We start from the raw sequence: 115,343 nt of genomic DNA on the forward strand, positions 1-115,343 counted from the left end.
CCTACACCCATGTTGGTAGGAATCTGATAGATGCTCTGGTCATCCAGGCTGTATTTCAGACGGTTCATGTTTTCGCCGTATACCTTTTTGAGGTTCGGAGCATATTTATCAATCAGCTCGGTCAAATCGATAATCAGGCCGGCATCCACCAGGGTGCTCAGATTACCTTTTGCAAAGATCAGATCAGGTACCTCGCCGCTGGCAGCCATCATAGGAATCTTCTGGTCGCCGCCGCCGCTGCCGACATCAAATTCAGCATCAATCGTTACACCGGTCTTTTCAGTGATCACTTTACCTACATCATCCTGCATATTGTTCCAGTTCGGACTTGCATCCCCGCCGAAGAATGAGATTGTAAAAGGGCTTGTATCCATTGCTTCATCTGCAGCCTGGTTTGTTTCTGTGTTGTTACCGGTATCAGCCGGCGTATTATTGGCAGTATTGTTGGCAGCGTTGTTGTTGCCGCCACAGCCTGCGATCAGCATAGAGCTCAAAAGCATGAGTGTAAAAGCAGTTTTAATGCCTTTGCTTTTCATTTGTTATCCCCCTCAAAAATTTTGTATGTTCTTATTATGCATATCAGGCTTAACCTGAGTATACCGTTGTTAGCGCTTGCAAAATCAATATAATAATAAATTCTGCTAAGCGGGTGAAGCTTGGGGGGGAGCGCAATCCGGCAGATGTCCGCCTGGCATATACGCTCCCGGTTACCGGGAAACCAAACCCATTAAGCTTTTACAGCACCCAGTGTCATACCGCCGACAAAATACTTTTGCAGGAACGGATACACTACGAGAATTGGTACAGTAACTACAATTGTGATAGCCATCTTGATCGATTCAGGTGAGATTTGCGCCATCTGCCGGGCCATATCGTTGGCATTTACCATGCCGCTGCCCTGGTTGGTCGAAGCAAGCACCTTCATCAGCTCATACTGCAGTGTTGTAAGCTCAGGTTTATTACCGTTGTACAGATAGGTTGTGAACCATTCATTCCATTGTCCTACGGCCAGGAAGAGCGCGATGGTGGCAAGTACCGGCTTACAGAGCGGCAGGATGATCTTGTAAAAAATCATAAAGTCATTCGCGCCGTCCAGCTTCGCAGATTCCTGCAGGGCAAACGGCAGCCCGTCCATAAAGGAGCGGATGATGAATACGTTGAAGGCGGAGACCATTCCCGGCAGGACATAAATCCAGAACGTGCCGATCAGGTTCAAGTCCTTCATCAGAATATACATCGGCACCATACCGCCGGAGAAATACATCGTCAGGGCCAGGAATGTGGAGATAAATTTTCTGGCTCTGAATTCCGGACGGCTGAGCGTAAAGGCCAGCATGGAAGCACTGATCAAACCGAGCAATGTACCTGAAAGGGTACGCAGAAGCGAAATCTTAAAGCCTTGAATCAGGCCGGTATAGCTGAATATCCGCTCGTAGTTCTCAAGTGTCCAGGCTCTCGGCCAGATATAGATGCCCCCGCGGACAGTGTCTGTAGATTCATTAAAAGAAATCGCCAGCACGTTGAGGAAGGGATATAACGTTACAATCATTATCAGGGTAAGAAACACGTACAGGAATATATCGAATGCACGTTCTGACTTTGTCATTTGAAAAGCTTTGCTTGCCATCCGTAAATCCCCTCCTTACATGATGCTTTCTTTAGTAAATTTCTTCATAAGACCGTTAGCTGTAAACAGCAGGATTACACTGACTACGGAGGTGAACATGCTTATCGCAGTACCATAGGAGAACCGCATAATTTGAATACCGTATTTAAGCGCATACAAATCCAGCACTTCCGAATAATCGGTAACCAGGTTGTTCTGCAGCTGGAATTGCTTTTCAAAGCCGATACCGACCAGGTGGCCGATGTTCATAATGAGCAGGACCATAACGGTTGAACGGATACCAGGTAACGTAATATTGAACATCTGCTTGACTCTTCCTGCACCGTCCACTTTTGCCGCTTCATACAGCTCTTTGTCGATACCTGTAATCGCTGCCAGATAGATGATCGCATTCCAGCCGGTTTCTTTCCAGATGTCGGCTCCCGTTACAATTCCCCAGAAATACTTCCCTTGGGCCATGAACTGAATCGGCTCATCGATAACATTCAGCCAGAGCAGCAAGTCGTTCACGATCCCTCCGTCGATGGAGAGGGTCTTGTAGACAATCCCGCCGACAACAACCCAGGATACAAAGTGAGGCAGGTAGGATACGGTCTGAACCGTTCTCTTGAATACACTCCCGCGCAGCTCATTGAGAAAGACCGCGAACAGGATAGGAACCACGAAGCCGACGATCAATCCGAGAATACTCATTGCCAGTGTATTTCTTAGTACGAGGTAGAAGCGTTCATCCTGGAACAGCTCTTTGAAGTTGTCCAATCCGACCCATTTCTGCTCGCCAAAGGATTTGGCAGGCTTATAATTCTGAAAGGCCATTATCCATCCCCATAAGGGCAGGTAGCTGAAGATAAAAGCCCAGATTACGAATGGAATAGACATTAGGTACAAGTACTTTTGCTGCAGTACACTTCTCCAAAATCCACTATTTTTCCGCTTCGCAGGTGGGTGGGGGGTTACGCTTTCATTTGCTGTAACACCGTTTTCAGTGAGCGCTTTCACGATCATTATTCCCCCTTCGTTTTTATATTCATATCATACCGTACCGAAATGTAAGCGAATACCCGACATATTTTATCTAAAATCATATACAAATTAGACATTGGGACAGCAGCCGGGGAACTACTCTTTGTAATCGCTATCATTGGGGAGGGTAAAGGATATTTCCGTTCCTCTTCCTGCTTCGCTGACAATCCTCAGGCCATGCCGCTCCCCGTAATACAGCACCAGCCTCTGATGAACATTGCGCATCCCGATCCGGCCCCGTTCTTCTTCTTCAGCTTTAGCAATGACCTCCTGCAGCTCGGCAAGGCGCTTCTCCGACATTCCGATGCCGTCATCGGTTACCCGGACCTTGATTTCCTGCTCCTCCATCGTCACGCTCACATGAACATGCACAGTCCCCTCTTTATTTTCCAGCCCGTGCACCACTGAATTTTCGACCAGCGGCTGGATGATCAGCGGCGGAATCAGCACCTCTGCTGCCTTCGCGTCAAAGTTAATCTCATACATCAGCCGGTCCTCATACCGGAACTTCTGAATCTCCAGATAAGAGCGGATCATTTCAATCTCTTCCTTGAGCGGTGCCCGTTCCCTGCCGACCTCAAGATTTTTGCGCATCAGCTTGCCGAGCAGCCGGACAATGTTGGCAATTTCCTTTTCCCCTTTGAGATGGGCGTTCATACGGATTGACTCCAGGGCATTAAACAGAAAATGCGGATGAATCTGGCTGGCCATCATTTTCAGCTTGATCTCCCGCTGGGCAATCTCCAGCCTGCTGTTTTTCTCGTTGGATTCAATCACCTGGCTGATCAGCTGATTGATACTCGATACCATATAATTGAACTGGCGCGAGAGCTGGCCGATTTCGTCCGTACCGTCGATGTGGGAAACGATACCCAGATTACCCAGTGCTACCTGATTCAGCTGGCGGCTGAGCCGGAGCAGACGGTTGGTCGTAAGCAGCGAGATAATATATACCATCACCAGCGCAACAAGCAGCACACCGCTGATAATCAGCAGCCCGAGTACGCTGACCTTATTGGCATCACTGAGAATGCTTTTGGTTTCAAAAACCGAGATAATCTTCAGCTTGCTGATGCTCAGCTCCGGGTTCATCTCATCCAGAATCACATAGGAATCATTTCCTTTGACCTGAGTCTGAATGACCTTTTCCGTCTGGCTCTCCAGATTAACGCCAATATCAAAGGAATCCAGCGTGGTGCCGACCAGATGGGGATTTTTAGCCGCCACAACGTATCCCTGCTCGTCAGTTATAATCGTCTCAAACGGCTCCTGGGACAGCATATTGTTCAATTCATCCTGATTTACCTGAACCATAATAACACCGATGCTGTTGTATTCAGGGTAAGATACCTGCCGGATCAGGCTAAGTTTGTTAATGCTCCCCTTGGTCATGCTGAGGAAATCCTCTTTGTCATCGATATAGAGCCAGTAAATGCCTTTGGTCTCCATCACCTTTTTAAACCAGGGTCTCTCTTTGGTCTCCGGAGTCAGCGGAGTGAAGGCGAGATTGTTAACCAGTGTCGGATTGTCGATAAAAAAACGGATATTGGCAATTTCCCGGTACTGGAACATGTAAGCCTGAAAATCGGTATACTCCATGTATGCTTTCGTCAGCTCCAGAATACTCGGGTACTTCGTGTTAACAAGCACTTCAAGCGTTTCGTCAAAAAACAGCAGGTTGGAAATATCCGTAGGCACGCGGAGCTTGCTGGACATCTGGCTTTTTATTTTTTCCACGTTATTGGTCGCCTGGTCAATGGCCCGTTCCAAAGCGGCATTCCGGAAATAACTGATCAGGGTAATCCCGATAATCAGCACCGGAATCATCACGACAACCACATAAAACAACATCAGCTTATACTTCAGCTTCAAATTATTAATAAGGCCTACAAGCTGTTTCATCTTTTTCCTCCCCCGGATATGTCAAACAGGCTGCCCCGCTCATCCGCTGCGGATGGGGAACAGCCCGTCTATCATAAACCTGTGCTTCACGTTCGGCAAGCCCCGCGGCAGCTCACTGCTCCTTGCGGAAGGCGCTTGGTGATACACCGACATATTTGCGGAATTTTGCGTTAAAATAATCAGCATTCATATAACCGACCCGTTCAGCTACCTCATACACCTTCATACCCTGTGCAAGAAACTGCTTCGCCTTCTCAATCCGCACCTTGTCGAGATACGTATTGAAATGCTCACCGATCTGATTTTTGAACATTTTGCCCAGATAAGCACTGTTATAATTAAAAATCTGCGCCAGCATCCCCAGCTTCAGGTTCTCATTATAGCGGCGCTGGATCAGATCCGTAATCCGCTTGATTTCATCGCCCCGTCCGCCGCTGTTCAGCTGCCCTGCCAGCTTCTCCAGATAGTCCGCGACCATCCGGTGAATATCGCTCAGATAAAAGCTGTTATACACTTCGCCGGCCGGTGAGGTATTCCCGCTGATCAGCGCGCGCACCTCCGGATTCGCCGCCTCCAGCCGGGCAATGGTGCTGCTGATCACCCGGATCAGATTATCCTTAATGTAGACCTCATCATGCCTGGCTTCAACCAGCTTGCCGATCATCTGCTTCACCAGTGATGATAGGATTTCTGTACTGCCTGTCTCAACCGCCAGCAGCAGTTCCATCTCCACATCACGTTCAGTGTCGTCCAGCTCCCCCGGTTCAGACGCAGGCTGATCCGCCGCCGCAGCCCAATGCTCCATGAAGCCGCAGGCCAGAATCTCCCTGCGTCCGAAAAAAGCCTGGTCCAGCACCTCCCTGGCTGCTGTGTACGAAGCCGCAATCTGCTCCGGACCTGCAGCAGCGCCTCCGGTTGCGGCATAGAAGTCCAGCCCCTCTCTGGAGATAACCCGGTTCAGCTCCTGCCACAGTGCTGTGCGGGCAGTATCACTCTGAAGCGGCTCCTTCAGCAGCAGGCCGGCATAGGGCGGCAGGCTGAAAAACTCCGCCTCCTCAGGCTGCCAGTGCCGCTCCAGTTCACTGCGGACCCGTTCCTCTTTCTCTTCCCCGCCCTTTGCAGGCTTCAGCAGCTTGAGCAGTACAACTTCGCTGCTGCCCTGAAGCTTAAGCTTGCCAGCCGCATCCAAGGGACTGATGTCCCCGGGTCCGGGCTGGAGCAGGCCGCGCAGCCAGGCCTCATGGCTGTTCTCCTCCACCACATTTTGCAGGACGCTCAGCATCTCCTCCTGGCCGATTGTCACACGCATTTCCCGCAGATAGGAGATCAGCTCATCTTCATCTACCGGCTTCAGCAGGTACCCGTCAATGCGGTTTGAAATGGCCCGCTTGGCATATTCAAAGTCGGCATAGCCGCTGAGAATCAGCACATGACATTTCGCGTTCTGCCTGCGCAGCTCTGCGATCAGCTCCAGACCGTCCATTCCCGGCATCCGGATATCGGCGACAACCAGCTTGGGAGCAAACGTGTTATACTTCTCAATCGCTTCGAATCCGTTCGCCGCTGTCGCTACAACAGTATAGCCTTCATCCTCCCAGGGGATCAGGCTGCGCAGCCCTTCCCTCAGCTTGGGCTCATCATCCACAATCAGCACCTTTATCATCAGTTCTCAGCCCCCCTTAACACAAAAATCCGAAAACAGGCAGAAACGGCTTTGCCGCCCTTCAAAGAGGGCGGCAACCGTTTCTGCGAGAAATATAAGATTATTGATAACGTAGAACATATAAATTCTTATATTTGGACAAAAACGCCCTCTCCGGAAACTTCAAGTGATTATCAGCTGTTACTTGCGGTATGCCGCCAGCTTGTCATTCAAACCGCGGGTCTGCCCGTATACTTCCTGGTAAAGAGCGAACAGTCCGTCATAGACCGCAACCTCATCTTCATTCGGTTTAAATACTTCAGCAGGACGGATGAAGGCTTCGGCACATTCACTCAGCGAAGTGAACCAGCCGCTGCCGTAGGCTGCCAGCATAGCCGCGCCCATAGCCGGACCCTGCTCGCTTTCCAGCTTAATAATGGAAGCATTGAAGATATCGGCCTGCATCTGCAGCCAGGCCTCATTCTTCGCGCCGCCGCCAATGGCAATGATCTCCGTAATCTCTTTACCCGATTCACGCACGATCTCAATCGACTCACGCAGCGAGAACGTAATGCCTTCCAGCACCGAACGTGTAAAATGAGCCAGTGTATGGCCGGAATCCATGCCGATGAAGCTGCCGCGGATGTTGGCATCCGGATGCGGGGTACGTTCACCGCTGATGTAAGGGGTGAACAGCAGCCCGCCGCTGCCTGCCGGAATGGAAGGTACGCCGGACAAGAGTTCATCAAAGCTCTTCTCTGCAGCAAAGGTTTCTTTGAACCAGGTAAGACTGTGGCCTGCCGCCAGCGTTACTCCCATGATATAGAAGGCATCCTGCTCACTGTGGTTGAAGAAATGAACCTTGCCTTCAAGGTTAAGATCCTTGTTGGTTTCATAGGACAGCACAACACCGGAAGTGCCGATACTGCACATGGTCCGGCCTTCGCCGAGGATTCCCGCTCCCAGCGCACCGCAGGCATTGTCGGCACCGCCGGCGAATACCTTAGTCGAAGTCAGCAGCCCGGAAGCTTCGGCAATCTCTGGCAGCAGTGTGCCGGTCTGCTCGAACGATTCCACCAGTCTCGGGCACAGGGACAGCGGCAGGGAGAAGGCTTCCGCAATCTCAGCGCTCCACTGCTTCGCACCCACGTCCAGCAGCAGGGTTCCGGCGGCATCGGAGTAATCCATCGCATAATCGCCGGTCAGCCGGAAGCGCACATAATCCTTAGGCAGCAGGAACTGATGAGCCTGCTCCAGCACCTCAGGCTCATTCTCCTGAACCCAGAGAATCTTCGGCAGGGTGAAGCCCTCCAGCGCCTTGTTTCTGGCGATGTCGATCAGCTTACTGCCCAGCGTCTTCTCGATCTTGCGGCACTGCGCTGTAGTCCGCGTGTCATTCCAGAGAATGGCCGGACGCAGCACCTTGCCTTCACTGTCCACCAGCACCAGCCCGTGCATCTGGCCGGAGAAGCTTAGCCCGTCTACCTCTGACGGATCAACGCCAGAGGTTTCGATCAGTCTGCGCAGGCTGACCAGTGTTCCCTGCACCCAGTCCTCCGGATTCTGCTCGCTCCAGTTCGGCTGCGGCCGGCTCAGCGGATACGCTTCCGAATGCTCAAAGGCTACCTTTCCCTGCGGATCAACGAGTACTGTCTTGACTGCGCTGGTTCCGAGATCGACACCGATTACATATTTCATGGTTGGCCTCCTAAAATTTATATGTAGCATATCTGCTTCAATAAAACAAGAAAAGGGGCTGCCGAAGAATGCCTTCTTCAGCAACCCCCGTTGCATTAGTAGTTAGTTGAACCGCCCGGCACAGCGCCGGAAGTCCGGCAGGTGAATTACTCTCCTGTCAGGATGTACTGGTTCAGAGTAGCTCTGAGCAGCTCTTGACGTCCGGACTGGTTCGGACGCGGATTCTCGTTGTTCAGCGCGTAGTCAGCCAGCGAAGCCAGAGTAGCTTTGCCGGATACGATGTCAGCGCCGATACCTTCGTTGAAGCTGCTGTAACGCTTAGCGATGAAGTCTTCGAATACGCGGTCTTCCAGCAGCTTGGCAGCAACCTTCAGGCCTTTTGCATAAGTGTCCATACCGGCGATGTGCGCCAGGAACAGATCCTCAGGCTCGAAGGAAGGACGGCGTACTTTGGAGTCAAAGTTAATTCCGCCTTTGCCGAGACCGTCGTTCTTGAGTACTTCATACAGAGTCAGTGTAGCATCATAGATGTTAACCGGGAATTCATCAGTATCCCAGCCCAGCAGCGGATCGCCCTGGTTCGCGTCAAGGGATCCCAGCATGCCGTTGATGCGTGCTACACGCAGCTCATGCTCAAAAGTATGACCGGCAAGCGTAGCATGGTTAGCTTCAAGGTTCAGCTTGAAGTGCTTATCGAGCTTGTATTTCTGCAGGAAGGCGATGCAGGTTGCCGCATCAAAGTCATATTGGTGCTTGGTAGGCTCTTTCGGCTTAGGCTCGATCAGGAACTGGCCTTCGAAGCCGATTTCCTTAGCATAGTCTACTGCCATTGTGAACAGGCGGGCAATGTTGTCCTGCTCAAGACCCATATCTGTATTGAGCAATTCTTCATAGCCTTCACGGCCGCCCCAGAATACATAGTTGTCAGCGCCCAGACGTTTACCAACTTCAAGGCCCTTCTTCACCTGTGCTGCTGCATGTGCAAAAACATCAGCGTTAGGCGTTGAGCCTGCACCGTGCATGTAACGCGGGTTGGTGAACATGTTGGCTGTGTTCCACAGCAATTTCTTGCCGGAGGATTTCATGCCCTGTTCCAGAATATCAACGATTGTATCGATGTTGCTGTAGAATTCACGCAGCGATGCGCCTTCAGGAGCGATATCCACATCATGGAAGCAGTAGTATTGCAGGTTCATCTTCTCCATGAATTCAAAGGATGCTTCTGCGCGGGCTTTAGCTTTGTCCAGGCCGCTCAGCTTGTCCCAGCTGCGTACTGCTGTTTCAGCACCAAACGGATCGGAACCGCCTGCTGTTAATGTATGCCAATATGCCATTGCAAATTTCAGATGCTCTTCCATCGTTTTGCCGGCTACGATTTCTTTAGGATTGTAGAATTTGAATGCGAAAGGGTTAGTGGAACGGCTGCCCTCGTAAGAGATGTTGCCCACTGATTCGAAATAAGCCATTAGTAAAATCCTCCTCTATTTTGCTTCGCCCGCAAGCGTTTACAGCATCATCTTAACATATCTTTTTGACTTTGTATATTGGTTAAACAAAGTTTTGTAAATCTTTTTTTCACTGCACAGCCTGTCCATAAAGTACCCGGCTGCGGCAACAGCTATGCGTAAGTATAGGGTCCGCTTCTGAAGCCCGGCGCCCGGAGCGCTGCTGCAAAGCCTGTTGCTTTTTAACAGACATCGCACTAGACTAAAGGTCATATGTAAATGAGAACGTTGTCAAAAAAGGAAGTGTACCGCGTGAAAGTTACTGCCGACCAGGCACTGGTCAAAAAGATCAATAAATCGCTGATTCTGCATACCATCCGCATGAATGCCCCGGTCTCACGGGCCAAGGTATCCGAGATGACCGGCCTCAATAAAGCTACCGTCTCCAATCTGGTCGCCGAGCTGTGTGCCCAGGAGCTTGTTACCGAAGCCGGACCCGGCGAGTCCAGCGGCGGACGTAAACCGCTGATCCTGCATTTTAATGCTACGGCCGGAAGCGTCATCGGCATCGAGCTGCGGGTGAAACAGCTGACCGCTGTATTGTGTGACCTGGACGGGGGCGTTCTGCAGGAAATCGACTGCCGGCTGGCTGCACATGATTTCCCCTATGTGCTGGAGCAGATGAAAAGTGCGATCAGCGAATTAATCGCTCAGGCGCCCCCCTCCCCCTATGGCATCGTAGGAATCGGTGTGGGTGTTCCAGGCATGGTGGATGACGGGGTTGTACTGTTCGCACCCAACCTTGGCTGGGAAATGGTTGAGCTGCGGGCCATTCTGGAGAGCAGCTTCGAGGTGCCGGTCACGATCGACAATGAAGCGAATGCGGGCGCGCAGGGCGAGCTGAATTTCGGTGCGGCACGAGATGTGCGCCATCTGCTCTATATCAGTGCGGGATCAGGGATCGGGTCGGGGATTATTATCGGCGGGGAGCTGTATAAGGGTGCGCGCGGCTATGCCGGAGAGACCGGCCATATGACAATTGAAGCACAGGGCAAGCCCTGCAGCTGCGGCAGCCGCGGGTGCTGGGAGCTGTACGCCTCCGAGAAGACCTATGACAATCCGGAGCTTTCGCTGCCCGCACGCACAACAAGCGAGCTTGTCCGTCACGCCATTTCAGGGCAGGAGGATGTCCTGCAGCACTTCGCCTCTATCGGCGAATATCTCGGGATCGGCGTCACCAACCTGATCAACAGCTTCAATCCGGAGCTGATTGTGATCGGCGGAGCGTTATCAGAGGCTGAGCCCTGGCTGGGCGGCCCGCTGCGCCGGGTGGTCGCTGAGCGCACGCTGCCTTACCACAAGCAGCAGCTGGAGATCACCTTCTCCCGCCTGGGCAGCCGCGGAACCGTAATCGGCGCGGGGTTCTCGGCCGTAATGCATTTTCTCGGCAATATCCGCGTAACCCTGTAATTAAATTGACGTAAAATTGCCGCAATTAGTACCGCTGGAGGGCAGCAAAAACAACAGGAATGTTTTATAATTAAACTCATATAAGTGTGATATATGTCACACTGGTTTCCCCCTGAACGGAGAGTGAGTTTATGACCTATGTTGATACATCTGACATTTCGGCGCAGGTGTTCATCACTGTGCTGCTGCTTCTACTCATTATCGCTCCCTTAGTCAGCCTCGGTGTACTGCGCCTGTTTCAATCGAAGAAAAAGTCAGGCATCATGCTGATTATCAGCGGTGCCGCTGTCTACGGTGTCTTTCAGGTTGTCATGTCGATCACCCATATGTTTGCTTAACGTATATTACCGGATGGATGTTCATGCGGGTCCAAGAGAAAAGGCCATGCTGCCCCGGAAGGGACGGCATGGCCTTTTAAAATATTGAATCCAAAGGAGACACAGAAACAATGACTATCGCAGCGGTTCTTTTTGATTTGGACGGAACATTGCTGGACCGGGACTCATCACTACTACTATTTGTCAGAGATCAATACCATCGTTACCCGGAGCTTCAAACCATTGACGAAGAAATCTTTGTTCAACGTTTTATTGAGCTTGATAATCATGGATACGTATGGAAGGATAAAGTATATCAACAGCTTCTACATGAATTCCCCATTCAAAACATCGACTGGGCATTACTTTTAAATGACTACATAAAGAACTTTCATAAGCATTGTACAGGTTTTCCGAACCTTCTAAAAATGCTTACCGCATTAAAGAGACAAGACATAAAGTTAGCCTTGGTCTCAAACGGTTTTGGCCAATTTCAATATGATAATTTCAAGGCCTTACACATTGAACATCTATTTGACGAGGTACTAATATCTGAATGGGAAGGACTGCGGAAGCCTGATAAAGCTATTTTCAATCGTGCACTCGCTAAACTTGGAGTAACCGCCGAAAAAGCTCTCTTTGTTGGAGATCATCCTGATAACGATATACGGGCAAGCCGTGACGTTGGAATGAAGGCGGTCTGGAAACGAAATGGGCCGGTTAATGCTATTCCTGATGCTGATGCTATAGTGGATGATTTAGAGGAACTGGTAAATATAATACTACACTACATAACCCAATCATCTTGATAATCTAATGGATCCAGGTTTCCAGTTAAAAGAACTCACATTCTGCTCTGCGCCAGCGCGTTTACGGACAATACGCAGGCAAAACGCTCCACTCCGGGGTATTTTTCACCCAGGCTCGTAACGGCAAACCCCGTGCTTCTGTAGAATCCGGCAGCTTCATGATCAGTCTCCGCAGTAATCGTCTCGATGCCCGCCGCCCGGCCGATCTCCTCAATCATCGCCCGGCCGATCCCTTTACCCTGCCACTGCGGCTTCACGGCAATATGCCTGATTTCGACCGCATGCTCACTTTCGCGCCGAAGACCGGTAATTCCGCTCAGCTCGCCGTTCACAAAACAGCCGAACAGCTCCCTGGACTCACCGGTAAAATACCCGTTCATCTCCTGTTCCGCAGCTTCTGCGCCGTCAGCCATGCATAATGCAAGCAGTTCTTTGACCGCATCCTGATTCCAGTAATCCCTTAAGCATATTAACAAGCCAAACGGCCCCCCTTCTACAGCAAAAAAATAACGAAAGCAAAGACCGCCCCCGTTAAGGGAGCGGCCGGTCAGTATGAAGTATGGACAACCGGTAGTTACACCGTTGCCAGTGCTTTAGCGAATTGGGTTTTGTTCATGCCCACGATTTTAAAATCGCCGATCACCGTTACAGGCACTGCTCTCATTCCCATATCCCAGACCTGCTGGGCAAAATCATCATTCTGCTCGATGTTGCGCTCCTCGTAGGCTACGCCTTTTTCACTCAGGAAGCTTTTTACCTGGCGGCAGTGCGGACAATTGGTTGAGGTATATACTATTACATTTTCCATGGAATATTCCTCCTTAAAAGTTTTGTGAGCTGTGCTTCCTGAATTTCACCGTACAAAACTCACTTCGAAAGCATACTCCAGTTTTGTGAGCTGTGCTTCCTGAATTTCATCGTACAAAACTCACTTCGAAAGCATACTCCAAGTTAGTTCTATTGTAGCACCGCAGTGCCTGTTTGACTAAAGGAAGTGTTACAGAATAACAGCGCTGTGCTCCAGGCTTTCGATGTATTTCTCGGCGTCCATAGCTGCCATACATCCGCTGCCTGCTGCAGTAATTGCCTGTCTGTAACGGGTATCCTGTACATCGCCGCAAGCGAAGACGCCTGGAATGTTCGTTTCGGAAGTGCCCGGATTGGTCACGATATAGCCGTTAGTATCGGTAGTAATCTGTCCGCCGAGGAAAGAAGTATTCGGATGGTGCCCGATGGCCACAAATACGCCGCTTGCTTCAATCAGCTCTTCTTGACCGGTTACATTGTTAAGCACCTTAAGTCCGCTCACGCCTCTATCGCCGGCTACCACTTCCAGCGGAGTGCGGTTCAGCCCCCAGGTTACTTTGTTGTTGTCGCGTACACGCTCCTGCATAATCTTGGAACCGCGAAGCTCTTCACGGCGGTGTACCAGGGTTACTTTCGACGCAAAACGGGTCAGGAAGCCTGCTTCCTCAAGCGCGGAATCTCCGCCTCCGACCACAACGATTTCTTTTCCGCGGAAAAAGAATCCGTCACATGTAGCACATGTGCTGACACCACGTCCGATATTGTCCTGCTCACCCGGAATGCCGAGATATTTAGCTGTTGCACCTGTGGAAATGATCAGGGTATCTGTTACCAGCTCACCCATTCCTTCCACATGCAGCTTGAACGGGCGGTCACCCAGCTCCACGCTGTTCACCCAGCCTGTAATAAACTTCGCACCGAAGCGCTCAGCCTGCTGACGCATATTATCCATAAGTTCCGGCCCCATAATACCTTCAGGAAAGCCCGGAAAATTCTCAATTTCAGTTGTAGTGGTAAGCTGTCCACCCGGCTGCGGGCCTTCAATAACCAGTGGATTCAGGTTGGCACGGGCCAGATAAATAGCAGCAGTCAGTCCGGCCGGTCCGGTACCAACGATAATGGATTTGTACATAATGATATCCTCCTTGAGATGGACGGCTGAGCGCCGGATCTGTAATTGCTAGATTAAAATAATTATAATGTAGTATTTATTATGATCATCTCAAGGGAATATGTCAATATGCCAGACTCGTGCGAATGGTCCTTTTTTGTGAACAATTCAATTTCAAACAACTTATTTTGCAGAACAGGCCAAGCGGCCGCGGCCGCTTCATTATCTCAGCAGTCTCAGACCGTTCAGAATGACCAGGATTGTACTGCCTTCATGGCCGACTACGCCGAACGGAAGGGCAATCCCCTGTAAAAAGTTGCTCAGCATCAGCGAAGCAATCACCGTCACCGCAAAAATCATATTCTGCTTTACAATCCGCTGCGTCCGGCGGGCCAGCTCAATAGTTGAAGCAATCTCTTCAATATTGTCATTCATCAATACGACGTCGGCGATCTCCAGTGCAGCCCCGCTGCCCTTCATTCCCATCCCGATGCCCACTGTTGCCGTCGCGAGTGCAGGAGCATCATTAACGCCGTCGCCAACCATGACAACCTGCCCGTATTGCTCACGCAGCTCTTTAATCCGGGTAACCTTATCCTCCGGCAAAAGCCCGGCAAATACCAGATCTACTCCCGTTTTGCCCGCCATCACGCCTGCTGCCGCCTTCCGGTCACCCGTGAGCATCGCCACTTTAACTCCGAGCTGCTGCAATTTACGCACTGCGGCTGCCGCCTGCGGACGCACCGTATCCTGCAAAGCGATCATCCCGGCAATCCGCTCCTCTTCCAGAATCAGTGAAACGGTTTTGCCTTCACTCTCCAGTTGCTCCCGGAGTGCAAACCACTGTGAATAGCTATCGGTTTCGGCTGCCGGCTGTTTATCCAGTACATCCGATCTGCCTATCCGCCACCTTGTGCCATTAATCCGGCCTTCAATTCCCCAGCCGGTTACGGACTTGCTTTCCTCAGCAGCAAGCAGCTCAACCTGCTCCTCCTCAGCCAGACGGACAACTGCTTCCGCCAGCGGATGGCGTGACAGCTGTTCGATCGAAGCACAGACTGCCAGCAGCGCCTTGCGGCTGTAGCCTTCACCGGCAATCAGGTCAGTAACCTGCAGCACACCTTCAGTCAGCGTACCTGTTTTGTCAAAAGCGACCACCTGCACCTTAGCCATATTTTCCAGATGAACTCCGCCTTTGAACAAAATGCCTTTGCGTGCGCTTTTGGAAATCGCCGACAGCATGGCCGGCATGATCGACGAGACGAGGGCGCACGGAGAGGCAACCACAAGGAACACCATCGCTTTATAAAAGGTATCACTCCAGCTCCAGTCCAGCACAAACGGCGGCAGAATAATTAGTGCGGCAGTGGCGATAACGATCACCCGGGCATAAACAGACTCCAGGCGTTTAATGAACCGCTGTGAATCCGGGACCTCTGTCTCTGCTTCCTCGACCATCCGGATGATCTTGGAAAAAAGCGTATTCTCAGCAGCAGTCGTAACCTCGATATACAACGGGCCTTCCCCGTTAACCGTGCCCGCGAACACCTCGCTGCCGGCCGCCTTCTCAACCGGCAGTGATTCGCCGGTAATGGACGCCTGATTGACTGATGACTCACCGCGGCACACCTTGCCGTCCGCCGGGATCAGTTCACCCGGACGGACCAGCAGCAGATCGCTTACTGCCAGCTGGTCAATCGGCACCTCGCTCATCTCCCCCTGCTCAATGCGGATCGCCGTTGCCGGCTTGAGCGCCATCAGCGCGGAGATATCCTTTTTACTACGTTCCATGGTATAGCTTTCCAGCGCTCCGCTCATGGCAAAAATAAAGATCAGCATCGCGCCTTCATTCCAGTAACCAATCGCTGCTGCACCTAAGGCGGCGGCGATCATCAGCAGATTGACGTCAAGATCGCGCTCTTTGACCAGCGTCTCCACGCCCTCCTTGGCCTTGATCCAGCCGCCTACTGTGTATGAAATTACATAGAGTCCTACGGACAGTACCTCTGACCAGCCGCTGGCTGCCCAGGCAATGAGCATTAGCAGACCGCTGCCGAGCGCAGCCTGCATTTCCGGATTGCTTAACATAGCCACCGGATCAAAACGCCGCGGCTTAGGCGCCCGGGGCTGCTGCCCGCTACCCTGACGGGCTGCCGATTTGGGGAGTTGTTTGGATGTTGCTTGCATAGTAATCACCTTCCTGAATGTATTGAGGGATGAAGCTTGATATTGGCCGGCCGGGTTATAGGTGCTGATGGATGAGTGCTGGCGCTGGTTATCCCTTCTTTCATATTTCAGCCTTACTGAGAATGAGAGCCATTATTAAAGCCCCTAAAATGACACATGCTGCCCCGGCTTAGCCGGGACAGCATCGTAAATGAGAATGATAATCATTTTTGTACTACTGCAAATATATTTCCTCAGTGCAACTTATAGCTATAATATACCACTTTATCCGCGAAAGTAAACCCCGGAACGCGCCTAATTAAATATTGCCGGAAAGTTGGTTAGACAAACCGGAGCTCGCTACGACCATGAAGTAAGATGAGAAAAGGGATGCCAGAGATTCTACCAAGGGAAGAACCTGTATTTCGAGAGCGCATTTTGGGAAATTTGACTGGGACCGGGGCGGCACCGGCATCTAAGTGGATTTTCGTCATCTAATTTCATCATTTCTTAGTTTTTTCGATCATTAGTTGGAAAAACAACACTTATATTGGTCCATGAACCTGTTTTAGAGTGAATACTGCTGAATGAAGTGACGTTTTTACAACTAGTTTTCTTCAACTGTTGCTTAGCCCGACATTAGTTGTCATTTTTCCGCTTAGCTTGCCCGGCTTCCTCCTGCAGAATGTTAGGGGGCAATCAATCAACACTAGACTTCCACACACCAGCGGTATTCTCTGCACATCAAAAGACGGTATCCCGCTTTTCAGCAAGGATACCGCCTTGATAGGGTACGAATACACTGGTTTCATTGTATAGCCGGACTGAGAGCATACGAATTAATGCCATCGGTGGGACACGGGCGTTACTCATTGGGCTGGCTAGTGGGCATCGGCGGCACAGGTGTGTTACTCATTGGACTTCATTAAACGAGCATTGACGGTATACGGACGTTACTCATTGTGTTGCACTAACGGGCATCCGCGGTACACGAGCGTGACTTAGAGCTGCAAGACTACAGCCATCCTTCGGCGGCTGTATCGGTTGTGTTGTCCTGCCGGGCCATCCAGGTCAGGCAGGCTGCCCGCAGCAGCGCTTCGGTCCGCTGGCCGGCGCTGCAAAAGATCCCGCTCATGCCGATCCGGTACAGATCGGCAAGCGCCCCCGCCGCCGGCGCCCCGGCGGCGAGCACCACAGCCGCCGGCCTCACGCGCCGCACGGCGGCCAGAGCGGCTTCCGCTGCCATGACGAAGTCCGCGGCAGCGGGTCCCTCCGGCGCGGCAGGCTCCGCCGCGCCGTCCAGCACCAGGAAATCGGCGATGCGCGCGATTTCCCCCGCGGCGGCGGGCGGCACACCGGGGGCGATACGCGCCCCGATGCTGCACGCCGCCGCGTAAGCGTGGCCGAGAGTCTGCTCGGCCACGTCCTCGATGAATTCGCGCTGCGCCGCGAATTCGGCCCTGCTGGCGGGGTACGCCGCCAGCAGATCGATGCGGCTGTCGCTGCCCAGCCGCTGGTTCGCCGCAAGCGCGGCGAACAGGGCTTCGAGCTGCGCGTCCTGCAGCTCCTTCAGCCTGGCAGGCCGGGCCGCCAGCTCCGGCGTGTGCAGCAGGGTGACGGCGGCCCAGATACTGTCCGCCGATTCCAGCAGAGCTGCAGAGGCAGCACGCAGCCGGTAATAGATGCGCTGCAGAGTCCGCTCAGCCTGCAGTGTATCTTCGCTATACAGCCAGCATTCATATAATCCGGCCAGTTCCGGGGTCTGAAGCCATTCCTCACTGCGGATCAGGCAGGGACCGGCCGGGAATGTGCCTGACTCATCGCGCAGCAGACGATCTCCCTGTCCCTCGCGCAACACTAGAAAGGCCGGGCGGTCTCCAGTCCGTTTCAGATAGGCACGGGCAGGCGGTTCCGCCTCCCTGCCCCGCTTTTCTGCGGTGATAAACTCCGCGGCAGCGGCAGCTACAGATGCAGCCTGGCTCATCTCAACTCCTAACGCCCGGTCAGCAGCACTATACTTGAACGGGCGTTCCCCACCATCGCGATTGTAATCCTGCTGTCGTTCACCCTTCATCACCGCACCCACCTTTTTTGGCTTTGGATTGCTGCCGGATCTGAACTGCAGGTCCGTGCTGTTTCCGGCATTGAACATTTCCACATTTTATAGATACGGGAGTAGGCCCGGAAATATGCAAGCGGTCTCAATTTACAGACAACCCACAGCAATTTCATGACATGAAGCAAACGCTAATCATCCTGTGAAAAAAGCTCTGCATGATCCGACCGTATTAAGCTCTCAACAGTGGAGACAGCAAAAAAGCCCCAACCGCACCTCCTCCATCCAAACTATTGGCTGGATAAAGGCAGATATGGTAAGGGCTCCGCTACCTGGATCTTATCACCTGCCTCGTTAGCGGCAGACACTTGAAGTTGCAATCTTTTACAGGGATTTCGGTTCAGGCTCAAGGCATATGGTCAGAGCGTTCCTGTCTTACTGCTGGCTTGCAGCAATCGCCTGCTCCAGATCAAACAGGATATCATCGATCGACTCTGTTCCGATTGAGAGACGCAGAAGCTCAGGTTTAACACCTGCAGCCGCCTGCTCTTCAGCGGACAACTGCTGATGGGTAGTACTCGCAGGGTGAATGATCAGTGACTTGGAATCGCCGACATTAGCAAGGTGGGAGAACAGTTTTACATTCTCGATCAGCTTGACGCCGGCGGCAGTCCCCCCTTTGATACCAAAGGTGAGGATCGCTCCCTGGCCTTTAGGTAAATATTTCTGTGCAAGGGCATAGGATGGGTGGCTCGGGAGACCGGCATAGCTGACCCATTCTACAGCTTCGTGACTTTCCAGGTACTGTGCCACCTTGAGCGCATTCCCGCTGTGGCGTTCGAGACGCAGATGCAGCGTTTCAAGCCCCTGCAAAAGCAGCCAGGAGTTAAACGGTGAAATCGCCGCTCCCAGATCACGCAGCAGCTGGACGCGGGCTTTGATAATATAAGCAATCGGCCCTACCGCTTCTGTGTACACGACTCCGTGGTAACTTGGGTCCGGTTCGGTCAGTCCCGGGAATTTACCGCTTGCCTTCCAGTCAAATTTACCGCCGTCAACGATGATACCCCCGATTGAGGTTCCGTGTCCGCCGATAAATTTGGTAGCCGAATGGACTACGATGTCTGCACCGTGCTCAATCGGACGCAGCAGATACGGGCTTGGGAATGTATTGTCTACAATCAGCGGAATACCGTGCTCATGAGCAATCGCTGCGACTGCTTCAATGTCCAGTACGTTCCCCTGCGGATTGCCGATCGTCTCGGCATAAAGCGCCTTGGTTTTATCTGTAATGGCAGCGCGGAAGTTCTCCGGGTTGTCCGAGTCCACGAAATTCACCTTGATTCCCAGCTTAGGCAGTGTGGTTGAGAACAGATTATAAGTTCCGCCATACAGGCTCGCTGAGGAAACCACCTCATCGCCTGCACCGGCAATATTCAGAATCGAGAAAGAAATAGCCGCCTGGCCGGAAGCTGTCGCAAGCGCCCCTGCCCCGCCTTCAAGCGCAGCGATGCGCTGCTCGAACACGTCGGTAGTCGGGTTCATCAGACGGGTATAAATATTACCGAATTCCTTCAGGGCAAACAGGTTGGCAGCATGCTCAGCATCCCGGAAGCCATAGGAAGTGGTCTGATACAGCGGTACAGCACGCGATAGTGTGGTAGGGTCAATCTCCTGGCCGGCATGAACAGCCAAAGTTTCGAACGACAGCTTACGGTCTTCTGACATTGGTATTTCCTCCCCTGTTATTATCAATGGCAAACATTATCAATCAAGAATTGTAACTATTCTCTCACAAATGATGTTATTTGGGAAGCAAAAAAACATATTAATCCGGTAAGTTTTATTATATTTATATAGCCAGCCTTTTTATCCATATGCTTCAATCCAGATTAGCCTAAATCAGCAGAAAAGTACACGCTTACATCTCTTGTTGATTCATTTTTCAAAATAAAGCAATTCAGACATAATCGTGACTCTAGAGAATATTTGAACTTCGGACCGCTGTTGCGCCAGAGAGAGACTAGTGGGGCTGTATGGCTGCTCTGCCCGTACCCGCCCCCTCCGTATAATCCGCCTGGGAAACTCCAGCTACTCTCCTGGCAACAGCTTCGGCAAGAAGTAATACACCAGTCCGTCCACAAGCTCCTTCTTGCGCTGAAAGCCCAAACGTTCCAGCAGCCGGGCTGAGCGCTCATTTGCCGGATCAATGGTTGCTTCGATCAGGTCAAGCTTCATTTGTTCGAAGCCCCAGCGGATAACCGGAGTAATGGCTTCTGTCATCAGTCCCCGGCTCCACCAGGTGCTGGACAGATCATAGCCGATTTCTGCCCTGGACTGCGCTTCCTTTACCCAGCAGTGATAGCCGCAGGTTCCTGCCAGCTGCCCGGTTGCCTTGTCAAAAAGTCCCCAGCGGCAGCCGGAATCCTCAGTGTGAAACCGGATAATCTCTGACGCCTCTGCCATATCCCTGCATGGAGGAATGTCCATATAGCGCGTAACCGCTTCGTCCGCAAAATGCCGGAAGACTGCTGCAGCATCGCTTTCTTTTAATACCCGTATGTATAACCGCTCCGTTTCCAGCGCCGGAAAAACTAACTTCTCTGCCACCCGTCTCCCCCCTGTCCCGCCAAATTTAACTTCCCAATATGCAAAAAAGCAGGAGAACACATATTAATAATGTTCCCCTGCTTGTCCTGCTGCTAAAAAATAAGTCTTTTAGTAGCTGCTCTGGCTCTGCTCGCCTTTGGCAATGGCTACCCCGCCGCTTGTTCCGATCCGGGTTGCGCCAGCGCCGATCATGATCAGCGCGTCTTCGCTGCTGCGTACGCCGCCGGAAGCTTTTACGCCGATGTCAGGGCCTACGGTTGCACGCATCAGTGCGATATCTTCTTTTGTTGCTCCGCCTGTGGAGAATCCGGTCGAAGTTTTAACAAAGTCTGCTCCGGCTTCTACTGCAAGCTTGCAGGCACGTACCTTTTCCTCTTCGCTCAGAAGACAGGTCTCGATAATCACTTTAGTAAGCGCTTTGCCGCGTGCCGCCTCAACAACCGCTGCAATATCACGCCGCACCAGTTCGTCGTCCCCGTCCTTCAAAGCGCCGATGTTGATGACCATATCCACTTCACCTGCACCGTTTGCAATGGCATTGGTTGTTTCAAAAGCCTTTGTCTCCGGAGTAGATGCTCCCAGCGGGAAGCCGATTACGGTACATACTTTGACCTCGGGGGTATCCTTCAGTACTTCGTGGGCTACTGCCACCCATGCCGGGTTAACGCAGACGGAAGCGAATGTGTAGGTTTTGGCCTCTTCCGCCAGCTTGATGATATCTTCCTTACGGGCATCCGCTTTAAGCAGCGTATGATCTATAATCCGGGATATTGTGTTCTCACTCATAGTTAATTCCTCCATAGTTGTAGATGTTCTCACACCTTGTAATCATACCAATAGTAGCCTGCTTTGGAAAGCAGAACGGCAAAGCCGGACCGCATCTCCGGCCGCAAATCGCTATAAGGAAAGCATCCTTTTTATTAATTTTAAAAAATAAAAAGGTTAAATATGAAAAATATCCCTTTTCAAAAGAGCGGCAATCGTTATAATAAATTCGTGATAAGTGATAATGAATTCCTTTTTTTAACATTTATTTTGTGATAAGGAGATGTTGGCAGATGGGAAGCTTTAATTTTGCAACAAATTCCGCAGATTCTATTCTAAATGTACAAGTCGAAGGAACAATGTCGGAGGAGGATGCCGGACGTTTTATCCAGGAATACAATCAGATTGTGAGCAAGTTCGATCCTGCTGAGTACGATATTGTGCTGGATTGCACCAGGCTGAATGTCTCTACTCCTGATGTGCTTCCTATGCTGGAGCAGTGCTATCTTTTGTATCAGCAGTCCGGCTTCAAGAAAGTGGTCTTTACCATCACCAAGAGTCCGATCCTCAAAATGCAGCTCAGCCGGGTAGCCCGCAGCACCAATCTGGAAAATTACGAAATTATAGAAGTATAGGTGAAGCTCATGGAACATACCGGAGACAATATCAGAATTCGCAATGCCGCTTATTATCATCCGCAGCATGTGGTAGACAATAATTATTACTTGAAGCACTTCGCCGCTCTCGGCAAGGATATCAAGAGGTTTCTGGAAGTGATGGGCCGTGAGCAGAGGTATATTATTAATAACGAGCATGAAAATGCTTTAACGATGGGCTATGAGGCAGCACAAAAGGTACTGGCCGGTGCCGGGCTGCAGGGTGAAGACCTTGATATGATTGTATTCGCCTCGCAGACACCGGAGTATACATATCCGACCAATGCCCTGCTGCTGCATCACCGGCTCGGCGGCAAGCACCGTGCCATCACACTGGATTCCAATGCCAACTGTGCAGGGATGGTAACCGCCGTCGAACAGGCCAGCCGTTATATGAAGGCTAACCGCAGTATCCGATACGCACTGATTGTCGGCAGCGACTACAGCTCCATTAACTGCAGGACAGACGATGAGATTACATACCCCAACTTCGGCGATGCCGCTGCAGCAGTCATTCTGGAGCGGACCCCGGAAGCATCAGGCTTCAGGGATTCGTTGTATTATACCGACTCCGGAATCTGGGAGAGTATTACTTTTCCTTCCTGCGGGCTATCGGGTATTTACCGCGAGGGCATAACGCCGGATGATATCAAGCTCCGCTGGAATCCTTTTGACGGTTCAGTATGCGTGGATGCAGCAGTTAATGACATTAAGGAACTGCTGGACCGCAACGGCCTTGCTGCCGGGGATATTTCCGCGTTCTGCCTGTCACAGTTTTCACTGAAGAACATCGAGCTGATCCGGGAAGCTCTTGGCCTGGAGGCAGAGGCCGAAAAGTTCATGTATGTCGGCGGCGAGTTCGGCTATACAGCGACCAGCAGCCCGTTCATCGCTTTCCAGCGCGGTGTGGAGGATGGGCGGATTCAGCGCGGGGATTATTTGATTTTCTGGTCTGTAGGCGCCGGCTGGCAGATTCCTACCATGTTATATCAATACTGATTCAGCACGGCGGACAAGCCTGCGGCTGAAGTTATTTAAAAGAGCCTTGCCCCGGTAACTCCGGCGGCAAGGCTCTCTTTTGTACAGCTAATAAGAGTTCCTCAGCTTTAATCCTTCCGGTGTAAGCTGGTACTCTTTCACTTCCGGATTGCCCAAATCCGCAGCTTCATAAATCAGATCATCCCTCAGCACCACGGAGTCTGCCTGCAGCGCATCGTTTATATAAGCTTCCTCAGCATGCCCATCATGCCAGCGGTACACATAGGCGGTCATCGGCGTACCATGGGCTGACACTACCTCAGCACTTCCGTTCCGGTCAACATCAGCTTCATTGGTATGTCCCGTGTCCACCCGCAGAATTCCTGTTGGAACTCGGGCCTCATCTATCGTGTAATAATTGCTGAGTGTTGAGTTAGCACCTAGACCTCCGGTGATTTTTAAAGCTTTTCCGTTAAAAAGGCTAACTACTGCTGCCCCCAGATCCTCTGGTTTACGGTAATTGTAAGTACCAGCCGGGCCGAGTCTGTAATGCACTGATGAGATCCTGAGATCAGCATACACAAAGTCCTCATCTCCCGGACGGGTATAGAAAGTAATCGCGGCTCCGCCTAAGTTCTTCAGCCGCTGCACTGAAACCGTCATTGCATCAGCGGGAATGCCAGTCCAGGCTTCAGCCGGCGGGAGCTGCTTCACTTCCTGCCAATCCAGTGCGATTAAAGCCTCCGGCAGCGTATCGCCCGGGAGCGGGATAGGTGTGGTTACTGTTGGCTGCTCCGGAGCTGCGGGTATGGCTGAATTAGTAGCGGGAGTGGACGATACATCGCCGGGAACGGACGCGGGGGTATCAAGGGAGGTTAACGGAGCCGTGTTATTAGACTCTACAACTGGAGACTGTTGTGGATTATTGCTGCCGCCGGTAAATCCGCAGCCTGAGCTGAGCACGAGCAGTACGGCTAGCAATGCTGCAGCTTTTGGAATGATCATAGTGTTCATCAGAGGACACCTCTTATTTGCTGGAATTACTACATAAAAGTATAATCATCCTCCGGCTGGCAAAGGTAACGGTATAGATGCCTTACGACTACAATGTTGTTGCATTTGCGGCTGCAGCTGTTTTCAAAGGCATTTGTGCCTTTCATTTCGTCCATTCGGCTCCGTGAGCCGAAATCAGAGGCATTTGTGCTCTTCATTTCGTCCATTCGGCTCCGCGAGCCGAAATCAGAGGCATTTGTGCCCTTCATTTCGCCCATTCGGCTCCACAAGCCGAAATCAGAGGCATTTGTGCCCTTCATTTCGCCCATTCGGCTCCGTGAGCCGAAATCAGAGGCATTTGTGCCCTTCATTTCGCCCATTCGGCTCCGCAAGCCGAAATCAGAGGCATTTGTGCCTTTCATTTCGTCCATTCGGCTCCGCGAGCCGAAATCAAAGGCATTTATGCCCTTCATTTCGTCCATTCGGCTCCGCGAGGCGAAATTAGAGGCATTTATGCCTTTCATTTCGTATATTCGGCCCCCCGAGCCGGAATGAAGGGCTCTCTTGCCCTTCATTTCGTCCATCCACTCCACACCAGCGCGGGTAGAAACGGAAATCAAATGCAAAACTGTTCTAACCATACAAAAAAACAGCCCTCTCCGCAGAGAAGGCTGTGATTCCGTATATTATTAACACTGTTAAGCATGTCCTCCGGTCAAGCCGGGTCCGATGCGGTTTACGAGCTGTGTGCTTTGTTCGTTCAAGCCGGTAATGGTTACTTTTTTGCCAAGCGCCCCGTATCTGCCGGTTACCTTGGCAATGGCTGCGGCGGCTGACTGATCCCAGACATGCGAATGAGAAAAATCAATGATAATCTGCCCGGGATCGCCGTCATAATTAAACTCCTGGACAAAATGGCTTGTCGTCCCGAAGAACAGCTGTCCGTTAACGGTGTACGTGGATGTATCCCCGGTGGTATGCACGTGCAAGCTGATCGAGGCTATTTTCCAGGCAAAGGACAAAGCGCTAAGCAGCACGCCGAACAGCACGCCGATCGACAAGTTATCCGTAGCAACCACTGTCACCACGGTCACGATCATCACCAGGGCATCCGCCCGCGGAACGCGGATCAGTGATGTCAGTGAGCTCCATTCAAAGGTGCTGATGCAGACCATGATCATGACACCGACCAGAGCACCCATCGGGATCTGCTTGACCACATCGCCGAGCACAAGAATAAGGATCAGCAGGAACACCCCGGATACAAAGGTGGACAGGCGGGTCCGTCCGCCCGATTTCATATTAACCATGGACTGGCCGATCATTGCACAGCCTGCCATACCGCCGAAGAAGCCGGTAACGATGTTCGCCAGACCCTGTCCTTTGGCTTCACGGTTCTTATCACTCGGAGTACCTGTAATATCATCGATCAGTGTAGCTGTCATCAGTGACTCAAGCAGGCCGACAACGGCAAGAGACAATGAATATGGCAGAATAGTCAGCAGCATGTCCAGTGTGAGCGGCAGCTGCGGAAGATGAAAAAACGGCAGAGCCGATGTAATCTCGCCCATATCCCCTACACGCTTCACATCAAGATCAAGCACAATGCTAAGCACCGATACAATTATGATAGCCACAAGCGCTGACGGCACCGCCTTGGTGAAACGCGGAACAGTATAGATAATCACCAGCGTCAAGGCCACCAGGGCATACATCACCCAGCCCTGTCCTTTAAAATGCACCAGCTGGGCCATGAAGATCAGAATAGCCAGCGCGTTGACAAAGCCGGTCATTACCGGCTGCGGCAGGAAGGTGATGAACCGCCCCAGCTTCAGCATCCCCATCAGAATCTGAATAATTCCGCAGAGAATCGTCGCTGCGAACAGGTACTCGATCCCGTGATTCAGCACAAGACTGCCGACGAGCAGAGCCATGGCTCCTGTCGCTGCCGAGATCATCCCCGGCCGTCCTCCCGCTAATGCAGTAACAACTGCAATGCAGAAGGAGGCGTAGAGGCCGACCATCGGGCTGACTCCGGCCAGAATCGAGAACGCGATCGCTTCCGGGATCAGCGCTATAGCCACCGTCATGCCTGACAAGACATCACTTCTGGTGTTGGATAACCAGCCGTTATTCAATTGATTTTGCTTCAAAATGCTGTTTCCTCCTGTGTCTGTTAAGGTTATGAGGACATCCCCCAGATGTCCTCGTCCGGTGCAACGCCAATGTTCCTAATTGTACCGGAAATGCCCTACTCTCCACAAAAGTTACTTATGCACTTGTAAGCGTTTAATTCTAAATAATTCTCTTCATTACTGCTATTTTCTCGGGAATACGAGCCATTTAATTTTGACGGAACAGCCCGGAAGCCTTAACCTCACTGTAGAAGGTGTTGAATTCCTCAATGTTCAGCTGCTGCGCCGCATCGGAAAGCGCTGTGGCCGGATCGGGATGAACCTCGACCATTATACCGTCGGCACCGGCGGCAAGTGCAGCCTTGGCACAAGGGATCAGGATATCCTTGCGTCCGGTAGAGTGTGTAACATCCACCAGCACCGGCAGATGGCTCTCCTGCTTGAGAATCGGAACGGCCGAAATATCCAGCGTATTCCGCGTCCATTTCTCGTAAGTGCGGATTCCGCGTTCGATCAGCATGACCTGCGTGTTGCCGCGCGACATGATATATTCAGCCGCATGCAGGAATTCCTCCATCGTTGCAGCAAGGCCCCGCTTCAGCAGCACCGGCTTGTTCAGCTCCCCCGCCGCCTTCAGCAGCTCGAAGTTCTGCATGTTGCGCGCGCCGATCTGGATAATATCCACATAGTCCAGCGCAGGCTCCAGATGGGCCGGATCAACGATTTCACTGATGGTCAGCAGGCCATATTCATCGGCTGCTTCGCGAAGGATGCGGAGTCCGTCCATCCCGAGCCCCTGGAAGTCATACGGTGAAGTCCGGGGCTTGAAGGCGCCGCCGCGCATTACTTTAATTCCGGCCTTTTGCAGGGCAGCTGCAACCGTTCGGGTCTGCAGCTCGCTTTCGACCGAGCAAGGTCCTGCAACCATTACCGAGGACAGGCCGCCAATCGCAACATCGCCCGGCAGGACGATAACTGTGTCTTCCTTGTGGCTTTTGCGGCTGACCAGCAGGCTTTTCTTATGTTCAGCAGACTGCAAATCCAGAGAAGCAGCGAAAATCTGTTTGAAGAGGCTGCGGATCGTTCCCGCGGTGAAAGGTCCCTTGTTGCTCGCTACAAGCTTCTCCAGCATCGCTTTTTCCCGTTCCGGATCAAACTTCGGCACGCCCTGCTTTTCTTTTACAACACCAATCTCCTGTACAACCTGCGCACGCTCCGAGATCAGCTCCAGCAGCTGTCCGTTAATCTCATCCAGGCGTGCTCTCAGTTCATCCAATTCCACATTTGTCATTTCCCTCTCACTCCCTCTTAGATAATCAGTATATTTATGAACGCAAAAAGGCCCCCCGCCGCAAGGGACGAGGAGCCGTGGTACCACCCTTATTTAGAGATCAGTCCAAAATTAAAAGCAGAAGAATGGAATTACCCTTTCCCCAGCCTGAACTACACTCTGTCTTACACCCGTTAACGCGGGGCGCGGACCCACCTACGCATAAATGCTGCAGCAGATACTTCAGGGGCCGACTCGGAAGTGAACTTCGGTACTAAACGTCTCCTGAGGGTGCTCTCAGTCTCCGGCACACCTTCCCTGTTAAGATCGGTATATAGTACTTACTCTCTTCGTCATAGTCTTTAATTGATATTCCAACGCTGTATATGGCGCCGGTTTCTGCTATCTTAATCAAAAAGCGTATGTGACGCAAGGGCTTATTGCACCGTTTTGCAGCTTTATTGCGATAAAATATCTTTTGCTTCATTCTTGTCCAAATATAGAACCTTTATTGCCTGCTATTCCCGGTCACGCGGAAACCTTACTCTCCCCGACTCATTGAAAAACTTGCCGATCAGGTTCGTAACAGCTTCACTCCGCAGCGGTTTGCTGATATATTCATCCATTCCGGCCTCCAGGCAATGCTCACGGTCGCCCTTAAGCGCATTGGCCGTAACCGCTATAATTACCGGCTGCTGCTCCGGGTCCAGCGACTGTCTGATAATCCGGGTAGCTTCCAGCCCGTTCATTCCCGGCATCTGCACGTCCATAAAGACCAGATCGTATTCTGTGTCCGTAGCCAGCTGTACAGCCTTCAGACCGTCAGCCACAACATCTACAGCGAAGCCGCGCTTCTCCAAAATTTTGCGGAGCACAATCTGGTTAATCTCATTGTCCTCGGCGACCAGAATCCGCAGACTCCGGCTAGGCTGCCCTGAAGCCGCAGGCAATATGCTGCCCTGCTCACCCGGCGGGCTGTCTGGCAGCCTGAGCCTGATCGTGAATTCAAACTCCGCCCCCTGCTGCACGCTGGTATTCAAACGGATAGATCCTCCCATCAGTTCGACAAGCTGCTTGGCAATCGCCAGTCCGAGGCCTGTACCTTCATGCCGCCGGCCCGTATGATCCAATTGGACAAACGGCTCGAACAGCCGGTTCCGGGAATCCTCAGGGATGCCAATTCCGGTATCGGCAACACTGAAGTGCAGCCTGACCTGCCCCTCCTGCCGTTCAAGCAGAGAGACTTTGACCGCTACGCCTCCGCTATAGGTGAACTTCACTGCGTTACCTACCAGATTAAGCAGCACCTGCTTGAGCCGCTCACTGTCTCCTATAACGGTAACGGGTACATCAGGATCAATACGGACGGTCATGCTCAGTCCTTTGACCTCGGCTTTGCGGAGGAGCAGCTCAAGCACAGAGTCTACACTGTCCTTAAGCACAAAAGGCTGCTCATGCAGCGCCGTTTTGCCTGCTTCATTCTTGGAGAAATCCAGAATATCGTTAATGATACTCAGAAGGGTGTCGCCGCTTTGCCGGATGATCTCCAGATATTCCCGCTGCGCAGAGCCAGGCTCGCTGATGTCAAGCAGCAGATCCGTCATCCCGAGCACACCGTTCATCGGGGTGCGGATTTCATGGCTCATCATGGCCAGGAATTCACCTTTGGCCCGGTTCGTATTCTCCGCCGTCTCCTTGGCAATCAGCAGCTTCTTCTGTTCAGTAATATCCTTAACAATAATATAGAATCCTACCTTGGCTTTATTAATGATGATCGGGGCAATGGAAATCAGTACTTCGACACTGTGGCCGTCCTTATGCCAGATAAGATCAAGATTCTGCTCCCTCGCACCATTAACTCCGTTATAGCGCAGCACCTCATCCAGCTGCTGCTCCCCGATAATGATGGCTGCACTCATCCCGGCCAGCTCAGGAATGGTGTAGCCGGTCAGCTGGCAGGCCTGCTCGTTGCCATTAATGATGTTACCGCGAAGATCCAGTGAAATAATCGCATCATGGTTATATTTTTTGAGTGAAGTGTAACGCTCGATTGATTCCTGCAGCTTCTGTTCAACATTTTTGCGTTCAGTGATATCCCGGCCTACAGCCAGTATCCCGGACGCTGCCTGATCCTCAAGGACGCGCAGCGTAAATTCCATCCAGACATAACGCCCGTCAGCATGAAGAACCCGCAGCTGTATCCTTGGCAGCTCCCCGGCTGACCGGCCGCGAAGACCGTTCACTACATCCAGATCATCCGGATGAATAAGACTGCTTATATTACGGCCGGTCAGCTGTTCGGGTTCATAACCCAGCACTTCCCGGACCGCAGGTGAACAATACCGGCAGATCTGATCGGGAGTAGCATAATACACGATGTCCCGGATATTGACCGCAATCAGCTTGTACAGCTCATCCCCGGAAACATTGCCGTCCGGCACCATTGCCTCATCTTGCTGCTTTTTCAGATGAATCATGTAATATAGCGCAGCCCCTGTGGAGGGGTCGCTGATAAGCATTGTATGCAGAAGCAGCGGAACCACCTGGCCAAGCGCATGAACCATCCCGATTCCGCTTTCAAAAAAGGGAACCCCGCTTTCTTTCAGAGCCCCCATCTTCCCGGTATATAATTCAACAAAATCCCTGCATAAAAGCTCTCTAAAATCATGCCCCAGCAGTTGTTTTTCCGTATACCCCAGCATTGAGGTTATTTCAGGACTGACGCTTGTCCATTTTTGCTCAATAGAGAGAAAGGCTGCTCCGGCAATACCCGCCTGATCCGTCTGCCCGAAAGGGGAATACGCTTCTGGAAGCTGTCTAACCATCTGATCCACCGCCCATTTGTGGAGTATTAAAATTCATTCAATTAATTAAAATCTGTAATAATAATATCTTGCATCTACGGGCGAAAGTCAAATGCTTATATCAGGAAAAAAACACCACTTTACTCCAGAAAAAGTAACTGTATAGCGTGTCACTTCTTTTTACTGACAAACCGGCTATCAGACAGAGTTCTCCCCAGTTCTCCACCTTGGATAATATTCGTTATTCCCGCCCTATGGAGTATACGGGTCTCCGGCTAGAAGTTCTTTTACGATGTGTGTAAAGACTTTAACCTGGAACGGTTTAGTAATGTAAGCAGCAAAGCCAGTTGCCTTGGCTTGTTCAATATCCGAACGTTGTGCAAATGCACTGATAGCCATTACAGGTATATGGCGTGTACTCTCATCTGACTTCAGCGTGTCCATCGCTTCATATCCGTTCATACCGGGTAAGCCAATGTCCATAATAATCAGATCCGGCACCCTGTAGGATGCAATCTCCAGTCCAAGTTCAGCTGTTTCAGCTTTCAGCAGCAATACGGAGGGCAGATGTTTTTTGAAGATATGATGCATTAACACCATATTCAGCTCATTATCTTCCACATATAGCACGCTCTGCTGATACTCCTCCATTTGCCGAATTCCCCCCAAAAAAGTTACTGTTTACCATTGTTATAAAAATGAAAAAGCCGAAGAAAGGGACCTATCCCCCTTCTTCGGCTCATGTTCGGCTCATTCTCATGTCCGACTCATTTCCGCCCAATATATAGTTTAGTGAAACGTATATGCGATCACACTTGTATCCTTATCAAAGTCCCAGTCCACATAAATATCCGAAAGCTCCTTGCGCAGCATCGGTGCAATCGTGGTGGTGTCTTCCAGATAGCGTTTTTCCATTTTTCGTTTGGTTGTTTTGAGTGTATTCTCGTAGCCGAGGCCGATCAGTTCCTTCTCCAAAGGAATCAGAATGCCTTCGCGCTTGATGATCAGAATACGGGGTCCCAACCACCAGGAGTCGGTAAATACAGGTTCCTTCTGTACTTTTCGGCTTACTTCGTTGATCTGGGCATGAACCTCATCACGTCCGGCGTAATCCTCGCCAACCACCCCTTCGTTTTTGAGGAGGGCAACAATCATCCCGGAAGCGTTATGTATACCCCAATCATAAAAAATCTCACTGACCTCAATAGCCATCGTTTCCTTCAGGTAGTCCGAGAGCTCGGGAAGCAGGGATTTCATCAGCAGCTCCCGTGTATAACGGAATGCCTGCTCTTCTTCTTTGTTCAGCAGAAATCTCTCTACAGGCCCGATAAAATTCCGGATATGCAGCGCAATACACTGCGGCCCGATGGAAGCATGTATCGATTCCGGACCTTTTCCGAAACGTTCTCTAAGTAATCTTCCTGTGAAACTGGAAAGTTGGCTAGTAAGTTCTGTAGTGCTCATTAAATTTCCTCCAGCAATATATTCTTTTCAATACCTGGGGAGATGCTCTGCCTGCTGAAGAAACGGTTCGTTCATCTTAGTATAAGCTTAACAGCCTGCTTCGTACATAAAAAAAATCAACCGTCTATTTGACACCCGTAATTAAATTGTATACAATTCAATTGTTAAATTCTATTCACTGTTAATTCCGGGAGGCTGAAGCTGCCAATGAGTGTCTATACATACGCTGCCCGCAATATCCGCGGGAAAGAAACGAGCCTTGAGCAATATAAGGGAAAAGTCCTGCTGATTGTAAATACCGCCAGCAAATGCGGGTTTACCCCGCAATATTCAGACTTGCAAAAGCTTTATGAGAAATTCCAGGAACGAGGCTTCCAGATCCTCGGCTTCCCCAGCAACCAGTTCGGGGAAGAACCAGGCTCTAATGAAGAGGTGGATGTATTCTGCCAGATAAACTATGGGGTTAGCTTCCCCCTTTTTGAAAAAATTGATGTCAAAGGACCGGATAAACATCCTTTATTCAGCTTTTTGACCACTGAGGCGGGCTTTGCCGGCTTCGATCAGGGTCATTCCGGCAGCAGGCTGCTGCAGAAGATGCTTGAGGAACGTGACCCCGCTTCCCTTACGGATGATGAAGTAAAATGGAATTTCACCAAATTTCTGATCGACCGCGAGGGCAATGTAGTGCAGCGGTTTGAGTCTCCGGTTGATCCGCTGGATATTGAGCCCGCTGTGGAGGCATTGTTGTAGGACGCTATTGACACATATTTTTTTAAAATGTACAAAAGCTTTTGCGAATATCCGTTAGCCTCTAACTGGCTGACGGATATTTTTTTGTTTTATCCTTGTAGATCTTTTATACGGATAATGAATTGCGTCTTTTTACCCATTTTCAGTTCAATGAACATATTTTCCAACGCTCATCTTTCATCACACAGCGATAAACATCACTTTAGAACTATAAAATATATAAATTTTCCGAAAATTTTGTCGATATATGACTTATAGATTCTAAAATCCAAAAAAGTCAGTCATAAAAGGATTATTTCAGGGGGTTATATTATTGAGTAGCATTTCAGTGAAATGGGGAGCCGTTCTTATAGCTCTTAATACTTTGTTTGGCACGGCAGCTTACGCAGATGCAGCCTCTGCCGGACAAACAGCGGTGTTTACCGATCTCAAGCAGGCAGACCCGTCCAAAATTTCTGCCATTCTCGATGCTGCAGAAAAGGGATACTTGAGCGGTGATCCGAACGGCCAGTTCCGGCCGGAAGCTACAATCACCCGGCAGGAACTGGCCGTGATCCTGACCAAAGTCTTAAGCCTGAAATCCGACTCCAAAGCATTTTCTCTTTATAAGGATGTATCTGACTCCAGTTGGAGTACCTACGCTATAGAAGCGGTCAAGCAAGCCGGGATTATGACTGGTGACGGCAATGGACGTTTTAATCCTTCACGGCCTGTGACCACAGAGGAACTGGCAACTATTATTGTAAGAGCCATTAATGGAAGCGGAGCGCGCAGTATGCTGGCTAATCCGGCTGAAAACGGTACTGTAATCAGCGCATGGGCCAAAACATCCGTTGACGTTGCCGCACAGCTAAAGCTTTCCGAGCTTTTCGAGAATATCTCTAACCCAAAAGCTGCGGTTCAGCGCCAGGATATTGCATCGCTCTTACTCTATACATTTAGTCAAACCGAGCAATCCGCTGTAATCACCAGGATAAACAGGGATTTTGTAACCATCGGTGATACCTCCTACCTTATTGAAGGCCCGCTCAAGGAGCTGATCGGGGATACCAACCGTGAAGCGCTTGAAGGCGCAGTGCTCAAATTCAGCTCGCTAAACCGTCATGTGAGCGGATTGCAAGAGCTGGAAATTGTAAAAAAAGGCGCTCAGCTGTATACTGCCAGTCTTCCTTCCAACACCCTGCTCAGCATTTCTGCGGATGATGTAACGATTAACGGAGATGTAACGGGTGAACTCAAGCTAAATGAAGGCGCCTCCAAAATTCAACTACAAGGAAATATCAACCAGTTCACTATTAATTCTTCCTTGTCTATCGCCATTAACGGCAATGGTTCATTACAGAACCTAAAAGTTAATTCAGGCTCGAAGATTACTATTGATCCGTCCCTGTCCATACAAACACTGCATCTGCCGGATAACGTACTACCCGCGCAAATCATCCAGAACTACATAGCCATTCAGAGCAACATCAAGCATGTTCAGACGGCTTCCGGAGCTATTGTAATTACCGCTCCGATAACCAGTGTCTCCACTGGTAATCAACATGCGGCGAACCATGCGCCAACTGTGGCGAACCTTATTCCGGCTTTAAGCAGATCTGTAGCAGATGGTTCGCAAACAGTCGCACTTAGCTCTGTTTTTGCCGATCTGGACGGCGATGCGCTTACTCTCTCAGCCGTGTCCTCTGACACGGGCGTGGCCACTGTTTCGGTAACCGGAACTACGCTAAGCATTATACCGGTTACTGCGGGAACCACAACCATTACCGTTACTGCGAATGACGGCAACGGCGGAACGATCGATGCGACCTTCATTGCTGTCTTCACTGCTCCGGTTCCGGTAAATCATGCGCCGACCGTGGCGAACAGCCTCTCGAATTTGAATAAGTCTGTCAATGACGGATCGCAGATGGTGGGTCTTGGTTCAATCTTTGCCGATCTGGACGGCGACGCGCTTACTCTCTCAGCCGTGTCCTCTGACACGGGCGTGGCCACTGTTTCGGTAACCGGAACTACGCTAAGCATTATGCCGGTTACTGCGGGAACCACAACCATTACCGTGACCGCCAATGACGGTAACGGCGGAACGGTCGATACCGGATTTACCGTTGTATTCACTGCTCCGGCTCCGGTAAACCATGCGCCGACTGTGGCAAATACCATCTCAGACTTGAACAAGTCTGTCGATGACGGATCGCAAACCAAGGACCTCAGCTCCGTCTTCGCCGATCAGGACGGCGATTCGCTCACTCTCTCGGCCGTGTCCTCCGACACCGGCGTGGCTACCGTTTCGATCAGCGGCAACACGCTGACTGTGGTACCGGTTAACGCGGGAACCACAACCATTACCGTTACTGCGAATGACGGCAACGGCGGTACGGTTGACGCGACCTTCACCGCTGTATTTACTCCGCCGGTTCCGGTCAACCATGCACCAACCGTGGCAAATACCATCTCAGACTTGAACAAGTCTGTCGATGATGGGGTGCAGACAACTGACCTTAGCTCAGTCTTCGCCGATCTGGACGGTGACACGCTTTCCTTCTCAGCGGTGTCGTCCAACACTGGTGTGGCTACTGTTTCGGCGAGCGGCAATACGCTGAGCATTATGCCGGTTAACGCGGGAACCACAACCATTACCGTTACTGCGAATGACGGCAACGGTGGAACGGTCGACGCCAGCTTCACCGCTGTCTTTTCACCTCCGGTTCCGGTGAACCATGCACCGACCGTGGCGAACAGCATCTCGAATTTGAACAAGTCTGTCGATGACGGATCGCAAACCAAGGATCTCAGCTCCGTCTTCGCCGATCTGGACGGTGATGCGCTTACTCTCTCAGCGGTGTCCTCTGACACGGGCGTGGCTACCGTTTCGGTGAGCGGCGCTACGCTGAGCATTGTGCCGGTTACTGCGGGAACCACAACCATTACCGTTACTGCGAATGACGGCAACGGCGGAACGGTCGACGCCAGCTTCACCGCTGTCTTCACTGCTCCGGTTCCGGTCAACCATGCGCCGACTGTGGCAAATACCATCTCAGACTTGAACAAGTCTGTCGATGACGGATCGCAAACCAAGGACCTCAGCTCCGTCTTCGCCGATCAGGACGGCGATTCGCTCACTCTCTCGGCCGTGTCCTCCGACATCGGCGTGGCTACCGTTTCGATCAGCGGCAACACGCTGACTGTGGTACCGGTTAACGCGGGAACCACAACCATCACTGTCACTGCTGATGATGGCAACGGCGGAACGATTGAAGCGACCTTCACCGCTGTATTTACTCCGCCGGTTCCGGTCAACCATGCACCAACCGTGGCGAACAGCATCTCGAATTTGAACAAGTCTGTCGATGATGGGGTGCAGACAACTGACCTTAGCTCAGTCTTCGCCGATCTGGACGGTGACACGCTTTCCTTCTCAGCGGTGTCATCCAACACTGGTGTGGCTACTGTTTCGGCGAGCGGCAATACGCTGAGCATTATGCCGGTTAACGCGGGAACCACAACCATTACCGTTACTGCGAATGACGGCAACGGCGGTACGGTTGACGCGACCTTCACCGCTGTATTTACTCCGCCTGTTCCGGTCAACCATGCACCAACCGTGGCGAACAGCATCTCGAATTTGAACAAGTCTGTCGATGATGGGGTGCAGACAGCTGACCTGAGCTCGGTCTTCGCCGATCTGGACGGTGACACGCTTTCCTTCTCAGCGGTGTCCTCCAACCCTGGCGTGTCTACTGTTTCGGTGAGCGGCAGCACGCTGACTATCGTCCCGGTTAGCGCCGGAACAACTACGATCACCGTTACTGCTGATGATGGCAACGGCGGAACGGTCGATGCGAGCTTCACTGCTGTCTTTACCGCTCCAGTTCCGGTAAATAATGCACCGACTGTGGCAAACAACATCTCCGACTTGAACAAGTCTATCGATGATGGTACACAAACGACCGATCTCAGTTCGGTCTTCAGTGATGAAGACGGCGACGCGCTTACTCTTTCGGCCGTGTCCTCTAACCCTGGCGTGGCTACCGTTTCGGTGAGCGGCAGCACGCTGACCATTGTACCGGTTAGCGCAGGAACCACAACCATTACCGTGAGCGCCAATGACGGCAACGGCGGCACGGTCGACGCGACCTTCACAGTTACTTTTACTGATGCCGTACCTAATGCTACAGGTATATTCATATCGGAAACTGTTTTTGGCAGTGATTATCTGCAGGCTATTGAACTTTATAATCCTACAGGCGAGAGTATTGACCTATCCAAACTACGAATAGAACGTTCGGACAGTACAGATGTCATAGAGATAGACGATCCGACGGTTGAGCTTAATTCTAAACAAGCTATCGTTATTACTGGTCCTCTCGGAGACTCTTATGACTATTTCTCCCAATCTTTTTTAATTACCGATGACACTAATCCGGTTACCTTATATCTTTATTACGATAATGTACTGGTTGATATAGCTGTAATCAGCCCGTATCAATCCCTCGCGCGGAAATCCGGCAGGATTATTGGATCTACCACCTATGAAGACAGTGACTGGATCGATAGAGGAACAGATTATACAGCTGATCTGCGAACCTATGAGGTTGACTAAATCTTTATTTCTTTTCAATTTGACCCGGGAGGCACACTCATGACCATGAATAAGTTTCAAAAAATAGCCCTGTCTTCCCTGCTGGCCGCAGCACTTCCTCTTTCGAGCGCTGCCGCTGCTGCTGGCCCCGTACCAAGCTCCAGCTCTTCCAGTAATCTTGCGCAGCTGAAGGATGCCAGCCTCATTAAGAGCTCACTGCTTGAATCCGTGAACCGCGCCGTGGAGCTTGGCCTGATGGGCGGTTACAGTGACGGAAAATTCCATCCTGCTGACATTGTCAGCAGACAAGAGCTGGCCGCCATGCTATTCCGTACGCTGGAGCTTTTGCCGGCAACAGCCAAAACCGCATATACAGACGTCAAAGCAGCCAGCTGGAGCAGCAGCTCCATCAACGCAATTACTGCGGCCGGTATTATGTCAGGCGATGGAACAGGAAAGTTCTGGCCTAAGGCGCCGATTACCCGCCAGGAATCAGCGGCAATGCTGGTGCGTGCTTCCGGGCAGGAGATTATCCCTGAGACCGCAGACTTTACCCCGCCTGCAGATTGGAGCAGTGTGGCTGATTGGGCCAAACCGTATGTGCGCACCGCCATCGTTAAGGGATACATGTTTCTTACGGACGGTAAGTTTCTGCCAAAAGCAGGAGTTCAGCGGCAGGAGATGGCAGGACTGCTTATTTCGACGTTCTTCTCTAATACAACGATGGAGAATTTGCAGAGTATTAACAGCGGCAGCGCTGTAATCAGCGGTGTGAAGTTCGCCTTGTCGGACCCATCTGCAAGCCTTATTAACCCCGACAACCAGGACGTTCTGAAAAAAGCCGAAGTTTCCTTTTCCTCCAGCGGCAGAACCATTCAATCCCTGAACACACTGTATCTGAACAGCAGCGGTAAAGAACCGGTTGCAGGACAGGAGGAATTCAGTGGCAATCTCGTACTTGACGGACATGGCGCAACACTGGATGGAAATTTGGAGATTCGCGGAGATTACCTGTCCGTACGCAATCTGACTGTTCGCGGGGACCTGATCATCACCCCAAAGCTGCTGCATGATTTTAAAGCCTCAAATGTAAAAGTGCTCGGTGAAACGAAGGTGTTAGGCGGCGACAGCAATACTGTAGTGTTTGAAGATTCTACCCTGAATACAGTGGATGTTAATAAAACAGGCGTACATCTTGAAACGACAGGCAGCACTACAGCCGAAAAAGTCACCGTCTCCTCTGATGCAACGATCAGCGCAAATGCGGCAACCCCACTAAGCGATGTTGTTATTACTGGAACCGCCAGCCAGGTTGCTCTCAACGGTACTGTCAACAGCACAACAATAACGGGAGACCAACCCTTTACTCTGACCGGAAATGCTTCCATTACTAACCTGAATGTTCAAGGTACCGGTAACGTGGCGCTAAATAGTACAGGTACTGTGCAAAATCTGCAGGTAAACAGCAGCTCTAACGTTACAGTGAACACTACAACAGTGCAGACTACAACTAATACGTCCACATCCACGACCACCTTTTCGACTCCAGTTATAAATACGGCACCCAAAGTTGTTGCACCGGTTGCAGACCGCCTACTTACAATTGGTACCAGCGAAGTTATCGATCTTGCTGGCGTATTTAAAGATGATGAACAAACCCAGCTTAAGTTAGTGGCTGTCTCGGGTAGCTCTTCTGTAGTTAGAGCTGTCTTAAACGGTAACCTACTGACACTCAGTCCGTTAAAAGCCGGCAGCAACGTCACCATTCTGCTGTCTGCAGATGATCAGAACGGAAAGAAAACGACATCCAGCTTCAAAGTCACTGTGAATACTCCGCCGGCTACAACAGCCGCAGTCGCTAATCAGTTAGTTGTAATTGGCGATGCCCCCCGTGAAATTGATTTGAACAGCTGGTTCAGCGATGCTGATTCAGACAGCCTGATCTACGAGGCAGTAAGCAGCAATCCTGTGATCGCTACAGCTCAGATCTCGGGCAAAAGACTCACTGTGACAGGCCATACTGCCGGCACAGCCAAGGTTAAGCTCACTGCAAAAGATGGCCGTGGCGGTACAGCCGAAACCGAAATCACAGTTACGGTCAATAAAAATCCCGCGGCAGGTAATATGGATGACCAGCTGCTGCAGATTAACGGAGCTCCGGTTGAGTTCCCGCTGGAGCTGCTTTTCTCGGATGATGATCCTGATCCCCTTACTTTCACTGCCGTATCCAGTGATCCGGCCAGTGTAGGAACGGCAGTATACGGCGATAAGCTGGTTTTGACACCGCAGGTGCATGGTAGAGCAACCGTTACAGTACATGCGGAGGACGGACGCGGCGGTTCGAGCCAGATCACTTTTACCGTTAATGTCAACACTGTTCCGCAAGTGTTGACCATTCCGGCAAGATCGATCAAAGGTACAGATGAGCCGGCCACGGTCCAGCTTTCTGTTTATTTCAATGATGAAGACGGAGATCTGCTTACTTATTCGGTGCAGTCAAGTAACCCGGCAGTTGCCACAGCCGAAGTTTCCGATGATACATTGAAACTAACTCCTTTCGGGCATGGAACCACTACAATATCCGTGCTGGCCAATGACGGCTACGCCGGTATTGTCTCGGCAAGCTTTGAGCTTACTGTAAATGATCCGCCAGAGATCGGGGCTGCAAAACTGGGTAATCACGCGCTGCAGGAGAACGGTGAAAAGCTGACACTCGACCTGGACACTGCTTTTACTGATCCCGACAGCGATGACCTCACTTACACGGCGGCCAGCTCGGATAACAGCATTGCTGCCGCAGCTGTTGCAGGCAATATTTTAAGTGTAACGCCAAAAGCTCACGGGACCGCAACAATTACAGTGACAGCAAAAGATCAATTCGGCGGCACTGCACAGCAGACTTTTACCGCTGACGTTAATGGCAAGCCGGTTGTTTCGGCTGTCACTGCCCAGCCGCTGCCGCAATACGGTCTTCCGCAGGAGCTTCAGCTTTCCTCCTATTTCACTGATCCGGAAGGGGCTACTCTCGTGTATGCCGCTTCCTCAGCGGACACTGCAATAGTTGAAGCTGCGGTAACCGGCAGCAAGCTTACCTTGACGCAGAAATCTCCGGGAACAACTATCATTACTGTTCAAGCAAATGACGGTAAGGGCGGAATCACCGAGCATAGCTTTAATATTACAGTGCTCAGCAATCAGGCTCCGGTCTTTGCCGGCACTGACAAACAGATCCTGCAGGAGAACGGCAGCTCCGTCGATCTCGAGCTGTCATTAATCTTCAGTGATCCGGAGCAGGATGCGATCTTCTACAATACTGTATCGGAAGACTCCAGCATTGCTACCTCATCCATTTCCGGAAGCAAGCTTACGCTTACACCTAAAGCAAGCGGCACTGTTAAGATTAACGTGACGGCCCGTGACGATAAGGGCAATGAAACTAACGAGAATATTGAAGTGCTGGTTAATGCGGCTCCAGTCGCTGCTGCGGGAAGTCTTCAGGATCTGGATTTGCAGGAAAGCGACATTACCCGGGATATCAATCTGCTGACTGCTTTTTCCGACCCAGAGGGCGGTGCGCTGACCTATACGGTGACCAGCTCGGACATTAGCATTGCCTCTGCAGCTATCACCGGCAGTATCCTGAGCGTAACACCAAAAGCTCATGGAACCGTGACGCTGACTGTGACGGCGAAGGATAACTATGAAGGTACTACCCAGCGGACGTTTACCGTTGACGTTAATGCCAAGCCGGTTGTCACGGCTATCACAGCCCAGCAGCTGCCGCAATACGGGCTTCCGCAGGAGCTTCAGCTGTCTTCCTATTTCACTGACCCTGATGGGGATACAATTGTGTACTCTGTTTCCTCAGCTGATACCGCAACAGTCGAAGCTGCTGTGACCGGCAGCAAGCTTACCTTGACGCAAAAAGCTCCGGGAACAACTACTGTCACTATTCAGGCCAATGACGGTAAGGGTGGAATCACAGAGCACAGCTTTAATGTTACGGTGCTGAAGAATCAGGCCCCGGTCTTTGCCGGTACTGACAAACAGATCCTGCAGGAAAACGGCAGCGCCTCCGACCTCGAGCTGTCCGCTATTTTCAGTGATCCGGAGCAGGATGCGATCTCTTACAGTGCTGTATCAGAAGACCCCGGCATCGCTACCGCTTCACTTGCCGGAAGTAAGCTTACACTTACACCTAAAGCACCCGGCACCGTTAAGATTAAAGTGACAGCCAGTGACGATAAGGGCAATGAAACTGTCGAAAACATTGAAGTATTCGTAAACGCAGCTCCAATTGCCACTGCGGGAAGCCTGCCGGATTTAAATTTGCAGGAGAACGACAGCGCACAGGAGATTAATCTGCAGCCTGCCTTTACTGATCCGGAAGGCGGTGCGCTTACTTATACTGCCGAATCAAACAACCCGGCAAAAGCGGCAGTATCTGTATCGGATGGCAAACTTACAATTACACCAAAAGCGCCCGGTTCCCCCGTCATCCAGGTGACTGCCACCGATGCTAACGGGGGCAAAACACAGGTGTCCTTTACCGTAAATGTCAACGCCGTACCAAAGGCAGTAACCGGCAAGCTAGGGGATACAACGCTCTACTTAAGCAGTCCGGCGGCTGAAATAATTCTGGGTGCAGCCTTCACCGATGCTGATGGAGATACGCTCAGCTTCAGTGCCAGCTCAAGTAACAGCAGCAGCGTCACTGCAGCTGTTACGGGCAGCACTCTGAAGCTGACCCCGGCAGCTGCAGGAACCGCTATAATTGAAGTAACTGCACAGGATCAGCGCGGAGGACAAGCTACAGCCTCATTTACGGTGACTGTGTCCGCTGCACCGCCGAATAAAGCACCGGTAGCAGTAGCTACAATTTCACCGCAGCTTCTGACGCCCGGTGTCACCAATACGCGCAATTACGACCTGTCCCAGCTCTTTGAAGATGCTGACGGTGACAGCCTGACCTTTACAGCCGTCATCGATAATGCAGCAGCCGGAACCGTCGAGGTTTCGGGAAGTACGTTATCTTTGTCAGCGGCAGCCAATACTTCCGCCAGCGGTCAGGTAACGGTTACGGCTTCAGACGGCAAGGGCGGAACAGGAACCTACAGCTTCCCGTTAAGAACGGCTCAGCTTGTAACTGACGGGTTCGTAGCCATCCGTACCAAGACTGGGGTACAGTCTATCTCTTACGATATTTCGAAGCTGTTTCCGGGCCAGACAACCTTTACAGAGTATTTCGGGACCGCTGACAGTACCTTTACCGGTCCGACAACACTGAACGGTACCACCTGGACAGGCCAGCCAATGCCCGGGGGCTATATATGGATCATTGGCGCTGACGGGCGGGCGATCGTGCTGTCCATTACAGTGACCCCGCAAGGATCCGGCGAGCTGTTCTTCTCAGAATATCTGGATGGCGGAGACGGACGAATCGCTCTGGAGCTATTTTACAAAAATACAGGTACTCCAATTGCGAACCCCCAGGGGTATACCGTTGAAGTGTACAGGTATATGAAGAATACTAAGACCATCGTGAGTACATCTGTACCTATTAATTCAGGATGGCCGACTCAACCGCCTTACATTTTTATCGACAATATTTTTTACGATGCGTTTGATATTATGAATATCTGGTATTACAATGACGAGCTTTCACTCTATGATCCAACCCAATTTGACGTTGTAGCCATTGTCCTCAAAAAGAACGGTCAAATCGTGGATATGTTAGGCAATCCGACATCCACCCAGAAATTTCTGCCGTCCGGCGGAACGATTGTCCGCAAGCCCGGCATTTATACCGGCTCGCAGCAGTTCTCGCTGGAGGGAGAATGGAACGTGTTCCCTAAAGGAAGCTATCAGTTCTTCGGAAATCACTCGATTTAATAAAAAAAGACTCTGAATGAACAAAAGAACCCATCCTCCACAATCGTGGAAGATGGGTTCTTTCCGTATTCATCCGACTTTTTGATTGCGCTTGAATTGCTTACTTATTGGCCCCGGTACGTCTCCGTGAACACCTCAAAGAAAGGCGTTGTATCCCGCTCCGCCATCGTCTCCTCTGCCCCCGGATTCCAGCCGATCTCCGCCCGCCAGCTGCCGAGCAGCCCTGAGCTGATCAGCTCCTGTTCATTAACCTGAACGGATACCTCGCCTTGCGGTGCTACATATAGCGCGTCCACAGGACAGTAGGCTTCGCACATGAAGCAGGTCTGGCAGTCCTCCTGCCGGGCAATAACGGCAAGCTTGCCCTGCATCTCAAACACATTGGTCGGGCACACCTTCACACACAGCTTGCAGCCGATACAGCGGTCCCTGCTGACCAGTTCGATCATATGACCTGCTCCTTTCTCGCTGCCTGCAGCTCATGGGCATGCGGCACCTGCTCTGTACTGGTCCTGATCTGGTGGATACCCGAGAGGATCAGCCGGTGGGTCTGGCGCGGGTCCAGCGCCGGATATTCTGCTAGCCGCTGCAGCCCCCGGCTCTCTTTGCGGGCCAGCGCAGCGGTGTAGATCCAGCGGCCGGCCTGCAGCATGGCCGCCGCTTCGCGGGACTGCACGATGCCCTGTACCGTGGCCGGCGGGCGGCCGGTGATATAGGGCATCAGGCTATCCAGCCGCTGCAGCGCGGCGGCGACCCCTGGCTCGCTGCGGAAATAATTGATCCGCAGCGGCAGGATCTCCTGCTGGACCGCCGCGGTCAGCGGCTTCGGGTCCAGCGTCCCGCTTGCCGAGGCACCGCCGGCGAGCCCCAGGCGGCCGGCGGCGCGGAGCGGCCGGCTGTCTGCCCGGCGCGGCTGCGCCAGCGCGTGCCGCGCTGCTCCCTGGCCAGCCCAGCTGCCGCTGCAGATGGCCCAGGAAGCGTTGTAGGCGCCGCCGCCGGAGATGGCGCCGGTGACCTTCTCGCGGGAGGCCGCATCTCCGGCGGCGTACAGGCCCGGCACCGTGGTGCTGCAGTCGGTGCCGGTGAGGCGCAGGCCGCCCGTGCCGCGCATCGTGCCTTCATAGCGGAGCGTGAGTGGGAATTTATCCTTGAACGGATTAATCCCCGCCCGCTCCAGCGGCATGAAAAAGATCGGATGGGCGTTACGCAGGAACTGCTGCTTCGCTTCCGTGTCAGCCAGGTCCAGCGAGGCATAGACCGGACCTTTGAGCATCAGATCCGGGATGCTGCCGAAGGTGCGGTCGCCGCGGTGCAGCGGATTGCCCGCCGCATCGTACAGCGTTGCCCAGGCCAGCATCCGGCCGCGCGTCACCGTGCCGCCAGCAAAGCTCGGAGCATACTGCCGGGTAAATTCCATACCCGAAAGTTCAGCTCCTGCCTCAGCTGACATCAGCAGGCCTTCGCCTGTGAGCACGTTGCAGCCCAGGCCTTTGCTGAGGAAAGCACAGCCGCCGGTCGCCATAACCACCGCATTTGCCCGCACCTCCCAGGTTTCCCCGGTCAGTCGGTTAATGCCGCGGGCTCCGCCGACGCCATGCTCATCATGCAGCAGCTCCAGTGCCGGAGACTGGTCCAGAATTCTGATACCGGCCTTACGTACAACCCGCCGCATAATCTTCATATATTCCGGACCGTGCAGATGGGTCCGCAGCGGATTGCCGTCCCCGTCCTTCGGAAAAGGGTAGCCCCACTCCTCAATCTGCTGCAGATTCTGCTCCACCTGATCCAGCACCCGGTGAATCCAGCTGTTCTCTGACAGGTAGCCGCCTGCCCGTAATCTGGCCTGAACCGCCTCATCCCGCAGCTCGGCTACCGGCGGAATCACCAGCAGAGTTGTCCCGCCCGGCGCCGTAGCGCCGCTTGTTCCGAGGTAGCCTTTATCGGCGAGAATGACCTGTGCCCCTTGCGAGGCTGCATGCCATGCCGCCCATGCCCCGGCCGGGCCTCCGCCCAGCACAAGCACATCTGTAGTTATCTGCTGTTGCGGCATTGTATTCCTCCTTAAAATGTGTGATAGCTCTCGCTGTGTGGCATTCGCGGCCTTTTTAAGTAATTTCATGCCCAGAAATAGGCTCGGTAGATCGTTGGATCGGTAGCTCAGTAGCTCAATAGCGCTGATTCCAAGAATGCAAACGTTCGCTCATCGAGCTAAGTGGATTTTTGACAACTAATTCTCCCAAGTTGCCCGGTATGAGCAGCTTAGGTGGAAAAACGGCACTTAATTTTGCAAAATGAGCTCCAAAGGGACTATCCGGCCAGATTTAGATGCCTTTTTTCCACCTAATGATCCACATTTCCGGAAAACAGCGGAATTAAGTGACGAAAATCCAACTAAGTTCACACCCACTTCGCTCTTTGTCCGATCGTCTTCTTGACCGACTGCCACCCTGCTCATTTTTCCCTGCCCGTCCTGCCTCATCCTGCGTCATCCTTCTGCTCCCGCAGCGTCGGCTCCGCTGCGCCGTCCTGAATTGTCCGGGGCGGCGGCGAACCGCCGTTCCAGACAACCAGGGCAGCAACCTCCGGATGCTCGGCGGCGAAAATAATGGTGCCGCCGCCTGCCCTGCTGTGGCCGAGAATGCCGATCCGGCCTGTATCTGCCAACTCTGCCAGCGGCAGGCGGAAGCTTTTTACCGTTACAGTCCGTTTCCCACAAGCTCATCCCTCCGCTTGAACGTTATTGCAGCTGCCAGTCGGTGATGTTGAAGTCTTTTTTGGCCAGCTTTTCTTCGACCAGGAAGTTCTTGGTGCCCTCCAGCAGCTTGGTGCCCTCTCCGGTGAAGGCAGTATCCTTGATATCGCTGATCGGATTGACCTGTTTCGCCAGCTCCGGCGTAGTATCGCCGATTTCGGCCAGGAATTCGTAATATTCATCTTCATGCTGTTTAAGATCAGCCAATGCTTTTTCACGCGCCTCATTCCATACCTTCGGGAAGTCCGGGAATTTCTCCAGATAATCCTCAGAGACTACAGTAGCGCTGGAGCCCAGCAGATCCGGATGCTTCGAGGCATCATCCAGGTGAGTGTAGCCTTCATCAATCAGCTTCAATGCCGGAACGCCGAGGTTGGTCGTTGCATCCACATCCCCTCTGGCGAGTGCAGCAGTAGCATCAGGAATCAGCATGTGAACCAGCTTATAGTCGGTTACCCCCTCCTGCTGCAGCAGTCCTACCACATAACGGTGCATGAAGGAGCCTTTTTGGATCGCAATCGTCTTGCCCTGCAGATCCTTAATCGTCTTCGGGCCGTCCTTTTTACCGATCAGATAGCCTACGGTGTGGGCCGAGGATTGGGAGATCAGGCGGGTTTTGGCGCCGGAGGCGTAAGCGATAATGGCCGGTGTATCCCCAAGGCTGCCAAAATCAAGCCGGCCGCTGATCAGTGACTCTGTCTGGTCCGGTCCGTTCGGGAAGCCGGTGAGCTTCACTTCAGTGATGCCGTATTTCTTAAGCTCCTCCTGAATAATTCCTTTGTAAAAGCCCCAGCCCTCTGCGCCGCCCGGCACGTTCAGCTTGTTGGAGCCGATATAGCCGAAATTCAGCACAGCCGGTGCAGTGGCCGTAGCTGTTTCACTGCCTGCGGCCTCCGCAGTATTATTGCCGCCTGCTGGTGAAGCTGCACTGTTGCCGGAGTTTGCATTATTGCCGCAGGCCTGCAGCACCAGCATGATCATGACCAGACTTGCGAACAGCAGCCCGCGAGCCCCCTTTTTCCGTCCGCCTTGAATCTTTCTGTACGATTTCATTAATGTTGTTCTCCCCTCGGTCTGATATCAGATGATTGCTATTTCTAGAACCCGGCTCTGGCCGCCAGTTTATACATAAAGTCATGACTTGCCACCGGCTGTCTGCCTCTGCCCCAGCCTACCTTTTCCCTGTACCCGCCGAGCAGCCCCTGCTCTTCCAGCTCCGCTTCAGTCACACCGATAACCGTTTCAGAGTCAGGTGCAACATATAGCGCATCAACAGGGCAATACAGCTCGCACATGAAGCAGGTCTGGCAATCGCTCTGCCGGGCGATGACGGGGATTCCGTCCTCTACCCGGTCGAACACATTCGTCGGGCAGACGGATACGCACTGGTTGCACTCTACACACCTGGCAGCGCTGATGACTTCAATCACAGTAGTACACTCTCCTTCGCTACTTCTTCTGTTTTGACCCATACCTGATCCAGTCCGCCGCTGATCAGCCGGTGATGCTGGCCGTTGTCCGTTTCCTTATAATCCTCGCGTTTATGCATACCTCTGGTTTCGGTACGTGCCAGAGCGGAGCTATACATCCAGCGGGCAGTTGCCGTCATGGCTTCCGCTTCGCGGGCCTTCACCCCTTCGGGTGTACGCTGAATTTCCCGGCTGCGCTGCTCCTTCCACAGTCCGTCCAGGCGGCCGAGTGAGGAGGTCAGCCCCTGCTCTGTACGGAACAGGTTGATGTCGTACGGCTTGACTTCGTCCTGCACAGCCGAGACAAACTCCGCTGCGCGCGCCGCCGTTCCCGGCTTCACCTGCTGGTCAACCAGCGGTGAGGTGGACAGTCCGCGCGGCTTACGGTCAGCGGCATGCTGCCCCAGTCCGGCGGCATAGGCGGCTGCCCCCTCTCCGGCAAAGGAGCCGGAGGACATCGCCCAGGCGGCATTGTGGCTGCCGCCGCCGGTGAAGCCGCCGCAGATCAGCTCGCGGGTTGCCGCATCTCCTGCGGCATATAGCCCCGGAACGCCGGTGCCGCAGTCTTCATCCGTTATGCGGATGCCGCCGGTGCCGCGTACCGTACCTTCCAGCCGCAGGGTAACCGGAAAAGCATCCTTAAACGGATTAATGCCCCGGCGGTCGAACGGCAGAAAGAAATTCGTCTGGGCAACCCGCAGCAGCGGCTGCAAATCCTCAGAAGCACCGTCAAGCTTGGCATAGACCTGGCGGCCGGCCAGCAGATTGCGGGCGATGATTGAGCGGCCCTTTTTAGAGCCTGCACCTTCCACCACGCTTCCGTCTTCATAATAGAAGCTGGCATAGCTGTAGTAGGCTGTTTTGGTGACGGACGAGAAGGTCGGGCAGATCGCATAGGCATTGGAGAATTCCATGCCCGACAGGCTGGCCCCGGCTTCGGCGGCGAACAGGTAGCCGTCACCTGTCAGCACGTTACAGCCCAGCGCCTTGCTGAGGAAGGCGCACCCCCCGGTCGCAATGACGACTGCCCCCGCCTGGACGCTCCATCCTTCTCCGCTCTGGGTCTGTACACCGGTTGCCCCGGCGACACCGTGTCCATCGGCCAGCAGCTCAAGCGCCGGACTGTGGTCCAGAATCTTCACTCCCGCCTTCTTGACCAGCTTACGCATCAGCCTCATATATTCCGGCCCCTGCAGGCTCCGGCGGTACTGGTTGCCGTGCTCATCCAGCGGGAACGGGTATCCGGAGACGCCCAGCCGGTTCATATTCTCATAGGTGCGGTCCAGCACCCTGTCCATCCAGCGGTGCTCCGCCAGCTTGCCGCCCATCGAGTAACGGCTGGCCTTGGCCTCTTCACGCAGCTTGTCGTCCGGCTGCACGTACCACACTCCCGTACCTGACGGAGCAGTAGCTCCGCTGGAGCCGCAGTAGCCTTTATCGGCCAGAATAACCTTGGCGCCTTTGGCTGCTGCCGTAAGTGCCGCCCACGTACCTGCCGGACCTCCGCCGATTACCAGCACATCCGCCTGCAGATTCAGTACTCCTGTATGTCCGATGGAAAGATTCATTTACCTTCAGCCCCCTTGGTTTATTTAGCCCTGATAGCTGTCCCGCCAGTGCAGGAGCTTGCGTTCGATGACGCGGAATAAGGAATCAATCAGCTTGCCGACAATAGCAAAAATAATGATGCCTACAAAAATGACTTCCGTATTGGAATTCTGCTTGGCTTCATTAATCAGAAACCCTACTCCGGAAGAAGAGCCGATAAGTTCAGCAACAACCAGGCCGATCCAGGCCACGGCCATTGAAAGACGCAACCCGAGCAAAATGCCGGGCAGCGCAGCCGGCAGAATCAGCCGGCGCAGCTTCTGCAGCGGTCCGAAGCCAAGCACTCTGGCTACCTCAAACAACTTGTTGTCCACGCCCCGGATGCCCATAAAGGTGTTGATGTACAGCGGGAAGAAGGCGCCGCTCAAAATGATAGCCACCTTCGACACCTCGCCGAAGCCGAACCAGAGGATAATCAGCGGCGCAATGGCCAGATGCGGAACCAGCCGCAGCACCTGGACACTGGGGTCAAGCAGATACTCCGCTTTGCGGAACAGACCGGTCAATATGCCGAGCAGCAGGCCGAGAATTCCGCCTATCACATAGCCGAGCCCGGCCCGGCCGATGCTCACCCCGAGGTGATGGAGCAGCTCGCCGCTGGCCGCAAGTCCGGCAAAAGCCGACAAAATCGACCAGGGTGTCGGCAGAAACTCCGGCGAGATCCAGCCTGCACTCCCGCCGAGCTGCCACAGTGCAATAACTGCCGCCGGTATGGCGGCCCCGGCTGCCCAGTCGGACAGAAGTATCTTCGTCCGGAGAGAGTATGGCTTTTTTCGCTTGTTAGACGCAGATACAGGTGCTGTTCCGGTGTAATCATGTGCTTCCCTTACGCTTTTAGCTGACTTAACAATCATTTCGATCCCGTTGCTCATGCTGTACATTCCTCCTATCCTTGATAGCTGTCCTTCCATCTCAGCAGCCGCCGTTCAATCAGACGGACAACCGTATCACTCAGCAGCCCCGCAGCGGCAAACACAATAATTCCGACAAATACGACTGGCGTATCAGCAAACTGGCGGGCATCCGACATCATGTAGCCGATGCCTGAGGTGGAGGCGATCAGTTCAGCCACAACCAGCCCCAGCCAGGATAATCCCAGCGACAGGCGTACACCGAGCATAATGTTCGGCACCGCCGCCGGAAGCACCAGCCGGAGAACCTGCTGCATCTTGCTGAAGCCGAGTACCTTGGATACTTCAAACAGCTTGTTGTCCGTACCGCGGATGCCCATGAAGGTGTTAATATAGACCGGGAAGAACGCGCCTTTTGCGATCAGCAGCACTTTCGATTCCTCGCCGATTCCGAACCAGAGAATAAACAGCGGTACAACCGCAAGGCTGGGAATCATCCTGATCATCTGCAGCGACGGGTCCAGCAGCCGCTCCGATCTGCGGAACAGTCCGACCAGAATGCCCAGCAGCAGCCCCAGTCCCCCGCCGAGCAGAAATCCGGAGAAGGCCCGCACGGCGCTGACCCGGAAATGGCTCCACAGATCGCCGCTTACGGCCAGTGAAAGGAACGACTGGGTAATGGTGTAAGGTGTCGGAAACAGCATTTCTGACAAAATCCCGTAATGGCCCAGCAGCTGCCACGCAATCAGCAGGCTTCCCGGCAGTAGCAGGCCGAGTCCGGCAATAACCGCTTTTCCGGGTTTACCTGCTGCACCTGCGGCCACAGCCTGGTTGCTCATATAATTGCCCCCTTAAATTATATTTACAATTCGCATTGTTTAAGTCGGATATATGACGGCAATAATACCTATTATTCAAATAATAAAGCCTGTGTCCTAAATCCCTGCCCCGTCCGTCAATTCCAGCTCCTCCACCTTCTCAAAATAATTAAGCACCCTTAGGCGCAGCTCCTGAAAGGAGGTTGTAGTCTTCTTGCGCGGATAGGGGAGATCAATCGGCACAATTTTACGGATTTTGCCCGGTCTCGGCTCCAGAATAACCACCCTTCCTCCAAGATAGACTGCTTCATCAATATCATGTGTCACAAAAATCATCGTGGTCCGGTTCTTCCGCCAGATATCCAGCAGCACCGTCTGCATATGGGCCCGGGTAAAAGCGTCCAGTGCACCAAACGGCTCATCGAGCAGCAAAATCTTCGGATTCCGCAGTAGCGCCCGGGCAATTGCCACCCGCTGGGCCATTCCTCCTGAGAGCTCACGGGGATACGCTTTTTCAAAGCCGTTCAGCTTCACCAGCTCAATCAGCTCATCTACCTTCTGCCGGACATCCGGCCGGCTGAGCGGCAGATCCGAGGCAATATTCTTCTCAACGGTAAGCCAGGGAAACAGCCGGTGCTCCTGAAAAATAAACCCTTTATCAATCCCCGGACCGCCAATCCGCTCCCCCTCCAGCGTCACACTGCCGGTATAGCCTGTATCGAGTCCGGCGACGATGCGCAGCAGCGTGCTTTTACCGCAGCCGCTCGGGCCGATCACGGTGACGAACTCCCCCTGCTGCACATCCAGATTCACCTCATGCAATGCCTTTACCTGTCCTCCGGCGGTGTCAAAGCTCTTGTTCAGCTGCGCAATGGACAGCATGACCTCTCCCATCTCTGCTCCTCCTTATGGTTCGCTGGTATACAAACTGGTATACAAAAAAAACAGAGGGACCTCGCGCTGGATAGCACGGGCACCTCTGTTTGTACAGTCGGCCAATGTAATTCAAAGTAAAACAATTTGAATTTGTGCATTTAAAATATCACCAATCCTCAGGTCTGTCAACAAAAAGACATCATTTAATTTGTATAGCAAAGTGCCTAACCGGGCAGAATCTGCCGGTAATCCGTTTACTCAAAAGAAACATTTACTCATAAACTTACATTTTGTAAGTTGTTGTGTTATAATATTCACTATCCTATGTACAACGGACAAGCATGATAACTATTTTGAGATATAAGGGGTCTGTATTATGACTATTAACAACAACATGAAGCCGGGCATTACCCCGGCATTTGAGTTCGGCATTTATACCCTGGGCGATCTGGTGGCGGATTGCCATACCGGGCAGCAGATCAGTCCGCAGCAGCGGCTGCAGGAGGTTATTGCTGCTGCTCAGCTGGCAGACGAAGCAGGCCTTGATGTCTTTGGCGTGGGGGAGCATCACCGGCTGGATTTTGTTATCTCCTCCATGCCGGTTGTACTCGCTGCTATTGCCCAGGTGACCAAGCAGATCAAGCTGACCAGTGCGACCACTGTGCTGAGCACAGCTGATCCGGTACGGATTTTCGAGGATTTTGCCACCCTGGATCTGCTGTCCGGCGGCCGGGCGGAGATTATTAACGGGCGCGGCGCTTTTCTCGAATCCTTCCCGCTGTTCGGGTACGATCTGGAGGACTATAAGAAGCTGTTTGCCGAGAATCTGGAGCTGCTGCTGGAGCTGAACAAGCATGAGGTCGTGAACTGGAAGGGCAGCTTCCGCTCACCGCTGACCAATGCGGAGATTGCTCCCCGTCCCCTGCAGCCTAAGCTCCCGCTCTGGGTGGGAATTGGCGGCTCTCCTGAGAGTGCCGAGCAGGCCGGACGGCTGGGTATCGGAATGGCAATTGCGATTCTCAGCGGCAGTCCCGAGCCGTTCCAGAATCTTGCAGGCACTTACCGCCGCAGCGGCGCCGAGGCCGGACATGCTGCCGAAGACCTGAAGATTGCCATTACGAGCCACGGCTATATCGCCAAAACCTCGCAGCAGGCGGTCGATGAATACTACCCTTACTATTACAGCTACCGCAACGCCATCAGCCCGAAGCCCGGACAGGAATACCGGGTTTCACGCAGCGACTTCGGCCGCTTCGTTTCCCCGGTCAATACGCTGGCTGTCGGCAGCCCGCAGCAGATCATCGAGAAGATCCTTTACCAGCATGAGCTGTTCGGCCATAACCGCTTCATGACCCAGCTCGACATCGGCGGGCTTCCCTACAGCAAAGTAGCTACCGCCATCGAACTGCTCGCCACAGAGGTTGCTCCGGTTGTGCGCCGGGAAATCGCCAAAAAGAACAGTTCTGCCGGGCACTAATCTACGCCCCCATCCTAAATTAAGCTTACTAAAAAAGCTGCATTGTCCACCTTACTGGACAGCGCAGCTTTTTCTTTTTGCATATATAACATGATAGTCACCACACTTAGATCCCTTCCACCAGATGCCCGCGGCATACCTTCAGCAGCGCCTGATAACTGTCTTCGAACTCCAGCTGTTTGAGGATATTCAGATAGGATATCAGCTCAGCCGTGCTATCCTTCCGTTTCAGGCAGAGCAATGTAAGCTCATAGTAGACCTGAGTAATAATTTTATCGTACAGCAGATGGGTTTTATCGGCTAACGGGAGCGCTTGTTCAAGAAATTGCAGGCCCTGCTCATAGCGGCGTTCCTTGAGGCACAGAATCGAGAGGTTCTGCAGCAGATGCTGCTGGACCGTCCTGCTCTCGGGAAAAGACTGGTATCGGTCAAATTCCTTCGCCCCTCTGAGGCCAAAAAATACGGCATCGCTGCAGCTGAGCGTAAACAGAAAATTGTTCAGCAGCTTGAACTCGTAAAGGTACCATCTGTCCACACCAAGTAAATACGGTTTGATATACGCGGCAATTTCAGGCAATGTCCTGATTTCATCCGCCTGCTGATGCTGAATCAGCACCCCCTGGCCAAGCAGATACAGATGGTAGTAGGCTTCAGTCTTTGTAGACTCATACATGAGGCGGCACTCCCGGCTGACCGCCCTGACACATTCAAAATCATACCGGTTGCCCGCCTCAGTCAGGCTCAGATGCAGCGTCCGCTTCAGTTGGGGAGCGTTGTCCTGATGCAGAAACAGCAGCTCCTCCAGCGACATCTCCAGCTTGTCCAGCAGCAGAATCAGCTTGTCATAACCGGGATAATAATGCCCGCTTTCAAAACGCGAGAGATTGGAGCGGCTCATGATGCCACCGGCCAGTACGGCCTGTTTAATTCCTTTTGACCTGCGGATCTGTCCGACCGTTTTGCCAAGAATCATTGCTCGCCTCCTCCGCCCCGTGTGAGTATCCGGCACATTTTTAATGAATATTTTCCATTATATGCTACACTCGGCGCAAAGAAAATACACCTTTCAGGGGGAAAATAACGATGAATTTACTTGCAGCACGACAGCTGAACAGCAGGGTGTGGAATATTCTGGCGGGGACTCTTTTTACGAGAACGGCCCTGTTCATGAGCGTTCCTTATCTGTCTATTTTTCTGATGAGTCAAAAGCATATCCCGCTCCTGCTCACCAGTCTGATCCTCGCGGTTAATCCGCTGGCGGGTGTCGCTTTCAGCTGGCTCGGGGGTGCAATCGCCGATAAACTGCCGCTGCACAAAATCCTTCTGTACACGCCCCTAGTCTGGGGCACGGTGTTCATTCTGTTTTATTTTGCCGGCGGCTTCTGGAGCTTTCTGGTGCTGAACGCGCTGAACGGCTTGTGCTATTCTCTCTTCGAACCAGCCAGCAAAAAGATGCTGTCCACTGAGTCCCTCCCGGAGCATCGTCTGCTCGTATTCAACCTGCGCTACACGGCGATTAACGTCGGCTGTTTTGCCGGTCCTCTGCTCAGTCTGCTGTTTAATATGAAAATGACCCTGTTCCCCTACGTCATCCTCGGCATCATGTATATTCTGTACGGCGCTTCCACGTCATACTTTTTCCGCAAGACTCCCGCTGCAGCTAATGCCCCTATTCCTGTTCAGATTAAAAGCGTCCGCAGCCTGCAGGCCCTCTCCGTGATCCGCAAAGATCATGTATACCTGCTGCTGGTGGCAGGCATGAGCTTTTCCTATTTCGGCTATTCGCAGCTAAACAGTACGGTCTCTCAGTTTCTGTCGAACACTGCCATGCCCGCGGATGGTACCCGGTTATACTCTATTTTGTTGTCGGCCAACGCCATTGTCATTCTGGCTGCCCAGTTCGCCGTGCTGCGCCTGATATCCGGCTGGAATCCGTTCAACGTGGTGCTGCTCAGCAATCTGCTGATCGGACTGAGCTTTCTGTTCTTCCTCTTTCCTGCTGCTTACCTTCCGCTGCTGCTGTTCATTATTGTGTTCAGTCTGGGTGAGCTGCTGATCGGCGCGCGGTTTGATGCCCTGGTGGATGAGCTTTCTTGTGCGGAAAATAAAGGCCTCTACTTCGGCTGTACGGAGATTGTGAAGCTGGGGACGATCAGCGGCCCGGTTGTCGGGGGCAGTCTGCTGGGGCTGTTCGGTTTCCAGACGGCCTGGCCTGTCTTCGGGCTGCTGGCGGTAATCACACTGGCCGGTGCGGGACTGATCCGGGCGGCGGGGATGAAGCATCTGCGTTCGCGGACTACAGTAAAATCCGGGGCCACTCCGGCTGCTCGGCCGAATCAAGAGCATAAATGCCTCTGATTTCGCCTTTCCCGGCCAGCCGGGCTAAATCAAGGGCATAATTGCCTCTGATTTCGCCTATTCCAGCCAGCCGGGCCGAATCAAGGGCATAAATGCCTCTGATTTCGCCCATCCCGGTCAGTCGGCCCGAATCAAGGGCATAATTGCCTCTGATTTCGCCCATCCCGGCCAGCCGGGCCGAATCAAGAGCATAAATGCCTCTGATTTCGCCTTTCCCGGCCAGCCGGGCCGAATCAAGAGCATAAATGCCTCTGATTTCGCCCATCCCGGCCAGCCGGGCCGAATCAAGGGCATAAATGCCTCTGATTTCGCCTTTCCCGGCCAGCCGGGCCGAATCAAGGGCATAAATGCCTCTGATTTCGCCTTTCCCGGCCAGCCGGGCCGAATCAAGGGCATAAATGCCTCTGATTTCGCCCATCCCGGCCTACTGGGCCGAATCAAGGGCATAAATGCCTCTGATTTCGCCCATCCCGACCAGGCGGGCCGAATCAAGGGCATAATTGCCTCTGATTTCGCCTTTCCCGGCCAGCCGCCAGCCCCCCCCCCCCCCCCCCCCCGCCAAATATTGCCCTCTATCCCACGGCAGGCTCCTCCTACTTTTGTCCTGATTCTCAGGTCGGAGAGGATAATACTGTCCGGAAGCAATTTCCACGCTTTTTTTCCAGTCAAAAAAAGGCCCCGGGATCTCCCGGGGACCTGAATGGACTGTTCTGTTTCCAGCTTCAATTAAGCAAATGATGGCTTCTTGTTATCAACCTTGCCGCTGACCAGCTTCTTGTACTCCTCATCCCCGCCGTTAACCGACGGTGCGAGGTAGACGTGATCAGTTGACGCAGACGGCTTGGCGGTACGGCCGGCGTTCTTCCTGCCTTTGCTGCGGCTTGTGCCTGAGCTACCGCCTGCGGTCCGGCGGACAGCACCTGAAAGACTGACTACACCCTTCATATTCTTCATGCTCTAGTCCCCTCCCACTAAATGATTGACGGTCCGGAACAAATCGCGGTTATACTTGACGGCTGCCTTCAAATCCTCGGCCGACAGCCCGTCGTTGCCCGAAAAATGGACAGAAAGGACATGCTTTTCCCCTAAAGGATAGCATAGGATATAGACCTCCGCAACTTCAGTCCGCTGAAAAAAGGTCCATTCCCGGCGTAAAAAAGCATCCACTACCCCGGGCCGTTTCTCCTGCTTGCCGTCATCCGGCGCAAACGGGTAAACATGCCCGCGGCCCACATTGCCGCCGACCTGCTTCAGGCCTTCCTCCCCGCTGGCCCGCCACAGGGCGGCACCGATTACCCGGCACTGCTCCGGCGGCACGAAGGAGTTGCGGACAGCCTCGCTGAGCGCCTGGTATTTCTCTGCTGTCTCAGGTCCGGCTACATTACTATTATATTGCCAAAAGAAATGAAGGATACTTTCTTTCCGCCTGAGTTCGAGCGTCAGCTGCGCAAGTTCCTTCTGCGGGTCAAGGTAGCTTCCCTGCTCATGAATCATGTCGATGATCTTCCCGCAGCTGACATCGACTGCCGCTACCGGATTCTCATGCTGCCATTCATATTCCAGCGGCGTAAGTCCCGCCAGATCCGACAGCAGATGATATTCCTCCACATTAGTGCCGGGAATCAGATCACTGCGCGGCTGAATCCGGTCCGGCAGCAGACAGAATACGCGGCTGCGGCGCAGCCGGGCCCAGAACATGCCCATCTCAAACTGTGTGTTATCCCGGGTCACATAATAATATTTACCGCGGATCAGGGCCACATCATCAGGCGAAAAGACAAATACGGCAAAATCACTTTCGTCCAAATGCCGCTCCAGTGATTCCATCGTATATTCGTTCGCCCGGAAGGCATTGGCATACCAGGGGGTTACCTGAACCTCACGCTTCAGCTGCTCATGTATTGCTCTTGCATAACGGATGGATTCTCTGGATGATCCAATGAAACATTTTGGTCTGGTCACGGATGATCTCCTTTGTCAGTTATCCTGATCTGTAATAATTATACAGATGTTTGGCATCTAGGAACAGAGTCTCATTTTCTAAAATTACTAATTAATAACCTGTTCCTCTGCCATCGGAGCGGGTAATATCAGTTTATTACCCGGGGAAATGAGGCTTCCTATGATCAAAAGCATACATAAAGCACTCCTTCTGGCCGGCATCATAACCGGTGCCCTGCTTACAGGCAGCCAGGCTGACGCTTTGGCGTCTTACACCGCAAAGGTATACGCAAGTTCGCTTACTGTCCGCAGCGAGCCGGCAGCAGGAGCTTCAGCGGTTGGCTCCTTAAAGAACGGGGCAACAGTAACCGTAACCGATGAGCAGCACGGCTGGATGAAGGTCCGCTCCGGTTCGCTCACAGGCTGGGTTGCAGGGTATTATCTCAAGAAGGTAAACGGAGATTCTGCTTCAGTAGTGACGGCATCCTCCGTCTCACTGGTTAAGTCCTCCGGCAGCACTGCTGCAACGGTAACGGCAGATTCCCTGCGGATCAGAGGCGGCCCGGGAACCGGCTACGCGGTGGTAGGCTCGCTGAAGGCTAATGATAAAGTAACTATACTGACCCGCGAGAACGGGTGGGCACGCATCCGTACATCCGCTGGTGAGGTCGGCTGGGTGTCGGCCCAGTATCTTTCCAGCGGAGGCTCCTCAAGCGGAGTGACTACTGCTTCCGCAACAAGCTCAAGCTCCAAGGGAACAAGCAAGATCGGCAGCAAGCTGATCGTTATCGATGCGGGACATGGCGGCAACGATCCCGGCATGCTTGGCACCACTTATAACACAATGGAGAAGGATCTGACCCTGCAGACAGCCCTTTACGTGAGGGATTACCTTACGGCCAAGGGAGCAACGGTCCAGATGACAAGGACTACAGCAAGCCAGAAGCCTACGCTTGCCCGCAGGGTGCAGATCGGCCATTCGGCGGGTGCGGATGCTTTTGTCAGCATTCATTATAATTCTTCACCGAAGAATGTATCGGGTACGCTGACCTTCTTCTATTCGGAATCAGATGATCTGCGGCTGGCCCGGGCGATTGAGAACAGGCTGGGCCAGGGAATCGGCCTCAAGAGCAACGGGTTGTCCTATGGCAATTATCATATCCTGAGGGAAAATAAGCTTCCGGCTGCCCTGGTGGAGCTGGGATTCCTGAGCAACCCTTACGATGAGTCGATTGTCCGTACCTCCAGCTATCAGAAAAAAGCCGCCAAGGCTATTGCCGAAGGGCTGGCTGATTATTTTAAATAAAACGGCAAAACAATACCGCAAGCAGCTCACTGCTTGCGGTATTCCCGCGGCGTCAAACCGGTGGCTTTTTTAAAGACCCGGCTGAAATACTTCTCATCCTCATAGCCGACCAGCTCGGAAATCTGCGACAGCCGCAGGCTCGTATTGTGCAGCAGCGTCTTGGCCTTGCCGATCCGTAAGCCTGTTAAATAGTCCGACAGGTTCTCACCGCTGATCTGCTTGAACTTGCGCGATACATTCTCACGGCTGATGAAGAAGCGCTCGGCAATATGCTGCAGTGTCATATCCCTGGCGTAATTCTGCTCCAGATACTCGCGGATGTCCTGCACAAGCCGGCTGTCCGGGGTCTGTGCGCTTCCCTGGGCCAGGCACTGCAGCAGCGCCTTCAGCTGCTTCTGCCAGTTCCCTGCGGAGAAAAGCCCTTCTGCATCGTAGCAGGACTCTATCACGATTTCCGCTTCCGGCCGCCAGCGCTGCAGAACGGCACAGATCGCCTCCTGCTGCTGCATAAGGCTGCTCTCTGTAAGCACAGGCAGCCCCCCGAGCCGGTCGCCCCATTCCCTTATGACCCGCTCCATCCGTTCCAGATCTCCGGACAACACAGCTATTCCGAGCTTATCCGGCAGCGTCTCAAGGACGTAGTCTTTTTTAGACCTACTATCTTCCTGCTGCTCCCTGTACAGGTGAATCCGTCCGTCCCGCTGCAGCAGATTCCGTTCATTCAGCCCTTCCCGTGCCTGCCGGCAGGCAGACTGCAAACCTTCCGGAAAAGGACAAACACCGCTAAGCCCGATATCCATTTGTACTCCGTACACCTGTCTAATCGACTCATTGATGCGCTGCAGCTGTGCTTCCGCTTCCGGCACGTCAGCCCAGAACAGCATCACAATATCTGCACCTCCCTGCCAGCTGCGGAAGGCGAACCCGCTCCGCTCTGCGGTAATGACCTCATTGCAGACATTCGCCAGCACAAAGGAGGTCAGTCCTACATCACCATGGAACCGCTGCAGCAGCCGGCAGTCGCTCTGCTGCAGCGAGATAACGGCTGCCCGGCAGCCGGCTGCATGCTCCGGCATGCCCAGCTCCTCGCACAGTGCAGGCTTCAGCTCCTTAAAGGACGCATGACCCGCCGCCAGATCCGAGAGCATTTTATCCCAGTAGAGCGGCCGCAGCATATTCAGCTGTATATTCCGGTGCCGGGTCTGCTGCCGCTCAGCCTCCTCCTCCCGCCACAGCTTGAAGGCATGCTCCGCTGCGGCAATCAGCTGCCGGCTGTTGAGCGGCTTAAGCAGGTAATCCGTCCCGCCGTAGACAATCGCCGGCTTCACATAGTTGAAATCCTGATAGCCGCTGATGACAATCGTCTTCGTCTCGGGATAATGGCCGTGCAGCCATTCCAGCAGCTCCGCACCGTCCATCAGCGGCATCCGCATATCGGTGAATACAACCGCCGGCTGCTCCTCGCGCATAATCTGCATCGCTTCCTGCCCGTTCGTCGCCTCAAAGATACCGGCAATCTGATGCTTCTCCCACGGTACAAAATAGCGGATTGCTTCCCGCACATGCTTCTCATCATCTACGATCAGTACCTTCATCGTCTGCCGCTCCTTTGTCTATGTGATGGGTCTGGTTCTCCAGAGGAATGATCAGTGTAACCGTAACCCCTTGTCCCTCTTCGCTGCGCAGCAGCAGCTCCGTCTCTCCGCTCATCTGCAGCCGCAGCCGGGCCAGCACGTTGGCCAGGCCGATCTCTTCGTGCCCGGCCTTGCCGGTGTGCGCAAGTCCGGCAGCGATTTCCGCCAGCCTCGCCTCCGGTATCCCTTTACCGTTATCCTTAACGGCAAGAATCAGTCTGTCCTGCTTATCAAGCGTGCAGGAAACCGTAATCACGGCTTCACGGATTCCATCCGCGAACCCGTGCTTGAAGATGTTCTCCACGATCGGCTGCAAAATCATCTTCGGCACAGTAATGCCAGAGGCAGCCTCATCGGTATCGATATCCAGCCGCAGATTTTCTTCGCCGAAGCGTTCAGTCTGCAGAATAACATAGTTCTGCACATGCTCCAGCTCATCCCGCAGCGGAACCTGCGTCCGTTCCGTATTCATGGAATAACGCATCATGCTGCCGAGTGAGTAGATGAGATCGTACACCTTCGGCGCATTATAGCGCAGGGACAGACTGGCAATCGACTGCAGGGCATTGTACAGAAAATGCGGATTAACCTGGGCCTGCAGTGCTTTGAGCTGATTCGTTTTATTGGCCAGCTCCAGCTTATATTCCTTGAGAATCAGGTCATTAATCGTGCGGGTCATGCCGGTAATTTTGCGGGTCAGCAGCCCAAATTCATCCTCGCTCTCGGCTTCCATATGGGCATCCAGCTGGCCGATCTGCACCTTTTGGGTGAAGGCAATCAGCTTCTTGATCGGTCTTGTGAAGCCGATGGAGATGACGACTGCAACAATCCCGCCCAAAATTAGAAAAAGTACACCTATACCGGCATTGAACCGGGTGATGATCCGGGCATCAGCGTACAAATCGCCGTATGGCACCAGCTTGATAATGCTCCCTTTAAACAAAGGGGCATCGATATGCCGGTACATTACAATCCCAGCGAACCCGTCCTTTTTCCAGCTGAAATGGCCGCTCTCACTAGCTTCCGGCAGCCGGCTCCAGCCTGCTGTCACCCGCTCCCCGATCCATTCCGGATCAGAAGAAAACAGCGCCTCTCCCTGTTCATTCAGCACATACAGCCGCTCCGTGTCCGAATTGTACATCGACCTGACGATCCCCTCCAGCTCATCCAGCCGGAAGTCGACCGACAGATCGGCCAGCACCTCGGCGCTGGGCGCCCGGTAGAGCGGAAAATGGGCCGTGAACACCGGCACCGTGCCCGATTTCAAATTCGGAAAGCCGGATTTCATCCCGTACTGGTGATCCATGTGGGTCACCTCGATAAACGGCCGGTAGGTTCCGCCCGGAACGGCCGAAGGGACAAAGGTATCCGCTTCACGGCGGAACAGCCCGCCGAGCAGCAGATTGGACTGCTTCGGCGCTCTCACGTACAGGTGAATCTGAAACGTATTCTGGTCTGAGAGAAACAGGTTGTACAGCTGGGTTGAAATGACCGCCCGGGTATCCGGCGCAGCCGTACCTGCCGGCAGATCAGCCGGGTCCTTGGCCGTAAGCAGTGTCGTATAAAAGGAGCTCGGCACATTGATTCCGCTGTACAGCGACATCGCCCGCTGATTCATCCCGTTGAAATAGCTGCTGAGATTGCCTTCGCCGAGGGTGAGCAGCTTCGTATTCTGTTTTACGGACTGCTCGGTCACCGACTGCTTGGTATAGAGATAAGAGAACGTAACCGAGATTCCCGACGGAATCACGGAGGCCAGCAGCACGAGCGCCATCAGCCGGGTACGGATACTGTTTTTCAAGTAGAAACGGCTACGCCGTCCTAAACAGGACGGTATCCGTTTCTGCGAGAAAGATAAGGATAAAGGATTGCGTGAAGTATATACTTTCTTATCTTTGAACATGTGGGCCTCCTGATAAGAGTTCGGGCATCCGCTTTCTATTGTGAACGCTATCATTTAAATGGATACAATCTTTGCAACGACAGCATACACCGAGTTTCGTGCGCAGCGCTACTATGAATTTTTTCCGCCGCCTCTCAGGCACGCTGCAATATAATCCACTTTTCTAAGCATCAAATTGAGTGTTGGGGGAGCCGGGGGCTTTCTATAATGAAGCCATGAACCTGTAGAATAACTACACAAAAGGAGATTCCCTATGAGAAAAACGCTGCGGCTTCAAAAAGGCTGGGGCCAGCAAATGGTGTTCCTCGGACCCTGCCTGCTCTTTTTCCTGACCATTGTGGTCACGCCCTTCTTCCTCGGCTTCTACTACTCTTCCACGGACTGGAACGGGCTTGATCTGGACAAAGCGGTCTGGACCGGCGCGGCCAACTGGAAACGGATTTTTATGAATGACGATAAGTTCTGGGAATCCCTGCTGTTCACCCTGCGCTTCACGGTTGTCTCCGTAGTGGCTGCCAATGCGCTTGCGCTGCTGCTGGCCTTTATCCTGATGACCACACTGAAGACCAAAAAGGTGCTGCGGACGATCTTTTTCATGCCTAACGTGATCGGCGGTATTCTGCTCGGGTACATCTGGCAGTTTATTTTCACCAAAGGCTTCGCCACTATCGGAGAAATTACCGGTATTTCGTTCTTCCAGCTTCCTTGGCTGGGTACACCAGGCACCGGCTTCTGGGGACTTGTCATCGTGTTCGTCTGGCAGACTGCCGGCTATATGATGGTTATCTATATCGCGGCTTTGGCCGGAATTCCAAAAGATCTGATCGAAGCAGCCAAGATTGACGGCGCCCGTGCCCCGCAGCTGTTCAGAAGTGTCTACGTACCTTTGATCATGCCTGCTATCACGATCTGTCTGTTCCTGACCACCTCCAATGCCTTCAAAATGTTCGACCTCAACCTGTCGCTGACCAAAGGCGGGCCGGGAACCTCAACCCAGTCGCTGGCCTATAACATTTACGCGGAGGCGCTGATTAACAACCGTTACGGGCTGGGCACCGCCAAGGCACTGCTCTTTTTCGCTGCGGTGTCACTGATTACAGTCACCCAGGTATGGATCACTAAACGGAAAGAGGTGTCGGCCTAATGGACACAAGCAGCTACCGCCCGAAAAATTTCATTTTGGAGATTGCCGCCATCCTTCTGGCCATCGTCTTCCTGTCGCCGTTCTACCTGGTGCTGAGCAACTCCGTCAAAAGCCTCAAGGAAATCCTGCTCGATGCCGCCTCCTTCCCTGCCGTCTACCACTGGGATAATTATGCCAAGGTGTGGGATGCAATTGATTTTCCGCAGGCGTTCTGGAATTCTTTATCGATTACCGTACTGAGCGTCATCTTCATCGTGCTGTTCAGCTCCATGGCGGCGTACCAGATTGTCAGAAAACCGTCACGGTTCAATAATTTTGTGTTCCTGCTGCTGGTGTCGGCGATGATTATTCCCTTTCAGTCTCTGATGCTGCAGCTGGTCCGGGTGACCAGTATACTGGAGCTGCGCGGCGAGCTGTACGGCATTGTGGCCTGTTATCTCGGCTTCGGGATGCCGCTGTCGGTCTTCCTGTTCCACGGTTTTATCAAAAGTGTCCCTTATGAGCTTGAAGAAGCTGCCCGGGTCGACGGCTCCAACCCTTACGGCGTGTTCTTCCGGATTGTGTTCCCGCTCCTGCTGCCGATTATTGTTACCGTCATTATTCTCAATACGCTATGGATCTGGAACGACTATCTGCTGCCGGTGCTGGTGATCGGGGGAAATAAAGATTTGACTACCCTGCCGGTGGCCGTTACTAAATTTTTCGGGCAGTACACGAAGAAGTGGGATCTTGCGCTTGCGGGACTGGTGATGGCGATTACGCCGATTCTGCTGTTCTTCCTGTCGCTGCAGCGTTATATTGTGGAAGGTGTCACCGCCGGCTCTGTTAAGGGGTAACCGCGTGCATAACCGGTGCTGCAACAATATCCACTTTTTCGAGCAAAATATTAAGTGTAAGTGATCATCGTGATGCTATACGATCTAATTGCAGGAACCACAGACCAGGGAGGTTATTCTATGAAAAGAAAGCTTGCGTTGATTATGGCAACCGTTTGCACTTTGATTGTAGCAGGGTGCGGCAACAACAGCAGCAATAATGCCGGCAATGGCGGAGCTGCAACCAATACTCCAAAAGAGAATGCTGCTGTTGAGGCTACGGCGGCTCCCGCCAAAGATGTGACGATCAAAATGTTCCAGTTCAAGGTTGAAATTGCCGAGCAGCTGAATGCACTGGCCGAAGAATATGAGAAGGAAACCGGCGTGAAGGTTGAAGTGGAGACACATGGCGGTGGTGAAGACTACGGCGCTCTGCTAAAAGCTGAAATCGCTTCCGGATCTGAACCGGAAATCTTCAACAACGGCGGCTATACTGCCCTGGTCCCTTACATGGACCGCGCTACCGACTTGTCCGACCAGCCTTGGGCGGCCAATCTGATTCCAACCTCTAAAGCTCCGGCCACCGTTGACGGCAAGCTGTATGGGATGCCGATGAACGTTGAGGGTTACGGACTTATTTATAACAAGGATCTGTTTGAGCAGGCCGGCATTACCGAGGAGCCTAAAACGCTGACCCAGCTTAAAGACACTGCCGCCAAGCTCAAGGCTGCCGGAATCACTCCTTTTGAAGCTACCAATGAGTGGTGGTCGATGGGGATTCACCTGGTGAACGTAGGCCTGGCCCACCAGCCTGATCCGAAGCAATTTATCGAGGATGTCAAAGCCGGTACACAAACGATCAAAGGCAATGCCGTATTCGAGCAGTGGCTGGATCTCGTGGATGTGATCTTCGACAACGCCCAGGATAACAAAATGACAACCGATTATGCTACACAGGTTGCCGAATTCGCCTCCGGCAAAGCGGCCATGATGCTGCAGGGTAACTGGACCCAGGGCGACATCGACAAAATCGATCCGGCGCTGAACCTCGGCCTCCTCCCGCTGCCAATCAGCGATGAGGAAGGTACGATCCTCGTCGGCGTGCCGAACAACTATATCGTGAACAGCAAATCCGCGCATCCGGAAGAAGCTAAAGCCTTCCTGAACTGGCTTGTCACCTCCGAAACCGGCCAGAAATACCTGACCAAGGAATTCAAATTCATTCCGGCAGAAACGAACATCGCAGCTGACGCTGCTGACATCGGCCAGGTTGCCGTTGCCGTGCAGGAGAAATCAGCTACCGCACTCGGCTGGAACTGGGATATGTTCCCTGACGGCGTAACCCAGGGCTTCGGCGCTGCCATGCAGGAATACCTCGGCGAGCAGATCGACCGCGGCCAGCTGCTGGAGAAGCTGGATAAAGCAGTGCAGGATATTGTGAAGCAATAGATCACCGGGTTATGTAAAAGCACCTTCAAAACCGCCAAAGCGGGATTGAAGATGCTTTTTTGTGCCTGCTATATTAGACGAACATCTCCACAATCAGGAACAGGTTCAGTGCTACAACCAGCGCGGAGATCATCCAGCCGAGGATCGTTGTTATTCTGCGGTTAACCAGCCCGTGCATAATCTTGCGGTTGCTGGTGAAGATAACCAGCGGAATAAGTGCAAAAGCAATCCCGAACGACAGCACAACCTGGCTCATGACCAGCGCGCTGGTGGCGTTGATGCCGAAAGCGATGATCGCCAGCGGTGGAATGATCGTAATCGCCCGTCGCAGATACAGGTTGATTCTTTTGTTAATGAAGCCCTGCATAACCACATCTCCGGCCATTGTGCCGACAGAGGAGCTGGATAAACCGGCGATCAGCAGGCCCAGGCCGAAGGCAATAGCCGTAACCGGTCCGGCCAGATTGCTGAATTGCTCGAACGCGACATCCAGATCTTCGACCACCAGCCCATTTTTGAAGAACAAGGCTGCCGCTACAATGACCATGGCCATATTTACAGCCCCTGCGATCACCATCGCAATGACAATATCGATCATTTCCCATTTAAAAATCTGTTTCTTCTGCTTCTCATCCACCCCGACCACCCGGCTCTGGGTCAGCGAGGAATGGAGATAAATCGCGTGCGGCATAACGGTTGCGCCGAGAATACCTGCGGCCAGCAGCACGCTGTCCACTCCCTGAAACGCCGGGGTGAAAATCCCCGCCACTACTGCCCCGGCATCCGGCTTCGCCATAATGACCTGGAAGGCAAAGGCTAAGACCACGACCATCACCATTGAGGCAATCCCGGCCTCCAGACTGCGGTAACCGCGCCGCTGCAGCTCAAGTATAGCGAATGAGCCTACAGCCGTAATGAGTGCAGCCGGCAGCATCGGAATTCCGAATAGTAAATATAGTCCGAGTGCCGCCCCGATAAACTCTGCCAGATCCGTAGCGATAATAACAAGCTCACTCTGAATCCATAAAAAGATCGCTGCCCCCTTCGGAAACTGCTCCCGCGCCACCTCCGGCAGGTTCTTGCCTGTTGCAATACCGAGCTTGGCGGATAACGCCTGGATCAGCACAGCCATCAGATTCGAAGCGGCGATTACCCACAGGAGCAGGTAACCGTATTTCGAGCCCGCAGTAATATTAGTGGCAAAATTGCCCGGGTCCAGGTACGCTACTGAAGCAATAAAAGCCGGGCCCAGAAACGGAAGCAGCCGCTTCAACCCTTTTACATCCCCGTTTAAAACGGCCTGTGCCGAAATCTTGTTCTGTCTAACCTTTATGGCTTTGGGTGTCTCCACCGCTGTCTGATCAATCATGCTGAACCCTCCTTACAACTGAAATGTTGTCTATATACACGAATTTTTTATATATGCGAAAAGTTTATTATATAAACGAAATGTTGTCTTCGCACCGAAAATTTGTCTACACGCACTTAAGTTTCCCTGATGCAACTTTTACTTTACAATCATTATATTACCCATATTGAAAAAAGTAAATGTAATTTTCATGGTTCTCTTTCCTGTTGCACACACAGATACAATTAACGCGAATCGGGGCGTTACAATCAAATCAGCCGGCTCAAATGAGCCGGCTGTGATCAACAGAACTTCCTATAGATGCGAATACATGACGTGCAGCTTCATCAACCGGCAAAAAGACTCCGATCCCCGGAAACAGACCGCTGCCAGCCGAAAGATACATCTGCTTGTAACGGATCGGCATAAGATCACTCGTATCTTTTACTCTGGCAAGTACGGTTCTATATAAAGGCTCTCCCTGCTTGGGGTCATCATTTCTCATCCCCCAATACTGTTCCCCGCCATGCTGATGCAGTCTCTGCAGCAGGTTCTGATACCAGCCGTCATACCGGGACAGCAGATGATTCCGCCTGAACGCATGCAAACCGTTAATCGCATGTGCTTCCCACTGCGCAAACGCTTCTGTATTAAAGGTGGCACGGGAGCGGACAGGCAGTTCAGCGCTGAAATGAAAATCCATCAGATTGATCTCATTCGCGGAGATGGCCTCAGGTGATAAATCAAACAGATCCGTAAACAGCTCATTGGCTCCCTTAATGTCCAGAGTTGGTGCTACAAGCATTGCCGGTATACCGAGCGTATTCAGCAGCTGCCGCGCTCTCCCCAATTCCTGTTCCACCAGTTCCCCCTGCATATCAGGCTGAACGGGAAGATAACCTGCTGCTGCAAGCAGTTCATTACGCTCATCAAAGGTGCATTCAAGGTATTCTGCTATGCGCAGCATCGTTTCGCGGTCAGGCAAGCGTTGTGAGCGGCCGACCAGCAGATTTTTATAGGTCAGACAGGACTCGTCGTTTAATTCCTGCTGTGTGAATCTTTTTAAGACGGGATGGGGATCCAGGCTATATTTACGCTGGCGCTTTATGCGAAGCGATTCGATTTCTCCCAGTGCAGCTTTCAGCATTTTTTTCTGCAAACCCTTGCCTGCACTCATACCGCTTCCCCCATTTCTTTCATTACACAAGTGCAGTTCTGCACTTGGGCTCATCATTGCCGTCTATTATTATATGTCCCGTGAAGCGCAATTCATATCTTTATATAAAAGAAGGAGGAACTATGAAAGCTATAGTCATGTCAGATTACGGAAGTGCCGGTGTCCTCCATGAGCAGGAAGTAGCCAGGCCAGCCTTGCAGGATCATGAGGTTCTTGTTGAAATGCACGTAACCACAGTCAATTCGGGAGATCAGCTGATTCGTTCCGGCGCTTTCCGGGATTTGCTCCCGGTACGGTTTCCGCATATTCTTGGTGTGGAGATCGGAGGCGTAGTGCAAGATACCGGCAAAAGGGTAACCCGGGTCAAGCCGGGCGACCGCGTGATTGGATTTACTTTTACTGGCGGGGCTTATGCCGACTATGTTGCAGTGAATGAGCATTCATTGGCCGTTATTCCTGAAAACCTTACCTTCGGGGAGACAGCGTCATTGTCCGGCGTAGGCTTGACTGCATGGCAGGCCCTGTTCCGTTACGGAAATGTACAGGCCGGAGAGCGGGTCCTCATTCATGCCGGTGCGGGAGCGGTAGGACATCTCGCGGTGCAACTAGCCAAACAGCACGGAGCTCATGTCACAGCTACAGCACGCACCGGGAATCTGGAATTTGTCCGGGGGCTGGGAGCCGATGAAGTAATCGACTATCTGACTGCGGATTTTGCGGAGGTGACCCGGCCGGTCGATCTTGTGCTTGATATGGTCCGGGATGGAGGCGTTACGGAAAGCAAAAGCTACGCTGTGCTAAAGGATGGCGGTAAGTACCTGTCGCTCGTGTCTCCGGCTGTCAGGCACAATCCGGTGATCCGCGGGATCGAAAATCTGTTTGTCCAAGCTGTGCCCGATTCCGCCGGCTGGTCCTCTCTCATACACAGCGTGCAGGAGCACAAGCTTAAAGTCCATGTGGATAGGATCTTTCCGTTCACTGCCGAGGGTGTGGCAGAAGCCCACCGGAACAATGAAGCCGGAGGCAAACAGGGCCAGCTGCTGATCTCCTGGAGCCGGTGAGCTTCAATCCCGGTACCCGCCCGGGGAAATCTCGTGCGGCGGCCTGGTTTATGTACCTTTTGGCACGCAAACAACGGGAGACAGACTCAGCGCCTGCCTCCCGTTGTTCGCTCCTTCAGTAAAGTTCCGCTTATAGCACACGACGCTGCAAATCTGTACGCAGCTGTTCGTTCTGCGCCTTCAGCCCGCTGAGCTCCTGTTCCAGCTCCTCCACATGCTTATGCTGCATGCGGCCGCCGTGACCGCGGTGACCATGCCCGCCGGGCATACCGAACATCATCAGGATCATCATCATTGGACAAATCAGCGTCAACAGCCAGGACCAACTCATCGTTCTGCCTCCTCAGGATTCAAGTTGCTGGTCCCAGTATAGAGGCTTTTTGTGTAGAAAATATGTTGTTACGAGCCTGGTCTGGTGTTTATCTGTAAAAAGAAATTTTCCTGTCACGGCCGCAGTCACGATCGCTGGCCGCCTGTCAGCGTTTACCGTTTACCGTTTACCGATTACCGATTACCAGTTACCATCGGCAACTAAGTGGATTTTCGCTATCTAATTTCGGATTTTCTAGCGATTTACCAGAACTAAGTGGATTTTCGTCATCTATTTTGGCTCATATCACGCTTATGTGATGAATACGGTGTTTTTAAGTGTCGTTTTTCCAACTAGTTCTCTGCATACCACTTAACATTTCATAACCGCCCGGCGCCAACCTCAACTCCATCTCCATTTTCATCAAACAAACTTCATTTATACTGATCCTGCTCTACTTCTTCCCCTTCCACCCGTCCTTCAGTGGCACAATCCGGTTGAACACCAGATGCTCCGTGCTGCAATGCTTGTTGTCAGCGGTAAAATAGCCGTGGCGGATGAACTGGAATCTCTCCAGCGCCAGTGCTTCGAGCACATAGGGCTCGACCAGACAGTGGTTCAAAGTCCGGACGGAATCCGGATTGAGGACACCCTCCCAGGCTTCGCTTTCGTTCTTCGGCCCTTCGCCAACCTTCAGCAGCTTCTCATACAAATTCACTTCGGCAGGTACCGCATGGCTGGCGGATACCCAGTGGACCGTTCCTTTGACCTTCCGCCCGCTCATCGCGCTGCCGCTCCTGGTCTCCGGATCATAGGTGCAGCGCAGCTCGCTGATCTCCCCGGTTACCGGGTCTTTGATCACTTCGTTGCACTTGATGATATACGCACCCTTCAGGCGCACTTCACCGCCCGGAATCAGCCGGCGGAAGCCCGGCACCGGATGCTCCATAAAGTCTTCCCGTTCAATGTAAAGGGTGCCGCTGAAAGGTACCTCTCTTGAACCCAGCTCCGGGTTCTCACTATTGTTATCCAGACTCAGCAGCTTAGTCTCCGGTCCGGTATAGTTGGTGATCACTATCTTGAGCGGTTCCAGCACAGCCATTACCGCAGGAGCGCTTGCCTTCAGATCCTGTCTCAGTACATGCTCCAGCAAAGAAAAATCCACCATCGACTGGCTGCGAACCATCCCGATTTCCGTAACAAACCGTTTGATGCTCTCCGGTGTAAAGCCCCGTCTGCGCAGCCCGCGCAGGGTCGGCAGCCGCGGATCATCCCAGCCTTCTACATAGCCGCCGGCCACCAGCTCACGGAGGTATCTTTTGCTGGTAACGACTCCGGTCAGGTTGACTCTGCCGAACTCCCTTTGCCGCGGCGGCTCGGGGATATCCAGTTCATTCAGCACCCACTCATACAGCGGCCGGTGATCCTTGAACTCCAGCGAGCACAGCGAATGGGTCACTCCCTCGATTGCATCCTGGATCGGATGGGCAAAATCATACATCGGGTACACACACCATTCATCCCCGGTCCGGTAATGCGGCGCATGAATGATCCGGTAGAGAATCGGGTCGCGGAGGTTGATGTTGGGTGAGCCCATGTCGATTTTGGCCCGGAGCACCATGGCTCCAGAAGGGTAATCTCCCTGCCGCATTCCGGCGAACAAGGCCAGATTCTCCTCCACCGGGCGGTCACGATACGGGCTGTTCAGGCCGGGCTGCGTCAATGTGCCCCTGTAGGTTGTCACTTCCTCCGGGGACAGTTCGCAGACATAAGCTTTTCCTTTACGGATCAGGGTCACGGCACTTTCATAGATCTGCTCCGAATAGTCAGAGCCGTAATAAATCCGCTCTCCCGGACTACAGCCCAGCCACTCCAGATCCTCGATGATCGCCTTCACGTATTCCATGTTCTCTTTTAAGGGATTCGTATCGTCAAAACGCAGATTAAACGTACCGCCGAATTTACGGGCCAGATCATAGTTGGTATGGATGGCAAACGCGCTGCCGATATGGAGATAACCGTTGGGCTCCGGCGGAAACCGGGTGCAGATTTCCCTGCCGAACACTCCGATCTCCACATCCTCCCTGATCAGCTTTTCCATAAAATTCTCAACGGGTGCTGCCTTATCATCTAGGGTCGCGCCTGCCACGCCTGTTGCTGCAGATAAATCCTTCATTTGTATACCCTCCTGTAAGTTGGTAAAATCTCCGCTTATTGAACTTCTCTGGTCAACAAAAAAGAACCCCACCCCCAAGACTGATTAGTCTTGGGGACGAGATTCTCGCGGTACCACCCCAGGTTCATTAATATGTCGCCATATTAATCTCATCAAGTACGGCATTGTCCGCAGGAATCGCGGTACCAAGGCTTATACTCTAGCTCTGTAACAGGAGCTCCTGTCGTACCATCCCCGGCTGCCGGTTCCAATACGCCGCTCAGAGGCTTGGTTCAATACAGCAATCCCTGCCCCTTTTCACCGTCCGGGGCTCTCTGTGAAGGATTACACGTATCTACTCTTCTCATCATCGCGTTTATTCATTGGGAATAGGATAACAAATCAAACTATTACTGTAAAGAGGACGTTAGCCCTCAAGGAGCGCATTCAGCAGATCAAGCGCTTCTTCATGATCCGGCTCGATAACCAGCGCCTTCCGGGTATACTCCAGCGCGCCTGCATCATCCTCCAACTCATAGCAGCAGATAGCCAGACAGTAGAGCACCGTCACGACCGGCTCCTCATCGCCCTCGGCCAGAGACAGCTCCAGATACCGGCGCGACTCCCCGTACTGATCCATTTCAAACAGCAGCAGGCCGGTGTCCAGGGCCAGATCGTATTTTTGCGGCATCGGGTAATACCCGTCCCACATCATCCGGATCCCCAGCTGAAGATCTAGCAGCTCCTCGTCATGGGCATCCGGCAATAAGCTTGAAATCCGCTCTGCGCTCTGGATGAACAGCTCGGCATCATAGCCGCCCAGCCGCCAGAATGCCAGCATCTGCTGCAGTCCCATCGAGTCATAATTATTATCAATCCACAGCTTCATGCTGAAGAAGTCATCCGGTCCGAACCGTTCTACACTCCGCCGGTAAGCCAGCCGGGTCTGCACATGGGCTTCCGGGTCCTTCAGCATCAGCATGCAGCCGACGTTCAGATTCTTATAATGATGCGGAGTGAACAGGGTCTGTGCACCCCTCCGCTCAAAATAATACTGCAGCGCATGATAGTTAGCCGTAAGCGAGATGCTGCCGTGATGCATCAGCTGCGGCGGCTCGAGGAATTCCCAGTTCTCCAGCCGGTGATCACCCTTATCTGCAGTCAGCAGCATAAAGCCTTCCTTGGACAGGCTGTTCAGCCGCTCCATACAGGACAGTGCCGCCGCAGGGAACAGAATATGCGAATCCTCCAGATGATGCTGGTAGAACGAGACTACCTCCTGAAACGGATAGTCCAATTCCTCATAGGCGGCGGCACGGACGTAATGATATTCCGGCACGATATCCCTGAGCACTTCAGAAGTAGTCATCGTGTCCGCCTGCTCCGGATACTTCAGGGACACCTCGCAGTCAAAAATTTTGCCCTCATCCACATACAGCAGCTCCTGCTGAATGCTGTCAAAGAAGTAGTTGGCGATAACCAGCAGCGGCTGTGCAAGACTGCCCGGCTCTATTACCTGTCCGCTATGCACGAGCTTCAGCTCCGTATCCGCTACAGCATCGAAACGGGCGAAGTCAAGAATCCCTTGCTCGACAAACGGAATCAGCCGCGGATGCTGCTGCCAGCCGGTGATGTTTTTGAGCGGGAGATCGCTCATAACGTACTTGAACGGCGGCAGGGTAATTCCCGCATATTGAATCAATTCGCTCAGCTTGTGCAGGGTATGGAAGGCAAAGCGGCCGGCACCTGCGCCCAGCTCCAGTATAATAACCGGCTCTCTGGTCTCCCCGCGGGCTGCCCGGTCCTGCAGGAAGCCCAGAATCATCTCGGCATAAGCTGTTCCAATCATCGGATTGCTGGTAATGTATTGCGGCACCTGGTCGTTTTTCCAGGCCTGCATGCCAAGCTGTTCATAATAAGCGCGCTGCAGCTCCCAGATCGGGGCTTCGCTGAAGCGGTATCGTTGTTGTTCACCTGTTGTCATCTGGTTTTGAACCTGCTCTCTGCTATTGTTGCAGCCTGCTTGCTGCTGCACTGTGTTTGTATATGAACGAAATATAACATATTCCGCTGCCTACTCCCAATCATACATCCTGCCTGCCGCCAATCACAATCATAATTGGCATTTTGGGAACATATACAGTAAACATCCTGCCTTATCATCCGGAAAGGAGCCGTTATGAATTCCGAACAATCTTCCTTGAAGAGTACCGTTCCCATCCCCCAGCCGATCAGAGATGACGGTGCCGGCAATGTCGATCTGGGTCCGCGCGATGTGCTGCGCGACCGGGAGAATCCTGATATGTTCGTCCCGCCCGTCACCGATAACGGGCTGATTCCGAATCTGAAGTTTTCCTTTTCGGATGCCCATATGCAGCTTAACTACGGCGGCTGGTCGCGGGAGGTTACGGTCCGGGAGCTTCCCGCCGCCACAACGCTTGCCGGAGTCAATATGAGCCTGACGCCCGGGGGCGTCCGGGAGCTGCACTGGCATCAGCAGGCGGAATGGTCCTATATGCTGCTGGGCAGCGCCCGGATTACGGCCGTCGACCAGAACGGGCGCAATTTCATCGCCGATGTCGGACCGGGTGACCTGTGGTATTTCCCGCCGGGCATTCCCCATTCCATCCAGGGGTTAGAGCAGGGCTGCGAATTTCTGCTGGTCTTCGACGACGGCAGCTTCTCCGACCTGAACACCCTGTCCATCTCTGACTGGTTCGCCCATACTCCAAAGGAAGTGCTGTCAGCTAACTTTGGAGTGCCTGAATCTGCCTTTGACTGTATACCGAAAGAGCAGGTGTACATTTACCAGGATCAGGTACCTGAAGCGCTTGAGCGGCAGAAGGTGCAGTCTCCGTACGGCGAGATTCCGCTGAGCTTCAAGCACCGGCTGCTGGCCCAGCCCCCGCTGAAAACACCGGGCGGCAGCGTGCGGATTGTCGACTCTTCCAATTTCCCCATCTCCCGGAACATCGCTGCCGCGCTGGTCGAAATTGAGCCCCGCGCGATGCGCGAGCTGCACTGGCACCCGAATAACGACGAGTGGCAATACTACCTGAGCGGGCAAGGCCGGATGACGGTGTTCGGCGGCAACGGCGCAGCCCGCACCTTCAATTATAGAGCCGGGGATGTCGGCTATGTGCCTTTTGCCATGGGACACTACATCCAGAATACCGGTACAGAGACGTTATGGTTTCTGGAAATGTTCAAAAGCGACCGGTTCGCCGATGTCTCCCTGAATCAGTGGATGGCCTTAACCCCGCATGAGCTGGTCAGCAGCAACCTGCACATCGGTGCTCAAGTGATGGATGCCCTGCGCAAGGTCAAATGGCCTGTCGTAAAATATCCCGGGTGCGGATCAGCGGCAGAAAAGGGCTGAGTTACCTGTAAAAAAATAGCGGCCCGGACATAGCCTGTCCGGACCGTTTTTTTTCATATACGCCTTCTTAACAGACAGCCGAAGCTAGAATAGCTTCAATGTCAGATAAAGCCCTAATAAAGTGAGGAATAGAGTCGGGATTGTCAGGACAATCCCTGTTCTGAAATAGGTACCCCACGATATCTTCACGCCCTTGGAGGACAGGACATGCAGCCACAGCAGGGTAGCGAGTGAGCCGATCGGCGTAATCTTCGGTCCCAGATCGGAGCCGATGACATTGGCATACACCAGTGCTTCCTTAATCAGCCCGGCAGCATGTGCTGTATCCACCGCCAGCGCACCGATCAGCACGGTCGGCAGGTTATTCATAATGGAAGAAATAATGGCCGACAGGAACCCCATGCCCATCGTTGCCGTGAACAGCCCGTGCCCGGCCAGCCTGCTGATCAAATCAGCCAGCACATCGGTCAGTCCAACATTGCGCAGGCCGTAGACTACGACATACATCCCGATTGAGAAAAAGACAATCGCCCACGGCGCGCCTTTGACCACTTCCATGGTCTTGATATTCGGGCTCCGGCTGGACATCCACAGGAAGAGAAGTGCAATCACACCGGCAACCAGCGAAACGGGGATACTCAGAAACTCGCTGACAAAATACCCGGCCAGCAGCACCGCCAGCACTATCCAGGACAGCCGGAACATCCGCTGGTCCCTGATGACTTCACGCGGCACCCTGACCTGTGAGGCGTCGTAGCGCTTTGGAATGCTTTTGCGGAAATACAAATACAAGACCCCTATGCTGGCTCCCAGCGAGAACAGGGTAGGCAGCAGCATCCGTCCCGCGTACTGCATAAAGGTGATGCCGAAGAAATCGGCGGACACGATGTTGACCAGATTGCTGACGATCAGCGGCAGCGAGGTCGTATCGGCGATAAACCCGCTGGCGATGATGAACGGAAATACTTTTTTCTCATCAAAATTCAGAGCTCTAACCATCGCAAGCACAATCGGCGTCAGAATCAGCGCAGCCCCGTCATTGGCAAAAAAGGCCGAAACCACCGCTCCCAGCACAATTACGTAGATGAACATTAATGTACCATTGCCCCGGGCCGCCGCTGCCATATGCAGTGCCGCCCACTCGAAAAAGCCGATTTGGTCCAGAATAAGTGAGATCAGAATAATCGCCACAAACGCCAGCGTCGCATTCCAGACAATCAGCGTTACATCACGCACATCCGTGAAGCTTACTACTCCGGCCGCCAGCGCCAGCAGCGCACCTCCGCAAGCCGACCAGCCAATGGACAAGCCGCGCGGCTGCCAAATGACAAAAACCAGTGTAACCACAAAAATAAGAATGGCTAAAACAACCACAACCCAGCCTCCCGCCTGCTCAGGACAGCCATGCCCCAAGCACTTCCCCATATGAAATTAATACTGTGAAACATAGACATTTCCTTATATGCTATCCTGCGGACCAGGAATAATCAAGAGGGGAATTCAGCAGTCAGCGGCACCGGAATACACTTTATTTCAAACTTGCAGTCCGAACAAAACGCCTTCATGGAGGGCCGCATCGTTATGCGGTTTCGCGGAGGTGCTCAAGGAAATTACAGGCTTGCTGTGGCTAGCTCGCGGCATGAATTATTTATGGGATGAAGTACTATTGGCGTTCAGGAGCTCATATGCTTCAATAGGGAAACGAAAAGCAGCTTCCGGGAGGGGAGATGCCGGTCCGAGAGCCATTCTGCCGTTACGGATTGGAGGATCGGACCATGAGTACAGACCAGCTTATCGCCCTGCTTGCCCTTGTCATTATGATCGTACAGCTTGCCGTAAAAAAGGATAAATCCTAATCGCACGCCAGCAGGCCGGACAGCTCCCGATGTAAATTCGGGGAGCTGTCCGGCTTTGGTGTTTGGGCGGATGCTGGAAGGCAACCTGCGCGTGACTGACAATAATACGCTGAGCGCTCCATCATCTAGTTGGATTTTCGCTACTTAATTCCATCGATTCTTAGTATTTAACTAGTTGCCGATTATCCACTTAGCTTAATCAAACGGCTCTGCAGCGGCGGCCATATGCATACAAAGTGCTACTCACCTAATTATATGAATGCACTTCACAACAGCCCTGCCTAAAACCTTGGCCTACCGCACAAAAATACGCACCTGATCATCCCGTGTCCGGCTCATAACCCGGTATCCGGATACGGCTGACGTCGCAATGCCTTCGTCATTCGGCATACAGTAGCCTCCCGGCTGGCAGGTGCCGTCATCACGGACAAGCAGCTTGCCGACAACCCCTACTGCCACCCACTCATCCCGCTGCAGCCGCGGAATATAATCCTCTGCGTCGTTCCATTCCGGATTCAGGACCGGTTCCGTTTTGGACGAGCCGGCGCGAACCACGTTGCCCTCTGTATCCCTGACCTCCGGGACCTCAACCTCCTGGTACTGGATCCGGTCCCATTCATCCGTGACGAACAGCTTGTGCCAGCGCAGATCACTGGAATCCGCCAGGACAGCCGGTCTTCCGCTTACTACGCCCAGAATGTAGGAATCCTTTGCACCAGCCTTGCGGATCTTCTCGCTGCCTCCATCAAAGGTAACAAAATATCCCGGCTCCAGCGCCTGCCCGTCAGAGGTCTCGAACATCTCCGCATAATCGGCTGCAGCCGGGGAAATAACAGTACCGTCCAGATAAAGATTCCCTGTGACTCCTTCAATTACCGCTGAATTAAGACTCGGACCTACCGCCAGCCCGTTAGCCAGATGCCAGGAATAGGCGAACCGGGTTGATCCGTTCTGGCCCATAATATGTGAGCCGGTATGCCCGGGCAGTACGGTCGTATTCTCGCCTTCGGCATGGGAATTTGCCCCGAAGGCGTGGGTCATGAAGCCTTCGGCATGCGACGCTTGCCCGTCAGCCGTAGTATCTGCACCTTCGGCATGGGCATAGGCGCCGCTGGCCAGTGTACTCACGCCTTCGGCATGGCTAAAGGCACCGCTGGCTACAGAGTTAGCGCCCTCCGCATGGGCCGACGGGCCGCTGGCTGTCGTCTGAAAGCCTTCGGCGTGAGTGGCTGTGCCGCTGGCTGTTGTGTTCTGCCCTTCGGCATGCGAGCCGAGATTTCCGCTGGCAATCGTCCGGAAGCCTTCGGCATGGGCCGCCGTCCCGCTGGCCGATGTGCTCTGCCCCTCGGCATGTGAGAAGTCGCCCTGTGCCACCGGCCCCGCCGCAGCCGTTACATCGGAGGTACCTCCCTCCGCATGCGAAGCAAAGCCGAGCGAGGTTGTGCCAACCCCCTCTGCGTGAGAGCCGGCGCCGCTGGCAAAGTTAGGCGCCGGATTACCCTGCTGGTCGGCGCCGCCGCCTTCCGCATGCGAAGCCCTTCCGGCCGCCGAGTTCCCTTCTCCTTCGGCGTGGGCACTTGCTGCACCGGCCTGAGTCGATGTACGGAGACCTTCCGTATGTGAATAGTCTCCCCACGCCTGTGTAGCATTGCCTTCGGCGTGGGCTTCTGCTCCGGCTGCCAGCGTCATTGAACCCTCTGTGTGCGTGCTTTCCCCCATTGCATGGGTCATATATCCCTCAGCGTGAGAAGCCACTCCGCTGGCTGTTGTTGAAGTGCCTTCGGCATGGGCCGTATCATTCGTTGCCTGTGTAAGATAGCCCTCGGCATGAGACGCGCTTGCACTCGCTACGGCAGTACTTCCCTCTGCGTGGGAGCTATTTCCGCTGGCAACCGTAGAAAACCCTTCCGAGTGAGCGGCTGCACCGCTCGCAGTCGTGTTCAATCCTTCGGCATGGGCAGCGAAGCCGCTCGCCGTGTTACCAATCCCTTCCCCCATTCCAGATCACCGCTTTCGTCCGTATTACAATAAACTATGTCCCACAGCGGAGAGCAGTAACGGCAGAACGGTCCAAGTTATCCAAATTGGCGCATGACACGGCCGGCACAGCAGCCCATAATAATTTCCGAAATATCACTTACTAAAGTTGAGAAACATTAAAAAGTATAGTAAGATAGATTCATGAAGAAGGAGGCGGATTAAGATGGAAATAGGAATCAGCACATTTTTGGAAACGACACCCGATCCGGTGACCGGCAAGGTAATTAGCCATGCTGAAAGACTGCGTGAGGCGGTTGAGGAAATCGTCCTGGCCGACCAGGTCGGACTGGATGTATACGGAATCGGAGAGCATCACCGGGCCGATTATGCCGGAAGCGCGCCTGCGGTTGTCCTGGCGGCTGCAGCGGCAATGACCAAGAACATCCGGCTTACCAGCGCCGTATCCGTACTTTCATCGGATGACCCGGTACGGGTCTATCAGCAATTCGCCACACTTGACGGCATCTCTAACGGACGGGCGGAGATTATGGCTGGCCGGGGATCTTTTATCGAATCCTTCCCGCTGTTCGGCTACAGTCTGGACGATTATAATGAACTATTCGAAGAAAATCTCGAGCTGCTGCTGAAAATCCGCGCCTCCGAGAAGGTAACCTGGCGCGGCGGCCACCGTCCGGCGATTGACAACCTGCCTGTCTATCCGCGTGCGGTACAAGACCCGCTGCCGGTATGGATTGCCACCGGCGGCAATCCCGAGTCGGCTATCCGGGCGGGCATGCTCGGTCTTCCGGTAGCATTCGCCATCATCGGCGGCATGCCGGAACGCTTCGCACCGCTGGTGAAGCTGTACAAGGAAGCCGCGGCGCGGGCTGGGCACAACCCTGACAAGCTGCAGATTGCGACCCATTCCCACGGCTTCGTCGGAGAAACAACCGAGCAGGCGGCGGCTCTGTTCTATCCTTCCACCCAGGCGCAGATGAATGTGATCGGACGCGAGCGCGGCTGGGGTCAGAGCTACAACCGCGCAACCTACGACGATGCCCGCAGCCTGCGCGGAGCACTGTATGTCGGCGACTCCGAGTATGTAGCAGAGAAGATCATTCTGCTGCACAAAAACCTCGGCGTAACCCGCTTCTTCCTCCACGTCAACGTCGGCACCATGCCGCACCGCGAGGTTATGCGCGCGATCGAGCTGCTCGGCACCAAGGTTGCCCCGATTGTACGGCAGGAGCTGGCCCGGAAATAACGTTATGTAATGTAAAAGAGATGCCCCGCAGACCATCCCCCGGTCTGTCGGGCATCTCTTTTTTGGCGTTGTTCAAGGTCTGAGCTGCAGTTAACCGCCTATGGAATCAAATTTGCTCACCACTCCGTTTTTGTAAACCTGAATCGCGCTATATTTCCCGCTGCTGTCACCAAGCTCAAAAAACCTTATTTTTCCCAGCCGCTGATCCGTATACTCTGTTGTCCCCAGCTCATTCACATCTAGTCTTAATAAATGATCCTTTAATTCTGATTTCAACGACTCCAGATACTTCGCTTCCTTATCCCTCCCGGTTACCAGGTGGTTAACGATAAGATAAGCCTGCCCGCCGGCAGGTGAATACAGATACAGTCCGCTTTTATCCTTGATCTGGTTTACAAAGCTTCTAGCACCACTGCTAAGCTGCTTCAATTCTACCTCTTTAGGCTCTCCTTTAGCTAAACTGCTGCATCCTGCTATAATAGCAACCATAAAGATACACAGACAGCTTGCTACAGCAGTCATTTTTCTCATTATGCTCCTCCTTAACCCACCCCGGATTTATTGCGTACCCACTGTATACGTCACGGTCTTCACTTTTCCGTCAGGCAGCGTTGCATAGGTGAAAGTCATCACGTTTCCCTCCCGCTTCTTCAGCACCAGCATTTTTGTCAGATAAAAGTCATCCGAGCCGTCTGCCCGGTCCCACTCTTTACGGTCCCCGGCACTGATCAGTTGCTGACTAAGATTGACGCTTGTCCCGCTTGCTGTATGAATGGCAAATAACTGTGTGCTTGTCATTAAGCGCGCCAGAATAATATCTTCCGCCGCGTATTCGATGGTGTAATTCCCTTCTGTGCCTGTGATGCTTTGCAGGTCAAAGAGCTTACCCGGACTCCCGTCCGCGTTTATGTACTGGACACTCCCGCCGTCAGTCATGTAGAGCTGGCCCGTCTTCAGCAGTGGAGCTTTTATGTATGATTTGGCCATATAGTGATAGTCCATCTGCTTCAGGATTTTGCCGTTCCGGATCAGTACCTGATAGCTGTTGCTGAAATCATTGAACATCGCATAATGGTTATCGGTGAGCAGCAAAAGCTCCGTACCCTTACCTACATTCTTAACCGCAAGGCTATGGGTATAAATCAGATCCGTAAACGGCAGCGCCCCGATCAGCACCGGCTTTCCGGTAACGGAAGCACTATAAAATACATCGCCGTTCTTTTGGGAGACCCAGTACGTCCTGCCTTGCGTGGAAGCAACCGAATAACGCAGCTCGTCCACAATATTCAGGCGGTTGCTGTCTTTGTCATACACCGTTTTGCCGCCCAGCAGACTGACTGCCGACACCAGCGGGACATAGATTTTACCTTTGAGGATACGGGGTGCTTCAGCCAGAGTTGACGCATTGCCGTCTACCGTTGCGTTAACAGTACCGGCAGTTAATGTAACTTCATGTCCCGGACGGATCAGCTTCGCTGACTTCGTACTTTGGTTCCAGGTGAGTGCGTAGCCCATCGTCTCTGCCAGCTGCTGCAGCGGAACAAGCGTAGTACCAGAAGTAACTACCTGGCTGCTGCCCAGCGAAGTCTCTTTGTAATTCAGCTGAATAACACTGTCCGCAGCCGCAGATGCCGCTCCCGGACTTAAAGCGATGGCCGCGGCCAGAATGCCGGCAGCCAGCTTCCCATTTTTCATTATGTAATCCTCCCCCATGCAGATATCTATGTATTAATGGACGAGATTATTTGGAAAAAGTTTCAATATTATTCACGGATCCCAAATAAAAAAACACCCGTTTGTTCCGCAGCATAATACTGCAGACAAACAGGGTGTCACTGGTCATTCATACTACTGGTTAATCAAATAGGGAATCACCGGATACGAGATCAGATTGCGGTCTCTGTGGGCGGCAGTCACGGTATCGCTGTGTGCGCTCAGAACGCCATTTTGCAGCAAAACCGGCCGGAAGCCCCGTTCGCTCGCCCCATTGTAGGTAAACTGCACGCAGTGCTCAGCCGAGAAGCCGGAGATAATCAGCAGCTCAACACCGTGCTCCTTCAGAAGCTGCTCCAGCTCTGTTTTCCAGAATGCGTTCGAATGCTCTTTGGTAACTTTCAGGTCACTGTCCGCTACCCGGATTTCCGGAATAATATTATAGCGCTCCTTGGTATCTTCCTCTATTCCCTCAATATCCTGAATGTGAATGACCAGCTGGTCCTTCTCCCGGAGCATGTCCGCCACATAATTCATATATTCGCAGCCGCGGTCCAGCGTCTTCTGATCCACGTAATCCCGCACATGAATCTCCTGCATATCGATGATCAAATAGCCCAGCTTCATCAAGACCCTCCTTGTTGTAAAAAGATATGCCGATATCGTACAACACAATCAAGCAGTAAGCCAAATAAAGTTTAATTATAATTTTCCTTGAAAAATATTATGCCGTGCACTCTGCCAACAGCTTTGACTTCAGCAAACTTTGCAGGTTATACTTGAACTACGCTTAATTTCCAGTATTTCCAGCTGGAAAGCGGGGGAACCAGTCAATTGGGGCGAATCATTGAGTAATGCAATGTAGGGTACCATCTTACCCGAGTCCGTCAGCTAACCTCGTCAGTAGTGGATGGGTCTGCTTTTTTATGTTTATAACATGAGACCCTTGTGCTAAGGGTCTCTTTTTGTGTTCTTTAGAGGCCCTGCTGGCTAACAGTTTGGCTTTTGACATCAAGGCTCCCTATTGTCTCGCCATTAGGAGAACAAAGGAGAGATTCATGTGCAAAAGGTACGATACATAACCGACATTAACAAAATGGAAATGCTGCCTGAAGCGGAAAGATCGCGGCTCAAAGAGGTCACGGACAAATTTGTGTTCCGGGCGAATGACTACTATTTATCACTGATTAATTGGGAGGACCCGGAGGATCCCATCCGCAAGCTTGTTATTCCCGCTGAAGGTGAGCTTATGGAATACGGCCAGTGGGATGCCTCTGATGAGGAGGCCAACTACGTCGTTAATGGCTGCCAGCATAAATACCGGACCACCGCGCTGCTGATTGTCTCCGAGGTTTGCGGTGCCTACTGCCGCTATTGCTTCCGTAAACGGCTATTCCGCAACGATGTCAAAGAAGCCTCCTCCGATGTCACCGCCGGAATCGAGTATATCGCCGCCCATCCTGAAATCAACAACGTCCTGCTAACTGGTGGAGACAGCCTGATTCTCTCAACGACCAAGCTGCGTTTCATTATTGAGAGCCTTAGAGCTATTCCACACGTCAAAATCATCCGCCTCGGCTCCAAGCTGCCGGTATTCAATCCGATGCGTATCTCTCAGGACCCTGAGCTGCTGGAGCTGATCCGCACCCACTCTACTGTAGAGAAACGAATTTATATTATGGCGCATATTAATCATCCGCGGGAAATTACACCTGAGGCCAAACGGGCCGTAAGAGCCCTGCATGATGCCGGCGCGATTATCGTCAATCAGACTCCGGTGCTTAAGGGCATTAACGATGACCCTGCTGTTCTGGGTGAGCTGCTGGACCGCCTGTCCTGGGCCGGAATCACGCCCTACTATTTCTTTATTAACCGGCCGATCGCCGGCAACCGTGAATTCGTCCTGCCGCTTGAGCAGGTATACCGGATCGTCGAAGAAGCCAAAGCCCGAACCTCAGGCCTCGGCAAAAGAGTCCGGCTCTCCATGAGCCACTCCTCCGGCAAAATTGAAATTCTGGCTATTGAAGACGGCAAAGCCTATCTTAAGTACCACCAGTCCCGCGATCAGGAGTACGGGAAATTCATGATTCTCGACTGTCCGGAAGATGCCGAATGGTTCGATGACCTCCCCGGAAACGAGCAGTACTGGAGCAAGCCTGTGAAGAAAAGCGCGGGTGTCATTCCGGTACCTCTTCAGGTTTAGTCCTGACTAAGCTAAGTGTAAAATTGTCATCTATTTCTGGGCGAAACCCCTGAAATCGCTCTACTAGTTGTAAAAACGTCACTTATATCTGCCGATTTGGCCATAATTAGAAGCTGAGGCTAAAAATAAGTGTAGTTTTTCCAACTAATGGCTCCACTAAGCTGAATATCAAAGAATTAAGTGCCGAATTTCCAACTAAATGCCACCATGTATTCAAAAGCACCCAAGCAAAAACCGGCCCCGCTCTGAATATCATCAGAACGGGGCCGGCTTCACTTCACAACATTAAATTATCTCTCTCCTAATCCCACACTGGACAGGAAGAATTCATATTCCAGCGGCTGATCCGCAGGAGTTCTGTATTCCGGATGAACCGGTGCACCCCAGCTGTCGTCACCGCCGACGCCCATTTGTCTGCCGGCAACAGTCACTACAGTGTAGTGAACCTGCGGAAGCTCAAACGGATGAGCAGCATGCTCCAGCTCGAATGCAGTGTAAGGCGACAAAGTGCACTCTACAGGCGCGCTTGCCGGAGCTGTAATCTGCAGCCCGACTCCTGCTTTATCGGTAATGCTCACGCGGCGGACGCCGGTGCGGTTACCCGATTCCTGCGGTACAAGGTAGCGGGACGGCAGGTCCTGCACCTTCCGGCTGAACACGCCGAGTCTGGCGCCGAATGCACGGTCGATGTAGTTCTCCTCAGGTCCCATCGCATACCACTCTGACTGCTCATAGTCAGCCGACATTTTGAAGGACAAGGCCACAATCGGCACATCCGGAAGTCCGGCAGCACCGGAATAGCGTGTACGTACTCTTACCGATCCGTCGCCGTATACGGTATAGGCTGTTTTGAACGCCAGCTCTTCATGAATGCTGAACCGGTAGTCAAAGCTTACCGTAACAGAACCTTCCAGCTTCTCAAGGCTGACCTCCACGCATTTGCGGGCCAGGCTTGCCGCATACCAGGCTCCGCCGTGGTAACCGAGCTGGGTTCCTTTGTCGTTGTCGGTCGTTGCCCGCCAGAACAGCGGAGCTGGAGGAGCCTCAATCATCTCATGTCCTTTATAGTTCAGCGATACCAGTGATCCGACCTGCTTGGAGAAGATTACAGTGAAGCCCTCGCCAATTACGCCGATTTGCACATCTCCTTCTACTACATTCAGTGCGCCTGCCGGAAGTTCCGCCTGCCCGGCTTCCACGTTAAAGATATGCTCGCCAAAGGCGATTTCATATCCGGCTTCGGCCCAAAGCTCTGCTTCCTTCAGCACCAGGGAAGCCTGGATGCTGTATTCGCCCGGCGTTCCTTCCGTCTGCGGAAGCTCAATCGGCACAAGCACTTCGCTTTGCGGAGCAGCGTCAACCTCTTTTGTCCACTTGCCCAGCAGCTCACCGTCACAGTACAGGCTGTATTCCAGTGCCAGATGATCGGTTCCTGCGAACAGACTTTCATTCGTCACGCGGATGCATGTCTGGTCTGGCGCAAGCTTGTAATTCTGATACAGGAATTTAACCTCCTGCATCTTCGGTGTCCACTTCCGGTCAGCGAAGACAATGCCGTTCCCGCAGAAGCTGTAATCTGTCGGACGATCACCGAAATCGCCGCCATAAGCGAAGAACTCGTTACCATAGCGGTCCTTCTTCAGAATGGACTGATCAATATAATCCCAGATGAAGCCGCCCTGGTACATCGGGTACTTGTTCTCAAGCTCTGTGTACTTATGCATGCCGCCGACGGAGTTCCCCATCGCATGCATATATTCGCAGCTGAGATACGGCTTGTCCGGGTTACTGTTCAGATATTCCTCGATGTCGGCCGGCTTGGCATACATCCGGCTCTCCATATCACTTGTATCATTATAATTGCGGTCATAGAACACGCCTTCATAGTGCACCAGACGGCTGTTGTCCCGGCTGCGGAACCAGTTCGCCACATCCAAAATGACTTGCCCTGCATACGATTCGTTACCACAGGACCAGATCAGAATGGACGGATGGTTCTTGTCCCGCTCCACCATATTGATCGCGCGGTCCAGCACGATATCATGCCATTGCGGGTCATTGTGCGGAATATTCCAGGAAGGCTCAACCGCGCCCATCTTTTGCCAGGAGCCGTGAGTTTCCAGGTTCATTTCATCGATGACATAAACCCCGTATTCATCACACAGCTCATACCACATAGTCTGGTTCGGATAGTGCGAGGTACGGACGGCATTGATGTTGCTTCTCTTCAGTGTCTCAATATCCCACAGCATATCCTCGCGGGTAATATTGCGGCCTGTGCGGCAGTTAAATTCATGCCGGTTAACACCTTTGAAGACAATCCGCTTGCCGTTAATGCACATCAGTTTGTTTTTCATCTCGAACCGGCGGAAGCCGGCCTTTTGCACAACAGCCTCTACGACCGCTCCATCTGCTCCCGTCAAAGTGAGACAAACGGTATAAAGATAAGGATTCTCTGCACTCCAGGTCAGCACATCGGCCACTTCTCCCGACAGCGTAAGCTCCTGCCCGTCGAACACACCCTCGCTGCTAAGCCGGACCTCCCCGTCTCTATCCTTCAGCTCAAGCTTGGCGCTGACCGTTTCCTGCGGCGTATCCAGCAGGCGCATTGTTACGTTCAGACTGCCTTGCGTATAAGTATCATCCAGCTCAGCCCGTACTTCAAGATCACGGATATGAACTTTAGGAACCGTATATAAGTACACTTCCCGGAAAATCCCGGAGAACCGCCAAAAATCCTGGTCCTCCAGCCAGCCGCCGGTGCTGCGCTGGTAAACCTCAACAGCCAGTTTGTTTTTGCCTGCCCGTACAAACGGGGTCAGGTCAAATTCCGAAGGAGTGAAGCTATCCTCGGCATAGCCGACGAATTCGCCGTTCAACCACACATAGAAAGCCGATTCCACACCCTGGAAGGAAATGAACAGCGGTCCGTTCTCCAGCTTTTCCGGCAGACGGAACTCTTTAACATAGCTGCCCACCGGGTTATGCTCCGGAGAGATATGCGGCGGACGAAGATCAATCAGCCCATCCCAAGGATACATTGTATTGACATATTGCGGCCGGCCGTAGCCCTGCAGCTGGATATGTCCGGGAACCTGAATGTTGTCCCAGCCGGTACAATTAAATTCTTCCTTATAGAACGCTTCTACACGGCTTGCCGGATTCGGCGCATAGCTGAACTTCCAGCTTCCGTTCAGGCTGAAGCGCATATCCATCGGCGCTCCGGCCTCTGCCTCAGCCGTATTCGTGTAATAACGGTGGTCCGAATGAGCTTCCACCCGGTTTACCTTAAAGGTGCCCGGATCTTCCAGCCAGCTCAAGCTTGGGTTAACTGCCAATTTCATTTCCTCCTCTGATAGAAAGTGAACATTTAAATCCTTACTTCACTGATCCCACCATACCGGCAACGAACTGCTTCTGCATCAGGAAGAAGACAAGTGCTGTCGGAAGCGTAGAGATAACGACTGCGGCCATGATTACACCGAAATCCGGGGAGTAGCTGGAGCCCAGGTTCGAGATCAGCAGCGGAATCGTCCGTTTTTCCGGAGTCTGCAGCACGATCAGCGGCCAGAGATAGTTGTTCCAGCTGGACATGAACGTGATGATTGCAGCGGCGGAATAGGTCGTCTTCATCGTCGGCATATAGATTTTGAAGAACAGGCCAAGCTCCGACAATCCGTCAATCCGGCCTGCTTCAAGCAGCTCCCGCGGAAACATTTTCGAGCTCTGACGGAAGAAGAAGATCAGGAACGCCGTCGTAAAGGTCGGCAGAACCACTGCAGCCACTGTGTTAACTCCGATAAGCGGAGCAGCGGCCGACAGCTTGGAGAACATTTGATACAGCGGAACCATCAGCGCGGCAAAAGGGATCATCATCGATAATAATAACAGATTGAAGACCATATCCTTTGCTTTGCTGCGGTAAATTTCAAATCCGTATCCGGCCAGGGAAGCAACCAGCAGGGCCAGAACCGTTGTTGTCAGTGCGATTTTGAGCGTATTCCAGAGTGCAGGTACCAGATTGATTGACTCTGTAAGCTTTCTGATATTGTCGAACAGAGCGGTACCGGGCAGCATTCTGCCCTGCGTAACGTCCACCGAAAGGTTAGTGGCGCTGATAATCATCCACAGAAACGGGAAAATCGAAACGAACGCTACAATCGACAGAAAAATATAAATTGGGGCACGGCGTAAGCTTCTCATTATTTATCATCACCTGCCAGTTTAATTTGAAGGAAGGCCAGTACAACAATCATGATTACGATGGAATATGACACAGTTGCGGCATATCCGAAGTCAGGTGTGTACTTGAACGAAAGATTATAAATATATTGGGAAATGGAGAGCGTCGCGTTACCGGGACCTCCCTTGGTTATATTCATAATTTCATCGAACAGCTGCAGGGTACCGATTGTCGAAGTGATCGACGTAAAGAGGATAATCGGCTTGAGCAGCGGAACGGTAATCGCGAAAAATTGTCTTGGCCCGGAAGCACCGTCAATTTTCGCGGCTTCATAAATGGAGCTGTCGATGTTTTGCAGCGAGGAGAGGAAGAAAATCATATTGTATCCCGTCCAGCGCCAGGTAATTGCGATAATGATGGTTACTTTTGCCCAGAAGGGATCGGAGATCCACTGGATTGGTTCAGACAGGATATGCATGTTCATTAAAGCCAGGTTGATCAGACCGTCATTACCAAACAGATATTTGAATACGACGGAGTAAGCTACAAGCGAGGTTACGCAAGGCAGGAAGATCGCAGTACGGAAAAAGCCTTTAAAGCGCAGCTTGCTGTCATTCAGCAGTACCGAGATCATCATCGCAAACACGATCATAACCGGTACCTGTACAATCAGGAACAAGAAGGTGTTTTTGACTGCTGTAAAGAAGGTTTTATCGCTAAGCAGACGTTTGTAATTGGATAATCCGTCAAAATGAAGGTTGGCACCCGCACCCGTCTTAAACGAGAGCAGCAGGGCCTGGATCATCGGATAGAAATAAAACAGACAGATCATGAGGACGGCCACGGAAATAAACAGCCAGCCGGTAAGCTTAGCGCGGTTGCGCATGGTATGGTTCACAGCTCTCATTCCTTTCTCTATACAGGCGTAAATCTTAAAATGGAGAAGCCGCTGTCCTCCGTCCTGGCTCTAGCCGGCAGGTAAGGAGGACAGCGGACAATCCGTTTCTTGCAGAAATATTACTGGATCTGGGATTCAGCCTGGGACTGTGCATCGCCAAGCGCTTTATCAATAGCTGTACCATTCAAGAAGTTCTGCATTTCAACCTTGAGAATGTCCTCAATAGCATAAGTGTGCAGACCATAGTTTACGTTAGGGATTTCAGCAGTCCATTTTGCAAAGTCAGCGATAACCTTTTGTCCGCCGAAGAATTCATCAGCCGCACCGTAAGCTTCGCCTTCAGCAGCCGGTTTGTAAGTACCTACAACGCCTACGTCAGTTACAAGCTTCTGGTACAGATCAACGTCAGAGCCGAGGGTTTCACCCAGGAATTTCACTGCTGCTTCTTTACCATCATTGTTCAGCACATACCAGGAGCTGCCGCCGAGGTTAGATGCGTGTACAGAGTTTGCTGCATTCTTGAGTTTAGGGAATGGTACTACCGCCCATTTGCCGGACTGGTCAGCAGATGCTTTTACAGAAGGTGTAATCCAGTTACCGGTTGGAACGGAAGCAACGTCACCGCTGTTGAAGCCAGCCAGGAAGGAGCTCCAGTCAGAGTTGATTTTAACGATATCGGCACTCATCAGTTCTTTATAGCTTTCAAAAGCTTCCTTCAGTACTGCGTTGTCTTTCAGGTCAGGTGTTGTACCGTCTTCTTTCAGGTACCAGGAGCCGGCGGACTGGATCATCATGCGGATCAGCCCCAGATCGTTAGGGTCCTGAGTCAGCATGTCTTTACCGGTCTTAGCTTTGATTGCTTTACCGATTTCAATGTACTGCTGCCAGTCGATATCCTGCAGATCGTCAGTAGTATAGCCTGCTTCCTGCAGATAGTCGGTGCGGACATAAAGACCTACAACACCGGAGTCGAATGGTACACCGTATTGCTTGCCGTCAAAGCTGGTTGGCCCGAGCTTGTATTCAGCGAAATCAGCTGTGTTGATTGCATCGCCCAGTTCCTGAAAAGCGTCTGGATACGTTTGCAAGAAGCTTTGTGCACGGTAATCCTCGATCAGCACAATGTTCGGCAGACCGGAAGCGGAGCCTGAGTTAAGACCTGTGTTCAGCTTCTGGATAATGTCATCCTGTGCATACTCAACAACTTCAATTTGTGCATCCGGATTTTTGGCCACATAAGCATCTTTAGCCAGGTTCATCGCAGCGATGTTGAAGTTTTTGTCCCAGGCCCAGACTGTAAGTTTTTGGGTTCCGGCAGCTGCATTTCCTTCTGCTCCGGTGTTAGCCTGATTATTGGAATTGGAGTTGCTTGAGCAAGCTGTCAGCAGTGTAAATCCTGCGAGCAGCAAAGCGGTAGCTTTTTTCTTCATGATGTATATCCCCCTAACATGTATTTGAAAGTGCTTTCTTTAAACAGAATATCATCCCGGCCGGCCATTTCGTTAGAAATGATTTTAGTTAAAATAGTGATAATATTGTGTGCTGTATCCGCTTCCACGCTCTACGGATTAGCATTATTTTTCTCCTTTCGCACTTTTTTTAGGTAAAACAGGCCGCACAGATGCAAGAAGCCGGCGCCGGTATGCGGCGCCGGCTCGCGGCGTAGCTGTTATATTATGCTGCAAACCCAGCGTTTCAATGCGTAATCAGCACGGAATTCTGATAGAGACTTTTGTCCCCTGACCCGGAGTGCTTGAGATGGATACGCCGTAAGGCTCCCCGTACAGCAGCAGCAGACGGTCATGGACATTACGGATACCGATGCCGCTGAACAGCTGACGGCTGCTGCTGGAAGCCGGGATCGTCTCTTTGTTGACCAGATCCATGCCGTCCCCCGTATCAACCACCTCACAGTGCAGCATATCCCTGTCCTTCATGATGGTGACATAGATATAACCGGAGGTTTTGATATTGAAAGCGTGGAAAAAAGCATTTTCAATAAAAGGCTGCAAAATCAGCTTGGGTACCTTAGCATTCATGCAGTCCGGCGAAACAAAGGTCTCGACCTTGATCCGGTTGCCGTTACGTACCTGAGTAATAAAGACGTAATGCTTCAGGTTAATCAGCTCATCCTCGACTGTAATTGTCTCTTTCACATTGCTGATCGTGTTCTGCAGCAGGGAGATCAGGGCATGAATCGTTTCTGTCGCCTGCTCCTTACTGCCCCGCTGCACCAGGATATTGACCGATGCCAGGGTATTATACAAGAAATGAGGATTTATCTGCTGCTGAAGTGCCGCCAGTTCCGCATTCCGCTGCTCCTTCTGCGTCTCCACCAGCTGGGCGACATAATCATTCAGCTCCTTGAGCATGTAGTTGAATGCTGTGCTCAGCTGCCTTGTCTCATAACTGCCGGTAACAGCCATATAGTTATGGAAATTCTTTTTGGTCACATTGGACATTTTTTTGACCAGCGTACGCAGGGATAATGTCAGCCGCTTGGTCAGGAAGTAGATCAGGAGCAGTGCAACCGCAGCAATCGCCCCGCCGATCAGAAACAGCATTCTTTTATCGAACAGCGTACCGATGGTCTCATCTTTATCAATCAGGTTTACAATATAAAAGTTGTAGGACGGCAGGTAATCAGCCAGCACAATGACTTCCCGTCCCCCGATCGTCAGCTCCTGGCTGTCAAGGCCCGCCTCGGCAATCTGCTTCGCGCTGTCCAGGAGGTCAGGCGAAAAGCTGCCAATCTGCTCTGTCCGGTTGCTCGACACAATCCGCCCGGCCGTATCCAGGAACATGACATCATTGCCTTTGCTCGTAAAGCTGGCGTAATTCTTGCGGAAATCCACCTCGCGGGTGAACATATACAGCGTACCATACGGCTCTGCAAGTCCGGGGGCAGTCAGCGCTTTAACGGCGACCAGCGTACGGTTCTGGGAATTCAGCGGGCCCCCGTCCATAAAGCTGTAAAACAGCTTCCCGCCCTGCTTCTGCGCAGCCACTGTAATGGGGTTATCCCTCAGCTGTTCTGCAGAGCCCGACCAATAGGTCACATCGCTGGTATAGTTTCTGCCGTTCCCTCCCAGAATGGACAGGCCCACATTAGCGGCGCCGATCCCTGACTGAATGCGGTCCATCTGGTCGCGCATGCTGTAATACCGCCGGAAATTAGCCAGTGAGCTGCCATCCTTCTCTGTCATGAAGCTGCGGATTACTCCGCTCTGTCCGACATTGATAGCAGTATTGACGGTAGTGTAATGGGAGTTATCTAGTGCACTTTTTATCTGGTTAATGATCTTTGAATTGGTGATGCTGAACGTCTGCACAAACAGCGTCTGCGACATTTGGGCCGTCACCGTCGTAATCAGTACGGTAACGAGCACAATGCTGATGACCATGACGACAAATATTTTGCTGAACAGGCTCTGATCCTTGAGCTTTTTGAGCCATTTTTCCATTACTCCCATTTCGGGCTCCTTCCAACTCCTGCGTTATCCCTTCCGGTATTGGCTTGGCGACACGTTCATCAGCTTGCGGAACACTCTGGTGAAATAGCTGTGATCGGAATAGCCGACCATACTGCTGATTTCGGAGATCGACAGGCCCGGTTCCTCCTTCAGCAACAGGCAAGCTTTGCCGATCCGCACCCGGTTTAAATATTCGTTGAAGCCTTCTTTATTGTGCAGAGTAAAATAATTAGATAAATAGGACGGGTTAAAATGAAACTCTCTGGCTACTTCCGTCAGCGTAAGCTGTCGTGAATAATGCTCATCGATGTACAGCAGAATCTTCTGCATCGCCGGTGTGCCGCCGCGGTTCTTCGTAACACACTCGGTCGCATCCTGCAAAAACTGCATCAGCCGCGCCTCCGTCTCTCCCACATGCCTGGCTTCATGAATCGAACGGAAATACTCATATTTGCTGTCATCCAGAGCACGGGCCTCATAATGGAATTGCAGCAGCATCCCGATGATCTGAAAGATGCTGTGGCACAAAAAGGACTTAAACTCGGACACACCCGTATCGCGGCGGCCGGACATCGAGGATACATAAGCGCTGAGCCGGGCAAACGCCTGATCGAACTCCTGGCGGTTCAGCTCTGCTGCGAAAGCCTCCTGGTCAAAGGCCGGTCCCGGCTGCACCGCCCCGCCATGATCGGCCAGCAGGCAGCGTTCAGGCAGGAAAAACCGGTGGTCCAGCAGCTTCATCAGCTCCTGTGAGTATACCGTGTGCAGCTCCTGCAACTGCGTAAAAGTCCGGCTGACAGCCAGACTCAGAAACATATTGGCCCGGATTCCGGTAGTAAATATCTGCTCGGCCAGCTTGATCAGCGTCTCCTGCCCGTCTTCCGGCAGGTTAAACAGCAGCCGTACATGTCCTTCCAGCGTGGACAGCCGGCGGAAGGACAGCGGACTGCCGCCAGACTGCAGCAGAGAACGGATGCTGTTCTCCAGCCATTCCTCTTTGCGGCTGATCGCTCCCGGTTCATCACCAGTATCCGCTACAATTAAGGTGTAGCCCGGATACGGGAAAATCTCCTGCAGCGCCTCAGCCTCATACTCCACCGGATAGCCGGATATCAGCTTGTCCAGAATATAATCGGCAGACTGCCGCTTGTCATTCCTCCAGTCCACCTGCTGCAGCACCGGAATCCGCTGTGCCGTCTTCTTCAGTACAGCCAGCAGCGACGCCGCCTCCAGCCGCGGCTTCAGAATATAGTCGGCCACCCCGCTCTGAAACGTAGAGCGCACATATTCGAACTCGCTGAAGCTGCTCAGCACAATGACTTCAATCTCCGGATACATGCCCTTGACGAGCCGGATCAGCTCCTCCCCGTCCATCACCGGCATGACAATATCCGTCAGGATAATATGCGGCTGCTGCGACTCGATCAGCTCAAACGCCTCACGGCCGTTGGACGCCTCCCCGACGATCTGAAAGCCTTCCCCCTCCCAGTCCAGCAGATGCATAATCCCCTGCCGCACCAGCATCTCATCGTCCACCACTACTATTTTGCAGAACGTTGTTTCCATGGCTTCTCCTTTTTGGAACAAAAGTACGACAAGTTGAAACGGTTACGCCGTCCTTAAAAGAACGGTATCCGTTACTGCGAGAAAGATAAGGATAAAGTATAGCGTGAAAGATATACTTTCTTATCTTTAAAAAACAAATGAAACCCGCTTAAATAAAGGGGTTTCATCTTACATAAACAGATTGGCTGTCGGAATGTGAAACAGCTTTCATAATGATTTAAATTATAGGTATGTGGTGGGGGGCTGTCAATTGAGCTTAGCGATATAACAAAAAACCGCGCCTGCGCGCGGTTCTCTACTCATCCTATTCTGCTCCTACACCAAATCCTCCCTAACAATCCGCCGCCCTTTAAAATAAAACTGCTCATCCTGCTCATTAATCTCACGCAGCACCTTACAAGGATTGCCGATCGCCACTACGTTAGCAGGGATGTCCTTTGTTACGATGCTCCCCGCACCAATTACCGTATTATCGCCAATTGTAATGCCCGGGAGGATAATGGCGCCGGCGCCGATCCAGCAGTTTTTTCCGATTGTCACAGGTGCGTTATATTGATATGCCTGTTCCCGCAGCTCAGGGAGAATAGGATGGCCGGCTGTAGCTACAGTCACGTTCGGGCCGAACATCGTGTAATCCCCGACATAAATATGCGTATCATCCACCATCGTCAGATTGAAGTTCGCATATATATTTTTGCCGAAATGGACATGCTTCCCGCCCCAGTTCGCATGAAACGGCGGTTCAATGTAGCAGTTCTCGCCGATCTCCGCAAACATTTCCCTCAGCATCGCCATTCTTTTATCATATTCACTTGGCCGGGTCCGGTTGAAGTCATAGAGCGCTTCGAGACAGAGCGTCTGTGCTTTCATTAGCTCCTCATCACCGGGCAGATACAGGCTGACATCGTGGAGCTTGTCTTTCATACTCATGTCTTAATCTCCTTATCTAAATTTAGGCAGCCAGCTGCCGTGGGCTTCAATCAGATCATCGCATAGCGCCACAATATCATCCAGCGATAGCTCGGCAGCCGTATGCGGATCAAGCATCGCCGCATGGTAGATATGCTCTTTTTTGCCGGTTCTAGCGGCTTCTATCGTCAACAGCTGGGTGTTAATATTCGTTCTGTTCAATGCAGCCAGCTGTGGCGGAAGGTCTCCGACATAGGTCGGGCTGATCCCGTTTCTGTTAACGAGACACGGTACCTCGACGCAAGCCTCATCTGGAAGATTCGTAATTAATCCGGTATTCAGCACATTCCCGCCGATCGTGTAAGGGATATCTGTCTCAATGGCTTCAAGGATATAGGACGCGTATTCGTGTGACCGCTGATGCTCCAGATTCACATCTCCCACCAGCTCATCCCGCATTTGGGTCCAGTTACTGATCTGTTCGCGGCAGCGGCGCGGATATTCATCCAGCGGAATGTTGAGCTGGTCAATCAGCTCCGGATAATTTCTTTTAATAAAATAAGGATGATACTCCGCACTGTGCTCAGAAGATTCTGTAACATAGTAGCCGAACTTATTCATCAGCTCGAAGCGGACCATGTCGGAGTGCTTCCCTGCCTGCTGTTTCTCTTGGGCCCGTCTCTTGATCTCAGGATACAAATCCACCCCGTCACGCGAAACCTCCAGCAGCCAGGCCATATGATTAATCCCGGCAATCCTTGATTTAACGCCCGTATCATCCATCCCCAGCGATTTGAAAAGCTCCGGCACACACACCTGCACGCTATGGCATAATCCGACTGTCTGCACTCCGGCATACCGGCTCATATAGTTGGTCAGCACCGCCATCGGGTTCGTGTAATTCAGGAACAGCACATCCGGGCAGACCTCGCGGATATCCGCTGCGAACTCGTCCAGTACAGGAATGGTCCGCAGATTGCGGAAAATCCCGCCGATCCCGATTGTGTCTGCAATAGTCTGGCGGAGACCGTATTTCTTGGGAATTTCAAAATCGGTAATCGTGCACGGATCGTACCCGCCGACCTGAATCGCATTAATCGCATACTTCGCTCCACGTAGGGCCTCTTTACGGTCTGTATATACCTTTATGTTGCATCTGCTTCCAGACGTTTTACGGATATTGTTAAGCATAATTTCAGAATCACGCAGCCGCTCGGAATTAATATCAAATAGGGCAATCTCAAAATCCTGCAGGGCCGGCGTAAGCAGACAGTCCCCAAGAACATTTTTAGCGAAAACAGTACTTCCAGCTCCTAAAAATACAATTTTGCTCATCGATTATACGCTCCTTTTGTTCATTACCTTTGAGTTGATAATGATCTTTATATCCCTTACTATAAAATCACAGCAGCAAAATAGGCATGGAACATTGCCACCTCTGCATGGAGATTTGTAGTATCATTTATTTCATTCCTTTCAACAACCAGGAGCGCTATAATGGAAAACCCGGAACATTATGAGTACAGGATACAGATTAACCCCTACTTATTGAATGCGGATCTGAATATAACCTTTGCCGGCGCTGCCAGACCTGAGCCAGGTCATAAAATCGGCCCAGCCGTTCATCCATACATTTTGATACATACCGTAGAAAGCGGGTACGGCACGTTCGTCTGGCAGGGTAAAAGCTACCGGCTTTTTCAGGGGGATACCTTTGTTATTTTTCCCGGTGTATTATTCAGCTACGAAGCTGACCATACCGAGCCCTGGAGCTATCGCTGGGTTGCCATTCAAGGCCCGGGTACCTTGGATATTCTGGGAAAAACCGGAATTACCACTACCGATCCCATCGTAAGAGGAGCCGATCCGGAACATCTGTCAGGCCTTTTTGAAAGTATCGAGCGGGTGCTGGAACAACAGTCCGGGGAAACAGTAACAACTTTGGCTACTGACGGCTGGTTCCGTGTCCTTCTGGCCGAGTTCGCCCGTTTAAACTCTCATAAGCTGCGTTACTCCACGGCCGAAGCGTTAACGGACTCCGAACGTGTTGTGGAGCAGGCGATCCGCTGGTTCCAGACCCAGTACATGCTTCCGGTCTCCATTGAAAAGCTTGCCGCCTCCCTGGGCTATCACCGGACCCATTTCACCAAAGTGTTCAAGCAGCTCACCAGCCTTTCGCCCAAGCAGTACATCAATCAGGTCCGTATGGAACGGGCCAAGGAGCTGTTAAGCACGAATCTAAGTGTGGAACAGGTGGGCAACTCCTGCGGGTTCACCGATCCTCTGTATTTCTCCAAGCAGTTTAAGCTGTGGACGGGGGAATCGCCCAGTCAGTTTCGGGAGGGATTGCGGCGGTGAGCAGACGGGGATAATACGAAATAAGCCTGATTGAGCTATGGCGGGCTCTAATCAGGCTTATATTCACATTCGATAGGCTTCATTAAGTAATTCAGTTATCAATTCAATTTCTTTCTTTTCAATGACAGTGATAAGCTGAGTGATCTCGGCAAGTAGAGCGACCTGCTTGGTTATACCATATTTCATTAACTTATTTTTGATTAAGAAAGCATGTTGTTCAATATCTTCAAAGTTATTATAATAGTAAACCCAATTTAATAAGGTTCCCTTGGCTCCCAAGTATTTCATCCGCTCAAGCATGAATTTTTTATGTTCCCATAACACATGTACAGGTTTAACATTAAGCATATTGTTTTCAACAAACCATTCCTCTATATGATCCGGATCAAACAACTTTTTTAATTCAGTATAAATGTCTATGCCAAACTTCAAGTGATTCATCGGATTCAGATGCTCTTGCAGCTTCAATGAGCTATCCTTCGCATACAAATAATACTCCAATTGCTCTATAAACGCATCCTTATTGAAAGGATATTCTTTCTTATCATCGAATGTTAAAAAATACATTTTCCGGTCACTGTTACAATGATTATTCTCGTAAGCCAATTTAAAGTCGGAGAACTTAATTGTACTTGTTGAATATTGTCCGGATTCCCTCAGATATCCCTGAATGTAGAAGTGTTCGTTGCTGTCATATCCGTAAATAAACATTTTATGCGAATTCGAATAGTTGTTATAGCCGAAAGCAGCAGGTATGTAGTATTCATTGACATGTGCTATAACATACTGATTTGAATTGATTGCATCGACAACGAAATCAATGCAATCAATTTTGCAGCTATCCACTGTACTTTTATTAATCATTTGATATTCAAACCAAGGGTTTAATACGTTAAATAATTTCCCCCGATTGTCTGTATAAAAGAATCGTAATTTATTGTATTTGGCGCCGGGGTCAAAAAAGAGCTGAACAAAATTTGTATACATCCAATCTTTTGTACTTTCATAGTTTGCGATGATCGATAAAAATATAGCGTAATCCGGATACCCGTTCAGTACCGGTTCTTTAATTGGCAAAATTTTTGCGTTCATGGCTCCCAACCTCTTTTATAATTTTCATAAACTTCTATAGTCCGCTCTCTCCCCATCTCATTAACCCCATTAACTCTGTGGCATGAGATCCGCTATGAGATAGATGTTCTTGTCGGCCGGGCAACATTTCTGTTAAGATGATAACGCTCTCGTCTCCCCGGACCATTTTTTGCATAGCCTCTAAACAATGAGGGCTTCCAAAGTGGACATAAAAAGGTTTTTTCTCAGTAATCGTGTTTTTCGAAATTTTGTTAACTGCAGTTCCCTGCTTCTTTTTCACCGTAACAAAAGCTTCCTCAGGCAGGTTATTATCCATTCTCCATCGCTGCAGCCTAGAATAATAGTCGTAATGACTTTCATTAGCTTTCCGTACAGGAAAAGCACCACCCGTTATGATCCATTGTTCTCTTCGCACTACAACTTTCCCTAAAACCTCTCTTTTGGAATAAACAATCCCGGAGTTAAGAACAGAACCGGTAGAACCTTCCTCTGCTGCCTGTAACCATGGATCAGTAATTGTAAGAAATAACTGCAAGGAAATAGGAAGATGCTTCTTGGCAGCGGTTCCCATATATACCGGAGCTACAAGGTTTGCCTGTTCATCTTCTACGGCTAATGTATTGTCACCCGGATTATGTTTTATAGAGAGCTTATCTAAATTGATCCTGGTGTTCTTAACATCTGCTTGAAGGGTCTCGCCCGGCCAGTACAGTACACGCCCGGTATCCGGATAAAACATCTGCATATTATTCCAGTCAGCACCATACACAACAGCCATAATATTCTCGTTACCATATACCTGCTGAAGCCATAATTGCAGATATTCAGACATTGTTGTGGTATCGTCTTTGAAAAGTGGAATAAAACGGCTCATTAAATTCCCCGTCCCGCTTGGCAGTCCGTTTAATACAAGCAGATAATCACCCGCTTCAAACTGTTCCCTGCTCTGGGAGATTGTTTGAAACAATATTCCTCTTGTTGGGCTAGCGGTGCTTCCGTTGCCCAGCTTCCGTCTTCGGCGGACTGCCTCTTTCCGTGTTAGTGACCTGTCAGCCTCCTGAATAAGCTTTAATTCTTCCGCAAAAGTATCACTTTGAATAATCTTGTGCAAAAATTCCGGAATATTAAAGCACCTGCCCCCCGCCCCGTACATTTCAACAAATCTATTGAGCAAATAATCATATACTCCGCTTATAAACATGGTATCCTTCAGCCATTCCCCTACTTGGCACAAATCGGAGTCCAATATAGAACTGTAAGACACCGGTGCCTCTACTGCTTTACAGTCCTCGTAAACAAGACTTACTTTCTCTAACCAGTCAGGTACCGAGAGTCCTAACAATATAAATGTAGATTCAACCCCGGTCTTCAGCATTTGCAAATAAATAATTCGCTGGTGGGCATCACATGATTTCAACCGATAAACAATGCTTTCAATAGCTGCCAGTTTATCAATCAATGGCTGGCGATTCGTACCTGAGGCCTGCTGTAAGATTTCGATTAAACCTTTTAACGGATACTCATCACTACTCCTGTAAGGTGACAACGGGATAAGCAGGTTAAGCCTTACCAATTCTTCAAAAACCTCGTCCCCCCCGTCCTGCCTCAAATGATTCAGCCACTCCACTTGAGAACCGTACTTCAGCTCCTCAAGTTTATTCATAACGGAAGGGCTGAGGATCACTGAGTTCATTTTTTCCTTTTTTAAGGGTACTGTATCTTGTATAAAGTAATAACTATCCATTACGTTATAATTCTCGCCATCAAAGAAATGAGTTTCGTTATAGTAGAATTTGACGGCTCTGCCTAAGTCCCGGTCCTGCATAATACGCCTAAACCATAAGTGTATAATGGGCTGCAGCAAGCGGATATAGGAACCTCCCCTTACCTTTTCCTGTCCGGTAGTTAATCCATCCGAATTATTTATAAGCGCGATTTGAGAGAAGGTGCTGAACGGGCTTGTTTTCACTGCGGCTCTGGTCAGATAAGAAACGGCACTTTTGGAAAGACTCTCTCCAGGGAACCACATCTGATCTTTACCCGCACAGTATTGGGACAAGCTTTTCATAAACTCAGGACTGGCAAGAGCAATTCCTTTCTGTAATTCAGGGTTCTCTAAACATGTATTTAAATATCTGCTAGAAAAAGCTGTCTCCTGCTGAAAAATTGTTCTGCTTTCCTCTAATAATCCTTCGCACTGATCCCACAAATCAAACCACTCCGCTAACAGGCCGTTAGTTTCTTTATCCAGCAGAGTTTGAATGACCTTCATCTGTTCTGCTGATATCTTCGGGGCCCGCTGATTGAACAAGTCCCGCTTTAAAGCTAAAACGCCTCTTCTTAATTCATGCTCTGTCTCCAGTCTAGCAACTAAAGCAAATAACGGTTTTTCGAGCGTATTCCCGGTCATCATCAACCGTTCCTGCAGCATTTTTATAGTGCTAAGAGCCTCTAATGTTTGATGCAGAATCAGCGGTTCAATAACGCCAGTAGACATGGGGTTTATTCTGGCCATAAAAAATGGTGCCAGCCGTGCTGCATATGTATTGGTTATAGACACATTAACGCCTCCAGACCTTTGCTATAGAGACTCAAAGTATTGGGCCATACTGTAAATGGTTTTACGGGCATAGACCAGCAACTCTTTAGGACGCAGCCCTTCCTTCTCTAATTCAACTTCCAGCAAAACTGCTTTTAGTGAATTTCCTCCTGTCTGAAAAAAATCTGCATGAATATCAATATTTTCAATCTTAAGGACATTGCTCCATACTGCCGCTATTTTTTGCTCCATTGCTGATTCCGGAGGAGAGATGCATTTTACAGCTTTCGAGTCATTAAAGATATTTGTCAGCTTGCTTCTATCCATTTTTCCGTTTGCTGATACGGGCATCAATTCGATCTGCCTGCAAAAACTTGGAATCATATAATAGGGTAAACTTTGGGATAAATAAGCTATTATTTCAGCTGGGCTGATTGGATTGTCAGCAACATAATAAGCACACAGCTCTTTATCTCCCTGTTCGTTCTCTACCGCCAAGACGATACTCTCACGAATAGACGGGTTCTCCAGCAGCCTGGTTTCTATCTCTTCCAATTCGATTCGGTACCCTCTTATTTTGACCTGGTAATCCAGTCTCCCTAAATACTCAATATTTCCATTGGGTAACCAGCGTGCAAGATCGCCTGTCTTATATATTCTCTTTTCACCGGACTTGATTAAATGTAACTTGAACTTTGCATCAGTGAGCTCCGGCAGATTTAAATATCCCTTTGCCAATCCGTCACCGGCAATACATAATTCACCTGCGACCCCTACCGGCTGCGGCCGTTCTTTCGCATCTAAAATATATAATTGCGTATTATAGATAGGCTTACCAATTGGAATTGGATTGGGGATGTTTGAAAAATCGCAATCGTAATAAGTTACATCGACTGTTGCTTCCGTTGGCCCATACAAATTGATTAGCTTCGTACCATGTTTCATATATATTAATTGTCTGTACTTCTCTACCTGATAAGACTTGAGGGCTTCTCCGCTGGCAAACACCGTTCTAAGCGAGACGAGACATTCTCCGGCATCTTCCTTTGCTTTTAAATATTCAAGAAAAACGTTTAGCATCGATGGGACAAAATGCATAGTTGTTACTCCGTGACTACTGATGGCGTTAATAATCTCCTTAGGCTCTTTTTCTCCGCCTGGCTTTAAAAGCGAAAGCCGTGCACCGGCAAAGAACCACCAAAAAAGCTCCCATACTGAAACATCAAATGTGTATGGTGTTTTTTGAAGAATCGTATCTTCTTCGTTTATCGGGAATTGATCCTGCATCCAAAGCAGGCGATTAATAACAGAGTCATGCGCAATCATAACCCCTTTAGGCCGCCCCGTTGAGCCTGATGTATAAATAACATAAGCTAAATCAGAATGTTGGTTTACCGGATCGAGATTTGAGTCATCTCCTTCAAAATGATCCCCCGGATGAATAATTTCGCCCTGGAAATGATCTGCCAAGTTCTGGTGGTCTTTGGCCAGTATGATCTTCATATGTGTATCTTCAAGCATAAATTTTATGCGTTCAGCGGGAAACTCAGGGTCTATTGGTACATAGGCGCCTCCCGCTTTTAATATCGCAAGTATGCCTATAATCATTTCAATGGAACGTTCCATTTTTATTCCCACAAAGCTATTTGCTTTAACGCCTTTAAGTCTAAGGGCTCTCGCTAACTGATTGGATTTTTGATTGAGTTCCAGGTAAGACATTTGCTGATGATCAAAGAGTAGAGCGGTATTATGCGGAGTCTGTATAACCTGATGTTCAAAAATAGAATGAATCAGGCTTTTTGTATACGGCATTGCGGTATTATTGAATTCTTCCATTATCACTTTTCTTTCAGCATGGCCAATCAGGTCAATTTCATTAAGGCATACATCGGGTTCAGATAAAATCAAATCGAAAAGGCAGTGTAAGTGGCCGCAAATTTGTTCGATATAGGACTCTGTAAACAATCCGGTCTGATATTTTACTGCCAGTCCTAATACCCCCTCATTCACTTTGAACATAAACTCTATTTCTGAACGATTCAGAGTGGACAAATGGTGATGCAAGCTGCTTAGTCCAACCATAGTTTTAGCATAGGCCATACCTGTTTGATCCAGCTTTATATCTTCTGCCAATTTGGCGATCGGATAGTGCGGATGTTTAACAGCGTGCTTTACATGATCTGCAAGTTCCTTCAGCAGCTCCGTAAACCTCGTAATATGAGAAAAATCAGTTTTCAACAACAGCAAATTTGCAGCTTCCGCACTACTATATGTATAAGGAATACCTACAGTAACAAGGGTGCTGTTCGTGTATCGCTGCAACAAATATTGAATCGAGCCCAGCAAAATCACATATAACGCCGCCTCCGACTGATTAGACACAGCCAGCAGTCTTGCAGAGGTATTCTCGTTGAAGGTAAATTCATACTGTTCAACAGCAGTGAACGACTTCTCGTCAGAGCAATAAGGGAAGGATGTGGTTTCGACCACATCCCTTAACTGCTCCAGCCAGTAAGCCTTACTTTTCTGATACAAATTATCAATTGCTGATATTGTCAAAGTACTTCCTCCTTTTATCTTGTGCTGCGCAGCTAAAAGTTAAAACGGATATCTTGAAACAGTTCTTCCCCTGATAGCTGGTTCTGCCCGGCATCAGCTTGCAAAGACTTTATTTGAATATGTGCATTTAGAGAAATCTGCTCCAATATATTTACATATTGGCCGGCCAGCCTGCGGATGGTTTCAACTTTGAACAGATCCGTACAATATTCGAAATTTACAACCAGTTTGTCCTTAAAGGGGACAACTTCGAGTGTTAGATCGACAAGGGATTTATTTGAATCGAATTGCATGAACTCAAATTCACAATCTTGGGCGGCAAATTTGTCAGAGAGCATGTTTTGGAATACGAAAAGAGTATCAAATATCGGATTTCTGCTTGGATCGCGTGAAATATTTAGCTTCTCGACCATCATTTCGAACGGATAATTCTGATTCTTAAATGCTTCCAATACATGCGGTTTGAGAACATTTAAATATTCCGTAAAAGAAGTCTCCGCTTCAGGATATGACCGTAACGGCAGCGTGTTTACAAACATGCCTACTATATTTTGAGCTTCGGATGTTATCCGGTTTGCAACGGGCGTGCCTACAATAATGTCCTTATTCAAAGAATATGGGGCCAGCAGTATATAGTAGCCGGCTAATAATAACATAAACATTGTGACATTCTGTTCTTTGGCAATTATACTTAGCCGTTCTGCGACTTCCTGCTCCAACAATAAAGAATATCTCGAACCCGAAAAGCTCTGCTTGTCCGGCCTGTCAAAATCCAGCGGCAGTGAAATGGCAGCATGTGGTCCGGACAGGGCCTTTAGCCAATAATGTTCTTGCCGCATATACTCCCGGGATTGAGAGAAATCCGCCTCCCACACAGCGTAATCTTTATAGTGAATGGTCAAATCATTAAGCGGGCGCTGATCTAAAAGGTCTATCATATCCCGTAACCAGAGGTTTAATGAAACCCCGTCTGTGATGATATGATGGGTATCAAACATCAGGAATGTACCATCTTTCGACTCCACCATAGCAATTCTAATTAAAGGAGCTTCCGAAAGATCAAATGGTTGTACAAAATCATTCAATATACGGGTGATAGGCTGATGTCTTTCAAGAATATATGCAGGTTGCAAATTAACTTCAGCGTGAATTTTTTGTACAGCTTTTCCATTTACAAAATGAAATGAAGTGCGGAAACTTTCATGGCGTTGAACAAGTTTTTGACAAAGCGACTCCAGCTGAGCAAAGCCAAGTTGACCCTTAATCTTCATAACATTGGGGATGTTGTAAGCTATGCTATTACCAGAAAACCGTTGCAGGATGAATATTCGTTGTTGTGCGGATGACATAGGATAATATTCTCTTGCTGCTGCCGCTGGAATGGTTGCTGTGATGGAGCTAGGGTTGTTCTGGCCGCGATCAATAAAGGCGGCTAATTCATAGATCGTTTCACATCTAAACAAATCGGACACAAGTAATTTTAGCTTCATCCGCTCGTTCAGCTGATGGATCAGTCTGGCGGCAAATATGGAATCACCGCCTAATGAAAAGAAACTCTCATACACGTTCAAGTGCTGATAATCAAGCATTGACCCCCAAATTTCTGCCAGCCGTTTCTCAGTTTCGGTGTACTCCTCCTGTGACGCTCTGCCATCAAGAGTAATTTCACGGTTCGTTTGACCATGTGCAGGTACATCAACCCAACATCTTAGCCGGTTAAAGGGATAGGCCGGAAGACTTACCTTGGTTCTGTTTTCGTTTATGTACAGACGCTCCCATTCAACGTCGGCGCCCCCGATATAATACTTACAGAGCTCTTGCAAACTTGTGCTTTCGGTCTGCTGATTCTCCAAGAACTCAGCTAGTTTTTTTCCGGCCTCACCGTTCAGGAACTTAAGGTGACCGTGATTACCCATGTTCTCCCCGGAAATACCGTAATGCCACTTATCGCCGCAATTCGCAGCAAGTCCTTCAGCTAATATCTGCCGGATTACAGCTGTTAGTTCAGTCAGTGTCTTAAACACAATTGCTAAACGGAAGTTATAATGCCCTCTGCCTGTATTGACTGTATAACACAAATCCCTCAGATCCCCATATTTGAGCTGCTCATATTTTTGAAGTAATGTGACTAAAGATTCTTCGTTTTTGGCAGAAAGGGTAAATACATTCCATCTTTGTGCCTCTTCTTCATTCAGCCCTATACGGGGAGCGCAATACTCTTCCAAAACAATATGGCAATTCGTTCCGCTTAAGCCGAATGCACTGACTCCGCACCGTCTTGGTTCATCATCCACAGTATCCCATTGTTTTAATCTGTCATTGATATACACGGGAGAAGTTTCGAACGAAATTTCTCTGTTCGGGATATTAAAATGAAGCGTAGGAGCGATCATACGTTTTTTTAAAGATAACACAGCCTTAATAAGCCCCGTAATTCCTGCAGCTTGATCCAAGTGTCCTATATTGGATTTAACTGTGCCGAGACCGCAAAACTGCTTCCGGTTCGTGAATCTTTGGAATGCCTGCTGAATGCCTGCAACTTCGATAGGATCTCCTAATTTCGTACCCGTTCCATGCGCTTCTATGTAAGAGATTGTCTTCGGATCAATATTGGCTTTAGCCCAACTTTCAGCAATAACATTCGCTTGCGCTGCGGCACTGGGCGCAGTGATGCCAATCGAAGTCCCGTCTTGGTTAACCGCGCTGCCTTTAATTACTGCGTAAATATGATCTCCATCGGCTTGAGCTTGCCGGAACGGCTTCATAAAGATTACAGCAGCCCCTTCTCCCACTCCTGTGCCGTCAGAGGAGTCGTCAAACGCTTTAGCTCTACCGCTGGAAGATTCAATACCGATAGAATCTTGACGTTCCGGGTCCATTATTATTTTGACACTTCCGACTAATGCCTGATCACAATCCCCCAGTAAAATGGCTTGACATGCCGTATGTATTGCAACAAGAGAAGAAGAACATGTGGTATCTATCGTTATACTCGGCCCCTTCAAATCAAGAAGATATGAAACCCGGCTTGGTATCATAGCAGCTAGATTGCCAGTCATAGCAAGCGAAAATGAATCTGGCTCCAATTCTTTTATCATTTGGTGATAGTTCAGCAAGGCACCGCTGTTAATGTGGCCTACATAAACTCCTGTTTTCGTCCCCTTAAGTTTATTGTTTCCGTATCCTGCATCCTCAATAGCATGCCATGCCTTTTGCAGAAATAATCTAAGGTGCGGGTCCATAAGCTTAGCTTCTTTTGGCGTTAAACGAAAGAATTCATAATCGAATTTATCTATTTCCTCCAAATAACCGGCTTCAATATAAGAAGTCTCCCTGCACTCTTTATAGGAGTACGATTTATATAGATCCATATCCGTTTTTCTTATTTCCGGGAGAGGACGAACACAATCCACACGGTTGCAGATGTTATCCCAGAACTCATCCAGGGAATCAGCAAGCGGCATCTGAACAGACATCCCGATAATTGCAATTTCAGTAGTTTTATTTTCCGATGAATCCCTTAGCTCATAGACGGAGTTTTTGATCTCGTCCGTTAAGATTCGCTTTAGCACAACCATCACCCCTTTTGGTTTAACTCATCTTAAAATACTAAATCAGGATAAAATCCCCTGACTCCGGTTTCATTAATAAGTTCCTCTATTCTATTTTGCTGTTCTTTTAAGGGGACATTTTTATAAGCACTCACATGCTGTAGCATATGGTACGCTTGCTCCATCTTTGCATAAGGAGATCCTTGATCAGAATCCCAATGCTGCAATAATTCACATACTTTACGATATGGAATTACAACTTCTTGATGGTACTCCTCTTCATCAAAGTTATAATTTTGAAGACAAACAGCTGTCGCCAGACAACGGCTAACAAATTTTTTGGCCTGTTCTGAAGTGGCAGACTGCGAATTTTTCTTATAATTGCTCAACAACAGTTGAAAATCACTGCTATCATCAAGAGAATAAGCATTCATTCGGGCATATCCTTTTTTAAATAAATTACGCAAAACGGTATTAGGACCCAGCTCTAAGACATACTCAATACCTTCATGCTGTATATATTCCATGATTGAATGCCATTGGACAGTCTGTGTCATCTGTCTCACCAGGAGGGAAGTGATCTCCTCCCGCCTATTGTATGGCTGAGCGGTAACATTAGATAATACAGGATAGTTAAAACTGCAGAAATGAACATTCTTTAATTCCTCTTTAAAATGTAAGGCCGCCTCATGCATGAGCGGACTGTGGAATGGACCGCCTACTTTTAGCATAACCGCGTATCCATTTGTCTGGTTAATGAGGAATTCCATCTGCCTCAGGGCATTTGGACAGCCTGATACAATCATTTGATTGATTGAATTATTACAGGATATGGATATGCTATACCCTTGTCGTCTCAATGATTCGCACATTTCTTCTACCTGCTCAGCATCGATGCCGTTAACAGCCAGCATAGAACCCGCTTGTTTCGCGGAACCTTCCTGCATCAGACGGCCTCTAATTTTAACAATGCGCAGTACATCAGAAAAAGAAACAGCCCCGCTGCATGTTAATGCAGTAAATTCGCCTAAGCTATGACCAGCCGCAAGCTCGGGGGTTAAATCCAAAACATCCTGAAACACACGATAGGCGGCAACACTATGGACCAGAATAGCCAATTGGGCGTTGTCGGTACGGGTCAGCTCATTAATATTTCCTTCCCAGCATATTTTTCTTAAATCCCACCCTAAAATATCGTTGGCTTCTTCATATACTTGTCTGGCAACACGATATTCCGAACAAAGCGGCTTTGCCATTCCGATATATTGCGAACCTTGTCCAGGGAACAGAACTGCTAACCTTGGCATTTTGCTTACACCTCAACATTTTTAATTGTCAGCAAATCAAAAATCGTTAAGTACTGATGAAATAACTCTCTGGCCTTTTCACTTTTCACCTTGGGGCTGTTTAAGAGGTTAAAGCTGCCTTTATTCGAAAATCCAAGTAACAGATCGCAATAGTTCTGATTGTATAAGTGAGCATTTGAATCGCTGTATTCATAGAATCCTATAATAAGGCTATTGTGCGGCCTCTGCGCATATGAAGACTCCAGTGCTTTGGGGTGAATATTTCCGGTGCACTGTTTTATACTATAAACAAGCTGTTCAAATTCATTTATAATGGATAAGTTTATACATACTTTGTATGCATTAACACGATTCCTAAAACCGTAAACGGTTATGTCCGTTTGTTGTGTAACTTCATAAAGCAAATAAATATAGATGGCCAGTATTACTTCTACAGTTGTTACCTGAAGATGATTTGCCAATGTTTTTAGATTGCTATACTGTCCCACTGAAAGATCAAATTGGCTGGGAACCGGAGAATATACAATTTCGGAAAAATAGTCGCCGGGAAATTGCATATAATATGGCATAGCCTCCCCTGGAGCATCATTCATTAATTTTTCAGCCAGATGCACTGCAAGCTTTTCTATTGTCGAATTCGAAAAAATATCTACCTTTGAAAGTTTATCTGGATACAGATCTTCAATATAACCGTGCATTTGTGTTAACAGGAGTGAATTGCCCCCGATTTCCAAGAAATGATCATGAATACTGACTGACTCTACCTTCAGTACTTTTTTCCATATTGATAAAAGTTCTGTTTCTAATTTTGTTATTTCCATTTCATTACTTTTACTGGAACCTTCATTGTTATACAACATCAGTAAAGAACGAAGCTGCTCTGAAACTGCTTTGTATTCACCGTTTTTATAATTTTCGGCCAATTGATATCTCTGAACTTTACCGCTGGTTGTTTTAGGTATCCTTGCAATAGGGAGAACATCCTTTATAGCTAAACCGGTTTGCTCAGAAATAGTTTTTTTTAGTTTTACACATAACGGTACGAAATCATTGAGCTGTTTTTTAAATAAAACAAAAATTATAATATCATCATTTTCCTGTTCATTATTTTGAGCCCCGCATACCACTATTCTTCCTAACTCAATCTCCTCCAGCTCTTCTGCCAACCGCTCCAGGTCATGCGGGTAATAATTTTGTCCATTAACAAAAATAATATCTTTAGATCTTCCGGTAATAACCAGCCGTCCATTTCTTATAAAACCAATATCTCCGGTATTCAACCATTCATTACTCAGGAACAGCTTCCGGCTTGCTTCATCATTATTGTAATATCCTTTAGTTACATTCTTCCCGTAGATACATATATGTCCAAATCTTCCTTCACCCAAAGGTTTGCCCTGATCATCAAATATCCCCGTCTGGCAGTTCGTAATTGGAACCCCAACCTCCACGAAAGCTACGGTTTCATTCGATTCATCAACTTCATTTACTACTCCGCCTAGTACTAGGGAATCACGATTTATATGTACAACTCGCATCGCTTCGTTAGACTTATGGATAGACACTGCCACACATGCTTCAGCCAAACCATAGCCAGGCAGCATAACATCATTTTGAAGACCAAAGGGACCTAAGGTATCTAAAAATTCTTTAATTAAGGATACTGATATGGGCTCAGCCCCATTGACGATTAGTCTCACACGGCTCAAATTCCAGGTGTTTGTAACAGCCTTTTTAAAGTAAGTTAATAAATACTTATAACCAAAATTAGGTGAGTACAGCATCGTAATTTTATGCTCGCTTGCCTTATCTATCCACAAAGTAGGACGTTGAATAAATAAAGAGGTTGGCATGATATATTGATTGATTCCGGCAGCCAGGCACGCCATATGACAAAATATAATCCCCATATCATGCGTTAGCGGCATCCAGCTAATCGACGAATCCTGGGCGGTAACCTCCAGTCTTTCGTTAATGTCGTTAATGTTTGTCAAAAGCCCTTCATGGGTAAGCATAACGCCTTTCGGATCACCGGTAGAGCCTGAGGAAAATTGTATGAAACCGATGTTGCCGGGTTCCGCATGTACCAGAGCTCCGCTTAGACCGGTTGATATTATATCGCTTGTAGTAATCGTCCTGCTGTATATCTCCTGGTAATCTGCCGTTAGTGCTTCTTGTTCGGAGTATTTTTCTAAGCCTGATAATATGTCCTGCTCAACTATTAGATAAGGATTATTAAGAACCTTCCATATTCGGAACAACTTATTTCTATGCTCGTCACAGCTTCCCACAGAAACCGGTACCGGAATAATCCCTCCGAGTATGCAAGCCCAAAACAAATAAATAAAAAGTTCATTATTTTTATCCGTTATCTGAAACACAAGCTCTTCCTGAGGTTTTATCCCCACAGACTGCAAATAGCCCAGTATACCTAAAGCCTGTGTATATACCTCGCGGTATGATACTAATTCTTCGTTTTTCCCGCTTTTGATAAATGTTACACCACGATGATCCCATTTCGCAGACTCTTTCAACAAATCAATTAAGGTGACATTGCTGTTCATATGATTCTCCTATCAGACTATGTATGATATCTCGCTTATTTCGTAATCGTGCTTAGTTGATAATATAAACCTTGCCGGGCCATCAATTCCTCGTGTGAACCCTGCTCTGCAATCTGGCCCTTATCCATAACAATAATGCGGCTTGCATTCTTGATTGTTGTAAGCCTGTGGGCAATTATTATTGCTGTTTTGCCTTCCAGTAAGGTAGTGATAGAATTGTGGATAAGTCTCTCATTCTCAATGTCTAATGCTGACGTAGCCTCATCCATTATTACTAAAGGGCTATTTTTCAAAAAAGCCCTAGCAATGGCGATTCGCTGCTTCTGCCCGCCTGAGAGTGAATAGGCATTCTCCCCCACCCTGGTATCGTATTGATGCTCAAGCTGCATTATTGTCTCATGAATGTTAGCTTCTTTGGCGGCCTTTATGATTTGTTCCTCTGTTGCCGAATTTCCCATGAGCATACTGTCCCGGATAGTTCCAGAAAATAGATAGGGCACCTGCGGTAAATAAGTGATAGCCGGATTAATTTGGGAAGAACCCGAAGTTGCATCTCCGAACACTGTAACTTCACCGGAATCTGGCTGGTATAAGCCGGTGCATATACGCGCTAACGTGCTCTTACCTGATCCGCTCGGTCCGACAATAGCCACGATCTCGCCTTCATTAATATCCAGACTGACATTATCAACATTTGGCACGTTGTCCGTCGTGTCGTTAGATTGATAAGAAAAGCTGACATTCTTCAGCTGAATTACCTTCCGGGTATCACGGGTCTTCCCTTCCCTAATATGCTGCTCATCGATCTGCGCTTTACCTTCTGTAATATCAAGTAATTCAAATATTCTTTCTGCCGCCGAGATTCCTTGTAAGATAAGCCCCCAAGAATTTGAAATGGTTCGAAAAGGACCTTGTACCCGGAACATTAAGAAGATAAACGCGAGCACTGCTCCTGCCGTTAATTCCCCGCGGATAACAGCCAGTGATATAAAAAAAGTAGTAATCAGAAGAATAATTGTATTCGTTATGGCGATAGTAAACCCCATAAAAGCTTTGTACATTGTCCTGCGCAGTTCCAGCTTGTTCTGCATTTCTTTATGGTGAAGAAAATACGCCAGTTTTTCAGTTCCCATATTGTAGCTTTTCAATGTTGTTATACCCTGGGTGAACTCCTGAAGGATGCCTTGAATTTCTGCCAGTTTGCCCTGAATGTCTCTAGACACCCTTTTAATATTTTTGTCAAATAAACGACCGATCAAAAAGACAAAAGGACCTGTCAGTATAGCCACAATAGCTAAGAGCACATTGATTTGAGCTAAATAAACAAACGAGATAATACAAAGCAAGATATTGGATACAAGATCATAGGTTACATTCCCGACAACGGTAGCGGTTTGAACAACATCATTCGTTATTCTGGAAACCAGATCCCCGGTATGATATTTCTGAATATGCTTCAGCGATAAACCATTCAATTTGTTGTAGACTTCATTTGCCAAATTGTTTTGAATGGCGGCCTGATAATAGCTTCTCATAAAGTATTGTAAAAACAGCAGAGCAAACACAGCTAAAGTAATAGCAAGGGAGATTTGAATGATCCAATACAATTGAGCGGTGTTATTCTGATTGATTGTATCTATGAATATTTCTTGCACCCAAGCAACTGCCACATTGTAGCCTACATCCAATAACATTAGAACGATAATATAGATAAAAGGCAGGCGGAACGGTGAGAGATATTTCAGGATTCGAAGGAATATTGCCGAAGAGGTGGCGTTACTACCCTCCCCCCCAATCGTTTTTTTATATTGTAATGGTATTTTCAACGAAAGAGCCCCTTTCTGTCTCATCCCTCTGACTAATCAATGTTTGAAAGGACCGGGCATATTTCCCGCAAAGTTTCATCAATTCCTCATGTGTACCTTCTTCGGCCACGTTTCCATCCTCTAAATAAAAGATCTTATCAGCTTCTTTAATCGTTGAAAGCCGGTGGGCCACAACTAACGTCGTCCTATCCTTCATTAATACATTCATTGCATTTTGCACATGTTTTTCGTTGACACTATCAAGGGCGGAGGTAGGCTCATCCATTAATAATATCCGCGGCTGATTTACTAAGGCTCTTGCTATTGCTATTCTCTGCCGTTCACCGCCGGATAAGTTGGAGCCGCGTTCTTCAATGATGGTGTCATAACCATTACTGGTACCAGCAATTAAATCATGAATATTAATCGCCTTTGCAGCTTCCTTTACATCCTCAAGCGATGCCGTTTCCCGCCCAAACTTAATGTTGTCATAGAAGCTTCCTGTAAAAAGATATGGGTCCTGCGAAACGTAGGAGATTATTGATCTCCACTTTTCCGCAGATACATCGGTGCTGTTAACATCGTTACAGCAAATCGCCCCTCCGGCCGTTTCATAGAATCGCATTACCAGCTTCAATAGTGTACTTTTTCCGCATCCGCTGGGACCGACGACAGCCGTCAATTTACCCGCATCAGCTTTCATAGACAATCCCCGGAGAATTTCGCTGCTGCCATCCGTATAGCTGAAATGAACGTTTTCGATTGACACCTCAGGGAAAGTACCTGTTTCAATCAGCGCTTCAAGTTTTTGATCATCTATTTCCTTGTGCGGGTCCTGCTCACTGTTTAGATCCAGCAGTTCAAATGCCCGGTTCGCTGCAGAAAAAACCTGCTGAAATTCAGGCCAAATTCTGGCCAAGCCTACCACCAGAGTCACGATCGTTTCAAAAGAAACTAAAAAAGCTACAACATCACCGACGGTGATCGTTTGCCTTGAAACCAGGTAACCTCCGTAGCCCAGAATAAATATGATCCCGACCATCGTTACAAGCAAATTAGAACGGTTAATCATTGACTCGAACATAGTGATTTTCCGGGTCTGTTTCAAAAGGCTCTCGTTCTTGCTAAAAAATTCGTTATCAAACTTTTGGGCCAGTCCATAGCTTCGTATTGTCTCAGCCCCTTGAATCGTTTCCTGCAGAAATGCATCCCGTTCCGCCTGTTTTTTTTGACGCTGGTCATACAGCTTTCGAATATACTTGGACAGGGGATTAAGCAGTGACGGCAGGATTAAGGCGATCAGAATTACACCGATGCTCAGTGAAAGGTTAAGACTGTTGAGATATACGGCCAACAAGCCTATTTGCAATACGTTTGTCAAAAGCTGAATGATTTTATCATTAAATCCTGTTTGGGCTTTCACAGCAGAATCCTGGATTCTGGATATCAAATCACCGGAATGGTATTTCTCCAGTTCCCCCAGCTTTGCCGTATACAGCTTGCTTAACAGATTGTGTTGGAGTTTAGTCACTGATTTGTTATTTAGCAAGGCTCCAACATAAGAGGATAAAAGAAGTCTTGAACCAGCAAGGAATGGCAGCGCAATGGCCATGACAAATGCCTCCTGCAACAGCTGTAAATCCCCCATCGAGGCTGCATTAATCATTCTTCTTTGTACTTCAGCGAATAATACCAGATACATAGGGCTGAGTAGTGCGATTACTCCAAGTAATATAAAAGAAGCCGAATACTTTTTACTCATGCCAGTCAGGTTCACAAACGTCTTCCAGCTAGAATAATTAAATTGATCCTTTTGCTTCATCATTTTGACTCCTTGAGCCTAGTATTTTTAATATCAGCTTGGCGATAAAACTTTCTTCGTGCATACTTACTCCAAGTCTATTGTTGGTGGTATGAATGTAATGAAGCAGCACACCCGTAGTTTGCAGAGAGGCGTTCAACAGTCTTAATTGATTAACTGCATCCTGTAAAGCCTGTATATAATCAATTGTTAACGTGTGCAAAAAAGTGTGTGAAATAATTCCCTCCCACTGATCCTGTATAACACTTACATGTCTCGCAACAGATTCATCTATAGTATTCCGAATAATCGCCGGGTCCGTTGTTTGCGAACGGGTAAATTGATGAAAGTATTCTGTTAAGAAAAGATTCTGTTCTTTGCAGCCGGTAATGATTGTCTGAACAGATTTAAGCATCAGGTAAATGCCTGCATGGGTGCGCGAAGCGTTCTCTGCACTTATTTTATGTAGTAGTTCCATAACTAATTTGCTGGATTCATAGAATACGCTTTCAGCAAGCATGACTCCAAGATCGCCGCCATACTTATCAAACTCAGGTATGTATTTATGCTGTTCAATTACGGTTTTCTTTTCACACAGGTACAATGGCGGAGTAGTGTAGCTCTGCAGAGGAGTCGGCTTATTCTTGATTAGATCATTTAGTATAGCTTTGCCGTTATCCTCCATCCACCTTCTTAAATAAAAGCTTGTATCTTTTTGCACAAGGTATCGTACTCTAATATGCAGCCCTCCAGCATCCCAATATCGCAGAAAAAACCATTTCTCTACACAGCCTGCAGGAAACAGATTTATTGAGGGCTCTACAATTTCCCTCACAATATCATCTAAGTAACTAAAATGATGAGACCCTGGGTAAATACAGAAATACAACCATTCATGATCGCAGCTCATGTTCACTCT

The 115,343-nt window shown here is 50.7% G+C and carries 84 protein-coding genes, 1 riboswitch and 1 other annotated feature (1 of these 86 running past the window's edge); of the genes, 19 read left to right on the top strand and 65 right to left on the bottom strand.

Features of this window, described 5'->3' with window-relative positions; genetic code table 11:
• The 7 genes from NST84_RS26665 to xylA all read right to left on the bottom strand — a co-directional run.
• Nucleotides 1–536, bottom strand: partial view of an ABC transporter substrate-binding protein gene (locus NST84_RS26665; protein ID WP_342563082.1) — the 5' end (the start) only. Its footprint begins 1,210 nt before the window's first position; 536 of the gene's 1,746 nt are visible here — the first part of the coding sequence; its start codon is at nucleotides 534–536; its stop codon lies off the left edge, out of view.
• 191 nt (nucleotides 537–727) lie between these two features.
• Nucleotides 728–1,627 (bottom strand): carbohydrate ABC transporter permease, encoded by a 900-nt coding sequence (locus NST84_RS26670; RefSeq protein WP_342563083.1) that lies wholly within the window; start codon nucleotides 1,625–1,627, stop codon nucleotides 728–730.
• A 15-nt stretch (nucleotides 1,628–1,642) separates the two neighbouring features.
• Complete coding sequence (locus NST84_RS26675; protein WP_342563084.1) at nucleotides 1,643–2,632, bottom strand: ABC transporter permease subunit; 990 nt, start codon at nucleotides 2,630–2,632, stop codon at nucleotides 1,643–1,645.
• 114 nt (nucleotides 2,633–2,746) lie between these two features.
• Nucleotides 2,747–4,552 carry a sensor histidine kinase gene (locus NST84_RS26680; RefSeq protein WP_342563085.1) on the bottom strand — a complete coding sequence of 602 codons (1,806 nt, stop codon included), beginning with the start codon at nucleotides 4,550–4,552 and terminating at the stop codon, nucleotides 2,747–2,749.
• A gap of 112 nt (nucleotides 4,553–4,664) precedes the next feature.
• On the bottom strand, nucleotides 4,665–6,215 hold the full coding sequence (locus tag NST84_RS26685) for a response regulator transcription factor (protein WP_342563086.1): 1,551 nt from the start codon (nucleotides 6,213–6,215) through the stop codon (nucleotides 4,665–4,667).
• A gap of 180 nt (nucleotides 6,216–6,395) precedes the next feature.
• Nucleotides 6,396–7,892, bottom strand: coding sequence for a xylulokinase (gene xylB / locus NST84_RS26690; protein WP_342563087.1), 1,497 nt, complete (start codon nucleotides 7,890–7,892; stop codon nucleotides 6,396–6,398).
• Between the two features lie 146 nt (nucleotides 7,893–8,038).
• Nucleotides 8,039–9,358 (bottom strand): xylose isomerase, encoded by a 1,320-nt coding sequence (gene xylA, locus NST84_RS26695; protein WP_342563088.1) that lies wholly within the window; start codon nucleotides 9,356–9,358, stop codon nucleotides 8,039–8,041.
• Nucleotides 9,359–9,649: 291 nt separating this feature from the next.
• On the opposite strand from xylA, the gene NST84_RS26700 reads away from it, so the two are divergent.
• The 3 genes from NST84_RS26700 (at nucleotide 9,650) to NST84_RS26710 (ending at nucleotide 11,933) form a co-directional block, all read left to right on the top strand.
• Nucleotides 9,650–10,807 (top strand): ROK family transcriptional regulator, encoded by a 1,158-nt coding sequence (locus tag NST84_RS26700; RefSeq protein WP_342563089.1) that lies wholly within the window; start codon nucleotides 9,650–9,652, stop codon nucleotides 10,805–10,807.
• Nucleotides 10,808–10,938: 131 nt separating this feature from the next.
• A complete protein-coding gene (locus tag NST84_RS26705; protein ID WP_342563090.1) occupies nucleotides 10,939–11,145 on the top strand; it encodes a hypothetical protein in 207 nt (68 codons plus the stop codon).
• 110 nt (nucleotides 11,146–11,255) lie between these two features.
• Nucleotides 11,256–11,933 (top strand): HAD family hydrolase, encoded by a 678-nt coding sequence (locus NST84_RS26710; protein ID WP_342563091.1) that lies wholly within the window; start codon nucleotides 11,256–11,258, stop codon nucleotides 11,931–11,933.
• A gap of 35 nt (nucleotides 11,934–11,968) precedes the next feature.
• Here the strand turns inward: NST84_RS26710 and NST84_RS26715 are convergent, their stop codons facing one another.
• From NST84_RS26715 to deoC, 8 genes are all read right to left on the bottom strand, one after another.
• Nucleotides 11,969–12,409: a GNAT family N-acetyltransferase gene (locus NST84_RS26715; RefSeq protein ID WP_342563092.1), complete on the bottom strand. Its 441-nt coding sequence runs from the start codon at nucleotides 12,407–12,409 to the stop codon at nucleotides 11,969–11,971.
• Between the two features lie 98 nt (nucleotides 12,410–12,507).
• Nucleotides 12,508–12,741, bottom strand: a complete 234-nt coding sequence (locus tag NST84_RS26720) for a glutaredoxin family protein (RefSeq protein WP_039877266.1) — start codon at nucleotides 12,739–12,741, stop codon at nucleotides 12,508–12,510.
• Nucleotides 12,742–12,930: 189 nt separating this feature from the next.
• Nucleotides 12,931–13,872, bottom strand: a complete 942-nt coding sequence (trxB, locus tag NST84_RS26725; protein WP_342563093.1) for a thioredoxin-disulfide reductase — start codon at nucleotides 13,870–13,872, stop codon at nucleotides 12,931–12,933.
• 201 nt (nucleotides 13,873–14,073) lie between these two features.
• Entirely contained in the window at nucleotides 14,074–16,038 is a 1,965-nt protein-coding gene (locus NST84_RS26730; protein WP_342563094.1) for a heavy metal translocating P-type ATPase, read from the bottom strand.
• Nucleotides 16,039–17,032: 994 nt separating this feature from the next.
• Nucleotides 17,033–18,169, bottom strand: a complete 1,137-nt coding sequence (locus NST84_RS26735) for a hypothetical protein (RefSeq protein WP_342563095.1) — start codon at nucleotides 18,167–18,169, stop codon at nucleotides 17,033–17,035.
• Nucleotides 18,170–18,508: 339 nt separating this feature from the next.
• Nucleotides 18,509–19,801 (bottom strand): homocysteine synthase, encoded by a 1,293-nt coding sequence (locus NST84_RS26740; RefSeq protein WP_342563096.1) that lies wholly within the window; start codon nucleotides 19,799–19,801, stop codon nucleotides 18,509–18,511.
• A gap of 363 nt (nucleotides 19,802–20,164) precedes the next feature.
• Nucleotides 20,165–20,683, bottom strand: coding sequence for a GNAT family N-acetyltransferase (locus tag NST84_RS26745; RefSeq protein WP_342563097.1), 519 nt, complete (start codon nucleotides 20,681–20,683; stop codon nucleotides 20,165–20,167).
• Between the two features lie 108 nt (nucleotides 20,684–20,791).
• Nucleotides 20,792–21,469: a deoxyribose-phosphate aldolase gene (gene deoC / locus NST84_RS26750; RefSeq protein WP_342563098.1), complete on the bottom strand. Its 678-nt coding sequence runs from the start codon at nucleotides 21,467–21,469 to the stop codon at nucleotides 20,792–20,794.
• A 272-nt stretch (nucleotides 21,470–21,741) separates the two neighbouring features.
• Between deoC and NST84_RS26755 the strand changes: the two genes are divergently transcribed.
• Nucleotides 21,742–22,083, top strand: a complete 342-nt coding sequence (locus NST84_RS26755) for a hypothetical protein (RefSeq protein WP_342563099.1) — start codon at nucleotides 21,742–21,744, stop codon at nucleotides 22,081–22,083.
• Between the two features lie 9 nt (nucleotides 22,084–22,092).
• On the top strand, nucleotides 22,093–23,103 hold the full coding sequence (locus NST84_RS26760; protein WP_342563100.1) for a ketoacyl-ACP synthase III: 1,011 nt from the start codon (nucleotides 22,093–22,095) through the stop codon (nucleotides 23,101–23,103).
• A gap of 87 nt (nucleotides 23,104–23,190) precedes the next feature.
• Here the strand turns inward: NST84_RS26760 and NST84_RS26765 are convergent, their stop codons facing one another.
• The 7 genes from NST84_RS26765 to NST84_RS26795 form a co-directional block, all read right to left on the bottom strand.
• Nucleotides 23,191–24,096 (bottom strand): hypothetical protein, encoded by a 906-nt coding sequence (locus NST84_RS26765; protein WP_342563101.1) that lies wholly within the window; start codon nucleotides 24,094–24,096, stop codon nucleotides 23,191–23,193.
• A 29-nt stretch (nucleotides 24,097–24,125) separates the two neighbouring features.
• Nucleotides 24,126–24,716, bottom strand: a complete 591-nt coding sequence (locus tag NST84_RS26770; protein ID WP_342563102.1) for a hypothetical protein — start codon at nucleotides 24,714–24,716, stop codon at nucleotides 24,126–24,128.
• Between the two features lie 57 nt (nucleotides 24,717–24,773).
• Entirely contained in the window at nucleotides 24,774–26,228 is a 1,455-nt protein-coding gene (locus NST84_RS26775) for a SulP family inorganic anion transporter (protein WP_342563103.1), read from the bottom strand.
• A 190-nt stretch (nucleotides 26,229–26,418) separates the two neighbouring features.
• The gene (locus NST84_RS26780) at nucleotides 26,419–27,501 is read right to left on the bottom strand and encodes a bifunctional 3-deoxy-7-phosphoheptulonate synthase/chorismate mutase (RefSeq protein WP_342563104.1); all 1,083 of its coding nucleotides are present in this window, start codon (nucleotides 27,499–27,501) and stop codon (nucleotides 26,419–26,421) included.
• A 497-nt stretch (nucleotides 27,502–27,998) separates the two neighbouring features.
• On the bottom strand, nucleotides 27,999–30,305 hold the full coding sequence (locus NST84_RS26785) for a PAS domain S-box protein (protein WP_342563105.1): 2,307 nt from the start codon (nucleotides 30,303–30,305) through the stop codon (nucleotides 27,999–28,001).
• A 231-nt stretch (nucleotides 30,306–30,536) separates the two neighbouring features.
• Nucleotides 30,537–30,935 carry a response regulator gene (locus tag NST84_RS26790; protein ID WP_342563106.1) on the bottom strand — a complete coding sequence of 133 codons (399 nt, stop codon included), beginning with the start codon at nucleotides 30,933–30,935 and terminating at the stop codon, nucleotides 30,537–30,539.
• Nucleotides 30,936–31,073: 138 nt separating this feature from the next.
• Nucleotides 31,074–31,748: a Na-translocating system protein MpsC family protein gene (locus NST84_RS26795; RefSeq protein WP_342563107.1), complete on the bottom strand. Its 675-nt coding sequence runs from the start codon at nucleotides 31,746–31,748 to the stop codon at nucleotides 31,074–31,076.
• 207 nt (nucleotides 31,749–31,955) lie between these two features.
• Here NST84_RS26795 and NST84_RS26800 point away from each other — a divergent pair, with 207 nt between their 5' ends.
• From NST84_RS26800 to NST84_RS26810, 3 genes are all read left to right on the top strand, one after another.
• Nucleotides 31,956–32,498: a glutathione peroxidase gene (locus tag NST84_RS26800; RefSeq protein ID WP_342563108.1), complete on the top strand. Its 543-nt coding sequence runs from the start codon at nucleotides 31,956–31,958 to the stop codon at nucleotides 32,496–32,498.
• Nucleotides 32,499–32,811: 313 nt separating this feature from the next.
• The gene (locus NST84_RS26805; RefSeq protein ID WP_342563109.1) at nucleotides 32,812–37,101 is read left to right on the top strand and encodes an S-layer homology domain-containing protein; all 4,290 of its coding nucleotides are present in this window, start codon (nucleotides 32,812–32,814) and stop codon (nucleotides 37,099–37,101) included.
• A 39-nt stretch (nucleotides 37,102–37,140) separates the two neighbouring features.
• Nucleotides 37,141–42,972, top strand: coding sequence for an S-layer homology domain-containing protein (locus NST84_RS26810; protein ID WP_342563110.1), 5,832 nt, complete (start codon nucleotides 37,141–37,143; stop codon nucleotides 42,970–42,972).
• Between the two features lie 104 nt (nucleotides 42,973–43,076).
• Here NST84_RS26810 and NST84_RS26815 read toward each other — a convergent pair whose 3' ends face one another.
• From NST84_RS26815 to NST84_RS26855, 9 genes are all read right to left on the bottom strand, one after another.
• The gene (locus NST84_RS26815) at nucleotides 43,077–43,421 is read right to left on the bottom strand and encodes a ferredoxin family protein (protein ID WP_342563111.1); all 345 of its coding nucleotides are present in this window, start codon (nucleotides 43,419–43,421) and stop codon (nucleotides 43,077–43,079) included.
• Entirely contained in the window at nucleotides 43,418–45,022 is a 1,605-nt protein-coding gene (locus NST84_RS26820; protein WP_342563112.1) for an FAD-binding protein, read from the bottom strand. Before NST84_RS26820 ends, NST84_RS26815 begins: the two co-directional genes overlap by 4 nt.
• A gap of 425 nt (nucleotides 45,023–45,447) precedes the next feature.
• Complete coding sequence (locus tag NST84_RS26825) at nucleotides 45,448–45,636, bottom strand: hypothetical protein (protein ID WP_342563113.1); 189 nt, start codon at nucleotides 45,634–45,636, stop codon at nucleotides 45,448–45,450.
• A gap of 73 nt (nucleotides 45,637–45,709) precedes the next feature.
• Complete coding sequence (locus NST84_RS26830) at nucleotides 45,710–46,777, bottom strand: ABC transporter substrate-binding protein (RefSeq protein ID WP_342563114.1); 1,068 nt, start codon at nucleotides 46,775–46,777, stop codon at nucleotides 45,710–45,712.
• A 44-nt stretch (nucleotides 46,778–46,821) separates the two neighbouring features.
• On the bottom strand, nucleotides 46,822–47,154 hold the full coding sequence (locus NST84_RS26835) for a ferredoxin family protein (protein ID WP_039877290.1): 333 nt from the start codon (nucleotides 47,152–47,154) through the stop codon (nucleotides 46,822–46,824).
• Nucleotides 47,151–48,761, bottom strand: a complete 1,611-nt coding sequence (locus NST84_RS26840) for an FAD-binding protein (RefSeq protein ID WP_342563115.1) — start codon at nucleotides 48,759–48,761, stop codon at nucleotides 47,151–47,153. Before NST84_RS26840 ends, NST84_RS26835 begins: the two co-directional genes overlap by 4 nt.
• 24 nt (nucleotides 48,762–48,785) lie before the next feature.
• Entirely contained in the window at nucleotides 48,786–49,673 is an 888-nt protein-coding gene (locus NST84_RS26845; RefSeq protein ID WP_342563116.1) for an ABC transporter permease, read from the bottom strand.
• A 14-nt stretch (nucleotides 49,674–49,687) separates the two neighbouring features.
• The gene (locus NST84_RS26850) at nucleotides 49,688–50,491 is read right to left on the bottom strand and encodes an ABC transporter permease (RefSeq protein ID WP_342563117.1); all 804 of its coding nucleotides are present in this window, start codon (nucleotides 50,489–50,491) and stop codon (nucleotides 49,688–49,690) included.
• A gap of 96 nt (nucleotides 50,492–50,587) precedes the next feature.
• On the bottom strand, nucleotides 50,588–51,364 hold the full coding sequence (locus NST84_RS26855; RefSeq protein WP_342563118.1) for an ABC transporter ATP-binding protein: 777 nt from the start codon (nucleotides 51,362–51,364) through the stop codon (nucleotides 50,588–50,590).
• A 358-nt stretch (nucleotides 51,365–51,722) separates the two neighbouring features.
• Between NST84_RS26855 and NST84_RS26860 the strand changes: the two genes are divergently transcribed.
• Nucleotides 51,723–52,823, top strand: a complete 1,101-nt coding sequence (locus tag NST84_RS26860; RefSeq protein ID WP_342563119.1) for an LLM class flavin-dependent oxidoreductase — start codon at nucleotides 51,723–51,725, stop codon at nucleotides 52,821–52,823.
• A 106-nt stretch (nucleotides 52,824–52,929) separates the two neighbouring features.
• Here NST84_RS26860 and NST84_RS26865 read toward each other — a convergent pair whose 3' ends face one another.
• Nucleotides 52,930–53,796, bottom strand: coding sequence for a helix-turn-helix domain-containing protein (locus tag NST84_RS26865; protein ID WP_342563120.1), 867 nt, complete (start codon nucleotides 53,794–53,796; stop codon nucleotides 52,930–52,932).
• Between the two features lie 110 nt (nucleotides 53,797–53,906).
• Between NST84_RS26865 and NST84_RS26870 the strand changes: the two genes are divergently transcribed.
• On the top strand, nucleotides 53,907–55,181 hold the full coding sequence (locus NST84_RS26870) for an MFS transporter (protein ID WP_342563121.1): 1,275 nt from the start codon (nucleotides 53,907–53,909) through the stop codon (nucleotides 55,179–55,181).
• Here the strand turns inward: NST84_RS26870 and NST84_RS26875 are convergent.
• From NST84_RS26875 to NST84_RS26890, 4 genes are all read right to left on the bottom strand, one after another.
• On the bottom strand, nucleotides 55,120–55,599 hold the full coding sequence (locus NST84_RS26875) for a hypothetical protein (RefSeq protein ID WP_342563122.1): 480 nt from the start codon (nucleotides 55,597–55,599) through the stop codon (nucleotides 55,120–55,122). The genes NST84_RS26870 and NST84_RS26875 overlap by 62 nt on opposite strands.
• Nucleotides 55,600–55,605: 6 nt before the next feature.
• A complete protein-coding gene (locus NST84_RS26880) occupies nucleotides 55,606–55,743 on the bottom strand; it encodes a hypothetical protein (protein WP_342563123.1) in 138 nt (45 codons plus the stop codon).
• Nucleotides 55,744–55,907: 164 nt separating this feature from the next.
• The gene (locus NST84_RS26885; protein ID WP_342563124.1) at nucleotides 55,908–56,135 is read right to left on the bottom strand and encodes a hypothetical protein; all 228 of its coding nucleotides are present in this window, start codon (nucleotides 56,133–56,135) and stop codon (nucleotides 55,908–55,910) included.
• A gap of 3 nt (nucleotides 56,136–56,138) precedes the next feature.
• A complete protein-coding gene (locus NST84_RS26890) occupies nucleotides 56,139–57,143 on the bottom strand; it encodes a nucleotide-binding protein (protein ID WP_342563125.1) in 1,005 nt (334 codons plus the stop codon).
• Between the two features lie 160 nt (nucleotides 57,144–57,303).
• Here NST84_RS26890 and NST84_RS26895 point away from each other — a divergent pair, with 160 nt between their 5' ends.
• Nucleotides 57,304–58,428 carry an N-acetylmuramoyl-L-alanine amidase gene (locus NST84_RS26895; protein ID WP_342563126.1) on the top strand — a complete coding sequence of 375 codons (1,125 nt, stop codon included), beginning with the start codon at nucleotides 57,304–57,306 and terminating at the stop codon, nucleotides 58,426–58,428.
• Nucleotides 58,429–58,454: 26 nt separating this feature from the next.
• Here NST84_RS26895 and NST84_RS26900 read toward each other — a convergent pair whose 3' ends face one another.
• Nucleotides 58,455–60,023: a response regulator gene (locus NST84_RS26900; protein WP_342563127.1), complete on the bottom strand. Its 1,569-nt coding sequence runs from the start codon at nucleotides 60,021–60,023 to the stop codon at nucleotides 58,455–58,457.
• Nucleotides 60,001–61,863, bottom strand: a complete 1,863-nt coding sequence (locus NST84_RS26905) for a sensor histidine kinase (protein ID WP_342563128.1) — start codon at nucleotides 61,861–61,863, stop codon at nucleotides 60,001–60,003. Before NST84_RS26905 ends, NST84_RS26900 begins: the two co-directional genes overlap by 23 nt.
• A 355-nt stretch (nucleotides 61,864–62,218) precedes the next feature.
• On the opposite strand from NST84_RS26905, the gene NST84_RS26910 reads away from it, so the two are divergent.
• The 3 genes from NST84_RS26910 to NST84_RS26920 all read left to right on the top strand — a co-directional run bounded on the left by NST84_RS26910 (nucleotide 62,219) and on the right by NST84_RS26920 (nucleotide 65,373).
• Nucleotides 62,219–63,109, top strand: coding sequence for a sugar ABC transporter permease (locus NST84_RS26910; RefSeq protein WP_342563129.1), 891 nt, complete (start codon nucleotides 62,219–62,221; stop codon nucleotides 63,107–63,109).
• The gene (locus tag NST84_RS26915) at nucleotides 63,109–63,945 is read left to right on the top strand and encodes a carbohydrate ABC transporter permease (protein WP_342563130.1); all 837 of its coding nucleotides are present in this window, start codon (nucleotides 63,109–63,111) and stop codon (nucleotides 63,943–63,945) included. The genes NST84_RS26910 and NST84_RS26915 overlap by 1 nt, the downstream gene beginning before the upstream one ends.
• Before the next feature lie 120 nt (nucleotides 63,946–64,065).
• On the top strand, nucleotides 64,066–65,373 hold the full coding sequence (locus NST84_RS26920) for an extracellular solute-binding protein (RefSeq protein ID WP_342563131.1): 1,308 nt from the start codon (nucleotides 64,066–64,068) through the stop codon (nucleotides 65,371–65,373).
• Nucleotides 65,374–65,446: 73 nt separating this feature from the next.
• Here NST84_RS26920 and NST84_RS26925 read toward each other — a convergent pair whose 3' ends face one another.
• Together NST84_RS26925 and NST84_RS26930 are read right to left on the bottom strand one after the other, a co-directional pair.
• Entirely contained in the window at nucleotides 65,447–66,742 is a 1,296-nt protein-coding gene (locus NST84_RS26925) for an Nramp family divalent metal transporter (protein ID WP_342563132.1), read from the bottom strand.
• 262 nt (nucleotides 66,743–67,004) lie between these two features.
• Nucleotides 67,005–67,898: a hypothetical protein gene (locus NST84_RS26930; protein ID WP_342563133.1), complete on the bottom strand. Its 894-nt coding sequence runs from the start codon at nucleotides 67,896–67,898 to the stop codon at nucleotides 67,005–67,007.
• Nucleotides 67,899–68,020: 122 nt separating this feature from the next.
• Between NST84_RS26930 and NST84_RS26935 the strand changes: the two genes are divergently transcribed.
• A complete protein-coding gene (locus NST84_RS26935) occupies nucleotides 68,021–68,959 on the top strand; it encodes an NADP-dependent oxidoreductase (protein WP_342563134.1) in 939 nt (312 codons plus the stop codon).
• Nucleotides 68,960–69,089: 130 nt separating this feature from the next.
• On the opposite strand, the gene NST84_RS26940 is transcribed toward NST84_RS26935, so the two are convergent.
• The 3 genes from NST84_RS26940 to NST84_RS26950 all read right to left on the bottom strand — a co-directional run bounded on the left by NST84_RS26940 (nucleotide 69,090) and on the right by NST84_RS26950 (nucleotide 73,408).
• Nucleotides 69,090–69,290 (bottom strand): hypothetical protein, encoded by a 201-nt coding sequence (locus NST84_RS26940; protein WP_342563135.1) that lies wholly within the window; start codon nucleotides 69,288–69,290, stop codon nucleotides 69,090–69,092.
• Nucleotides 69,291–69,723: 433 nt separating this feature from the next.
• Nucleotides 69,724–71,445, bottom strand: coding sequence for a glutamine--tRNA ligase/YqeY domain fusion protein (locus tag NST84_RS26945; protein ID WP_342563136.1), 1,722 nt, complete (start codon nucleotides 71,443–71,445; stop codon nucleotides 69,724–69,726).
• 89 nt (nucleotides 71,446–71,534) lie between these two features.
• Nucleotides 71,535–71,804 (bottom strand) — a binding site (T-box leader).
• Between the two features lie 47 nt (nucleotides 71,805–71,851).
• Nucleotides 71,852–73,408 (bottom strand): tetratricopeptide repeat protein, encoded by a 1,557-nt coding sequence (locus tag NST84_RS26950; RefSeq protein WP_342566533.1) that lies wholly within the window; start codon nucleotides 73,406–73,408, stop codon nucleotides 71,852–71,854.
• Between the two features lie 195 nt (nucleotides 73,409–73,603).
• Between NST84_RS26950 and NST84_RS26955 the strand changes: the two genes are divergently transcribed.
• Nucleotides 73,604–74,803, top strand: a complete 1,200-nt coding sequence (locus tag NST84_RS26955; RefSeq protein WP_342563137.1) for an oxalate decarboxylase family bicupin — start codon at nucleotides 73,604–73,606, stop codon at nucleotides 74,801–74,803.
• A gap of 84 nt (nucleotides 74,804–74,887) precedes the next feature.
• Here NST84_RS26955 and NST84_RS26960 read toward each other — a convergent pair whose 3' ends face one another.
• Together NST84_RS26960 and NST84_RS26965 are read right to left on the bottom strand one after the other, a co-directional pair.
• Nucleotides 74,888–76,228 carry an arsenic transporter gene (locus NST84_RS26960; RefSeq protein WP_342563138.1) on the bottom strand — a complete coding sequence of 447 codons (1,341 nt, stop codon included), beginning with the start codon at nucleotides 76,226–76,228 and terminating at the stop codon, nucleotides 74,888–74,890.
• 725 nt (nucleotides 76,229–76,953) lie between these two features.
• Complete coding sequence (locus tag NST84_RS26965) at nucleotides 76,954–78,657, bottom strand: peptidase G2 autoproteolytic cleavage domain-containing protein (protein ID WP_342563139.1); 1,704 nt, start codon at nucleotides 78,655–78,657, stop codon at nucleotides 76,954–76,956.
• A gap of 205 nt (nucleotides 78,658–78,862) precedes the next feature.
• Between NST84_RS26965 and NST84_RS26970 the strand changes: the two genes are divergently transcribed.
• Nucleotides 78,863–79,903 (top strand): LLM class flavin-dependent oxidoreductase, encoded by a 1,041-nt coding sequence (locus NST84_RS26970; protein ID WP_342563140.1) that lies wholly within the window; start codon nucleotides 78,863–78,865, stop codon nucleotides 79,901–79,903.
• A gap of 90 nt (nucleotides 79,904–79,993) precedes the next feature.
• Here NST84_RS26970 and NST84_RS26975 read toward each other — a convergent pair whose 3' ends face one another.
• The 3 genes from NST84_RS26975 to NST84_RS26985 all read right to left on the bottom strand — a co-directional run bounded on the left by NST84_RS26975 (nucleotide 79,994) and on the right by NST84_RS26985 (nucleotide 82,243).
• Nucleotides 79,994–80,434: a hypothetical protein gene (locus NST84_RS26975; RefSeq protein ID WP_342563141.1), complete on the bottom strand. Its 441-nt coding sequence runs from the start codon at nucleotides 80,432–80,434 to the stop codon at nucleotides 79,994–79,996.
• A gap of 27 nt (nucleotides 80,435–80,461) precedes the next feature.
• Entirely contained in the window at nucleotides 80,462–81,598 is a 1,137-nt protein-coding gene (locus NST84_RS26980) for a copper amine oxidase N-terminal domain-containing protein (protein WP_342563142.1), read from the bottom strand.
• Nucleotides 81,599–81,751: 153 nt separating this feature from the next.
• On the bottom strand, nucleotides 81,752–82,243 hold the full coding sequence (locus NST84_RS26985; RefSeq protein WP_342563143.1) for an isochorismatase family protein: 492 nt from the start codon (nucleotides 82,241–82,243) through the stop codon (nucleotides 81,752–81,754).
• 150 nt (nucleotides 82,244–82,393) lie between these two features.
• Nucleotides 82,394–82,535, top strand: a riboswitch (cyclic di-AMP (ydaO/yuaA leader).
• A gap of 141 nt (nucleotides 82,536–82,676) precedes the next feature.
• Here NST84_RS26985 and NST84_RS26990 point away from each other — a divergent pair.
• The gene (locus NST84_RS26990; protein ID WP_342563144.1) at nucleotides 82,677–83,819 is read left to right on the top strand and encodes a KamA family radical SAM protein; all 1,143 of its coding nucleotides are present in this window, start codon (nucleotides 82,677–82,679) and stop codon (nucleotides 83,817–83,819) included.
• A gap of 290 nt (nucleotides 83,820–84,109) precedes the next feature.
• On the opposite strand, the gene NST84_RS26995 is transcribed toward NST84_RS26990, so the two are convergent.
• The 8 genes from NST84_RS26995 to NST84_RS27030 all read right to left on the bottom strand — a co-directional run bounded on the left by NST84_RS26995 (nucleotide 84,110) and on the right by NST84_RS27030 (nucleotide 96,183).
• Nucleotides 84,110–87,163: a glycoside hydrolase family 2 TIM barrel-domain containing protein gene (locus NST84_RS26995; protein ID WP_342563145.1), complete on the bottom strand. Its 3,054-nt coding sequence runs from the start codon at nucleotides 87,161–87,163 to the stop codon at nucleotides 84,110–84,112.
• A 34-nt stretch (nucleotides 87,164–87,197) separates the two neighbouring features.
• On the bottom strand, nucleotides 87,198–88,022 hold the full coding sequence (locus tag NST84_RS27000; protein WP_039877315.1) for a carbohydrate ABC transporter permease: 825 nt from the start codon (nucleotides 88,020–88,022) through the stop codon (nucleotides 87,198–87,200).
• Complete coding sequence (locus NST84_RS27005) at nucleotides 88,022–88,909, bottom strand: sugar ABC transporter permease (protein WP_342563146.1); 888 nt, start codon at nucleotides 88,907–88,909, stop codon at nucleotides 88,022–88,024. The genes NST84_RS27000 and NST84_RS27005 overlap by 1 nt, the downstream gene beginning before the upstream one ends.
• Before the next feature lie 110 nt (nucleotides 88,910–89,019).
• Entirely contained in the window at nucleotides 89,020–90,330 is a 1,311-nt protein-coding gene (locus NST84_RS27010) for an extracellular solute-binding protein (RefSeq protein ID WP_342563147.1), read from the bottom strand.
• Nucleotides 90,331–90,606: 276 nt separating this feature from the next.
• Complete coding sequence (locus NST84_RS27015) at nucleotides 90,607–92,364, bottom strand: sensor histidine kinase (RefSeq protein ID WP_342566534.1); 1,758 nt, start codon at nucleotides 92,362–92,364, stop codon at nucleotides 90,607–90,609.
• A gap of 33 nt (nucleotides 92,365–92,397) precedes the next feature.
• On the bottom strand, nucleotides 92,398–93,939 hold the full coding sequence (locus NST84_RS27020) for a response regulator transcription factor (RefSeq protein ID WP_342563148.1): 1,542 nt from the start codon (nucleotides 93,937–93,939) through the stop codon (nucleotides 92,398–92,400).
• Nucleotides 93,940–94,254: 315 nt separating this feature from the next.
• The gene (locus NST84_RS27025; RefSeq protein WP_342563149.1) at nucleotides 94,255–94,869 is read right to left on the bottom strand and encodes a sugar O-acetyltransferase; all 615 of its coding nucleotides are present in this window, start codon (nucleotides 94,867–94,869) and stop codon (nucleotides 94,255–94,257) included.
• A 12-nt stretch (nucleotides 94,870–94,881) separates the two neighbouring features.
• Nucleotides 94,882–96,183 carry an alpha-glucosidase/alpha-galactosidase gene (locus NST84_RS27030; protein ID WP_342563150.1) on the bottom strand — a complete coding sequence of 434 codons (1,302 nt, stop codon included), beginning with the start codon at nucleotides 96,181–96,183 and terminating at the stop codon, nucleotides 94,882–94,884.
• 162 nt (nucleotides 96,184–96,345) lie between these two features.
• Between NST84_RS27030 and NST84_RS27035 the strand changes: the two genes are divergently transcribed.
• Nucleotides 96,346–97,206 (top strand): AraC family transcriptional regulator, encoded by an 861-nt coding sequence (locus NST84_RS27035; RefSeq protein WP_342563151.1) that lies wholly within the window; start codon nucleotides 96,346–96,348, stop codon nucleotides 97,204–97,206.
• Nucleotides 97,207–97,269: 63 nt separating this feature from the next.
• Here NST84_RS27035 and NST84_RS27040 read toward each other — a convergent pair whose 3' ends face one another.
• From NST84_RS27040 to NST84_RS27080, 9 genes are read right to left on the bottom strand one after another with little or no spacing between them, the layout of a single operon-like run.
• Nucleotides 97,270–98,298, bottom strand: a complete 1,029-nt coding sequence (locus NST84_RS27040) for a hypothetical protein (RefSeq protein WP_342563152.1) — start codon at nucleotides 98,296–98,298, stop codon at nucleotides 97,270–97,272.
• Between the two features lie 34 nt (nucleotides 98,299–98,332).
• Nucleotides 98,333–100,858 (bottom strand): lantibiotic dehydratase, encoded by a 2,526-nt coding sequence (locus NST84_RS27045; RefSeq protein WP_342563153.1) that lies wholly within the window; start codon nucleotides 100,856–100,858, stop codon nucleotides 98,333–98,335.
• Nucleotides 100,859–100,879: 21 nt separating this feature from the next.
• A complete protein-coding gene (locus tag NST84_RS27050) occupies nucleotides 100,880–103,396 on the bottom strand; it encodes a non-ribosomal peptide synthetase (protein WP_342563154.1) in 2,517 nt (838 codons plus the stop codon).
• 32 nt (nucleotides 103,397–103,428) lie between these two features.
• On the bottom strand, nucleotides 103,429–106,968 hold the full coding sequence (locus NST84_RS27055; RefSeq protein ID WP_342563155.1) for a condensation domain-containing protein: 3,540 nt from the start codon (nucleotides 106,966–106,968) through the stop codon (nucleotides 103,429–103,431).
• Between the two features lie 29 nt (nucleotides 106,969–106,997).
• Entirely contained in the window at nucleotides 106,998–108,254 is a 1,257-nt protein-coding gene (gene fabD / locus NST84_RS27060; protein ID WP_342563156.1) for an ACP S-malonyltransferase, read from the bottom strand.
• A gap of 5 nt (nucleotides 108,255–108,259) precedes the next feature.
• Complete coding sequence (locus NST84_RS27065) at nucleotides 108,260–110,818, bottom strand: non-ribosomal peptide synthetase (protein WP_342563157.1); 2,559 nt, start codon at nucleotides 110,816–110,818, stop codon at nucleotides 108,260–108,262.
• A 35-nt stretch (nucleotides 110,819–110,853) separates the two neighbouring features.
• Nucleotides 110,854–112,644 carry an ABC transporter ATP-binding protein gene (locus NST84_RS27070; RefSeq protein WP_342563158.1) on the bottom strand — a complete coding sequence of 597 codons (1,791 nt, stop codon included), beginning with the start codon at nucleotides 112,642–112,644 and terminating at the stop codon, nucleotides 110,854–110,856.
• Entirely contained in the window at nucleotides 112,622–114,445 is a 1,824-nt protein-coding gene (locus tag NST84_RS27075; protein WP_342563159.1) for an ABC transporter ATP-binding protein, read from the bottom strand. Before NST84_RS27075 ends, NST84_RS27070 begins: the two co-directional genes overlap by 23 nt.
• Nucleotides 114,423–115,334, bottom strand: coding sequence for a thiopeptide-type bacteriocin biosynthesis protein (locus tag NST84_RS27080; RefSeq protein ID WP_342563160.1), 912 nt, complete (start codon nucleotides 115,332–115,334; stop codon nucleotides 114,423–114,425). Before NST84_RS27080 ends, NST84_RS27075 begins: the two co-directional genes overlap by 23 nt.
• Nucleotides 115,335–115,343 lie beyond the last annotated feature (9 nt).

It is taken from the genome of Paenibacillus sp. FSL R7-0345 (genome assembly GCF_038595055.1).
GTDB lineage: Bacteria > Bacillota > Bacilli > Paenibacillales > Paenibacillaceae > Paenibacillus_AQ.

What these genes read in the sequence shown, in the direction of transcription:
- NST84_RS26670 (WP_342563083.1), bottom strand. Translation starts at nt 1,627, where the DNA reads ATGGCAAGCAAAGCTTTTCAAATGACAAAGTCAGAACGTGCATTCGAT.
- NST84_RS26675 (WP_342563084.1), bottom strand. Translation starts at nt 2,632, where the DNA reads ATGATCGTGAAAGCGCTCACTGAAAACGGTGTTACAGCAAATGAAAGC.
- NST84_RS26680 (WP_342563085.1), bottom strand. Translation starts at nt 4,552, where the DNA reads ATGAAACAGCTTGTAGGCCTTATTAATAATTTGAAGCTGAAGTATAAG.
- NST84_RS26685 (WP_342563086.1), bottom strand. Translation starts at nt 6,215, where the DNA reads ATGATAAAGGTGCTGATTGTGGATGATGAGCCCAAGCTGAGGGAAGGG.
- xylB (WP_342563087.1), bottom strand. Translation starts at nt 7,892, where the DNA reads ATGAAATATGTAATCGGTGTCGATCTCGGAACCAGCGCAGTCAAGACA.
- xylA (WP_342563088.1), bottom strand. Translation starts at nt 9,358, where the DNA reads ATGGCTTATTTCGAATCAGTGGGCAACATCTCTTACGAGGGCAGCCGT.
- NST84_RS26705 (WP_342563090.1), top strand. Translation starts at nt 10,939, where the DNA reads ATGACCTATGTTGATACATCTGACATTTCGGCGCAGGTGTTCATCACT.
- NST84_RS26710 (WP_342563091.1), top strand. Translation starts at nt 11,256, where the DNA reads ATGACTATCGCAGCGGTTCTTTTTGATTTGGACGGAACATTGCTGGAC.
- NST84_RS26720 (WP_039877266.1), bottom strand. Translation starts at nt 12,741, where the DNA reads ATGGAAAATGTAATAGTATATACCTCAACCAATTGTCCGCACTGCCGC.
- trxB (WP_342563093.1), bottom strand. Translation starts at nt 13,872, where the DNA reads ATGTACAAATCCATTATCGTTGGTACCGGACCGGCCGGACTGACTGCT.
- NST84_RS26730 (WP_342563094.1), bottom strand. Translation starts at nt 16,038, where the DNA reads ATGCAAGCAACATCCAAACAACTCCCCAAATCGGCAGCCCGTCAGGGT.
- NST84_RS26735 (WP_342563095.1), bottom strand. Translation starts at nt 18,169, where the DNA reads ATGTTCAATGCCGGAAACAGCACGGACCTGCAGTTCAGATCCGGCAGC.
- NST84_RS26740 (WP_342563096.1), bottom strand. Translation starts at nt 19,801, where the DNA reads ATGTCAGAAGACCGTAAGCTGTCGTTCGAAACTTTGGCTGTTCATGCC.
- deoC (WP_342563098.1), bottom strand. Translation starts at nt 21,469, where the DNA reads ATGAGTGAGAACACAATATCCCGGATTATAGATCATACGCTGCTTAAA.
- NST84_RS26755 (WP_342563099.1), top strand. Translation starts at nt 21,742, where the DNA reads ATGGGAAGCTTTAATTTTGCAACAAATTCCGCAGATTCTATTCTAAAT.
- NST84_RS26760 (WP_342563100.1), top strand. Translation starts at nt 22,093, where the DNA reads ATGGAACATACCGGAGACAATATCAGAATTCGCAATGCCGCTTATTAT.
- NST84_RS26765 (WP_342563101.1), bottom strand. Translation starts at nt 24,096, where the DNA reads ATGAACACTATGATCATTCCAAAAGCTGCAGCATTGCTAGCCGTACTG.
- NST84_RS26770 (WP_342563102.1), bottom strand. Translation starts at nt 24,716, where the DNA reads ATGGTTAGAACAGTTTTGCATTTGATTTCCGTTTCTACCCGCGCTGGT.
- NST84_RS26780 (WP_342563104.1), bottom strand. Translation starts at nt 27,501, where the DNA reads ATGACAAATGTGGAATTGGATGAACTGAGAGCACGCCTGGATGAGATT.
- NST84_RS26785 (WP_342563105.1), bottom strand. Translation starts at nt 30,305, where the DNA reads ATGGTTAGACAGCTTCCAGAAGCGTATTCCCCTTTCGGGCAGACGGAT.
- NST84_RS26790 (WP_342563106.1), bottom strand. Translation starts at nt 30,935, where the DNA reads ATGGAGGAGTATCAGCAGAGCGTGCTATATGTGGAAGATAATGAGCTG.
- NST84_RS26795 (WP_342563107.1), bottom strand. Translation starts at nt 31,748, where the DNA reads ATGAGCACTACAGAACTTACTAGCCAACTTTCCAGTTTCACAGGAAGA.
- NST84_RS26800 (WP_342563108.1), top strand. Translation starts at nt 31,956, where the DNA reads ATGAGTGTCTATACATACGCTGCCCGCAATATCCGCGGGAAAGAAACG.
- NST84_RS26810 (WP_342563110.1), top strand. Translation starts at nt 37,141, where the DNA reads ATGACCATGAATAAGTTTCAAAAAATAGCCCTGTCTTCCCTGCTGGCC.
- NST84_RS26815 (WP_342563111.1), bottom strand. Translation starts at nt 43,421, where the DNA reads ATGATCGAACTGGTCAGCAGGGACCGCTGTATCGGCTGCAAGCTGTGT.
- NST84_RS26820 (WP_342563112.1), bottom strand. Translation starts at nt 45,022, where the DNA reads ATGCCGCAACAGCAGATAACTACAGATGTGCTTGTGCTGGGCGGAGGC.
- NST84_RS26830 (WP_342563114.1), bottom strand. Translation starts at nt 46,777, where the DNA reads ATGAAATCGTACAGAAAGATTCAAGGCGGACGGAAAAAGGGGGCTCGC.
- NST84_RS26840 (WP_342563115.1), bottom strand. Translation starts at nt 48,761, where the DNA reads ATGAATCTTTCCATCGGACATACAGGAGTACTGAATCTGCAGGCGGAT.
- NST84_RS26845 (WP_342563116.1), bottom strand. Translation starts at nt 49,673, where the DNA reads ATGAGCAACGGGATCGAAATGATTGTTAAGTCAGCTAAAAGCGTAAGG.
- NST84_RS26850 (WP_342563117.1), bottom strand. Translation starts at nt 50,491, where the DNA reads ATGAGCAACCAGGCTGTGGCCGCAGGTGCAGCAGGTAAACCCGGAAAA.
- NST84_RS26855 (WP_342563118.1), bottom strand. Translation starts at nt 51,364, where the DNA reads ATGGGAGAGGTCATGCTGTCCATTGCGCAGCTGAACAAGAGCTTTGAC.
- NST84_RS26860 (WP_342563119.1), top strand. Translation starts at nt 51,723, where the DNA reads ATGACTATTAACAACAACATGAAGCCGGGCATTACCCCGGCATTTGAG.
- NST84_RS26865 (WP_342563120.1), bottom strand. Translation starts at nt 53,796, where the DNA reads ATGATTCTTGGCAAAACGGTCGGACAGATCCGCAGGTCAAAAGGAATT.
- NST84_RS26870 (WP_342563121.1), top strand. Translation starts at nt 53,907, where the DNA reads ATGAATTTACTTGCAGCACGACAGCTGAACAGCAGGGTGTGGAATATT.
- NST84_RS26875 (WP_342563122.1), bottom strand. Translation starts at nt 55,599, where the DNA reads ATGGGCGAAATCAGAGGCATTTATGCCCTTGATTCGGCCCGGCTGGCC.
- NST84_RS26885 (WP_342563124.1), bottom strand. Translation starts at nt 56,135, where the DNA reads ATGAAGAATATGAAGGGTGTAGTCAGTCTTTCAGGTGCTGTCCGCCGG.
- NST84_RS26895 (WP_342563126.1), top strand. Translation starts at nt 57,304, where the DNA reads ATGATCAAAAGCATACATAAAGCACTCCTTCTGGCCGGCATCATAACC.
- NST84_RS26900 (WP_342563127.1), bottom strand. Translation starts at nt 60,023, where the DNA reads ATGAAGGTACTGATCGTAGATGATGAGAAGCATGTGCGGGAAGCAATC.
- NST84_RS26910 (WP_342563129.1), top strand. Translation starts at nt 62,219, where the DNA reads ATGAGAAAAACGCTGCGGCTTCAAAAAGGCTGGGGCCAGCAAATGGTG.
- NST84_RS26915 (WP_342563130.1), top strand. Translation starts at nt 63,109, where the DNA reads ATGGACACAAGCAGCTACCGCCCGAAAAATTTCATTTTGGAGATTGCC.
- NST84_RS26920 (WP_342563131.1), top strand. Translation starts at nt 64,066, where the DNA reads ATGAAAAGAAAGCTTGCGTTGATTATGGCAACCGTTTGCACTTTGATT.
- NST84_RS26925 (WP_342563132.1), bottom strand. Translation starts at nt 66,742, where the DNA reads ATGATTGATCAGACAGCGGTGGAGACACCCAAAGCCATAAAGGTTAGA.
- NST84_RS26930 (WP_342563133.1), bottom strand. Translation starts at nt 67,898, where the DNA reads ATGAGTGCAGGCAAGGGTTTGCAGAAAAAAATGCTGAAAGCTGCACTG.
- NST84_RS26935 (WP_342563134.1), top strand. Translation starts at nt 68,021, where the DNA reads ATGAAAGCTATAGTCATGTCAGATTACGGAAGTGCCGGTGTCCTCCAT.
- NST84_RS26940 (WP_342563135.1), bottom strand. Translation starts at nt 69,290, where the DNA reads ATGAGTTGGTCCTGGCTGTTGACGCTGATTTGTCCAATGATGATGATC.
- NST84_RS26945 (WP_342563136.1), bottom strand. Translation starts at nt 71,445, where the DNA reads ATGAAGGATTTATCTGCAGCAACAGGCGTGGCAGGCGCGACCCTAGAT.
- NST84_RS26950 (WP_342566533.1), bottom strand. Translation starts at nt 73,408, where the DNA reads ATGACAACAGGTGAACAACAACGATACCGCTTCAGCGAAGCCCCGATC.
- NST84_RS26955 (WP_342563137.1), top strand. Translation starts at nt 73,604, where the DNA reads ATGAATTCCGAACAATCTTCCTTGAAGAGTACCGTTCCCATCCCCCAG.
- NST84_RS26960 (WP_342563138.1), bottom strand. Translation starts at nt 76,228, where the DNA reads ATGGGGAAGTGCTTGGGGCATGGCTGTCCTGAGCAGGCGGGAGGCTGG.
- NST84_RS26965 (WP_342563139.1), bottom strand. Translation starts at nt 78,657, where the DNA reads ATGGGGGAAGGGATTGGTAACACGGCGAGCGGCTTCGCTGCCCATGCC.
- NST84_RS26970 (WP_342563140.1), top strand. Translation starts at nt 78,863, where the DNA reads ATGGAAATAGGAATCAGCACATTTTTGGAAACGACACCCGATCCGGTG.
- NST84_RS26975 (WP_342563141.1), bottom strand. Translation starts at nt 80,434, where the DNA reads ATGAGAAAAATGACTGCTGTAGCAAGCTGTCTGTGTATCTTTATGGTT.
- NST84_RS26980 (WP_342563142.1), bottom strand. Translation starts at nt 81,598, where the DNA reads ATGAAAAATGGGAAGCTGGCTGCCGGCATTCTGGCCGCGGCCATCGCT.
- NST84_RS26985 (WP_342563143.1), bottom strand. Translation starts at nt 82,243, where the DNA reads ATGAAGCTGGGCTATTTGATCATCGATATGCAGGAGATTCATGTGCGG.
- NST84_RS26995 (WP_342563145.1), bottom strand. Translation starts at nt 87,163, where the DNA reads ATGAAATTGGCAGTTAACCCAAGCTTGAGCTGGCTGGAAGATCCGGGC.
- NST84_RS27000 (WP_039877315.1), bottom strand. Translation starts at nt 88,022, where the DNA reads ATGAGAAGCTTACGCCGTGCCCCAATTTATATTTTTCTGTCGATTGTA.
- NST84_RS27005 (WP_342563146.1), bottom strand. Translation starts at nt 88,909, where the DNA reads ATGAGAGCTGTGAACCATACCATGCGCAACCGCGCTAAGCTTACCGGC.
- NST84_RS27010 (WP_342563147.1), bottom strand. Translation starts at nt 90,330, where the DNA reads ATGAAGAAAAAAGCTACCGCTTTGCTGCTCGCAGGATTTACACTGCTG.
- NST84_RS27015 (WP_342566534.1), bottom strand. Translation starts at nt 92,364, where the DNA reads ATGGAAAAATGGCTCAAAAAGCTCAAGGATCAGAGCCTGTTCAGCAAA.
- NST84_RS27020 (WP_342563148.1), bottom strand. Translation starts at nt 93,939, where the DNA reads ATGGAAACAACGTTCTGCAAAATAGTAGTGGTGGACGATGAGATGCTG.
- NST84_RS27025 (WP_342563149.1), bottom strand. Translation starts at nt 94,869, where the DNA reads ATGAGTATGAAAGACAAGCTCCACGATGTCAGCCTGTATCTGCCCGGT.
- NST84_RS27030 (WP_342563150.1), bottom strand. Translation starts at nt 96,183, where the DNA reads ATGAGCAAAATTGTATTTTTAGGAGCTGGAAGTACTGTTTTCGCTAAA.
- NST84_RS27035 (WP_342563151.1), top strand. Translation starts at nt 96,346, where the DNA reads ATGGAAAACCCGGAACATTATGAGTACAGGATACAGATTAACCCCTAC.
- NST84_RS27040 (WP_342563152.1), bottom strand. Translation starts at nt 98,298, where the DNA reads ATGAACGCAAAAATTTTGCCAATTAAAGAACCGGTACTGAACGGGTAT.
- fabD (WP_342563156.1), bottom strand. Translation starts at nt 108,254, where the DNA reads ATGCCAAGGTTAGCAGTTCTGTTCCCTGGACAAGGTTCGCAATATATC.
- NST84_RS27065 (WP_342563157.1), bottom strand. Translation starts at nt 110,818, where the DNA reads ATGAACAGCAATGTCACCTTAATTGATTTGTTGAAAGAGTCTGCGAAA.
- NST84_RS27075 (WP_342563159.1), bottom strand. Translation starts at nt 114,445, where the DNA reads ATGAAGCAAAAGGATCAATTTAATTATTCTAGCTGGAAGACGTTTGTG.
- NST84_RS27080 (WP_342563160.1), bottom strand. Translation starts at nt 115,334, where the DNA reads ATGAGCTGCGATCATGAATGGTTGTATTTCTGTATTTACCCAGGGTCT.